The organism is Serratia sp. LSHTC3 (assembly GCF_057197125.1).
In genome coordinates this window covers 511073-622568 of sequence record NZ_JBXUNP010000002.1, presented here as the reverse complement: position 1 = coordinate 622568, position 111496 = coordinate 511073, and the positions used below count along the sequence as shown (strand labels likewise).

Here is a 111496-nt window from a genome sequence, read left to right as displayed (position 1 = left end):
GATCGCCCTGTCCGCGGTGATGGGCACCAACCTGTTCTTCATCGGCCTGATGTTCATCGTGCTCGGTTCCGGCCTGTTCAAGACCTGTATCTCGGTGATGGTCGGCACGCTGTACAAAAAAGGCGATGCGCGCCGCGATGGCGGTTTCTCGCTGTTCTACATGGGCATCAACATCGGCTCGTTCATCGCTCCGCTGATCTCCGGTTGGCTGATAAAGTCACACGGTTGGCACTGGGGCTTCGGCATCGGCGGTATCGGGATGCTGGTGGCGCTGGTGATCTTCCGGGTGTTCGCCGTCCCGGCGATGAAACGCTATGACCGCGAAGTGGGCCTGGACTCCACCTGGAACAGCCCGGTAGCGAAGAAAAAAGGCGTCGGCGCCTGGTTGCTGGCGCTGGCGGTCATCCTGGTGGCCGTCATCGTGCTGATCGCTCAGGGCACCATCGTCATCAATCCGGTCGAAGTGGCCAGCGTGCTGGTGTACGTGATCGCTGCGTCGGTCACCCTGTACTTCATCTATCTGTTCGCCTTTGCCGGCCTGAGCCGCAAAGAGCGCGCACGCCTGCTGGTGTGCTTCATCCTGCTGATCTCCGCTGCGTTCTTCTGGTCGGCGTTTGAGCAAAAACCGACCTCGTTCAACCTGTTCGCCAACGATTACACCAATCGCATGATTGGCGGCTTCGAGATCCCGGCGGTGTGGTTCCAGTCGATCAACGCCCTGTTCATCATCCTGCTGGCGCCGGTGTTCAGCTGGGCCTGGCCTGCGCTGGCACGCAATAACGTGCGTCCGAGCAGCATCACCAAGTTCGTGATCGGCATCCTGTGCGCCGCCGGCGGTTTCGGCCTGATGATGTTGGCCGCGCAGAATGTGCTGAGCAACGGCGGCGCCGGAGTATCGCCGATGTGGCTGGTGGGCAGTATCCTGATGCTGACGCTGGGTGAGCTGTGCCTGAGCCCGATCGGGCTGGCCACCATGACGCTGCTGGCGCCGGAGAGAATGCGCGGTCAGATGATGGGGCTGTGGTTCTGCGCCAGTGCGCTGGGCAACCTGGCGGCCGGTCTGATCGGCGGTCACGTCAAGGCCGACCAACTGGATATGCTGCCGGATCTGTTCGCCCGCTGCTCAGTCGCGTTGCTGATCTGCGCCGCCGTGCTTATCGTGCTGATCGTGCCGATTCGCCGCATGCTGGAAAATACCCAGTCCAAGAACGCACAAAAGCCGGCGACCAGCGCCTGACGGATAAACCGTTTTATCTCGCAAACCGGCGCTCGATGCGCCGGTTTTTTTATGCCTGCCAGGCCTGGTGTTGCAATACCACCCGGTAGCCATCAGGATCTTCAAAGGTTTGCCCCGCCCGATCCCAATAGGGGTTATAGGCGGCGACCGCCAAGAACCCCGCCGCCCGCATCCGCTCACACGCGGCTCGCCATTCGTTCTCATCCGGCAGATAAAACACCAGCAGGTGATCCTGCGTCGGCGCCTGCCCGACCCGCACCCCGCGATGCTGCGTAAACTCCAGATGGTAAGCATGCTGCGGATGCCCGATCATCATGCCGTCAAAGCCCAGATGATCGACAAACTCGCCCAGCCTTTCGAACCCCAGCCCACGGCAATACAGCGCGGCAATCTCTTGCAACCGATCTGTCGGGCGCGCGATGCGCAACACCGCTTTGGCTATCGACATGAACGCCTCCGCCTCATGATAATTTCATACAGCGCCATACCCGCCAGCATCGCCAACAGGAACGGCCATACCCGACTTATCTCCGCCCCGGCCAACACCCAGGCTGGGCCAGGGCAAATCCCCGCGATGCCCCAGCCGATGCCGAACAGCGCGCTGCCCGCCAGTAAACGGCGATCCACACGCCCGGCGGCCGGGATCTGCAACGTTTCCCCCAACAGGCTCCGTTCGCGTCGCCGCGCCCACAGGAAGGCCGGCGCCGCCACCGCGATCGCCCCAGCCATCACCAGCGCCAACGAGGGATCCCACTGGCCGGTAACGTCGAGAAACGCCAACACCTTGGCCGGATTGGCCATGCCGGCGACGATCAGCCCCAGACCGAAAATGACGCCGCTCAGCAGCGCCAACAACGATTTAAGCATTTTCACCCTCCCAACAGGTGGCGCATCAGCCACACGGTCATAAACCCCAGCAGCATGAACACCGCCGTGGCGGCCAGCGAACGCGGCGCCAACCGCGCGACACCGCACACGCCGTGCCCGCTGGTGCAACCGCTGCCCAATCGAGTACCCAAGCCCACCAACAGCCCTGCGGCCGCCAGCCAGCCGTTGCCAACCGAGATCTCACCGGATGGCAACGTCGCAGCGGCAGCATATAGCCACGGGGAGAGCAGCAACCCGCCAATAAATGCGGCGCGCCAGCCCCGCTCCCGGCCGCCCGCGCTCAATAAACCGCCGGTAATGCCACTGATACCGGCGATCCGGCCGTTGAACAACAGCAGCAGCGCTACCGCGCCGCCGATAATGGCCCCGCCCGTCAACGCGGAATACGGCGTGAAGTGCTGCCAGTCAATGGTCATCGCGGTTCTCCGGCTGTGGGCAATACAGTTGATACAGGGTCGCGAGCAGCGCCAGCGCTTTGGCATCGGCCACCGCATAGTAAATCTGCTTGCCGGCTCGCCGGGTGGAGACCAACCCCTCCTCGCGCAGCACGCCAAGCTGTTGGGACAGCGTCGGCTGGCGGATATCCAGCGCCTGCGCCAGTTCGCTCACCGCCATCTCGCCCTGACTGAGCCGGCACAGCAGCAGCAGCCGATCTTCGTTGCCCAGGGTACGCAGCATCGCACCGGCCTGCGCCGCCGCCTTGCGCATCGCATCAATATCCATTGCCCCTCCTTCAGTTTATAAAATTATATAATATAATTTTATAAACCATTTTACCGTGCCGCGCCACAGACTGGTGTGAAACAGCGACGCATGGCATGCTGTCCTCCCCCTTTTGCCGCGCGGAGCCTGCTTACGATGCTGCTTTTTCACGACGTTCTGCCGCCCGATCGGCCTGTCCGGCCATTAGCCAGAGATTATCGCCACGGCGACAGCGAGCCGGACCACTACCATAACTGCGCGCAGCTGATCCATAGCCTGAGCGGCGTGGTGCAGGTCACGACCCGGCTCGGCAGCTGGGTGGTGCCGCCCGGCCGCGGCGTCTGGGTGCCGGCGAAAGTGGTGCACAGCCTGCGTATCACCGGCCAGGTGGCGGCCAGGACGTTGTTCGTCGATCCGTTGGCGCGCGCCGATCTGCCGGCCCAATGCCAGGTAGTGCAGGTTTCCCCGCTGCTGCGCGAGTTGATTATCTGTGCGATGGAGATTGCGCCCGGCTACCCCAGCGGCGGGCGCGATGAGCGCGTGATGGAACTGATTCTGGATGAGTTGCGAATGCTGCCGATCCTGCCGCTGCACCTGCCGGAACCTCGCGAAGCCTCGTTGCTCGCCCTGTGCCGCCACATCCAGGCCACGCTGGCGCAGCCCTGGACGCTGGAACAGGCTGCCGCTCATCTCAGCGTCAGCGGACGCACCCTGTCGCGACGCTTCCTGCGAGAAACCGGGCTACATTTTAGCGACTGGGTGCGACGCGCCCGTTTGCTGGCGGCATTAAACGCGCTGGCGACCGGCCGCTCGGTGTTGGAAGTGGCGCTGGATCTCGGCTATGACAGCCCCAGCGCGTTCAGCGCCATGTTCCGCCGGCTGCTGGGAGTAGCACCCAGCGACTATTTCAGCCGGACTGTGCCGACGTTGGCGCCAGATAGCGCCCGGCGACGTTGAACAGCGCCTGCAGCGAGGCGCTGGCGGAGTCGACGTCGATGCCAACGCCATAAGTCGCCTCACCTTGCGGCAGCGTACAGCGAATATAGGCCACCGCTCGGCTATCGCTCTGATGCCCCAACGTATGCTCGTGGTAATCCTCGATCGCCAGCGGCAAGCCGAAGCGCTGACGCAGTGCATCCACCGCGCTGGACAGCAGACCATTGCCGGCCCCCTGCAGGCGCAGCGGCTCTCCCTCGCAGGCAACTCGCGCGTTGAAGCTGTAGGCCTCTACCCCATGGCTTTCCGTCTGGTAGCTTAACAGCTGCAAACGCGGCTGCTCCACCAGCCCGTAAGTATCGCGGAATAAGCGCCACAGCTGCGCGCCGCTCATTTCTTTGCCGCTATCGTCGGTCGCGCGCTGCACCACCTGGCTGAAATCAATCTGCAAACCACGCGGCAACGCCAGCCCATGATTCTGCTCCAACAGCCAGGCGGCGCCGCTTTTGCCGGACTGGCTGTTGACCCGGATCACCGCCTCATAGCTGCAACCGACATCGGCGGGATCGAGCGGCAGGTATGGCACCTGCCAGCGGCCATCTTGCCGCTGCCGCTGTGCGGCGAAACCTTTCTTGATCGCATCCTGATGCGAACCGGAGAAGGCGGTAAACACCAACTCACCGGCATAAGGATGGCGAGGATGCACCGGCAGTTGATTGCACTGCTCCACCACCTCCACCACCTGCTTCAGGCGGCTGAAGTCGAGACCCGGCGCCACGCCCTGGGTATAGAGATTCAACGCCAGCGTGACCAGATCGACGTTGCCGGTGCGCTCTCCGTTGCCGAACAGGCAGCCTTCGACCCGATCGGCGCCGGCCAGCAAGGCCAGCTCCGCACAGGCCACGCCGGTGCCGCGATCGTTATGCGGATGCACGCTGATCGCCACATCGGCGCGACGGCTGAAGTGACGGCAGAACCATTCGATCTGATCGGCATACACGTTGGGCGTGCTCACTTCCACCGTCGCCGGCAGGTTGATGACCATCGGCCGCTGCGGCCCCGGCTGCCAAACCTCCGCCACCGCTTCGCAGATCTCCAGCGCAAACTCTAACTCAGTAAAACAGAAGGTTTCCGGCGAATATTCGAAGCACCAGGCGGTATCGGGCTGCGCCTCGCACTGCCGGCGAATGCGCCGCGCGCCGTTCACCGCCAGCGCCACGGTCGCCGCCTTATCCTGGCGGAACACGATATCGCGAAACATCGGCGCCGTGGCGTTATACAGATGCACGATAGCCCGCGGCGCCCCCTGCAGCGCCTCGAAGGTGCGGTCGATCAGATCGTCACGTGACTGCGTCAGCACCTGGATCGTAACGTCGTCCGGGATCAGCCGCTCGTCGATCAGCGCGCGTACAAAGTCAAAATCCGTTTGCGACGCCGAAGGGAACGCCACCTCGATCTCTTTGAAACCACACTGCAACAACAATTGATAGAATTCGCGCTTGCGCGCGTTATCCATCGGCTCCGCCAGCGCCTGGTTGCCGTCGCGCAGATCGCTGGAGCACCAGCGCGGCGCCTGCCGCAGCGTACGCGCAGGCCATTGGCGGTCCGGCAACGCCACCGGCGGGAAAGGTCGGTATTTGCTTGAAGGGTCGATTAACATGGGCTTCTCCTGACGCCAGAGTGAACGATCGCGTCATTATTTCCCGCCATCGCCTCCTCTTCTCCCGCTTTGCGGACAACCATCGTCGCAAAGCGGACAACAAAAAAATTTGCATCCTGCGCCAGTGAGACAACAATTAGTTTTGACGTTTTCCCCCACCGCGCCGGCAGCACGCCGGACGCTTTACTCTCATTGTCAACGGAGGCGAACATGAGCCTGTATGCAACCCTGGAAGAAGCCATCGAGGCCGCACGCGAAGAGTTTATCGACACCGCCGAAGGCGGCAGCGGTGACGAACCGCCGGTGCCCCAGCAGTTCAATCTGCAAAAGTACGTGATGCAGGATGGCGACACGATGTGGCAGGCGGAGTTCTTCGAAGAAGAAGGCGAGGCGGTAGAATGTCTGACGCTGCGCAGCGGTGCGGCGGCGCAGGCGATCTTCGACGGTGACTACGACGAGGTGGAAATCACCGCCGAGTGGATAGACGAAAACACCCTGTACGAATGGGAGGAAGGCGACTTTCAGCTCGAGCCGCCGCTGGATACCGAAGAAGGCCAGGCCGCCGCCGATGAGTGGGATGAACGTTAACCCGCACCACGCTTTCATCGCCAAGGAGGCCGCATGATTATTCGCCGGGCCCGCCCTACCGACTACCCCGCCATTTTGCAGCTACAGGGGGAAAACGTGCCGGAAGCGCTCGACGAGCGCCAAAAACGGCAGGGATTTATCGTATCGCGCATGAATGAGGCGCAGCTGGCGGCGATCAACCGCGGCATCGGCATATGGGTGGCCGAACAGGAGAACCAACTGGCGGGGTTTGTTTGCCTGATGCCCGCCGACGTGCAACCGCGCCCGCCGGTGGTGGAGGCGATGCTGGTGACGCTCGCCACGCAATCCTTCGCCGGACGGCCGCTGAGTGAGCAGCGGGTGTTTCTCTACGGCCCGGTCTGCCTCGCCGCCGCCTGGCGCGGCAAAGGCGTGCTGAAGCGCCTCTACGCCGCGGTCAAAGCGCATACCTGCCATGACTATGACGTGGGCGCGTTGTTTATCGACGATGACAATCCGCATTCGTTGGCCGCTCACGTGCAAGGGTTGGGGATGACGGCGCTGGCGCCTTTCCATTGCGGGCAGCAAGGCTATCAGCTGGTGGTGTTCGCCACCCGCTGAACGGGTTTATTCATAGGGGCCGTGTTGCGCATCGAACGGCAGCATAAAGGTGTCCACCACCATCGACAGCGGCACATCTATCACCGTGACGTAGCGCCAGGGCGTGTCACGCAGATCCCACTGCACGCCGGGATAGTACTGGTGGCCATGCCCCGCACCGGGCACGGTGCGGCTGATAATGCTGCCGCAGCCGGTGAGTGTCATCACACCGGCCGTCACGCAGGCCAGCCGAAGATAGGAAGAGAGCTTCACGACATTGACTCTGAGCAAGGGGTTGTTTCGCGAGTGAACAACGCATCGGCCGCAGTCTATCACAGTTCCCTTTCTCCACCGGTACCGGCGCACGTAAGCAAAAGGTAAAAAAAACGGGGAATGCGCCATGCGCATTCCCCGTCTGAGCGTTGCCGATTAGCAATTAACGCCGGCCCGTAGGGTGCGCCAGCGGGTTGTGCGGCAACTGCTGATAATGCTCACGCCAGGCGGCGCCTTCCGGCAACAGCCAGACGCGCTGATGCAAACGAGCCAGCGTGACCGGATCGCTCAGCAGCTCCAGACGTTTGCCCTTCACCAGCTTCTCAGGCCCTAACTGTAGCGCTTCGTTCACCCGCTCCTCACGATTGCGATCGAGCGTCGCGCGCAGATGGTGACGCGCCGTCGCCAACGCCGTCGCCAGCGCATTGAAGGATGGATTGACCACCGCATGCATAAAGCCGTTGGTCAGCGCGCGGTTGCGGTTGAGATGCAGATATTCTTCCGTCGCCAACAGCTCACGCGGCGGATTGTACTCTTCCGGGATCAGGAACAGCTTGGCGCGTTTGCTTTTCATGCCCAGCGTTGCGCGGCTCGACAACACCGACACAAACGGCGACAGGATCAGCGAGAACACGATCGGCGCCAACCACCACAGAAAGCGCAGATCCAGCCACGCCATGCCGCCGGCCCACACCAGGCCCAGCAACATCTGCGAGCCATGGCGGCGGAACGCTTCGCCCCACGGCGTATCATCATCGTCACGCTGCGGCGAATTCCACACCACTTCCCAACCGAGGAAGGCGCTCACCACGAACACGGTATGGAACAGCATGCGCACCGGCGCCAGCAGCACCGAGAACAGCATTTCCATCAGCATCGAAATGAACAGACGGAACGCCCCGCCGTATTCTTTCGCGCCCTTGGCCCAGATCAGCACAATACTGAGCAACTTCGGCAGGAACAGCAGCACCAGCGTGGTGGAGAACAGCGCTATCGCCAGCTCGGGCCGCCACTGCGGCCAGACCGGGAACAGCTGCCGTGGCTGCAGGAAGTATTGCGGCTCCATCAGCGTATGCACCACCTGCAATGCGGTGGAGAGCGCCAGGAACATAAACCACAGCGGCGCCGACAGGTAGGACATGACACCGGTAAGGAACACCGCGCGGTGCACCGGGTGCATGCCTTTCACCAGGAACAGGCGGAAGTTCATCAGGTTGCCGTGACACCAGCGACGGTCGCGCTTCAGCTCGTCCAGCAGGTTTGGCGGCAGCTCTTCATAACTGCCCGGCAGATCGTAAGCGATCCACACGCCCCAGCCGGCGCGGCGCATCAGCGCCGCTTCAACGAAGTCGTGCGACAGGATAGACCCGGCGAAAGAGCCCTCGCCCGGCAGCGGCGCCAGCGCACAGTGCTCGATAAACGGCTTCACGCGGATGATGGCGTTGTGCCCCCAGTAGTGCGACTCGCCCAGCTGCCAGAAATGCAGGCCAGCGGTGAACAACGGCCCGTAAACGCGGGTGGCGAACTGCTGCACGCGCGCATACAGGGTATCCATGCCGGACGCCTTCGGCGCCGACTGGATGATGCCGGCGTTCGGGTTGGCTTCCATCAGGCGCACCAGCCCGGTGAGGCATTCGCCGCTCATCACGCTGTCGGCATCCAGGATCACCATGTAGCTGTACTCACCGCCCCAGCGACGGCAGAAGTCGTCAATGTTGCCACTCTTGCGTTTGACGCGGCGGCGGCGGCGGCGATAGAAGATGCGGCCGTGGCCATCGACATCGCGGCACAGCTCCATCCACGCTTTTTGCTCGGCCACGCAGATGTCCGGATCGTAGCTGTCGCTCAGCACGTAGATATCGAAGTGTTCCAGCTGACCGGTCGCAGCGACGGACTCATAGGTCGCACGCAGGCCGGCGAACACGCGTTCGACGTCTTCGTTGCAGATCGGCATGATCAGCGCAGTGCGGTGCGCCGGGTTGATCGGCTCATCGCCCTTGATGGTGGAGGAAATGCTGTATTTGTCCTTGCCGATCAGCAGCTGCAGGAAGCCCATCAGCGCGGTCCAGAAACCGGCCGAGACCCAGCAGAACAGGACGGCGAACAGGATCAGAATGCCGGTTTGCAGCACATACGGCAGCAGTTGCAACACCGACTGCATCAGATCCTGATCCAGCATGGCGATAGGATCGATCAGCGCCCAGCCCTGATAAGGCAAGATGGTTTTCATGTACCAGGTGGCGATGCCGGTTTGCACCAGCATCAGCACCAGCAGCACATAGCGGCGCATGGAGCCGACGGTACGCCAGCGGTTCTCGGCCTCGGCCTCCTCTTTGGTGGCGTGCCGATTGTGCGGCGACCGCCCCAGCAGAGAATCCCAGAAGCGCGCCACCGGGTTGGTGCGCCAGGCTTCCGGGAACATGGTGGTGCGTTTGATCGGCGGCGTCGCCTTCAGAATGGCGCGCCCTTCGGCGTCGGTATCGAAGTCGTCATCGCTGACCGCATCCGGCCAGGCGTTTTCGATACGCGGTTTGACCGAGGCCAGCGCCACGTCATCCGCCGACAGGCTATTAACGTTGGCGTCGGCGGCGCCCATCTGCCGATGGAGCGCCTCCAGTGCCTGAGCGCCATCCGCCGTTTGAGGGTTGAGCGCCTCCGACCGCTCGGCGGTCAGAGGCAGCGCCGCAAGATAATCCTGGGCGGGTTGAGTAGGCTTATTCATTGGCAGGTAGCTGATAGCTCCAGGTTTCCGACAGAGTCTTATCGCCATTGACCAGCGCCGCACGCATTTCTACCGGCTTCTTGTCGTCTTTCACTTTCAGACGCACCGTCAGGCGCCAGCCTTTGGTCACTGGGTTATAGCGGACGTTGTTTTCTACCATCTCACCGTTGTCGCCGATGCTGATCTGAGAAGCGACCGGGGTATTGGCGTCCAGCCCTTTCAGCACCGGGCCAACGAAGTCGACCAGGAAGGCCACGCTGCCGTCTGGCTCGCGGATCAGGTTGGACTGCTTCACGTCGCCGGTCGAACGCATGGTACGGGCCACATAGGCGATATCTTGCGAATGCAGTTTGTCTTCATCGCGGGTGAAGTTCAAACGGTAGCTCAGCGTCAGCGGCTTTTTGGCTTCCGGCAAGGTATCCGGCGTCCAGAACGCGACGATGTTGTCGTTGGTTTCATCCGCCGTCGGGATCTCCACCAGTTCGACCTTGCCTTTGCCCCAGTCGCCCTTCGGTTCGATCCAGGCGCTCGGGCGCAGATCGTAGCGATCGTCCAGATCTTCGTAATCCTTGAAGTTGCGGCCGCGCTGCAGCAGACCGAAGCCTTTCGGATTCTCGACGGTATAGGTGCTGACGGACAGGTGTTTAGGATTGTTCAGCGGACGCCAGATCCACTCGCCGTTGCCGGCGTGGATAGACAGACCGTTGGAATCGTGCAACGCCGGGCGGTAGTTCAGCGTCGGCGACGGCTGGTTCGGCCCGAACAGGTACATGCTGGTCAGCGGCGCCAGGCCCAGTTTGCCCACCTTGTCGCGCAGGAACACTTTAGACTCGACGTCCACGGTGGTGTCGCGGCCCGGGATCACCGTGAAACGGTAAGCGCCGGTGGCGCGCGGGGAATCCAGCAACGCATAAATCACCAGGTGCTTGTCGCCCTGCTTCGGACGCTCAACCCAGAATTCGCGGAAACGCGGGAACTCTTCGCCGGACGGCAAAGCGGTGTCGATAGCCAGGCCGCGAGCGGAAAGCCCGTAAACCTGTCCTTTACCCACCACGCGGAAATAGCTCGCGCCCAGCAGGCTCATGATCTCATCGTTTTTGTCGGCGCTGTTGATCGGATAAAGCACCTTAAAACCGGCAAAGCCGAGGTTTTTCACCGATTCAGGGTCGTGTTTGACCGAACCGAAGTTGAAGTAATCCGGGCTGTACTTGATCTGTTTTACGCTGGTGGAGGTGACTTCGTTGATTTTCACCGGCGTATCGAAGTACATCCCCTGATGATAAAACTCAAGCTTGAAAGGGGTTTTCAGCTTGCTCCAATAGGCTTTATCGTGATTGAACTGAATTTGCTGATAGTCTGCGAACTTCATCTCGCGGAACTGAGAAGGAAGGTTGCTCTTCGGGGCTTCGAAACCTTTCGCCGCCAGATCCTGCGCCTGCTTGGCGACATCATCAATAGAAAAGGCCCAAGCCGGCGAACTGAACAGCGTGAACAATACGGTCGCACCTAACCAACGAACGCTCGCGGCGCGTGGTTGTCCGGATAATATATTAACTAGCACATCCCCCCCTATTCGTGTGCTCAAAGCATTTAAATCCATATTAATGGATTACTCAGCTTTCCGACAACATGATAAATGGATGGTTCATGTTTACGGCTCATTGTTTAAGCAGCTGATGGAACACCAGCGTAGCAAGCCGCGCAACAAGACGCTATGGAAAAATGCGGGGGGCTATAGTAGGGTTCCGGATAACAATTTAACGTTTGACGACTTATTAAGCGTGTTAATGAACTCTCGATTAAATCACCAGCGGTAATCTATGACTAAAGGCAGCAAACAGCGCGAGTTTTTCCTCGACTCCATCAGAGCCTATTTGATGTTGCTCGGCATCCCGTTTCACCTCTCCCTGATTTATTCCAGCCACGCCTGGGCGGTGAACAGCGCGTCGCCCTCCTTTTCGCTCACGGTGCTGAACGACTTCATCCACGCCTTCCGCATGCAGGTGTTCTTCGTGATATCCGGCTACTTCTCCTACATGCTTTACGAGCGCTACGAGCGCCACCAGTGGCTGAAGGTCAGGCTGGAGCGGGTGGCGATCCCGCTGTTGAGCTCCATCCCGCTGATCACGGTGCCGCAGTTTTTCATGCTGAAATATTTCACCGACAAATTAAACGGCTGGGATGAATTTTCTCTCTATCAGAAAATAAATGTAACAGTTTGGGAATTGGTTTCTCATCTGTGGTTCTTATTGACGCTGTCATTGTTAACCTGCGCCTGTTTTTATCTGTTCCGTAAAATCAAGCGTCAAACCCGTGAATATATTCCAACGCTAATAAACAGAATGCGTGGATTAGGAAACATCTCACTGTATTTCTTTATTTATGCGGTATGCTATTCGGCCGCGCACCGCATTATTTTAATTTTCGCCCCGCAGCTATTATCCAACGGCCTGTTCAATTTCGTGGTGATGGAGACGATGTTCTACTTGCCGTTCTTCCTCCTCGGCGCCTATGCGTTTAAGTATGTGTGGCTTAAGGAGATTTTTCTGCGCCGTTCGCCGCTGGCGCTGCTCGGTTCGCTGCTGCTGTTTATCGCATATATGCTGAACCAAAAGCTGTTGGCGCACAGCAGCTATATGTTCGAGCTGGAAGTGGTGATCAAAACCCTAATGGGGATCCTGATGACCAACGTCGTGTTCTCTTTCGGGCATAACCTGCTGAATTATCACTCGCCGCGCATCACCTATCTGGTCAACGCCTCGCTGTTTATATATCTGGTGCACCATCCGTTGACCCTGATATATGGCGCTTTCGTGACGCCGTATATCGGCAACAACCTGTTGGGATTCTTGCTGGGCCTGCTGTTTGTGTTCTCTCTGGCCTTCGCGCTATATGAACTGCACAAGCGCATTCCGGTGCTGCGCTTCCTGTTCTCCGGCAAACCGCAATAACCTTTCCCCTGTAAACCCGACCGTTTGCAGGGGGCTTCTGTCATATTGCCGCCGCGTAAAAAGCCTATACTGGTGGTTTGCATACAGAGCACACATTGCTCAGCCTGGCGTCGACCGTTAAGGCAAAGTGATACGGCTGCATAGATAACCTAGCCGTTATAACTGCAATGCATAAGTAGAAATCCGGATCCCTGCCTTACGGTAGTGATTGGGCTCAACACCCCCGAAGGGCTGCGCGATCGTTTAATTTATTCGGTGGCGTTAGCTGCATCTCCCTTCCGTCACGACAGAGAGGATTTTGAATGACCGATAAGAACACCCCAGCTCAAGAAGCCATAGCGGAAAACGCCACCCTGCTGAAGATCCTCGGCAGGTTGCTGTCCGCGCTGGACGCTTCGATCAGCGGCAAAGAACGCAGCGTTTTGGTCGCTGAGCTTTCCAACTTCAATCTCGACGGCATTTCCGAAGCGGAAAGCAAGCTGGCCACCGAGCTGATCAAACGGGCGCTGGAATCGCTCGATCATTAATCCTACCGCGCCTGCAAACCATTAAGCCTGCCGGCGCGGGCTTAATGGTTTTTCCCTCAGCCACGATCGGGCATTGTTGCCAAAGCAGAAATACAGCAGCCTGATAATGTTGGATAAAAGACAGCATTCTCCCTCTTCCCCTCACTTTATTCGGTTAATCGCACCAAAGGGCAATAATTGATCGGTTGTTTTCGCAATCAGCCTTGGCGTTTTACCCACTAAACACGTTATCATCGACACCAGCGCAGTGCCCCTATCCCCCAGCCTCAGGAGAGCGATATTTTGGATGCCAGCACCATTAACAGTTTGTTCGTCATCGGTGCCGTGCTGGTGGGGGCAAGCATTCTGCTCAGCTCATTTTCTTCCCGGCTCGGCATTCCGATCCTGGTGATCTTCCTGGCGATCGGCATGCTGGCCGGCGTCGATGGCCCCGGCGGCATCGTCTTCAGCAATTACCCGGTCGCTTATCTGGTCAGCAACCTCGCGTTGGCGGTGATCCTGCTCGACGGCGGCATGCGTACCCGGGTCAGCTCTTTCCGCGTCGCCCTGTGGCCGGCACTCTCTCTCGCCACCGTCGGCGTAGTGATCACCGCCGGCCTGACCGGCATGGCCGCCGCCTGGCTGTTCAATCTCGATCTGCTGCAGGGGCTGCTGATCGGCGCCATCATCGGTTCCACCGACGCCGCCGCGGTCTTCTCCCTTTTGGGGGGCAAAGGTTTGAACGAACGCGTCAGCGCCACGCTGGAGATCGAATCCGGCAGCAACGATCCGATGGCGGTGTTTCTCACCATCACGCTGATTGCGATGATCGCCGCCGGGGAAACCGCACTGAGCTGGACCTTCCCGCTGCATCTGATGCAGCAGTTCGGCATGGGCATCGTCTTCGGTCTGGGCGGCGGCTGGCTGCTGCTGACGCTGATCAACCACATCAAACTGGCGGACGGCCTCTATCCGCTGCTGGCGGTAAGCGGCGGCATTCTTATTTTCGCGCTGACCACCGCGCTGGACGGCAGCGGCATTCTGGCGGTGTATCTGTGCGGCCTGCTGCTGGGCAACCGGCCGATCCGCAACCGTCACGGCATCGTACAAACCTTCGATGGCCTCGCCTGGCTCAGCCAGATCGGCATGTTCCTGGTGCTCGGGCTGCTGCTTAACCCGCACGAGCTGCTGCCGATCGCCATCCCTGCCCTGCTGCTGTCGCTGTGGATGATCCTGTTCGCCCGCCCGCTGTCGGTGTTTATCGGCCTGCTGCCGTTCCGCAGCTTTACCCTGCGCGAGCGCGGCTTTATTTCCTGGGTCGGCCTGCGCGGCGCGGTGCCGGTGATCCTGGCGGTGTTCCCGATGATGGCCGGGCTGCCCAACGCCCAGCTGTTCTTCAACGTGGCGTTCTTCGTGGTGCTGGTCTCCCTGCTGCTGCAGGGCACCACGCTGTCGTTTGCCGCCAAAAAAGCCAAGGTGATCGTGCCGCCGGCGCTGACGCCGATCTCCCGCGTTGGGCTGGACGTGCACCCGGAAAACCAGTGGGAACAGTTCGTGTATCAGCTTTCGGCGGAAAACTGGTGCGTCGGCGCGGCGCTGCGTGAGCTGAAAATGCCGCCCAATACCCGCATCGCCGCCCTGTTCCGCGGCAAAGAGCTGCTGCACCCGAGCGGCAGCACCCGGCTGCGAGAGAACGATATTCTGTGCGTCATCGGCCATGAGCACGATCTGCCGATCCTCGGCAAGCTGTTCAGCCAGGCGCCGGCTGTGACGCTCGACGAGCGCTTCTTCGGCGACTTTATACTGCAATCCGATGCCCGTTTGAGCGATATCTCGCAGGTCTATGGCCTCAATCTGCAAGACGACGTGGACGAGCAGCAGACGCTGGGGCAGTTCGTCATTCAGCTGATCGGCGGTGAACCGGTGATCGGCGACCAGGTGGAATGGGACGGTCTGACCTGGACCATCGCCGAAATGGACGGCAATCAAGTCAGCAAGATAGGCGTGCGGATCGTGACCGACTAACGCTGCCGCTCAGGCGCCGGCCTACCAGATGAGGGAACTTCTGGCCTTAAGAACGCTCTTAATCTCTATCACGATGTATGCAGTACGGCGCTGCCAAATTATATCCCTTTGATATAACGGCGCCGATAGGGATTAGGGAAGTGAACGGCAAGACTCGATTTCTTTCGGTGATAGTGATCATGGCGCTGGGCGTAGCGGCGCTCGATCTCGGCATCGCCGGTTTGGTCCATAGACTTTTAATTGGATAATTTCAACGTGACGCAGCAGGAACAAGAAAAAGACATTCTGGGGAAAATACTGGTGACGGTGTCCGCGCTTTGCCTGATTCTGGTGGCGGCGTTCCTGATCTGGGGATTCGTGCTGGATTGACGCCGCGCGACGCTCAGACATAAAAAAAACCGCCGCGGCGGTTTTTTTTATGGGGCAGGCAATCAGATCTTGCAACCTTCGCAGTCCGCTTCGTCTTCGAGGAACTCGGGGACCTCTTTTACCTTCTGCGCCGCTTTTTCTTCGGCTTTCGCCAGTTCGGCATCGATATCAAAATCGAAAATATCATCACTCATCGCTTGGTCCTCATTCTGCTTCGCGTTCAAACGCTGAGTATAATCGACAAGCCGCCGGCCGGAAACCTTTCAGTTCGCCGCCGCCAGCTGAGACGGTTCATCCTGCGGCTTTTTTCCGTAGGCCATGTCGTACACGTCGTAGAAATCGATTTCGCCCTTGTTGCCGATGATGATTCGCATCTTCTGTTTCAGCGCGGCGCCGATGGACGGCTCATCCAGCAGCTGCTGCACCGCATAAGGCGACAGCGCGCGGGTGAAGTACCATTCGCCGTTGTAGCAAACCCGCAAATCCAGCACCCCGATGTCCTCGAAACGATACACCGGCCGGATCTCGATCAGCAGCATGGCGAACATGAACAGCACGAAAGCGGTGAAGCCCAGGAAGGCATACATCCCCATATACGGCACCTGATACATCACGGCGATCACCGCGAAGTAACCGGCGAACATGGCAAGGCACAAATAGCGGTGAGTGCGGGCGAATTCGCTGTTGAAGCGCGGCTTGCCGTCCCGCCCTTCGCGCCGATTGATCTGTTCAATCTCTTTAACCAAGATGCTTTTAATCGCGTCCATCGTTACAACCTTATGCTGGAAACAGCATTGCCATCAAATCTCACCGCTAAAAGTAACACAAGTACAGTTTTGCCGGGTAGATCAGTTAGCCAACTTAATGGCGGCAACTGTTATAGTTCGGCTTCAGCGCGGCTGAGCGGCTTTGCCTTGCGCAAACATGAACATGCGCTGGGCGACGTCGTCGGCCTGTTTGATTTTTTGCTTTTGCGGTTCGTTGCTGCGTTGAATGGCGCGGGCGTAGGCGATTTCATGGGCCTGATCGATCATGGCGATGATCCGGTCACGTTCGACCTTCTCCATATTGCCCAACATGGTGGTGATAATCGCCTGATAAGCGTTGGATGCGGCGCTCAGCGCTTTCTCTCTCGCCTCAAGGGCGGCGACGCGTTGCAAGAGCTCCTGCAGTTGCTCGGAGTGAGACATATCGACCTCCTGTTGCCGGGCAGCAAGCCTGCCTGATTACAGTTTAGCAAAGGATCGAAAGAGAAAGAGGAAGGAAAGCCAGCGGTTACGGTAAAGCACACCCGAAAATCCCAACGAGGAGCCGATAGTGCAAATCAACCCGGGTGCGCTTTACGATAAGCGCGGTGAGATGAAGGAAAGAAAGCTGGCGCGCTATGCAGGACTCGAACCCGCGTCTATCAATTTTCAAGCCAAAACAAGCCATTATAAAACCAATCACTCTGCCAACTGAGTTAATAGCGCGTTCCTTCGCTTCGGGGTGCCATTATCCATAACAACATTATGGACTCAAGCTTTTTTAGCATAATGCCCTGAATTTACAGATAAGTCTTAGGTTATCGATAGCGTTATGGCATTACGGCAGCGCAATAATCCGATAATCGCCGGCCATGAGCGGCTTGCACAGAATCTTGTAGCCATCGCTGTCAAAGTGGCTGGCCGCGCTCTGCAGCAACTTCGCCTGCGCCAGATTGCCGACCGAGCCCAGATAAAACCAATTGTGGATCACATGGTACTGACGCAGCGTCTCGCCCTGCTCCTCCAGCGCCACGCGTCCGGCGAACGGCCAACAGGCGATGCGCAACTGTTCAAGCGCCGCGCTAAGCCGCAGAGCATGTTCCTGCGCCGACTCCACGCCACAGCAGGCGCCGGCGCACTTGCGCAGGCTGTAACGGAAACAGGCTCGCCCGGCGGGCAGCTTGTCGATCCCCAGCTTGCCGTAACATAAACGATGCTCGTCGGCGATGGCGCGCAGCTTTTCCAGCGCGGCGTGGCGATTGGCAAACAGCCCGTAGAGATCGGGCGTGACGGCGAAGTCGATCTCTTTGGCGTGAGCAATCGTCACCGCATCTGCCTGCAAGCGCAGCGCGCAAAGCTGTTTCGAGCGCCGCAGACGTTTGTTGAACAGCGGCTGTTGTTGTTTGATCAACTGCGCCTCCAGCAGCAATGCGCCCAACTCACCGGCGGTCTCGATAAAGCTGATGCGTCGAGTTTGGCGCAGCATTTTAGCCTCGTCCTGCGCGCGGAAGTGCGCCATCACCCGGCTGCGTATATTGACGCTTTTACCGATGTAAAGCGGCAGGCTCTCGCTTTGACCGTGAAACACATACACGCCCGGCCCTTTAGGCAACGGCGCCAGGCAGGCGCGCAGGTGCTCCGGGTATTGATAAATGTCGAGTTCCGGCTCGAGGCGGTTTGGCATCATGGCGGTGGCATTATCCTGCTGATGAATGAATACTGGTTTTTTAGCCAGTATAACGCGCCCTGCAGCCGGTTGCACACCCGGCGGATAATAACTCACCGTGATCTTTAACGGGAAAGCCTTTACTATCCCCTTTCCAGCGGGAAAGCGCCTCACGTTTAGCGCCAGTTCAAGCTGGCGCTGCCATGATGGCAGACTGGAACCGCCGCTTTTATCGTTATGGAAAACCTGGGTATGTCATCACTGAAGCTCCCCTCCCGCCGTCTGGCGTTGCTCGCCGCCATCGTTTTCATCGCCGTCGCCGTCGCGCTGGCCATCTTTTGGCAACGCCCGCCGCAGCAGGATTACGTTACCGCGCCGGCCCGCCTGGGCGATATCGAAAACGCCGTGCTGGCCACCGGGCGGCTGGATGCCATCGAACGCGTCAACGTCGGCGCCCGCGTCTCCGGCGAAGTCAAATCGCTGAAGGTCAAGCTGGGCGATCGCGTCACCAAAGGGCAACCGATCGCCGACATCGACGATCTGCAACAGCGCAACGATCTGCGCAACGCCGAGGCGGCGCTGAACGTAGTCAAAGCCAATATGTTAGCCAAACAGGCCTTGCTGAAACAGGCGGAGTCGCGTTTCAAACGCCAGCGCCGCATGCTGAACGACGAAGCCAGTTCGCGGGAAGACTTCGAAACTGCCGAAGCCTCGCTCGCCACCACTCGCGCCGATCTGCAGGCGCTCAATGCGCAGTTGGTGCAATCGCAGATCGAAGTCGAGAAGAAAAAAATCGATCTGGGCTATACCCGCGTGGTTGCGCCGATGGACGGCATCGTTATCGCCGTGGTCACACAGCAGGGGCAAACGGTCAACTCCAGCCAAAGCGCGCCGACCATCGTCAAGCTGGCGCGGTTGGATATGATGACCATCAAGGCGCAGATCTCCGAAGCCGACATCACCCGCATTTCACCGGGGCAAAAGGCGTACTTCACTATTTTCTCCGATCCGGATAAACGGTACGACGCCACGCTGCGCACCATCGAGCTGGCGCCGGAATCGGTGATGAAAGACGATTCGCTCGCCGGCACCAGCTCCGCTTCCGGCTCCGGCACCTCGAACGCCTCGGTCTATTACAACGCGCTGCTGGACGTACCCAACCCGGAGAACCGCCTGCGCATTGCCATGACCGCGCAGGTGTCCTTGCTGCTCGGCGACGCGAAGAACACCCTGCTGGTGCCGATCCAGGCGGTGCATAAAGCCGAAGGAGAAATGCAGCAGGTGCAGGTGCTGACCCAGGACCAGCGGTTGGAAACGCGCAAAGTGACCACCGGCATCACCAACAATGTCGACATTCAGATCCTCAGCGGCCTGAAAGCCGGTGAAACCGTGGTGCTGTCGCAGCCCGCCGCCAAATCGGCTGAGGATGGCATCTTCCTGTGAACGCGATCATCGAACTAAAAGGCATCAGCCGAACGTACACCAACGGCGGTCAAGCGTTAACGGTGTTGAAAGACATCGATCTGACCATCGCCGCCGGCGAGCTGGTGGCGATCATCGGCGCTTCCGGCTCAGGCAAATCGACGCTGATGAACATCATGGGCTGCCTCGACGTGCCGGATCGCGGCGATTACTACATCAGCGGCCAGAACGCCGCCCACCTGTCGCCGGACGAACTGGCCCGCCTGCGCCGCGAACATATCGGTTTTATCTTCCAGCGCTATCACCTGATGCCCGATCTCAGCGCGCTGGGCAACGTCGAAATCCCGGCCATCTACGCCAACGCCCGGCGCGATCAGCGGCGGCTGCGGGCGGCGCAACTGCTGGCGCGGTTAGGCCTGGAGGGACGCGAAGACCACAAGCCCGGCCAGCTTTCCGGCGGCCAACAGCAGCGCGTCAGCATCGCCCGCTCCCTGATCAACGGCGGCGAAATTATCCTGGCGGACGAACCGACCGGCGCGCTGGACACCCAATCCGGCCAGGAAGTGCTGGCGATCCTGAGCGAACTGAATCAGCGCGGCCATACCGTGGTGATCGTCACCCACGATATGAAAGTGGCGCAACATGCGCAGCGCGTCATCGAACTGCAAGACGGCAAGATCATCGCTGACAGCGGCCGCAAATCGGCGTCCGGCCCATCGTTGCCGCCGCCGAACCGCAGCCGGCAAAGCGGCTGGCAACGCCTAATCGACCGCACCCGCGAATCGCTGCACATGGCGCTGAAAGCGATGAACGCTCATCGTCTGCGCACCGCGCTGACCATGACCGGCATCATCTTCGGCATCGCCGCCGTGGTCACGGTAGTGGCGCTGGGCGAAGGCGCCAAACAGCGCACGCTGGAAAACCTCAAAGATCTCGGCACTAACGTGGTAAGCATCTATCCGGGCCGCGATTTCTTCGACGACGCCATCGACAGCATCCGCACCTTGGTGCCGGCCGATGCCGACGCGCTGGCGCAGCAAAGCTTCGTCGACAGCGTCAGCCCGGAAGTAGACGCTTCCGACAGCATCCGTTTTCGCAGCAAATCCGCCACCGCCTCGATCACCGGCGTCGGGCGCGACTATTTCCGCGTTAACGGCGTCGAGCTGTTACAAGGCGTGACTTTCCGCGACGATCGTAATGCGCTGCAGGAAGTGATCATCGACGACAATGCGCGCCAGGCGCTGTTCGGCGATTTCGGCGTCGAGCCGCTCGGCCAGATCGTGTTTCTCGGCTCGGTGCCGGCACGGGTGATCGGTGTGGCGAAAAGCAATCGCAACTACGCGCCCAATCGCATTACTGTTTGGATGCCCTACAGCACGGTGATGTATCGCATGGTAGGCAAACCGACGCTCAGCGGCATCACCGTTCGGCTAAAGGACAATGTCGCCAGCGAATCGGCCGTCACCGCTATCACACAGCTGTTGACCCAACGCCATGGCGTAAAAGATTTCCGTTTGTACAACTTCGATAAAATCCGAAAGTCCATCGAACGCACGTCAATGACTTTCAGCCTGCTGATCCTGATGGTGGCGTCCATCGCGCTGGTGATCGGCAGCCTGGGCGTGATGAACATCATGCTGGTCTCGGTGACCGAACGCACCCACGAAATCGGCGTGCGCATGGCGGTCGGCGCACGGCGCAGCGACATCATGCAACAGTTCATGATAGAGGCGGTGCTGGTCTGTCTGATCGGCGGCGCTTTGGGCATCGCGCTATCGTTCGCCGCCGGGTCGCTGTTCACCTCGCTGGCGGGCGGCATGTTCACCGCCATCTATTCCTGGCAAGCCGCCGCCACGGCATTTTTCTGTTCAACCTTAATCGGCATGATCTTCGGTTATCTCCCCGCCCGCAAAGCGGCAAGGATGGATCCGGTCGTTTCATTGGCCAGCGAGTAACCCATGAAAATTTTATCTCCCCTGGCGTTAAGCCTCGCCGCCCTGCTCACCGCCGGCTGCGGCAATGCCCTGAAAAGCGACTACCGGGCGCCGCAGGTCAACTATCCTGCGGGGTGGCAATACGCTGCCGACAACGCCGCGCCGACGCCGTTCGACTGGCGCGATTTCCACGATCCCGAGCTCGATCGTTGGCTGCAACTGGTGATGGCGAGCAATAACGATCTGGCCGCCGCCGTGCTGCGCGTTTACCGCGCGCGGCTCGAGGCGGAACGCGTCGGCATCAGCACCGCGCCCGGCGTCAGCGCCTCATTAGGCAGCAGCATTAATCGCCCGCTGTCCGAGTCCTCCGCGTGGAATAAAACCAGCAACGCGACACTCTCTACGAGCTATGAAGTCGATCTGTGGGGTAAACTGGCGCGCCAGCGCGACGCCGCCGAGTGGGCCAGCCAGGCTTCCGAGCAGGATCTGCAAACGGCGCGCCTGACGCTGCTGGCCGACGCCGCCACGAATTACTGGCGCATCGGCTTCCTCAATCAGCAGATCGACGTCAGCCGGGCGAGCATCGCCTATGCCAAAACGACGCTACGGCTGGCCAACGCCCGTTATCAGGCCGGCAGCATCTCGGCGCTGGACGTGGTGAACGCGGAGCAAAGCTTGCTGACGCAGGAAAGCCGACTGCTGGCGTTGCAGCACGAACGCCAACAGGCGCTGAACGAACAGGCGGTGCTGCTGGGTGCGCCTTCGGGCCAGGCCACCATCGCGCCCGCACGCCTGCCGACGGCGGCGATGCCGCAGATCAACACCGGCATTCCCGCCAGCGTCCTGAGCCGTCGCCCGGATCTCAGCGCTCAAGAGCTGCGGTTGCGCGCCGCCCTGGCCAACGTCGATGAAAAACGTCTGCAATACTATCCCGAGTTCAGCCTGACCGGTTCACTGGGCGCCAGCAGCAGCGCGCTGCTGGAATTCCTGCGCAACCCGACGGGCAGCCTCAGCGCCAGCCTGACGCTGCCGTTCCTGCAGTGGCGGCAAATGGGCGTGGAAATCAAGATCGCCCGCAACGACTATGAACAGCAAGTTCTGGCCTTCAAGCAGGCGCTGTACAAAGCGATGGGCGATGTGAACAATGCGCTGTCACTGCGCACGCAGCTGCTGGCGCAGGAAACGCAGTTGCGCGCCTCATTGGCGCTGGCGCGCAAATCGGAGCGGCTGAACGAGGTGCGCTACCGGCAGGGCGCCGTCACCATTACCGACTGGCTAAACGCTCAGGAGCAACGCCGTCAGGCGGAACTGGCGGTAGACGAAAACCGCTTCGCGCAGTACCAGAACCTGGCGAAAATCTATCTGGAGTTCGGCGGTTCGTCGGCGCCCTAATCCAAACTGCCTGGCCAGTTGGTCAGGCGTTTTTTTAGCGACGAACACATCAATTTTTCCTGTTTTATCTCCCGTACTCTCTATACTTGAAACATCATCAATCAGACGAAAAACCGTCAAATAGCACAATTATTAGACTATTCTCGCACCAAATCGGTGCAAATACTTAAGTTAAACTGCTGGATTTGATCGCCGCAAGATATAACGTTAAGCTATAGATGCAAAATAATTAGTCACCTAAATGACATAATCTTGGCATAAACGACGATATTTTGTGATCCACATCCCAACTTAAATGTGGATAATGAATCGTTTTGAATCGCGATTCGATTAGCCGATTTGATAACTCGAAAACAACAGTGAACGGAGATGACGCTTTCACGAACAACGAATAATTCATTAAGGGATGATTATATGAAGTTAAGAAAAAAACGACATAAACCGATGCACATTAACGACATCACCATCATCGATGACAGCAAACTCAAGAAGGCGATCACCGCGGCGGCCCTGGGCAACGCGATGGAGTGGTTCGACTTCGGCGTATACGGCTTTGTCGCCTATGCGCTTGGCCAGGTCTTCTTCCCCGGCGCCTCTCCCGGCGTGCAAATGATCGCCGCGCTGGCGACCTTCTCCGTGCCCTTCCTGGTGCGTCCGCTCGGCGGCCTGTTCTTCGGCGCTATGGGCGACAAGTTCGGCCGGCAAAAAGTTCTCTCGGTCACCATTATCATCATGGCGGTCAGCACCTTCTGTATCGGCCTGATCCCGTCCTATGCGTCGATCGGCATCTGGGCCCCGATCCTGCTGCTGCTGGCCAAACTGGCGCAGGGCTTCTCCGTCGGCGGTGAATATTCCGGTGCGGCGATCTTCGTCGCCGAATACTCACCGGACCGCAAACGCGGCTTTATGGGCAGTTGGCTGGATTTCGGCTCCATCGCCGGCTTTGTGATGGGCGCAGGCGTAGTGGTGCTGATCTCCAGCATCGTCGGCGAAGCCAACTTCCTCGACTGGGGCTGGCGCATTCCGTTCTTCATCGCCGCCCCGCTGGGCCTGATCGGTCTCTATCTGCGCCATGCGCTGGAAGAAACCCCGGCGTTCCAGCAGCACGTGGATAAGATGGAGAAAGAAGATCGCAACGCCATCGAAAATCCGCCGAAAACCTCGTTCAAAGAGATCGCGGCCAAACACTGGAAAAGTTTGCTGGTGTGCGTCGGTATCGTGATTTCCACCAACGTGACCTATTACATGCTGCTGACCTACATGCCGAGCTACCTGTCGCATAACCTGCACTACTCGGAGGATCACGGCGTTCTGATCATCATCGCCATCATGATCGGCATGCTGTTCGTGCAGCCGGTGATCGGCCTGACCAGCGACCGTATCGGTCGTAAGCCGTTTATCATCGGCGGCAGCATCGGCCTGTTGGCGCTGGCGATCCCGTGCTTCATTTTGATCAACAGCAACGTCATCGGCCTGATCTTCGTCGGCCTGCTGGTGCTGGCGGTGCTGCTCAACTCCTTCACCGGGGTGATGGCCTCGATTCTGCCGGCAATGTTCCCGACGCACATCCGCTACAGCGCGCTGGCGATTTCGTTCAACATTTCGGTACTGATCGCCGGTGCGACACCGACCGTCGCTGCCTGGCTGGTCGAAGCGACCGGCAACCTGTACATGCCGGCCTACTACCTGATGGTTGTGGCGGTGATCGGTCTTATCACCGGTCTGTACATGAAAGAGACCGCCAACAAGCCGCTGCGCGGCGCGACGCCGGCCGCTTCTGACCGTACCGAAGCGAAAGAACTGCTGCAGGAGACCTACGACAACATCGAACAGAAAGTCGAGGACATCAACGCGCAGATCGCCGAGCTGGAAAAGAAAAAGCAGATCCTGATAGACCAGCACCCCAAGCTGGACTGATCGCCGCTGAAAGCCACCCGTTTGGGTGGCTTTTTTACTTTGATTTCAAAAGAAATAATGCGCAGCGCATTTTTATGACAATCAGGATTGGTGGTACGCTTTGCCGCACACTCTTTATTGATGAAGAACATGATCATGAGCAAAATGGACCTTCCCATCATTATCGGCATCCTGGTGATGCTGACCCTGTGGCTCGGCGCGCTTTTCAACATTGGCGATATCACCTTCAGCATTTCACGTCTGTTTCACTGGATTGAAAGCCAACGCGGCTAACCCGACGCCGCCGCAGGCGGTGGGAAACTTCGGCTATGATTGATAGACGTTACGCCATTTTCCGAGACTGTCGCTCGCGATAAAGAGGACCGCATCATGACCGACTATGAGTTCTACAATCAGATCCTGACCCACCTGGCCGCCAATCACCCCGGCACGCTGGATGAAAAAACCTACGAACTGTGGAAGCAGGACGCCACCAGCCCGCACGCCTTCGCCGATCCCTTCGCCTATCTTAAAACCAAGGGGCTGATACAAGCCTATGTGATGAGCGACATCGACGAGAACAACTATGATATCGATCCGCACCAAACGCGGATCACCACCGCCGGTCTCGAGTTCATACGCAACGGCGGGTTTAAGTAAGCAACAAAAAACCGCCGGGCGGCGGTTTTTTATCCTAAAAAGCCTGCGGCCGGTGGTTCAGGCGGGGAAAGGCCGATAAAAAATGCGCAGCACTTCGTTGTCGCCCTGGCGTAAAAAACCGCCTTCCGGCTGCCAGCGCAGATCGCGCGCCAGATTGAGATTTTCCCAACCGACCGCGCCGCCCACGCCGATGCAAAGATTTTTATTGCCCGCGGCAAATCCCGCACCGGTGCCGATCATAGCATGCAGCAATCGGGGCGCCGCCGCATCGCGCATGGAAAATATACCGATAAAACATCCCTGCGGCGCGCGCAGCATATCCGCCATGGTGCGGATCTCGGTATCATCAGGGCTGACGAAATGTTTATATTGCTTATCGAACACCGTCAGCCACAGCTGCTTGTATTTCGCCTTGCTGAGCGCGCCTGAACGGTGAGCGCAAAGCACCACCGCATCCCAGCACATCTCCCCGCTCAACGAAAGGTACTCTTCCGTATCGGCTTGCGGCTTGTCGGCGTAATGCCGCGCAAATTCAGCCGCATTCAAATGCGGCGGCACGGCCTGTTTGGCAACGTCACTCTTGTAGCGCTTGAAATTCAACCAATGCATGGGGAGTATCCTCTTCACCCGCGAGATTAATGAATCTGAAACCGTGGATGAGACGAGCCATCACATCCAGGGCGTCGTCGGCGATGGCGGTTTCGTCGTCATTCAGACCCTGCGCCACCGACCGCTCAATCGCGTTCATCACCGCCGGAGCGCTGGTTTCTTCCCCCTGCGCCACCACGTCTAATACGGCTTTGCCGATCGCCAGACAAAGCTCATGATCAAACTCAACCTCTTTATACGGCTGCATAATCACCCCGATAAATTTTCACCCAAGAATACTAGACCACAATGGCGTATCGCGCCTGCCATCGTAGCGCAGCAAGGCATGCAGCCGAAGATAAATGCATCCGGCTCCGGGTTGATAGCCCGAAGCCCGATAAAAAGCAGGTTATTGCGGTGCTTGTTCGGTGGGGCGAATAATAAAGCAAGTGGCGGTTGCCGAAGCCAGCAGCTTCCCTTCCGCCGTTTTGAGCGTGCCTTCAGCAAAAGCGACGTTCTTCGCCGCATAGACCAGACGCCCCTCGGCGATCAGATCAGTTTCCTTCGGCACAGGGCGCAACATTTTAACCTGCAGATCGACGGTGCCATAGCCAATCCCCGCGCCCAGCGTACTGTGCACCGCGCAACCGGTCACCGAGTCCAAAACCGTGGCGGCGAAACCGCCATGTACGCCCCCCAGTGGATTCAGATGGCGCCCGTCGGCCCGCGCCGCGATGCGGATATACCCCTCTTCCACCGCGACCGGTTTCATGGGCACGGTTTCAGCGATCGAGGCCGGTGGGATCTTGCCAGCCATCGCAGCCTGTAATAACGCCAGCCCGGTCATTTTTGTCGGATCCATTGCTCTCTCCTCTGGTGGTAAACCGGTTATATAGGAGAGGTCTGACCTCTTAACTTGCTTTTTCGTGCTGATGTCGTCAGCCGCCTGCTCTTCAGATTCTCTGAACGTGACCGTCATCACTCTTTAGAGCTAATAACCACAATTTTTTAGCGCCTTTAGATTTAAAACAACTTTCTACTGTAAACACCGCCGGAAACTGAACGCAGTTAAGTTCAACATTATTAAGGCGTATCTATCATGGATTTCTTTCTGCAATTAGCGGTTATATTGGCATGCCTGCTGTATGGGGCGCGTAAGGGCGGCATTGCGCTGGGGTTACTGGGCGGTATCGGTTTGATGATCCTGGTGTTTGGCTTTCACCTGCAGCCCGGCAAACCGCCGGTAGACGTGATGCTGGTGATCATCGCGGTGGTGGCGGCCTCCGCCACCCTGCAAGCCTCAGGCGGGTTGGACGTCATGCTGCAGATCGCCGAGCGGATGCTGCGGCGCAACCCGCGTTATGTCTCGATCATCGCCCCCTTCGTCACCTGTATTCTCACTATCCTGTGCGGCACCGGCCATGTGGTGTATACCATCTTGCCGATCATCTATGACGTGGCGATCAAAAATAATATCCGCCCGGAACGGCCGATGGCGGCCAGTTCGATCGGCGCGCAGATGGGCATTATCGCCAGCCCGGTCTCGGTGGCGGTGGTGTCACTGGTGGCAATGCTCAGCAGCTACACCTTCAATGGCCGCCATCTGGAATTCCTCGATCTGCTGTCTATCACCATCCCTTCAACGCTGTGCGGCATTCTGGCGATCGGCATCTTCAGCTGGTTCCGCGGCAAAGACCTGGACAAAGATCCGGAGTTCCAGAAGTTCATCTCGGTGCCGGAGAACCATCGCTATGTCTACGGCGACGCCGCTACCCTGCTGGACCGGGTATTGCCGCGCAGCAACTGGATCGCCATGTGGATTTTCCTCGCCACCATCGCCCTGGTGGCGGTGCTGGGGGCCTTTTCCGGCCTGCGGCCCAGCTTCGGCGGCAAGCCGCTCTCCATGGTTCTGGTGATCCAGATGTGCATGCTGATGGCCGGGGCGCTGATCGTTATCATCACCCGCACCAACCCGGCGTCTATCTCTAAAAACGAGGTGTTCCGTTCCGGCATGATCGCCATCGTGGCGGTGTATGGCGTCGCCTGGATGGCGGAAACCATGTTCGGCGCGCACCTGACGCAGATAGAAGCCACGCTGGGCGTGCTGGTGAAAGAGTACCCCTGGGCCTATGCGCTGATCCTGCTGCTGGTGTCGAAATTCGTCAATTCGCAGGCTGCCGCGCTGGCGGCGCTGGTGCCGGTGGCGCTGGCGATCGGCGTCAACCCGGCCTATATCGTCGCTTCAGCGCCGGCCTGCTACGGTTATTATATTTTGCCGACCTACCCCAGCGATCTGGCGGCAATCCAGTTCGACCGCTCCGGCACCACCCGCATCGGCCGCTTCGTGATCAACCACAGCTTTATTCTGCCCGGCCTGATTGGCGTCAGCGTCTCCTGCGTCTTCGGCTGGATCCTCGCTGCGGCGTTCGGTTTCTTATGAGTTGTACTTCGGAGCCCTGCGGGGCTCCCTGCAGGCAGGGTAGCGGCATGACAAGAAAGGAAAAAATGCAGGCGTAACGCGAATTACAAAAACAAAAAAACCGCCTCTCGGCGGTCTACGACATTACTACTTATTGCTTTGATTATTCGGTATTTTTGTTCCCTGGTACCCGGGGCGGGACTTGAACCCGCACAGCCATAAGCCGAGGGATTTTAAATCCCTTGTGTCTACCGATTTCACCACCCGGGCTCGGGAAAGTTGGAGGCGCGTTCCGGAGTCGAACCGGACTGGACGGATTTGCAATCCGCTACATAACCGCTTTGTTAACGCGCCTTTATTCTGTTTGCCTTTTCAGGCCAAAGCCGGTGATTCACCCACTTCGTTTTGTTCTTTTCAATCGCGATGTTGAAATCGCTTATCTTAATCATCTGATTCTTAAGTAATTTATTTCGTCACCGCCGAATCGATGGACTGCATTATGGACTAAACCCCCCACCTTGGCAACCCCCCGAAATAGCAAAAAGTTCTCTAACGCTTTCAACTGCTTATTTTGTGGGCGCACTGTTCACAATGCCAACGGAAAGGCAAGCGGAATGTTGATTTTATATGCATCGGCTTAGGGATTCACGGGCAAATCGGATCTTTTTTCTCGACAGGAATCGCTTACCCGTGCCCTCCCCGGCTTTTCATTTGCTTACGATCATGGGGTACCGGGCAAAGCATCATCATGGGGACATCGCGCAATCTTCGGTGCCACCGCCCTGAACGACCAACGCAACTGCAGAACTGGAGACTCACATCGCGTTGTACGCCGCACGATGGCTCGGCATCAATACCCCACAGAGCATCGACATGATATCCAATCAAATGTGCCTGTTTTCAGGAGTATCCTGCGGTATGAAAATGGCAGGAGATATAGGGACAAGAATCGATGCAGGAAGATGAAGAAAGGTTTCGCCGGACGGCAAAGGAATAGAAAACGAAAAAGGGGCCGAAGCCCCTTTTTCTTACCTGCCGAATCACGAAGATTCAACAGGCTAATGTTTGGAGCGGGAAACGAGGCTCGAACTCGCGACCTCAACCTTGGCAAGGTTGCGCTCTACCAACTGAGCTATTCCCGCATTACCAGAACTTACTGATTTCTTTGCTATCTTTCGGCAATTCATCGTTGTCGTCTGATGCGATGCATTCTACTTACCTGACGTGATGAGTCAATAAAATTGTTGGCACACCACGATCGTTTGCCGCTTTTTGCAGCGTATCGATCACGGTTCCAGCAAATCGTTGCGTGCCGCGTTCAAATATTGGAACATCGACCAGAAAGTCAGCACCGCCGCGATATACAACAAGCCAATCGCCACATACTCTACGGAACGATCCGGCCGCCACAGCAAGCCCACCAGCGACATCATCTGCGCCATGGTTTTCACTTTGCCGATCCAGGACACCGCCACGCTGCTGCGTTTGCCAATTTCCGCCATCCACTCGCGCAGCGACGAAATGATGATTTCACGGGCGATCATAGTGGCCGCCGGCAGCGTGATCCACCAGCTGTGGTAGTGCTCCGCCACCAGCACCAGCGCCACCGCCACCATCACTTTGTCCGCGACCGGATCCAAAAACGCCCCGAAGCGCGTCGTTTGTTTCCAGCGACGTGCCAGGAAGCCGTCAAACCAGTCGGTGACGGCGGCAAACACAAAGATAACGGCGCAAACCATCGGAGCCCAGTTGAACGGCAGATAAAACGCCAGCACAAAGAATGGGATCAGAACTACGCGAAACAGGGTAAGCCAAGTCGGTATATTCAATTGCATAATGCTACGGTAACTATCTGGCTAGAGTGGAAATTAAGAGTATGTTGCTACATTGCCCTCAGTGTTTCAATGCATTGTAGATCTTTTCTGCCAATGCTTGTGAAATACCCGGCACTTTTGCAATTTCCTCCACGCTGGCGTTCAACAAAGGTTGCAGTCCGCCCATATACTTCAACAGCACCTGGCGCCGTTTCGGCCCTACGCCTTCAATCAGCTCCAATGCGCTGGTATTCCTGACTTTCGCCCTTCTCTGCCGGTGACCGGTAATGGCATGATTGTGCGAATCGTCGCGGATGTGTTGGATCACATGCAGCGCCGGCGAATCCGGCGGCAGAGAAATCCCTTCACCTTCCGGCACGAAGAACAACGTTTCTAACCCTGCCTTGCGGTCGGCGCCTTTGGCGATGCCGATCAACAGCGGCTTATTCTTGTCCCAGGTAACATTCAGCGATTTGAATACGTCGATCGCCATGCCGAGCTGCCCTTTACCGCCGTCGATGAAGATGACATCCGGGATCTTTTTCTCTTCCAGCGCCTTGCCGTAACGGCGCTTCAGCACCTGCGTCATCGCCGCGTAGTCATCGCCAGGAGTAATGCCGCTGATATTGTAACGCCGATACTCCGCTCGCACGGGGCCGTTTCCGTCGAACACCACGCACGAAGCCACGGTCTGCTCACCCATGGTATGGCTGATATCGAAGCACTCCATACGGTTGATTTCCGTCAGGTTCAGCACTTTGGCCAATTCCGCCAGCCGCTGATGGATCGTCGACTGTTGCGACAGCCTGGTGGTCAACGCCGTTGCCGCGTTGGTGCGCGCCAGTTTCAGATAACGGGCGCGATCGCCGCGCGGTTTGCTTTGAATTTGGATCTTGCGCCCCGCCAACTCGGAGAGCGATTCCGCAAGCAGGTCTTTTTCCGGCAGGCTGAAATCCAGCAGGATCTCGCCGGGCAGCGTACGCGCCTGGCTGCCTTGCAGATAGAACTGGCCGACAAAGGTCTGCACCACCTCACCCATATCCGTGCCGCCCGGCACTTTAGGGAAATAGCTGCGGCTGCCCAGCACCTTGCCCTGACGGATGAACAGCACGTGCAGGCACGCCATACCGGCATCGAACGCCACGCCGATCACGTCCAGATCGTCGCTGTCGCCCGACACGAACTGCCGTTCTGTGACGCGGCGCACAGCCTGAATTTGATCGCGAATGCGCGCCGCTTCTTCGAAATTAAGCAGTTTGCTGGCTTCTTCCATACGCTCAATCAGCTGGTGCAATACCTGCTGATCTTTGCCAGAAAGAAACAGCCGCACGTAATCCACCTGCTGCCGGTACTCTTCTTCGCTCACCAGCCCGGCAACACAAGGCCCCAAACAGCGGCCGATCTGATACTGCAGGCACGGACGCGAACGGTTGCGATACACGCTGTTTTCGCACTGGCGGATTGGGAACAGCTTCTGCAGCAGCGCCAGCGTCTCGCGCACGGCGTAAGAGTTGGGGAAAGGCCCGAAATATTCGCCTTTGGCGTGTTTGGCGCCGCGATGCACAGCCAAACGGGGATGGGTATCCGCACTGAGAAAAATCAGCGGGTAAGATTTATCGTCTCGCAAAAGAACATTATATCGCGGTTGGTACAATTTAATGTAGTTATGTTCCAACAGCAGCGCTTCTGTCTCGGTGTGGGTAACCGTTACGTCTATTTGCGCGATATTTTTAACCAGCGTCTCGGTTTTACGGCTGCTGACCTGCTGCCGAAAATAGCTGGCGAGACGCTTTTTCAGGTCTTTGGCTTTACCGACGTAGATCACCGTACCCGTGGCGTCATACATACGGTAGACGCCGGGCTGGCTGGTGACGGTACTCAGGAAGGCTTTGGCATCAAAACGGTCATTCACTGCTTAACAACGTCTCCGCATTGAACAATCCATGTCGGATGGCCAGGTGAGTCAATTCGACGTCGCCGCTGATATTCAGTTTGCTGAACATGCGGTAACGGTAGCTGTTCACCGTTTTCGGGCTGAGACTCAGTTGTTCCGAGATCTCATTCACTTTTTTGCCTTTGGTGATCATCAACATGATCTGTAACTCGCGTTCAGACAAGCAGCTGAACGGCGTTTCAGCCTGCGGTTCCAACTGACTCAGGGCCATCTGCTGTGCGATATCAGACGCGATATAGCGCTGCCCGGCATGCACGGAACGCAAGGCGTTAATCACTTCCTGCGGCGCGGCGCCCTTGCTCAGGTAACCGGCGGCACCCGCCTGCATCACCTTCGCGGGCAAAGGGTTTTCAGTATGGATGGTCAACATGATGACTTTGACGTCGGGTGCATAACGCACAATCTTGCGCGTGGCTTCCAGCCCGCCAATGCCCGGCATATTCATGTCCATCAGCACGATATCGACAGCGTTGCCGCGGCACCATTTTACGGCGTCTTCACCGCACTGAGCCTCACCGACAACTTTTATACCTTTGATATCTTCAAGAATGCGTCGTATCCCTGCGCGCACCAGTTCGTGGTCATCAACAAGAAGAACGCTAATCAAGGAAAAATCTCCAAAAAAAGGGAGTAACGCAATCGGCCTCTGTTTTCGCCAGAGATATTACTTGTTTTTCAGACAAGAATGAACACAGATTAATACATACTTCCGAATAACTTTGCGGAGCAGAGCTGATTTTTCAATTTTAGCCGTCTATGCCGCCGATAAATCGTCACGTCGGAAAAGATCGGGCGACGAAAATAATTTCGTCGCGCTGCGTCTGACACAGGATAGCGCGACAATCATGCCGCGAGGGAGAAATCTGTGTAAGCAATCACGACATGAATAATATTAACACGGCTGTTGGCTGTTTGTAATCATTTGATATTTAAAGGCGTAACAAAATCTGCGGCCAACGTGGGTCCGGCAACCCTCGGTCGAAACTATTATTCCCGGCAAACGCCGGTAAAATCGGCGCCTCCGCCCCCAATAATTATAATAACCCCGATTGTTCAACAATAACGTACCGGAAAAATACTTGTTAACCACCTCGAAATAACTTGCCAAGAGTAGATGATTCAGACAGGCAATGAGCGAACGTTGCCCATCCGCGAGACCTGAGCAAGCCCGGTGCAGATGACAGACTCATGCTATGCTATACTCCGCGCCCAGTTAAATTCGCCGCCGCGCCCGGGGCTACTTTTTAGCCCGCGCGCGGTGCGCCAAAGCAGCTTGTATCAGGCTACGGCCTCAAAAAATCAGGAGAGAAAATGAGCAACGTTGATTTCACTACGTCTGCAAACCCGGAAATCTTGGCGACCGAGGTTGCCTGCCTCAAAGCTACGCTGACGCTGATCTTGAAGTCGATCGGCCAGGCCGACGCCGGGAAAGTCATCATCAACATGGAACGTTTCATCGCGCAGATTGAAGATCCGACTCAGGCAGAAATCTTCAAGAACAGCATTCAGCAAATCAAGCACGCTTACCGTCAGTAAGCGTTGCGCCCCAGACCCGCACTTCTTGTGGGTCTGCTTTTCACCACGCTACGCCACACCCCATTGATCTTGCACGTGCTTTCGGGCAGTGTGTTGACTTTCTCCCCCACACCCGAGACCGTTATGGGCATCCTTGTCAAAGCGCTGATCGGCGCGCTGGTCGTGGTTCTAATCGGCCTGCTGGCCAAAACGCGCAACTATTATATCGCCGGTTTAGTCCCGCTCTTTCCCACTTTCGCCCTGATTGCGCATTACATTGTCGGCAGCGAACGTTCAATTGCGGCACTGAAAACGACGCTGATTTTCGGCATGTGGGCGGTATTGCCCTACCTGGTATATTTGATTTCGCTGTATTTCCTGATTAACAGCCTGCGGCTGTCGTTAGCGCTGGGGGCGGCGGTACTGTGCTGGATTGCGGCGGCGTGGCTATTAATTACGCTGTGGGGATGGTGGCAAGGGCGTTAACGCCCTTGCCTGGGCTGTTACGGCCGCCCTGCCTGCAACACGAAGCCTCGCTGCCGATCGCCGGCGATGCGCAGATAGCGGCTTTCACCGGCGCGCAGCGTCATCGGCACGCTGCCGCTGGTTTCACGCCAAATACATAGAGAGTTCTCGATCATATCTTGCCCGATACTGACCGAAATATTGCCTGGCGGCACGCGAAACTCTGCTTTTTCTTTTGCCTCGAGTGAAGCGGCAAACTCCCCATTCACATAGACGCCAGTGCGGCAGCTGCCCGCCAGCATTCCGCTGTCGCGCACCACGACCACCGTAGCGTAAGGCGTATCCGGGATATTCTGATAGAGCATCAGACGGCTTGGGGGGGGCAACTCAGCCTGTTGCGGCGGTACGGCTTGAGTCGCACACCCCGTCAGCAGTGCAGAGGCAAATAACAACGCGGCGTAATGCTTCATCCTTGGCTCCTGAAGAAAATAATGCTTATCGTAGCAAGAGAATAGCTGTCTCCAGTAGCCTTCATACCGCAGAGACGAAAAAATCGGATAACTTCCCACTCCTCTCAAGAACCTGCAGGGATAAGAAGATTCTGCATTAAAGCCATTGAAATAAAGGCGATTCTTGCAGATTTAAAACTTGATCATGCCACGTTGGATATCTGCCGCAAAAGCACCACTGACGTAACTGAAACCATCCTGCGTGACATAAACCCGGGTATGACCGGTCTCTGATAACACCGCCACCATATATCCCAGGCTGATCATTTCATGGGACGGAACGTTCATCGGGGTTAGAAATCCGCGCCCACGGCACCACTGATAAAAGCGGGTTCGCCCATATCCCAACACGGCGCCAACATCGGAGAGGTGCTTAAAAGTATCATAATCCTCTGATGGTGAAGGTAAACCGTCATGACTTTCAGGCGTTTTCTTTATCCCAGACAAAATAAACTCCTTTTTTGACTCTGTCTCGTACGGTTATCCTTCCTCTAAAATGAATTTAAAAAATCCAAATTTAAAATGCAAATGAATTCCCTGTAACTAAAAAGTCTTCCCCAGAAAAAACCTGAAAATAAAACCCCAATAAAAAAACAGAAATAAAAAAATAAGGTATTAATACTGAGCATTAAATCCTTGGCATAGGTAAATATCCTAAATAAAAATAATAGTCATACCGGATAAGAAAATACTTAGCCTGCATATTATTTCCCTCATTAAAACGATGCAATTGCGGTCGGATCATTGCGGCATAAAGAGAATGAATAAAATCAATGCCACATCGTCCAGCCCTCGCCGTGAGGTCGCGGATCCTTACAGACTGCCCTCAATGCACCACATCCTCTCTCAACGCGGCACTTCCTCAATCACACCTAAACAATAACCATTATCATTTCCAATTGTTCCGCCAGTTTATTACACTTTCCCACCTCGTCAGTTGGGAACATTCCTAGGCTGCGAGCCTCAGGATAGAGAAAGAGTTAGGGACACCATGAAGAATTGCCGTTGTTTGATTGTTTTGCCGTTATTGATGTTGACCGCCTGCACCCAATGGGAAAGGCCTGGCGCGGTTGAGAGTACCCGGAATGCCGAATATGCCGAATGCCGCAGCCGCGGATACGATCGCTTCCCCCCGGACGTGGTGCGGGACGTGGAGTTCAGCTACGAAAACAAATACATTCCTTGCGAGAAGAATAAGAAAGACTGTCCATCGGGATACCGCTACGACAAGGAGCCGTCGATTAAAACAGTGCAGACCGATCGCAATCAGTCCGCCCGAGACGCCACCATCGAAGCCTGTATGTACGGCAAAGGCTGGCGGGAGAAAACCTACTATTGGCCGCAATGGTAATGTGGCGGCGTTTGCCTGGGGCGAGATGCCGCTAACCCATTCAACCATCGTCATCACATCGGTTCAGCCCCAGCGCAACCAGCGTTTCCGTCCTGACCGGCGTTAAAGGCACACGCGGCGACGGCAAAGGCCAGCCCAAAAGCTGCCTCGCCGCCGTTGCGCAGACTTTACCCTGGCATGCCCCCATACCACAGCGGCTGCTCATCTTAGCCGTGTTCCAATCCGGCTGATGGCGTACCTGTTCCAACGTAACGTCTTCGCAGCGGCACAGTAACGTTTGCGGATTGGCCAGCGAATTCAAGCGCTCATCGAGTGCGAAGGCATTTGCCGCCGCCGTGGCGAAACGCCGCCACCGCCGCCGCTGCGCCGCCAGGCGCTCTGCCTTTTCCCGCTGCCCGGTGGCGGCATAGCCGGCAATGGCACCTTCAGTGAGCGCCAATTCACTGCCGCCGATGCCGGTACACTCCCCGGCAGCAAAAATTTGCACCTGGCTGGTTTGCTGCCAATGATTCACCGCTACGGCGTCATGTTCTATCCGACACCCCAACAGCATCGCCAGCTCAATGTTCGCCACCAGACCAAAACCGCAGGCCAACCTGTCGCAGGCGATCGTTCTTTCCCGCCCGCCGTTATTGACACGCACCGAGGTTAAACGTGCTTGCCCCAACGCCGCCTGCACCCGGCTACCGGCACGGTAATGATGCGGCATCAAAGAAAACGCCTGACGCAGCTTGGCCGGCCAGCGCCACAGGCCGCCGGCAAACGCCGCCAACCGCCACAGCGGCGCCTGCTCCGCCAACATGACCACCTCTCCGCCGGCCTGTTTCACGCTGTCGGCCACCGCCAACAGCAGCGGACCACTGCCGGCGATCACCACTCGCTCGCCACGGATCGCCAACCCCTGCTTGATTTGCGCCTGTAAACCACCGGCGCCGGTCACCCCCGGCAGCGTCCAGCCGGGAAACGGCAACAACAGTTCACGCGCGCCATTGCATAAAATCAGCTTTTGATAGCGAATCACGCCGCAGCCCTCGGCGTCTTCATATGCCAATCGGTTAGCGCCACACTGCGCCACCAGCTTGCAGCCAGACTGCAGCGCAATATTTTCCCGCGCCGCCACCGCCTGCCGATAGCGGTTCGCCGTTTCAGGTAAAGCCACCTGCATCCCGTCGCGCCAGATTTGCCCGCCGGGATGCGGATTATCATCAATCATTCGCACCTGGCCACCACTTTCCGCAGCGGCCAGCGCAGCCGCCATGCCGGCCGGCCCGGCACCGACGATCAGCACCTCACAATTGAAGTTACTCATCATCGTTCCTCTCTATGCGCATGCCGGCTTGGCACAGCGTTTGGCACGCCAGCCGACGCAGGCCGTTAATGGTCACCCGGCACTCCTGACAAACGCCCATGCCACAAAAGGGAGCCCGCGGTTGGTGTGAAACAGATAACCGACAACGATCGTCGCCGCACAGGCTGAGCGCCGCAGCAACGCTGAGACCAACCGGCACCCGCCGGTGTTCTCCATCGATGATCAACGCGATCGTATTTTGTCTTTCATTCATACAGGCAACTCCTCGGCGGCAAACGCCCGCGCAGCCAAATACGGGGAATCGTCAATCTCCGGCGTTTGCCGGCCAATCTGCGCAGTAATCAGCGCAGCGCTGCCGAGCGCAGTCGTGACGCCCAATCCCTCATGCCCCAGCGCCAGCCACAGCCAGGAATGCCGCGGATGCACGCCCAACAGCGGCAGCCCGTCGGCAGAGGCGGCGCGCAACCCGGTCCAGCAGCGAATGATGTTCATCTGCGCCAGTGCGGGCAAGAAATGCTGCGCACGCGTAAGCATTGCCGCCAACAGCGGCATGTCCAACGCCGAATCGACGGCGTCGAACTGGCGGGAAGAGCCGATCAGCCATTGTCCGGTGGGCCGCGCCTGCACATTGAAAGCCACCGACGTGCCGTTACTGGCATGCGCGCTGGCGCCATACCCCAGCTCCACCAGTTGATGCCGCACCCGCGGCGGGTAGCGATCGGTGATCGCCAGTTGGCCCTTCTTGGCGTGAAGCAAAGTCTGCGGTAATAGGCTATTGGCCCTAAGGCCGCAGGCCAGGACCACCACCGGCGCGGCCAGACGTCTGCCGTCCGCCAGCCGCACGGCTTCCTCTTCCAACGCTGTCGCTTCACCATGCACCACGTCAATTGCCGCACCACGGTCGGCCAACAGCCAGCGAGCCGCGAGCGGCGCATACAGAATGCCGTCGCCCGGCACCCGCAGTCCGCCGGCCAGGCCGTGCCGCAGCATCGGCTCCATGACGGCGATCTGCTCTGCCGTCAGCAGTTCCGCGGCCACGCCCTGCTCCGCCAGCCGCGCCCGCTTTTGCTCGGCGATGGCCATTTCATCCGCTTGATCCGCCAACCACAGCGTACCGCAGCCACGCCAGGCGCAGGTTTCCGGCATGCGCCCCGTCACTTCGCGCCACAACCGCAGCGAATAAGCGCTCAACGCCAGCTCGGCAGGATTATCGTCCATGCAAACCAGATGCCCCATACCGGCGGCGGTGGCGGTGGCGCCGGCGCGGCGATCATCCACCACCGAGACACGATACCCTTCCCGCGCCAGCCGCCAGGCGCAAGCGGCGCCGATGATACCGGCACCGACCACGATGACATCGGCTCCCCGCTCGGCGCCCATCAGCGTATCCCCCAGACGAAGGGATCGCGTTCGTCGAGCAGCAGTTGGCTATCGGCGCACACATAGGCCTGCCCGCGAATAAAGGGGGCAATGCGATCGCCGTTCCAACGATAATAGGCCTGGAATTCGCTGCCGATCACGCTGGCCTGCCGCCACTGCGTGTCCGGCGGCAGTTTGCCGTCCGCCGCCAGACACGCCAGTTTGGCGCTGGTGCCGGTACCGCACGGAGAACGGTCATAGGCTTTGCCGGGGCACAGCACGAAGCTGCGGCTGTCGGCCTGCGGATCGTCACCGAACAGTTCGATATGGTCTATCGCTCCGCCGTCTTCACCGCGGATGCCCGCCTGTTCCAACGTTTGTCGCACCGCCCAGGTGAACGCGGTCAAGGCCTCCAGATTGTGTTTATCGATGGGCAACGGTGACTCGCCGATCAGGAAAAACCAGTTGCCCCCCCAGGCGATGTCACCCGTCACCGGCCCGTGACCGGCAACCTCAAGCCGCACCTGGCGGCGGTAGCGATAAGCCGCCACGTTCTCCACCGTGACGCTGCCGTCATCATGCAGCGTGGCGCTTACCGGGCCGACCGGGGTCTCGATCAGGTGGCGCCCGGCGTGGATGCGCCCCAGATGAGCCAGCGAAGCGATCAGCCCGATAGTGCCGTGCCCGCACATGCCCAGATAGCCGCTGTTGTTAAAGAAGATCACCCCGGCGGTGGCCTGTGGCGAGCAGGGGCGGCACAGCAATGCCCCCACCAGCACGTCATTGCCACGCGGTTCGAGCATCACCGCGCAGCGCCAATCGTCATAATGTTGTGCGAAACGCGCCCGCCGTTCCGCCATGCTACCCTCGCCGAGATCGGGAAAACCTTCCACGATCAGGCGGGTCGGCTCTCCGCCGGTATGAGAATCGATCGCCCGCAAAGCGGTGATATGCGCAGAAAGTGCCATCGGCGTCTCCTGGGTTAATGAGATGTTACCAATGGCATTAGCCTGAACGAATGTGAGCATGACGGCTTGATGCATTTCGGCGCAGCGAATGAAGAAATCAGCACAGTGACAAACGTCAGGCCTGACGCGTCGCGGGTATGAGTTTAACGGTTGTCATAATAATGACTTATTTATCATGTCGTTATTTTCATGCTAAACCCTTGTGTAGCGAGAAACGCCTCAGTTTTCAAGCAACCGCCAATCACCGTCCGGCAAAAGTATGCGGCAATCCGCATATTTGGCAGCCCGCCGGAAATAGCGCTTGCTTCGTTACAAAAAAGTTAATATTGATGCGAAAGCGCCAATCTGGCTCGCCTGTTTTTCCGGCTAACGACCGAAAAGGGACTGCTATGCGATCCATTTCAGACCATCAACATCAGATTTCTCTCTCGCCGCCAGCCCTGGTGGGGCTGCCGGATCAGGAGGACGTTTTCGCCGTCGAACATTTGTCGCGCCTGTGCGACGGGCTGGCGCAGCAGCGCCCGAACAACCTGCGCGATCTGCTGAATACGCTGGCGCTGATCGCGCCGTTGCTGAACGCGATCCCCAACGTGGTGTTCTTTATCAAAGACGCCCAGGCTCGCTACCTGCTGGCTAACCTGACGCTGGCCAGGCGCTGCGGTTTCAAAACCGTGACGCCGCTGCTGGGCAAAACCTCCGCCGACGTTTTTCCCGCTCAGCTCGGATCCGGCTATACCGAGCAGGATCTGCGGGTATTGCGCCACGGCGTGTTGATCCAGGATCAGCTGGAAATGCACCTGTACAACGGCCGAGAAACCGGCTGGTGCCTGACGCAAAAGCTGGCGCTGTATGACGCGCAGGGAAAAATCATCGGTATGGCGGGTATTTCTCACGATCTGCAGGAGGCCAGAGCCAATCATCCGGCCTACCAGCGGCTGGCGGCGATCGACGTGCATATCCGCCGCCACTACGCCAGACCGATCGCGCTTGAAGAGCTGACGGCGCTGACCGGGTTATCGGTGGCGCAGATCGAACGCTACTGCAAACGTATCTTCCACCTCACCCCGCGCCAGATGATCCACAAAGTGCGGCTGGAAAAGGCCACGGAACTCCTGGCCGGCGATCTGCCGATCACGGACATCGCGCTGCAGTGCGGCTATACCGATCACAGCGCCTTCAGCCGTCAGTTCAAAGCGATGACCGGCTCCACGCCGCGCGATTTTCGCCTGACGCTTTCCGCTTAACGCGCTGATTTACCCCGTTAACCCTCTCTTCTCACGGCGTACCGACGCCCGATTTTTCACGCCCGCTTTCCGCCGCTATTGTGCCAATTTCGTCGCGGCAATCGGCGAAAAGCGTCAAGCCTCCCTGCGCAATACCGGTCAATCTGTCGGTGAGCCTTACCAAAGATTCACTTTTCATTAACACTTTCGGACGACAGGACAAACACGATGAGCCATAAAACCCTAAGCTGGAGCGGCGTATTCCCGGCGGTGACGACCCAATTTCGCAACGATTTCTCTCTGGATCTCGACGCCACCCATACGGTGATCAAAAACCTGGTGCGCGACGGCGTCTCCGGCCTGGTGGTGTGCGGCACCGTCGGTGAAAATACCTCGATGACAGTGCAGGAAAAGCTGGCGGTGATCGAGGTGGCGAAAGACGCCGCCGACGGTAAAGTGCCGGTGATCGCCGGCATCGCCGAGTTCACCACCGCCTTCGCGCAGAATATGGCGCGTGAAGCGCAAAAGGCCGGCGTCGACGGAATTATGGTGATGCCGGCGCTGGTCTACTCCGCCAAACCGCACGAAACCGCCGCGCACTTCCGCAGCGTCGCTGGCGCGACCGATCTGCCGATAATGGTCTACAACAACCCTCCCATTTACAAAAATGACGTCACGCCCGACATTCTGACCTCGCTGGTCGACTGCGAGAACATCGTGTGCTTCAAAGACTCGTCGGGCGATACCCGCCGCTTTATCGACCTGCGCAATGAAGTCGGCGATCGCTTCGTGCTGTTCGCCGGATTGGACGATGTGGTGCTGGAAAGCATCGCCGTCGGCGCGCAAGGCTGGATCTCCGGCATGTCCAATGCCTTCCCGCGCGAAGGGGAAACCCTGTTCCGGCTGGCGAAGGAAAAACGCTATGAGGAAGCGTTGGCGCTATACAGCTGGTTTATGCCGCTGCTGCACCTCGATGCCCGCCCCGATCTGGTGCAGTGCATCAAACTCTGCGAACAGCGGGTCGGCCGCGGCAGCGCTGTCACTCGCCCTCCGCGCCTGGCGCTGCAGGGAGAAACGCTCACCGAGATCAACGCCGTGATCGATAAAGCGCTGGCCACCCGCCCTGCGCTGCCGAACGTCGGCCTGTGACGCCTTCATCGCCCGGCCATGCCGGGCGTCATGCTTTATCTACCGGGGGAACCGATGCCCAACGATCGCTACGCCGCCATCAGCGGCCAACAATTTATCGGCGGCCAACGCCGCGCCGAAGGGGAAGCGTCGCTGTGTAGCCTGCGCGCCGACGACGGTCAGCCAACCGGCTACCGCTTCCACCAGGCCACGGCGGCAGAAACCGCCGCCGCCGCAGAAGCCGCCGCAGCAGCCTTTGCGCCCTATTCACAGCTCAGTGCAGAACAACGCGCGAACTTTCTCGACGCCATCGCCGAAGAGTTAGACGCATTGGATGATGTTTTCTTCACCTTCGCCATGCAGGAAACGGCCTTGCCGCCTGCGCGGTTGAGCGGCGAACGCGCCAGAACCAGCGGCCAGATGCGGCTGTTCGCCACGCTGCTGCGGCGCGGCGACGTCGAGGGCGTGCGCATCGATTGCGCGCTGCCGCAGCGTTCCCCCCTGCCGCGCCCCGATCTGCGGCAATACCGCACGGCGCTCGGCCCAGTGGCGGTCTTCGGCGCCAGCAACTTCCCGCTGGCGTTTTCCACCGCGGGCGGTGATACCGCCGCCGCGCTCGCCGCCGGCTGCCCGGTCGTGTTCAAGGCGCACAGCGGCCATATGATTACCGCCGAGCTGACCGCTCAGGCGATCGAGCGCGCTCGGGAACGCACAAGGATGCCCGCCGGCGTCTTCAACATGATCTTCGGCAACCGCGTGGGGGCCGATTTGGTACAACATCCGGCGATTCAGGCAGTGGGATTCACCGGCTCGCTGCAAGGCGGCCGGGCGCTCTTCGATCTGGCGATGCAACGCCCTCAACCTATCCCGGTCTTCGCAGAAATGTCGAGCATCAATCCGGTAGTGATCCTGCCCAAGGCGTTGGCGCGGCGCGGGCAGCGCATTGCGCAGGAACTGGTCTCTTCCTTCACACTCGGCTGCGGTCAGTTCTGCACCAAGCCCGGCGTAATCGTCGCGCTGCGCGGCGCCGCCTTCGATCGGTTAACCGAAACGATGAGCGCCCTGGTCAACGCCGCCGAGCCGCAGCCGATGCTGAATGCCGGCACGCTGGAGCACTACCGTCACGGGCTGGCGGCCCTCGATGCCCATCCAGGTATGCGGCGTCTCGCAGGCCGAAGCGAAACGCCCACGCTTCGGGCGGCGGCGCAGCTTTATCAGGCGGAAGAGGCGCTGTTGCTGCAGGCTGACCCGCTGCTGCAACAAGAGGTCTTCGGCCCGGTCAGCATCCTGGTGGCGGTGGATAACGAAACGCAGCTGCATGCGGCGCTAACGGCATTGCAAGGCCAGTTGACCGCCACGCTGCTGGCGGACGACGACGATCTCGATGTGGCCGCCGGGCTGACGACACTGTTGGCGCGCAAAGCCGGTCGGGTGCTGTTCAACGGGTATCCGACCGGGGTGGAAGTGTGCGACGCCATGGTGCACGGCGGCCCTTACCCGGCCACCAGCGACGCACGCGGCACCTCGGTAGGCACGCTGGCCATCGAGCGTTTCCTGCGGCCGGTCTGTTTGCAAAACACCCCTGCGGCGCTGTTGCCGCCGGCGCTGCAGGACGCCAACCCGCTCAACCTGCTACGGCTGGTGAACGGCGTTTACACCCGAGCCCCCCTGGTTTCACCTGCCCCAAATTAGCCCGGCCGCATCTGCCTGCCATTCAATAACAAAAGGGTAATACCATGACAACCCAAGGCAAATTCAAGAAGCAGCTTACGCTCACCGACCTGACGTTCATCGGTCTGGGCGCCATCTTCGGCTCCGGTTGGCTGTTCGCCGCCAGCCATGTCTCCTCCATCGCCGGCCCGGCCGGCATCTATTCCTGGCTGATCGGCGGCCTGGCGGTGCTGCTGCTCGGCATCGTCTACTGCGAGCTGGGCGCCGCCCTGCCGCGCGCCGGCGGCATCATTCGCTATCCGGTATTCTCGCACGGCGAACTGATGGGTTATCTGCTGGGGTTTATCACGCTGATCGCCTTCTCGAGCCTGATCGCCATCGAAGTCGTCGCCGCCCGGCAGTACGCCGCCGCCTGGTTCCCGTTCCTCAGTCAGCCGGGTTCCGGCGATCCAACCGCGATCGGCTGGCTGGTGCAGCTGGCGCTGCTGTGCTTTTTCTTCGCGCTCAACTATTACAGCGTCAAAACCTTCGCCAAATCCAATAACCTGATCAGCGTGCTGAAGTTTCTGGTGCCGCTGTTGGTGATCGTGGTGTTGTTCAGCTTTTTCAAACCGGAAAACCTGCACAGCCAGGGCTTTGCTCCCTTCGGTTCCGCCGGCGTTGAGGCCGCCATTTCCGCCGGCGGCATCATCTTCGCCTACCTCGGCCTGACGCCGATCATTTCGGTCGCCAGCGAGGTGCAACGGCCGCAGCGCACCATTCCCATCGCGCTGATCCTGTCGGTGGTGCTGTCCACCATCATCTATGTGCTGCTGCAGATAGCGTTTCTCGGCAGCATCCCCAGCGAGATGCTGAGCGGCGGCTGGGCCGGCATCAGCCAACAGTTCTCCCTGCCGTTCCGCGACATCGCCATCACGCTGGGCATGGGATGGCTGGCGTTTCTGGTGGTCAGCGACGCGATCGTTTCGCCGAGCGGCACCGGCAATATCTATATGAACGCCACGCCTCGCGTGATCTACGGTTGGGCGCGCGCCGGCACCTTCTTCAAACTGTTCACCCGGGTGGATGGCGAGTCAGGTATTCCTCGCCCGGCGCTGTGGCTGACCTTCGCTCTCTCGGTATTCTGGACGCTGCCGTTCCCATCCTGGGAAAAACTGATCGGCGTGGTGTCCGCCGCACTGGTGCTGAGCTACGCCATCGCCCCGGTCACCGCCGCCGGGCTGCGGCGCAATGCGCCCGATATGCCGCGTCCGTTCCGGGTCCGCGGTTTTTGCGTGCTCGGCCCGCTGTCGTTTATTATTTCGGCGCTGATCGTCTTCTGGTCCGGCTGGGACACCGTCTCCTGGCTGCTCGGCTTGCAGATCCTGATGTTCTTCATCTACATCCTGTTCAAGAATCAGGTGCCGACCCACGCCGTTAGCCTCAGGCAGCAAATTTGGTCCTCGCTGTGGCTGATCGTCTTCTATGCGCTGGTGATCGGGCTTTCCTACCTCAGCAGCTTCGGCGGCATCGGCGCTATTGCTCATCCATGGGACACCCTCACCATGGCGGTGATTGCGCTGGCGATTTACTACTGGGGCGCCTATACCTGTTTACCCCAGGCCAATTTTATCGGCGATGAAGAAGAATGAACCCAGGGAGGAGATCGAAATGACATCCATGCATGTGCTGTCGCTGGAACAGGCTTATCAACTGGCGTTGCGTACGCTGCGCAGCAACGGTTTCAATCAGGCGCATGCCGAGGCGGTGGCGCAAAATGTCACCCAGGGCGAACGCGACGGCTGCGCTTCTCACGGGCTGTACCGGCTGTTGGGCTGCGTGCGATCGCTGCGGGCAGGCAAGGTTTCTGCCGATGCGATGCCCAGATTGCTCGACCAGGCGCCGGCCATCTTGCGCGCCGACGCCGGCGGTGCGTTTTCCCTGCTGGCCTACCGCACCGCTCTGCCGGCCTTTATCGAGAAAGTGCGCACCAACGGTGTCGCCGCGCTGGCGATCAACCGCTGCGTGCATTTCTCCGCGCTCTGGGCCGATATCGAACCGCTGACCGAGCAGGGGTTGGTGGCCTTGGCCTGCACGCCCAGCCACGCCTGGGTGACGCCGGCCGGCGGTTCGCGACCGCTCTTCGGCACCAACCCCATCGCCTTCGGCTGGCCGCGTCCGGATCGGCCGCCGTTTTTGTTCGACATGGCCACCAGCGCGGCAGCGCGCGGCGAAATCGAATTACACCGCCGCGCCGGCACCCCGCTGCCTGAAGGCTGGGGCATTGATAAGGCAGGCAACCCGTCCACCGATGCCGCCAGCGTGTTGGAGGGCGCGATGCTGACCTTCGGCGGGCATAAGGGCTCGGCGCTGGCGGCAATGGTTGAATTGCTGGCAGGGCCGCTGATCGGCGATATGACCAGCAAGGAATCGCTGGCCTATGACGATGGCACCGGTTCGTCGCCTTACGGTGGTGAGCTGGTCATCGCGTTGGATCCCGAGCGTTTTCTCGGTGCGGATAAGGCGAAATATTTCGTCGGAGCGGAGGCGATGTTTGCCGATATGCAGGCGCAAGGCGCCCGCATCCCCGGCGAACGCCGTTATCGGCAACGGCGCCAGAGCGAGCAATACGGCGTGGAAATCCCCAAGGCGTTGTACGACGAAATAGTGGCGCTGTGCGATTAACGCTGGATTTATGCCCCCCGCCGGCAACCCGGCGCGGGGAGAGGCTTATCCAGCCTGAGCCATGTCGCTGTGCAGGCGCTTGCGCCATACCGGTTTGGTGTCCCAGCGTGCAAAGTGTTTCGCCTCTTTACCCGGCTGCACCTGATGCCACATGTCTTCTTGCCACCGGATCGGTTCCTTTCCTCGCAACGTTGGGCGGGTCTGTTTAATCGTCCGTTGCAAGACGTCTGCTTCTTCCGCAGTAATGGGCGGCGCCTGTCTGGCGGCGTCCAGCGCACGGCTTCCCAGCGGCGCCATCACCTGATACAACACGTTGACCTGCTGCAGCGTCGCTTGCTGATTAGTGCTCATCCCCTTACCCGACCAACCGTCGAAGTTTTCACCGGGATCGTCCCCCTGCGCGCGATACTCATTACCTGGCCCCTCGACGATATTCCATCCTTGCCAGGTCACCAGAGTGTGTAATCCATCGCGATCCTGCAGGTTTTTATTCTGGATCTGTTTGAGCACCGCGGCGCGGTTTGGCACACCGATCAGATTCATAAACTCGTCCAGCGCGTTCCAATGCTGCCCCGCCACCAAACCATTCCAGACATTACGCAAACAGTTCCAGGGAATGGTGTGGTGCCAGGTTAGCGTGATAAGCGGTTTGGTTGACGCATGTTGCCAACGGCTCGGTTCACTGCCCCGATCGCCTCTGATAATCCCATCGACTTCTAATGGCATAGCTGCCCCTCTTCTGGCTGAAATGAAAAATATGCGCAAGGCCGGTGGCCCGGTTGGCATAAAAACGTCAGCTAAAATCGTAGCAGTTCAGACTGGGATGGCAATAAAACGCAAAGCACGCTCTGCAGCCGGCCGGTAACCGCAGAACGTGCCCGAAAACGGTGAGTTTAAGATGAATTATCTGACCACCATCACCGAAATATTGGCATGGCGAACGATAGCGGCGGCATTGGACCCCAGCAGATAGGTTTTCACGCTCGGGCGACGCGAACCGATGATGATCAGATCGGCGTCGATCTCTTCCGCCAGTTCCAACACCTGATCGCGTGCAGAACCGAAGCTGACGGTGTAATTGAGGCGATCCAACGGCAGAGCGATTTCCGACATGATTTTCTTCAGTCTATCCACCGCCTTCACCTCCGCCTGATTCTCAAACTCCTTGAGGCCGAACGAATAGGCAGTAACAAAAGCCGAGGCATCCGGCAGCGCATGGAAGAAATGCACTTTAGCGCCGGACATCTTCGCCAAATATTCCACATGCTTCAGCGCATGCTCGGTCAACAGATCCTCTTCAATATCGATCGGCACTAAAATAGTCTTGTACATATCACGTCCTTTCTATGTAAACCGGGTGCCAACAGAATACTGCCGCGCACGGGCGCGGTGAATCGCTTTATCACGCTTTTGTGATCGAGGGGTAAATACTGACAAGGATAGTTTTTAATTTAACAAAATATAAACATTACACCGATAACGGATAGGTGATTAATTATTTATTACTCGAGATTAAATTAGCTGTAAATAAACCGCTTTGGCGGTAGCGGCGGTCTTATTGGCGACAGAAAGCTTTTTAATCGAGTTGCCGATGTGGAAATTGATCGTGCGCTCGCTCACCCCCATCAACAACGCGATCTCTTCCGCCGTTTTCCCTTCGCTGCTCCAGCGTAAAATGTCTTTTTCGCGCAGCGTCAACACATCTTTTATCGCGTCATCATTCACCGATATCAAGGCCTCCCGCAGCGTTTTATGGGCGGTTTGCGCCAGCCAAAGGAAAAAAGTTTCATTTGCCGCACGCGCTTGCGGCGTTTGCTCAGGTAGCGCTTTACCGGCAAACGTCAGGATCCCCAACCTGCCATAGCAATCCTTGACCGACTGCGACCAACCGGCGCACAAGCCGAATTGCGCCATACGCCGCCAAAGCGTCGGCCGCTCATGATAAAAGCTTTCGTCCCACTGAAACTGCAGCGTGGAATGGTGAGCACGCTCAATAACCGGATCCTGCAAATATACCCGCTGCCGCCGATAATCCTCGAGATAGTTCGTTGAAATATTCCCTTCGCTCAGCATCTTGGGGCTGCTGGCCGGATAACAGGAAAACACGATGTAGGAGAAATAATCAAACCCCAACGCCTCGGCGCAGGGCCCCAGCTGCGTCAGAAAGCATTCGCGATCGGCCAGGCTGCCAATCACCTCCGCCATGAGCCGTTGAGTGCGGGTATCCATAACGCAGGTTCTCCAGATAGCGATGCCGATTTATCGATAGGTCAGATTCACTATAGAATATCGCCGCCCGGCGCCAGTAGCCGTTTCATATAATAAAAAATACCAACGCTATAACGAAAACAGCTATTCCCCTTAAAATAAGCCTTTTTATTGCGCCGAACAGGAAAACTACGCGAATAGCATACTCTCCTCGACACGTAAACCTGTCATTTCTACCGTTAGACAGCCAGGACACCACCAATTACTTTCCAGACAGGCACCCAGTGCCGCCGTAAATCCAAAGAGATAATAAGCATTTGCGAATTTCGCATGGCATACAGTGACGGGGATTTTCTATGGCAGAAAGTAATGCGGCAATTCAATCGGCTGCGATTATCGGCGCGGGAACGATGGGCAGAGGCATCGCTTATCTTTTCGCGCAAAAAGGCATTCCCACGATGCTTTATAATCGCAACGGCAATACCCTCAATCAAGCTCGCGAATATATCGCGCAAGACCTGAACAAGAAAGTCGAACAGGGCAAGATCGCGCTGCAGGATAAGGACGCGGTGCTGGCCAATCTGATGTTCACTTCCGTGTTTGAGGCCATCGCCGACAGCGAGCTGGTAATAGAAACCATCGCCGAGCAAGAACAAACCAAACTTGAGGTGCTGGCGGCCATCGCCGCGGTGGTCAAGCACGACACGCTGATCGCCACCAATACCTCCTCACTGTCGCTTAACAAGCTGGCAACTGCGGTGACGCACAGCGAACGCTTTATCGGTTTGCATTTTTTCAACCCCGCGCCGCTGATGAAGCTGATTGAAATCATTCCGGCCTACTTTACCGCGCACGCCACCACGGAACGCTGCCGCCAACTGGTGGCGGCGTTGGGGAAACGCGATGTCGTCTGCCAGGCCACGCCGGGGTTCATCGTCAATCGCATGGCCCGCCCCTACTACCTGGAAGGGTTCCGCCTGTTGGAAGAACATGTGGCGCGCGCGGCGCAGATCGACCGCGCCCTCAAGGCCGGCGGGCGCTTCCGCATGGGGCCGCTCGAGCTGACCGATTTTATCGGCCAAGACATTAACTATCAGGTCAGCCGGCAAATCTGGCAGGACATGCAATACGACCCGCGCTATACCCCTGGTCATCTGCAGCGTTCACTGGTCGATGCCGGTCTGTTGGGGAAAAAGAACGGCCGCTCCTATTTTGCCGCCGAAGAAACCGCCCCGCCGGTGACGGCCGCCAACAATGCAGACGTCGAGACGCTGCGCGTTTACGGCGAGCATCCTTTTTTTACCCTGTTGCAGCAGCGAGCCGCGCTTCAGTGGCCACAGCTGCGCGTGGAACAACGGCCGGCATTACCGGGGCTGGGAGCGGCCGTCCAGATCAATGACGCTTTCACCGTCAGCATCACCGATGGCCGCACGGCGAGCCAACTGGCCGAGCAGACGGCAGCGGATGCCTTTGTGGTCGATGTCGCCCTGAACTACGCCGACACCACGTATCTGGTGGCGGCGCACAGCCGCCACGCTTCTGCGGCCAATAAGGCGCTGTTTTTACGCCTGCTGCACACGGCAATCCCGCAGGTTGAATTTATCAAGGACTCCCCGGCGCTTATCGTCGCCCGCGTCCTCAGCAGCCTGATCAATGAGTCGGTGATCATGGTGGAAAGCGGCGTCTGCAGCCGGGAAGACATCGATGTCGCCGCCGTCGCGGGCGTTAACTACGCCGGCGGCATTTTCGACTGGCTCGGCAAACTGGGGGAGAAAAACGTCAGGACGACGCTGAGCAATCTGGCGCAGCTGCTGCACGCGGCGCGCTATGCGCCGCATTACACCCTTCTGCACGCCGCGCAACCGGCGCTGACGACCACGCCTTAAGGATCCATGATGAGCATTAAAGATGACGGCGTTTATCTGATCGACGGCACGCGCACGGCGATCGGCGCCTATGGCGGCAGCCTGGCGCATACCCGCCCCGACGACATGGCGGCGACGATCATTCGCGGCCTGCTGCAGCGCCATCCGGCGGCGGAAGCAGATCTGGACGAAGTGGTCCTGGGCTGCGCCAACCAGTCCGGCGAAGACAACCGCAACGTCGCCCGCATGGCGGCGCTGCTTTCCGGGTTGGATCCGTCGGTGCCTGCCATCACCCTCAACCGCCTTTGCGCCTCCGGGTTGGATGCGGTGATCTACGCCGCGGCGAAAATCCGCAGCGGCCTCAGCGAACTGATTCTGGCCGGCGGTGTGGAAAGCATGAGCCGCGCGCCCTATGTGCTGAGCAAAGGCGAAACGCCGTTCGACAAAGGCGTGAAGCTGTACGACACCACGCTGGGGTGGCGCTTTGTTAACCCACGGCTGGCGGAGCGCTACGGCAGCGATCCGCTGGGCATTACGGCGGAAAACGTAGCCCAACGGCAACATATCTCACGCGAGGAACAGGACCTGTTCGCGCTGGCCTCGCAGCAGAAGGCCCGCCGGGCGATCGACAGCGGCCGGCTGGCGCGGGAAATCACGCCCGTGGACGTGCCGGCCGATCGTAAAACGACCCGCACATTCGCGCAGGATGAATTTCCCCGGCTCAGCACGCTGCAACAGCTACAGGCGCTGAAACCGGCGTTCTCCGCCGGCGGTTCGGTCACGGCAGGCAACGCTTCCGGCATCAACGACGGCGCCGCCGCGCTGCTATTGGCTTCCGGTCGCTACGTGAAGCGCCAGGGGTGGCAACCGCTGGCGGAGATCGGCGACAGCGCGGCCGCCGGCGTTGAACCGGCGCTGATGGGGCTGGGGCCGATCGCCTCCACCGAGCGCTTGCTGCAGCGCGGCGGCTTCACCTTGAACGACTTCGACATCATCGAGATTAACGAAGCGTTCGCCTCACAGGTTCTGGCGGCGCTGAAACACTGGCGTATCGGCGCCAACGACGCGCGGGTCAACCCGAACGGCGGCGCCATCGCGCTCGGTCATCCGCTGGGGATGTCCGGCGCGCGCCTGGTGCTGTCGGCAGCGCTGGAATTACGCGACCAACAGGCGAACAACGCATTGGTGACGATGTGCGTCGGCGTCGGTCAGGGGCTGTCATTAAACCTTAAAGCCGTTTAACACAAGGAACATACGATGAGCGTACTGAACATTCTTGAAGAAAAGCTGGCGGAAACCAAAAAACAGGGGCGTTTTCGCGAGTTCCTCAACCTTGAACGCGGCGTGCAGGACAAACCCTGGGCCACCAGCCACGGCCATCACGGTGAGCGCCGTCTCAACGTCTGGTGCTCGAACGACTATCTGGCGATGAGCCACCACCCCAAAGTGCTGCTGGCCACCACCGATGCGGTTAATCGGGTCGGGCTGGGCACCTGCGGCGCCCGCAGCATTTCCGGCACCTCGGTCTACCACAGCGAGCTGGAAACGCTGCTGGCCAGCGCCTATGGCAAAGAGTCGGCGCTGCTGTTCACCACCGGTTTCGGCGCCAACGACGCCACCTTATCCACCCTGTGCGACGCCATTCCCGATCTGATCGTGTTCTCCGACGAGCTGAATCACGCCTCGATGATTTACGGTATCCGCTACAGCAAAGCGGAGAAAAAAATCTTCCGCCACAACGATGTGGCACACCTCGCCGAGCTGCTGCAGGCCGCCGATCCGGCGCGGCCAAAGCTGATCGCTTTCGAGTCGCTGTATTCCATGGACGGTGACTTCGCCCCCCTGGCGCAGATCGTGGCGCTGGCGGAGCAGTACCAGGCGCTGACCTATCTCGACGAGATCCACTCCGCCGGCGTCTATGGCGAACGGGGGCTGGGCTACGCCGAACAACTGGGCCTGCTGGATAAAATCACCATTATTCAGGGCGGGTTCGGCAAATCTTACGGTGCGGCGGGCGGCTATATCGCCGCGCCCCGTTCGGTGGTGGAGGCGGTGCGCAGTTGGGCCCCGGCATTCGTCTTCAGCACCTCGTCGCCGGCGCCGGTGGTGGCCGCCGCGCTGGCCAGTTTTAAATACAACCTCGAGCATGACACCCAACGCAAACACCTGCTGGCGATCGTCGATCACCTGAAAACCGGCCTGCGCGCCGCCGGCATCCCGCTGGTGTCGGCAGACAGCCATATCCTGCCGCTGCTGGTCGGCGATCCGCACCGCAACAAACACATCAGTAAAGTGCTGCTCGATGAACACGATATTTACGTGCAACCGGTCAATGCACCGACGGTGCCCGCAGGCAGCGAGCGGCTGCGGGTGACGCCGACCTCGGCGCACTCCCATGCCGACGTGGAGACCTTCCTGGCGGCGCTGGGACGAGTCTGGGCGGCGAACGATCTGCGGAGGGCGGGATGAAGTTAGCGGATTATAACGGCCATCTGATCACGCTCTGTCTGATGGCGACCGGCACGTTCGCCATCGGCACCGACGCCTTTATCGTCGCCGGCGTGCTCAGCGACATTTCCGATACCTTTGCCGTCAGCCCCGCGCAAGCGGGGCAGTTGATATCGGTATTCGCGCTGGCTTATATGCTGTTCGCCCCTCTCACCGCCTGGCTGCTGGGCAACGTCAACCGCAAGCATATCCTGCAGTTGGCGCTGGTGCTGTTCATCGCCGGCAACCTGGCCTGCGCCTGGGCCACCAGCTACCTGCAGATCTCGTTCGGCAGAGTGCTGGCGGCATTGGGGGCGGCCTGTTACACGCCGCAGGCCGCCGCCGCCGCGGTAGGGCTGGTGGCGGAAAAACGCCGCGGCCTGGCCATTTCCATCGTCTATGGGGGTATGACGTTGGCTATTGCGCTCGGTATTCCGTTCGGCACCTTTCTCGCCAAACTGATCGGCTGGCGAGAAATCTTCCTGTTCATCGCCCTGCTGGGGGCAATTGCGCTGCTGGGCCTGTCGCTGGCGCTGCGGGCCATTGCGCCTCCGGGCAAGCATTCGCTGAAAGAGCGGCTCGCCCCGCTGAGACAAAAGGCGGTGCTGACCACGCTGCTGATCACCTTTTTTGCCGTTTGCTCGGAACACATCGTCTATAGCTACGTCAGCGTGTTGCTGAAAAACACCCAGTTCGGCCCGCAGGCGATCCTGCCCCTCGCGCTGCTGGTGTTCGGCATTGGCGCGGTGATCGGCAATTTTGCCTCCGGCGCGTTAACCGATGCCCTCGGCAGCAAGTTCGTGCTGCTGTTTTCCGTGGCGATCCAGACGCTGTCCCTGTTTCTGCTGGCCTTCTATGTCACTTCCCCCTGGTGGGTGCTGGCCATCTTTCTGGTCTGGGGCATCACCGGCTGGATGTATCTGGTGCCGATCCAGCATCACCTGTTGTCGCTATCGAAACGCTTTGGCGCGCTGACCGTATCGCTCAACAGCTCGGTGCTGTACGCCGGCATCGCGGCGGGCGGCATGCTGGGCGGCCTGGCGCTCTATGCGCTGCCGGCCTATTACCTGCCGCTGTTTTCGCTGCCGCTCGGCGCCATCGCCCTGCTGCTGACGCTGATCTTTTTCCGCGGGGAGGCCAGCGATGAGTGAATCACCGCCGGTGCTTTACGAACGTTATGGCGCGCAGGTTGCGGTCATCACCCTCAATCGGCCGGAAAAAAAGAACGCCATCAACCTGCAGATGGCCGAGCTGATCCGCACCTACCTGCGGCAGGCAGATAACGATGACTCGGTGCGAGCGATCGTCCTGGCCGGTCAACCGGCGGTATTTTCCGCCGGCATGGATATCAACGCCTTTCATCAGGGTGAACTGCCCATCGTCACGCCGGAGGGGTTTGGCGGGCTGATCCATGCACAGATCGCCAAGGTGATCATCGCCGCCGTTGACGGCATCGCGTACGGGGGCGGATTTGAGCTGGCCCTGGCGTGCGATCTGATCGTCGCCGGCCAGAACGCACGCTTCAGCTTCCCCGAAACCGGGCTCGGGTTAGTCGCCGCACAAGGCGGGTGCGCGCGATTGCCGGCGCGTATTTCCCCCTATGTCGCGCTCGACTGGCTGCTGACCGGCAGAACCGTCGGCGCACAGGAAGCGTTGTCACACGGCGCCATTTCCCGCATCAGCGCAAGTTCGGCCCGGGAAGAAGCGTTGCGCATCGCCGAACAGATCGCCGGAAAAGATCTTGCCGCCAGCCAGGCGGTTAAGGCCATCGTGCGTCAGGGACTGGCGCGGCAAGAAGCCCCCTCATTCGATTTTCAACAAGGCCCGGTCGAGCGCTTGCGTCAGGCTGCCGCCCGTCGATAATGCCCCTGCCGGTTCGCCTGAACCGGCATTTCCCGTTTGTCCTCCACCGCTCATTTTACACAGCCTGCCTGTCGGCGCTGGGCTACACTGCCGGTAGCCCTAATGCGCTGATAAGGAAAAACAATGCGCCATTTGCCTCTACAAACCCCCAGACTGATCCTGCGCCCGTTCACCGCCGACGATCTGCCCCACTTTACCGCCTACCGCAGCCACCCAGACGTGGCGCGCTATCAAAGCTGGAGCGACTACAGCGCCGCCGAGGCACAGGCCTTTTTCGCACAGCAACGGCAGCTCGAATTCAACCGTGACGACAGCTGGTTTCAACTGGCGGTCGAGCGCCGCGAAGACGGCGCGTTGCTGGGCGATGTCGCGGTGCATTTTTTCGATGAAGGGCGTCAGGCTGAACTGGGCGTGACCTTCGATCCGGTTCATCAGCGGCAAGGACAAGCGCGCGAGGCGCTAAGCGCCGTCATCGCCCTGCTGTTCGGGCCGCTGGCGAAACACCGCATTACTGCGGTGGTAGACGCGCGTAATCTTCGCGCCGCCGCGTTGTTCAGTAAGCTGGGCTTTCGCCGTGAGGCCTGTTGGCGGCAAAACGTGTTTTTCAAAGGCGCATGGGGCGACGAATTCGGTTTCGCCCTGCTGCAAAGCGAATGGCGGGAGAATGCAAAGCATGACGCTACTGAATAAATACCTTGGGCAATACCAGTTCTCGGAGCGGCATGCGATCGCCATCGCCGCACCGCAGGCGCGGATCCTGGAGGCCGTGGCCGCTTATGATCCCAAGCACGATCGCTTTTTCCGCAGCATGATAGCGCTACGCGAATTGCCCGCGCGCCTGATGCCACGCGATAAACCCAGCCCGCCGCCGTTTGGCCTGCATAACTTTTGCCTGCTTGAGCAGGATGAAAGCGCGTTGGTCTATGGCCTGATCGGCCGATTTTGGCAGGCTGAATACGGCCTGGAGCAGGTCGCCGACGGGGCGGGGTTTCTGGCTTTCGCCCAGCCCGGCGTCGCCAAACTGGCGCTGGGGTATGCCGCGAGCCCGCTGGAGGGCGGGCGCTGCCGTCTGGTAACGGAAACGCGCATCTTCTGCCCCGACGACGCCAGCCGGCGGCGGTTTACCCCCTATTGGTATGCGATTCGCCTGGTAAGCGGGTTGATACGGCGCCGTATGTTGCGCGCCATTAAAACCGCCAGCGAAAAGCAGGCAGTGAATCATTCACCAAGCTGATTTATTTAAGAGCATTCTTAGAGAATGAAAATCATTATCAGCCTATTTTTTAAACACAACAAGATAGTAATGAGAAGCCATTGACCCCGCCCCCTGCGGGGATTTTTTCGCCTATTTATCGCCTGTTTCAGGAAATGCCTGCATAAACAGGAAGGTACAAGGCTTGCGCTGATAGTGGTTGATCTGCGGCACCAGCCGGGTGAAATGCTCGGTCTGACAATGCACATCCAGGGCAGCGCGATCCGGCCAGCTTTCGATAAAAATAAAATGCCCGGGATCCTGCTGGTCGATGCACAGTTCATAGCTGATGCACAGCGGCTCTTGACGGGTTTTCTCCACCAGCTCGCGATACCACGGCATAACGGTGTCAATGTGTTCCGGGTGGATAAAATCTTCAGCGATGACCTTCAGCATGTTGCGCTCCTGCATTCTGTTTTGCCGTGCCTCACCTTATCGTCCTCCCTCGCGAGATGAAAGCGCCACTCTCCAGCTCTAACACCGGGTTGCCAATTCGGTGATAGCGCACACAGATCTCGATCAAAGCGCTTGAACGCGCCCTGGCCCTGTGTGAACGTCTGATTAACAAAAAAGCAACATACCATTCACCATGGTGATGTCTGCATCAATCTGCCGACCCGATACGCGGCATTTTTTTCACCCCAAAAGGCCTGACCATTAGACCTTTAGGGTTTGCGAAAAAGGTCCGCTGTTACCGTCGTGTTGAGGGCAACGGCGCCAGGACGGTCCTTATGACCGACGCTTGTCATTCTCAGAAGAGAGGTTACCGCCAGTGAATCACGCCACCTATGCCGCTCCTGCGCTCAACGCCGCCATTCGCAAAACCTGGCGCAGACTGGTGCCCTTGATGTTCGCCATGTACTTCATCGCCTTTATCGACAGGGTTAACGTCGGCTTTGCCAAGGACGCGATGGCCATCGATATCGCGCTGTCGCAATCCGCCTTTGCCCTGGGCGCCGGGATATTTTTTGCCGCCTATGCGCTGTTCGGCATCCCGGCCAACCTGCTGATGAACCGCTGGGGCGCCAAACGCTGGCTCAGCGCCACCACCGCGCTGTGGGGGGCGCTGTCGGCCTGCACCGGGCTGGTGACCAATGAACAGCAATTTATCGTCCTGCGGTTTCTGCTGGGGATCGCCGAAGCCGGCTTTTACCCCGGCATCCTGCTGCTGGCGTCGATCTATTTTCCCAATAAGGTGCGCGCCTCGGTGATTGGCATTTTCGTGCTCGGCGTGCCGGCGGCGCTGACGCTCGGTTCACCGCTATCGGGGGCATTGCTGGAGATGCACGGCGTGTTGGGTAAACCCGGCTGGTTCTGGATGTTTGTGCTGGAAGGATTGCCGGCCGTCGTCCTCGGCGTTTTCGCCTTTTTCTATCTCGACGATAATCCACGGCAGGCGCGCTTTCTGACCGAGGAAGAACGCACGGCGCTGGTGGCACAATTGGCCGATGAACAGCAGCAGACCGAAACCAGCAGCGTCAAAGCGGCGATGAGCAGCGGCAAAGTTTGGCATCTGGCGTTGATCTACGGCACCCTGCAGATCGGCGTCTACGGCCTGATGTTTTTCCTGCCGTCGCAGGTCGCCTCGCTGATGGGCACCCATCTTGGCTTCAAGGCCTCGCTGGTGGCCGCCATTCCCTGGGCGTTCTCCGCGCTGGGCGTCTATTTCCTGCCGCGCTATGCCGACAGAAAAACCGCCAGACGATTACCGATCGCCGTCGGCTGCATGGTCGCGGCAGCGCTGGGTTTGGTGGTGTCTTCCTATGCCGGCCCTTTGCTCGCCATCGTCGCCCTGAGCTGTTGCGCAGTCAGTTTTCTGGCGGTACAGCCGATTTTCTGGACGTTTCCCGCCCAGGTGCTGACCGGCCCGGCGCTGGCGGCCGGCATCGGTTTTTGCACCACGCTTGGCGCCGCATTCAGCTTTTTAGCCCCGCTGATCCGCACCGAGGCGGAACAGCGTTTTCACAGCCCGCATGCCGGGCCGTTGGTGCTGGCTGCCTTTTCGCTGCTGTGCGCCACGCTGTTGTGGGCGCTCAGAAACCGGCGCACCGACGTGAGCAAGCAAGACGCGGAGATCGCCGGATAGCGGCGCGTTATTTAACCCTTATTGAACCTGCGGATGGGACACTGGCACTCAGCCCTCTCGCCCGCAGGTGTTAAATGGATGAATTGACGCACATTATCGCCAAATACAGTCCGGAACCGGAGATGTTGCTGCTACTGATTTTCCTGTTCGCGCTGGGAAAATCCGTGATCGTAGTGTCTTCCGCCCTGCCGCCCGCCTCGGTCACGCTGCTGATGGGCATCGTGGCGGGCAAGCATGCGCTGCCCATCGGCTCGGTTTGGGCAGCCATCGCCCTCGGCGCGGCGTTAGGCTCGATCCTGTCTTTCCACTTCGGCGCGCTGCTGTGCCGCCGCGATCTTGGCCGCCGGCTGCCGGCACGCTTTCACGCCCCGCTGCGCAAAGCGCAAAGCGCCTTGCAAAAGCGCGGGCTGCCGCTGCTGTTCGCCTCGCGTTTTCTGGCGGTGATGCGTTACACCGTGCCGCTGATGGCCGGCATGCTGCAACTGCCGGCGCGGCGCGTCTATGCCACCGCCGCGCTCTCGGCCGCCGTCTGGGCGCTGCTTTTGATGTCGACGGCGCATTTATTCCCCGTTTCCTGACCTGAAAGATTCTTGGGCAAATGGCCCACCCCTACGCCGACGTTGCGCCAGCGCACAGCCTCCCTTGCCGTATAAAGTACGGTGCAACATTGCAGTTTGCGCCAGATCACCTTTCTGAACATCAGTCGAAAAATGCGAATTTTTTTGCAGAATGCGCGCTTAAAACGGCGCAATGCGGGAAGAAACGAAGAAAAGTCTGAGCGTAACACGCTGATTTGGTTGGTGGGTCGTACAGGGTTCGAACCTGTGACCAATTGATTAAGAGTCAACTGCTCTACCGACTGAGCTAACGACCCAACGCGGTAAATTGTCCTCCTCGTCGGAGGCGCTGTCAAACGCTTACACCCATTACTTTTTCTCATGCGAATTTTACAACCCTTTGTTTAATCAACGAGATAAGCCGCATAAGGTCTGTTAATCCCACCGTTTGAAGAGTAATCTTCCGCTCCCTGAACGTCCGATTTGCCTCCTCTCGTGTAAAGATTGATCGACTTTTATCCCGCGTATAAATGTTGTAAACATGTTGCACAAAGGTGGCGTTATTGCACTACCTTACTAAAGCCGGATCAACCGGATAAATGTATAAAAAAGAGCCACTTCAGAGCTCGCGACTTCACTAATGACAGGTAAAACAGGACATCATCAGATGGTAGATCACTCTAAAATAGCGACTGACGCGACGCCCGCTTCAGAAGATCATCTACGGCGAAACCTCACTAACCGACATATTCAACTGATCGCCATCGGCGGCGCCATCGGCACCGGCCTGTTTATGGGTTCCGGTAAAACCATCAGCCTGGCCGGCCCCTCGATCATCTTCGTGTACATGATCATCGGCTTTATGCTGTTCTTCGTGATGCGCGCCATGGGCGAGCTGCTGCTGTCCAACCTGGAGTACAAATCGTTCAGCGATTTCGCCGCGGATCTGCTCGGCCCGTGGGCCGGTTTCTTCACCGGCTGGACCTACTGGTTCTGCTGGGTGGTCACCGGCATTGCCGACGTCGTGGCGATCACCGCCTACGCCCAGTTCTGGTTCCCCGAGCTGTCACAGTGGATCGCTTCACTGCTGTGCGTGCTGTTGCTGCTCGGCCTTAATCTGGCGACGGTGAAAATGTTCGGCGAAATGGAGTTTTGGTTTGCGATGATTAAAATCGTCGCCATCGTCGGGCTGATCGTCGCCGGGCTGGTGATGATCGCCATGCAGTTCCAGTCGCCGACCGGCACCGTAGCCTCATTCACCCATCTGTGGAATGACGGCGGCATGTTCCCGAAAGGCATCAGCGGCTTCTTCGCCGGCTTCCAGATCGCGGTATTCGCCTTCGTCGGCATTGAGCTGGTGGGCACCACCGCCGCGGAAACCAAGGATCCGGAGAAGTCGCTGCCGCGCGCCATCAACTCGATTCCGATCCGCATCATCATGTTCTACGTGTTCGCCCTGATCGTCATCATGTCGGTAACGCCGTGGAACTCCGTGGTGCCTGACAAGAGCCCGTTCGTTGAGCTGTTCGTGCTGATCGGCCTGCCGGCCGCGGCCAGCGTAATCAACTTCGTGGTACTGACCTCCGCCGCCTCTTCCGCCAACAGCGGCGTGTTCTCCACCAGCCGCATGCTGTTCGGGCTGGCGCAGGAAGGCGACGCGCCGAAATCGTTCGCTAACCTGTCCAAGCGCGCGGTGCCGGCCAACGGCCTCACCTTCTCCTGTATCTGCCTGCTGGGCGGCGTGGTGCTGATTTACCTGATTCCGAACGTGATGACGGTCTTCACTCTGGTGACCACCGTATCGGCTATTCTGTTCATGTTCGTCTGGACCATCATTTTGTGCTCATACCTGGTCTACCGTAAACGACGCCCGGCGCTGCACCAGAAATCGATCTACAAAATGCCTGCCGGCAAACTGATGTGCTGGGTGTGCATGGCGTTCTTCGTGTTCGTGCTGGTGCTGCTGTCGCTGCGCGAAGACACCCGTCAGGCGCTGATCGTCACTCCGCTGTGGTTCATCGTGCTCGGCCTGTCTTACGTGTTCCTGCGCAAGAAGAAAATCGCGTGATGCAAAAAGGGGCGGATCTCTCCGCCCCTTTCTTTTTACGCCTCTGCGCTAATCCGCTTCCGTCGCCACCGCCGCTTTATCCTTGCGTCGCACGCGCAGCTCGCTGACCACCACCCCGATCACGATCAACGCGCCCCCCAATAGCGCCACGCCCGGTAAACGCTCACCGGCGAGCCGCCCGACGATGCCCGCCCAGACCGGTTCACCGGCGTAGATCACCGTAGCGCGCGTGGGTGAAACGCTGCGCTGCGCCCAGTTCATGGTCAGCTGAATCAACGCGCTGGCCAGCCCCAGCCCTATGGCGCTGTACAGCAGGTAATCCGAATACGGCGGCGGCGACTCGCCGGTCGGCGCCATCATCAAAAACGAGGCCAGCGAGGCGGTCGCCAGCTGTACGATGGTCACCCGGCGGATATTCACCTTGCCGGCGAAAGCGCCGATGAGGATGATCTCTGCCGCCATGCCCAGCGTGCCGGCCAGCGTCAGAATTTCGCCGAGGCTCAGCGTCATGTCGGTGCTGCTCGGCGCCGCCAGCAGCATCAGGCCGGTAAAGGCCAGCAGAATACCGATCCACGACATGATGCCGGGGAACCGCCCCAGCACCAGCCATTGCAACAGCGGCACGATCGGCACATACATGGCGGTGATGAACGCCGACTGGCTGCTGGTGATGGTCTGCAGGCCGACGGTTTGCATGCTATAGCCGAACATGATCGCCAGCCCGATCAGCACGCCCGCCTTCAGTTCATACAGGGTCAGGCCGCGCAGCACGCGCAGCGAAAACAGCGTCAACGCCAGCGTGGCGGTGGCGAAACGCAGGCCGACAAAAAAGAACGGCCCGCTGACTTGCATCGCATGGTGCACCGCCAAAAAGGTGCCACCCCAGATCATGGTGATGAAAATCAACACCGCTTCCGGCAGCCTGATCTGCGGAACCACGGCGGAAATAAAGGATTTTTTTGCTGCTGACACCGGCTTGCCCTTCCTGCTGAGTGCAATATAATGCACAGATCCTGCCAGTATGAGATAAAGTCCGGCGATGAGCAATACGGCGCATAACGCGAAAACCGATCCCCCCAAAGTGCTGCAGTACCTGAGCAGCAATCTGCGCGGCTACCGCCAACAGGCGGGCCTGAGCCAGATGGCGCTGGCCGAACTTTCCGGCGTCAGCCGCCGCATGCTGGCGGGCATCGAGGCCGGCGATCGCAACGTCAGCCTGGCGGTGCTCGACAAGATTGCCGCCGCCCTGGCGATTTCCTTTACCGATCTGATCCAGGCGCCGGAAGCGCGCGGCAGCCATCTGGTAGGGGAACTGGCCTGGCAAGGCGCACAGCCGGGCAGCCAGGCGCTGTTCGCCGCCAGCGTGCCGGCGCGCCAACGGGCCGAGCTGTGGGAATGGACGCTGATGCCGGGCGAGCGCTATGACTCGGCGCCGGACGCCGAAGGCTGGAGCGAGATGATCTATGTGATTGCCGGCACCCTGACGCTGGAACTGGAACAAGGCACGCTGACCCTTTCCGCCGGCGCCGCGCAAACCTTCAACAGCGATCAACGTTACGCTTACGCCAACCACGGCGATCTCCCGCTGCGCTTTATTCGCAACGTCGCCTTCTGACTGCCCGCCAGCCCGCGCCGGCGGCGGATGTCGTGTCGCTGTCGTGCCGCTGTCGTGGCGCCGCCACCCCGCGCCTCCTACACTGGATGACAGTGACAGCGAACTCGGGAGTGCATCATGCAAAAGTACCGCATCAGGCCGTTACGTCTGGAAAAAGGCTGGTCGCAGGAGCAGCTGGCGACCATCGCCGGCCTCAGCACCCGCACCGTACAGCGGATTGAAAACGGCGAACAGGCCAGCCTGGAAACCTTGACCGCAATCGCCGCCGCGCTGGGCGTGCAGGTCCGCGATCTCAACGCACAGCCGCAACAGATAATGGAGGAGGAGCCTGACGAACAGCGCCTTCGTCGCCAGGTCGCGGCAGAAGGCAAACTGCTGAGCATGGCGGTGCGTTTCGCCGTGATTGGCGCGCTGCTGTTCGCCATTAATTGGTTTACCCACCCGCACTATCTCTGGTCGCTGTGGGCGATCGGCGGCATGAGCCTCGCGCTGGTCATGCGGGCGGTGCGCACTCTGCTGCTGCGCAACGTCTTCAGCCGCTGGCAGGAACAGCGGCTGGCGCAAAAACTCAGGCGTCTGCCGTGAGCGTTAGCCACTCGGCCAGCCGGGCCAACGCGCTGCCCGGCACGATCGCCTGCGGCGACAGCAGGTAATAGCCGCTGCCGTCGGGCGTAAAACCGAACGGCGCACTCAACAAACCGGCGGCCAGATCGTCTCGCACTTGTAACCACGGGCCGATCGCGATGCCAAGACCGGCGACCGCCGCCTGCAGGCTGAAATAGAAATGATCAAAGCGCTGCTCCGAATGCCCTGCCAACGCCATCCCCTGCTGCTGCGCCCAGTGCCGCCAGGCATCCGGCCGGGTGGCAGAATGCAGCAGTTTAGTGCCGGGCCGCAAACTCCGCAGGCTGCCCTCGGCGATCGTCATCCTTGCCAACGCCTCGGGTTGGCACACCGGCCCAACCTTTTCACTGAACAGCGCCAGGCTATGCACCTGCTTTCCCCAATCGAAGTCATTGCGCCTGATCGCCGCCGTAATGCCGTCATGGAACGAAAACGGCCCGCCACCGGCCACCAGCTGTAAGTTGATATCCGGGTGCGCCTGCTGAAAAGCCGGCAGGCGCGGGATCAGCCAACGCATCAACAAGGTCGGTTCACAGGACAAGACCAGCGGCGCGTCGAGCGCCTGCTGGCGCAGTTCCAGCGCGGTATGATCCAGAATGCCGAATGCCTGCTGCGTCGCCTGAAACAGCTTGCGCCCCGCCGCCGTGAGCAGAACCCGCCGATGGCGGCGCTCAAACAACGCCACGCCCAGTTCCTCTTCCAGCGCCCGCACCGCCCGGCTGACGGCGCCGTGCGTCAAATTCAGCCCCTGCGCCGCCTGCGTAAAACTTTCCAGCCGCGCGGCGGCCTCGAAGCAACGCAGCCCGCCCAACGGCAACGGCCTGCCGGTTTTGCGTGAGTTTTTCTCACCGATACTGTCACTATTCATCGTTTGTCACCGAGAAAAATTACTCTTATAAATCAGTCACTCTATTGATAAACATCGCAAGGATAACTATGACTGAACTCATCGCTGTCGTCACCATTACTTTACTCGCCGTGATAAGCCCGGGGCCGGACTTTGCCATGGTCTCGCGCAATAGCCTGTTGCTTTCGCGCCGCGCCGGCGTCTTGACCGCCTGCGGCATTGGCGCCGGGGTGCTGGTCCATGTCAGCTATACGCTGATTGGCGTCGGCGTATTGATTCAACAGTCGCCCTGGTTGTTTAACCTGCTTAAAGCCATCGGCGCCGCCTACCTGATCTACCTCGGCGTTACGCTGCTGCGCAACGCGGCGCACCATGATGCAGCCCCCACAACAGCGCCGGCCGCCATCAGCGATTTCGCCGCCTTGAAAACCGGCTTTCTCACCAACGCGTTAAACCCGAAAACCACCATCTTCATCGTCAGCCTGTTCATGCAGGTGGTTTCTCCGCACACCCCGCTCGGCGTGCAAATCGGCTATGGTCTTTTTATCGCCGCCGTCCATATCTTCTGGTTTGCCGCCGTCGCGCTGCTATTTTCCGCACCGGGCGTCAATGCGCGCTTTTTGCGTTTGCGCCGCGGCATCGATCGTACCTTTGGCGGGCTGCTGATCGCCTTTGGCGCCCTGCTGGCGATCGCCGGCATCAGGTAACGTCGTAACGCCAAGTTCGTCATTCGCTTCTATGCTTATCAGGGGTTTTTGTTAATCATCTGAGCGGGAGTACGGAACATGACGAAACTGTTGGTGCTTTATTACTCAATGTACGGCCACATCGAACGCCTGGCGCAGGCGGTGGCCGAAGGGGCGAATCGGGTCGATAACGTGGACGTGACGGTCAAACGCGTGCCGGAAACCATGACGCCGGAAGCCTTCGCCAAGGCCGGGGGCAAGCAACACCAGCAGGCGCCGGTCGCCACCCCGCAAGAGCTGGCGGACTATGACGGCATTATTTTCGGCACGCCGACCCGCTTCGGCAATATGGCCGGGCAAATGCGCACCTTCCTCGATCAGACCGGCGGCCTGTGGGCTTCCGGCGCGCTGTACGGCAAGGTAGGCAGCGTCTTCTCCTCCACCGGCACCGGCGGTGGCCAGGAACAGACCATCAGTTCGACCTGGACCACGCTGGCACACCACGGTTTCATCATCGTGCCGATCGGCTATGCGACGCAGGAGCTGTTTGACGTTTCACAGGTGCGCGGCGGCACCCCGTATGGCGCCACCACCATCGCCGGCGCCGACGGTTCGCGGCAGCCGAGCAACGAAGAGCTGACCATTGCCCGTTATCAGGGCGAACACGTGGCCAAAATCACCGCCAAGCTGAAAAGTTAAGCGCCCTCCAGCCTCGTGATCCAAAGGGCCGCGCATTCGCACGGCCCCATCTTGTTGCCGACCCGCCGCAAGGTTAGAATGCCCCTCCCCCGGCCATTCAACGTCTGAAGGCCAGGCCCGAATTCGTTCTGCCCGTCGCTCATCCGCTTTCAGCCCGAGGACGGGCGTTCTGTTTTTTGCGCACAGCGAAGGGAATAAGTCAGTGTCTAAAGATTTTGATGAACTAATAAGAGACATGGATCTTATTATTGAAAATGTAGACAGCTTCAAGGCTCTGGCTCCGCGCGCGCCCGAGCCGGCTCCGGCCCCGCCGCCGCCGGTTCATCACTACGACTCGTTCTGCGAAAACATCGCGCTGAAAGTCGTCTTGAAGGTGCTGCTGTCTTCGGTGGACAAGATAGTCAAAGTGCAGATCGCCAACAAGGTCGAACAGGAAATCGCCCAGATCGAACAGCAAGTGGTGCGCGCCGGCGGCGGCCCGGTGTCACCGGGCGATCTGGCGCAGATGACGCACTACGTTCGCCGCACGGTCAACGACCTGCTGGAATAACCCCCTTTGAAACGGCGTCTGTTGGACGCCGTTTTTATTTCCGCCGTATTTAACGTGTGGCCTGGCTGTACCATGACTGACACATTCACAACATGAATATGTTGCATTGTTGTATTCGTTTCACTGCGATAAGTTTAATTTACTGTAAATATATACAGTGCTTTTTTTAACTTATTGAGGATATGAATATGCGCTTTAACAACAAGATGTTGGCCTTGGCCGCCCTGCTGTTCGCCGCGCAGGCGTCGGCCGACACGCTCGAATCCATCGACAACTGCGCGGTCGGCTGCCCGACCGGCGGCAGCAGCAACGTGTCTATCGTGCGTCATGCTTATACGTTGAACAACAACAGCACCACCAAGTTCGCCAACTGGGTGGCCTATCACATCACCAAAGACACGCCGGCCAGCGGCAAGACACGCAACTGGAAAACCGATCCGGCGCTCAACCCGGCGGATACGTTGGCGCCCGCCGATTACACCGGCGCCAACGCCGCGCTGAAGGTCGATCGCGGTCATCAGGCGCCGCTGGCCTCGCTGGCGGGCGTCTCCGACTGGGAATCGTTGAACTACCTGTCCAACATCACGCCGCAAAAGTCCGATCTGAACCAGGGCGCCTGGGCGCGGCTGGAAGATCAGGAACGCAAGCTGATCGATCGCGCCGATATCTCCTCGGTCTATACCGTGACCGGGCCGCTGTATGAGCGCGATATGGGCAAACTGCCGGGCACCCAGAAAGCGCACACCATCCCCAGCGCCTACTGGAAGGTGATTTTCATCAACAACAGCCCGGCGGTGAACCACTATGCCGCCTTCCTGTTCGACCAGAACACGCCGAAGGGCGCCGATTTCTGCCAATTCCGCGTGACGGTGGACGAGATCGAGAAACGCACCGGCCTGATCATCTGGGCCGGTCTGCCGGACGACGTGCAGGCTTCGCTGAAGAGCAAACCCGGCGTTCTGCCGGAGTTGATGGGCTGCAAAAACTGACGAAAAAACCCGCCGAAGCGGGTTTATTCTTCACGCGGGCGCCGGCGGATTATTCCGTCAGCGCCTTTTGCGCGGCGGCCAACTCACGCTGACGAGGTGAGGCTACCGCGTGATCGCGCGCCAACAGCGTATACACCGTCGGCAACACAAACAGGGTAAACAGCGTGCCCACCAGCATGCCGGAGACGATCACCAGCCCCAGGCCGAAGCGACTGGCAGCCCCGGCGCCGCTGGCGAACAGCAGCGGGATCAAACCGAACACCATCGCCCCGGTGGTCATCAGAACCGGCCGCAGACGAATTTGCGCCGCCTGCAAAATCGCGGCGCGCCGCGTCAGCCCCTGATGCATCTGCAGCTCGTTGGCGAACTCCACCATCAGAATGCCGTGCTTGCTGATGAGCCCGATCAGGGTCACCAGACCGACCTGGGTATAGATATTCATCGTGGCGTAGCCCAGCGCCAGCGGCAGCAAGGCGCCGCAGATCGACAGCGGCACGGTGATGAGGATAATCAGCGGATCTTTCAGGCTCTCGTACTGCGCCGCCAGCACCAGGTAAATGATCACCAACGCCGCCAGGAACGCGAACGCCAGCGCGCTGCCCTCCTGGGTGTATTGGCGCGAATCCCCCTGCCAGTCGTGGCTAAATTCGGCCGGCAGCGCATTGGCCTGCCGTTCGAGGAAAGCCACCGCTTCGCCCATCGAAACGCCGGGCGCGGGAATCGCCTGCAGGGTGGCGGCGTTCTGCTGGTTGAACTGGGTCAGCTTGTTCGGTTCGACCTTAACGGCCACCGATACCACGGTGGAGAGCGGCACCAGCGTATTGTCCTGGGCGCGAACATATTGCCGCGCCAGCGCCTGCGGCGTCAGCCGTTGTTCGCGCAGGCTCTGCGGGATAACGTCATAAGCACGCCCGTCCATCCCGAAGCGGTTGAGGTAGTTCTCTCCCACCAGCACCGCCAACGATTCACCGATGTCGCTCATGCGTATCCCCAGACTGTTGGCCTTGGCGCGATCGATGTGCACCTCCGCCAGCGGGTTGTTGTAGTCCAAATCGCTGTCCACCACCATAAACAGGCCGCTGTTTCTGGCGTTCTGTTTCACCTCCTCCAGGGTGCGGTACAGCTGCGGGTAGTCCTGCGGCGTACGCAGCACCATCTGCACCGGCAGCCCCCCGGTGGAGCCTGGCAAGGCGGGCAGCTGGAAGGCGAAAATGCTGGTGCCTTCAACATCGTTCACCGCCCGTTGCAGATCGGCCTGCACCGCCGACGCCGAGCGCTGGCGCGCCTGCCACAGCGTCAGGTTGATGCCGCCGATGCCGGACGCCGTGCCGTCGCTGCCGTTGATGATCCAGCGGCTTTCGGTTTCCGGCATGCGGTTGTAAACCTCGTCCAGCTTGTAGGCAAAGCGTTCGACATAGTTCAGGTTGGCCTGCTGCGGCGCCTTGATGGCGGTCAGTACGATGGCCTGATCCTCGGTCGGCGCCAGCTCGCGCTGCGGCATCAGGTACAATAGCGGCAGGCTGATCATCACCAGCAGCGCCAGCGTACCGGTCAGCCAACGGTGATGCAGCGAGAAATCCAGCGCGCGCGCATAGCGCCGCGTCAGGCCGCCGAAGAACCACTCGGCGGCGTGCGCCACGCGCCCTTCGCTCTGTTTGGCCGGCAGCAGGAGTGAACTCATCACCGGCGACAGCGTCAGCGCCACCACGCCGGACACCACCACCGCCCCGGCCAGCGTCAGCGCGAATTCGCGAAACAGCGCGCCGGTCAGCCCGCCCATCAGGCCGATCGGCGCATAGACCGCGGCCAGCGTCAGGGTCATGGCGATCACCGGCCCGGCCACCTCGCGTGCGCCGATCATCGCCGCCGCCAGCGGCGTTTTCCCCTCTTCGATATGGCGATGCACGTTCTCCACCACCACGATGGCGTCGTCCACCACCAAACCGATCGCCAGGACCATCGCCAGCAGCGTCAGCAAATTGACGCTGAAGCCGAAGGCCAGCATCAGCCCGGCGGCGCCAAGTATCGACAGCGGAATCGTCACCACCGGGATCAACACGGTGCGCAGCGACCCCAGACACAGGTAGATCACCGCCACAACGATCGCCAGCGCTTCGAGCAGGGTATGCACCACTTCATCGATCGAGGCCTGAATAAAGCGCGCGGTCTCGAACGCCAGCGCCATCTTCACGCCCGGCGGCTGCATCTTGTCGATCGCCGGCATCAGGTGACGAATGCCGTCGACGATCACCAGCGGGTTGCCAGTCGGCGTAGGGAAGACGCCAAGGAACACCGCCGGTTCGCCATCCATCAAGGCGCTGGTTTCCGTGGCTGCGGCGCCCAGCTCCACGGTGCCGACGTCTTTCAAGCGCACCAGACCGTTGCCGTCGTTGCGCACCACCAGATTGCGAAACTCCTCTACGCTGGTGAGATCGGTATTCACCCGCACGTTGGCAACCACATACTGCCCTTTCACCTTGCCCGGCGCCGCCTGGTAGTTGTTGCGCCGCACCGCATCGGCCACGTCGGCAGCGGTCAGACCGCGGCCGGCCAGCCGATCGCTGTCCAGCCACAGGCGCATCGCCATTTTTTGCCCGCCGAACACTTCAACCTTGGCGACGCCGTCGATGGTGGTGAACATCGGTTCCACCACCCGCGTCAGGTATTCGCTCAGCGCCGGCGTGGACAGCGTTTTACTGGAAAAACCGACATAGGCCACGGCGGTAGCTTCACCGGCGGAACGCTCAATCACCGGATCGTAAGCCTGCTCCGGCAGCTTATAGCGCACCTGGTTGACCTTGGCCATCACTTCGGTCAGCGCCTGGGTGGAGTCGCGGTTCAGCGCCATGCGCACCGTCACCACGCTGCGCCCCTGCACCGAGGAGGAAGAAAGGTAGTCAACGCCCTCGACGGAGGACACCGCCTGGGCGATCGGCTGCGTAACAAAGCCCTGCATCAGCTCGGACGACGCGCCGGGATAGTCGGTGCTGATGGTGATGGTAGAGTTTTCCAGCAGCGGGTATTGGCGGATCGGCAGTTTGCTGAGCGCCAGCGCGCCGAACAGCAGAATCAAGGTGCTGACCACCAGCGCCAGCACCGGCCGGCGCACGAACAGATCGGTAAATGTCATCGGTCTCTCCTCAGGAACCGGCCTGGGCGGCGTTCAGAGCATCCTGCGCCACCGGCTCGGCCGCCATGCCGTCGCTCAGCTTGAGCTGGCCCGAGGTCACCACCCGCTCGCCTTCCTGCAGGCCACTGACGATCTCGACGCGCCCGTCATTGCGTTCGCCCACGGTGACCGAGACGCGCTTGACCGTCATGCCCTTTTCACCCTGTTGCGCGACGAACACGGTATCGCCGTACGCCGTATAGGTCAGCGCCGTTTCCGGCACCGTCAGCACCGCCACGCGCTGTTGCTGCGTGACGCGAATGCCGGCGTACATGCCGGCCTTCAGCAATCCCTGGCGGTTAGTCAACGTCGCCTGCACCTGCACGGTGCGGGATTTGCCGATCATCGGGTCGATAGCGGTAATAGCGGCGGGGAAAGCGCGCTCGGGATAGGCGCCGACCTGCACCGACACCGCCTGCCCCAACGCCAGTCCGGCGCTGCTTTGTTCGTCCAGCGAGAAATTGACGCGCAGCGTATCGGCATCCACCAGGTTGGCCACCGCCTCGGCGGCGTTGAGGTATTGCCCTTCATGTACGCGACGAATGCCGATGACGCCGGAGAACGGCGCGCGGATCGCCTTTTGCGCGATTTTGGCCTGCGTTTCCTGCACCGCCCCGAACGCCATATCCCGTTCGGCCAGCGCATCGTCCAACTGCTGCCGCGCGGTGGCGTTGAGGTTCATCAGCTTGCGCATGCGCGCCAGCAGCAGATCGGCATTGCGCAGCTGCGCCTGCAGGCGCACCAGCTCAGCCTGCTCGACCGCATCGTTGAGCTGCACCAGCAGTTGCCCCTGCCGTACCGTTTGGCCGGATTCGAACAGGATGCGCGTGATGCGGCCGCTGGTCTCTGCCGCCACTTCCACCTGGCTGGCCGCCTCCAGCTCGCCTACGCCGGCGTAACTGCGCGCCGCCTGTTCACGCAGTGCGGGCGCCAGCGCCACTTTCACCGGCGGATAGGCCGGCGCGCCTTCGCTTTGCCGCGCGGTGGATCGCATCGCTACCGCAGCGACGGCGAGCGCCGCCAGCAGCGCGGCAATAATGAGGTATCGTTTCATCATGTAACGGTTTCTTCCTGATTTTACAGCCAAAGCCACCCTTCCCCCGACGCAGCGCAGGCAAGTGACGAAAGATGCCGGTTGCCAAGCCCGGCTGGCTGCACTATAAAACCTCAGGTTAACTTGAGGTCAAGCCGAGGAACGTGGAATGGCAAGAAATGAACCGATTAACACCTATCGGCTATTGACCGTTGGGGAAGTGGCGAAGCGCAGCGGCGTGGCGGTATCCGCGTTGCACTTTTACGAGAGCAAGGGGTTGATTCAGGCGACGCGCAACGCCGGTAACCAGCGCCGCTACACGCCGGTGGTGTTGCGCTACATCGCGGTGATCAAGATCGCGCAAAGCGCGGGCATTCCGCTGGAGGAGATCCGCGCCACGCTGGGCCGCTTTCCCGCCGGCAGCAAGCTGACCTCGGAGCAATGGGGCGTGTTGTCCTCCGCCTGGCGCAAAACGCTGGATGAGCGCATTCAAAGACTGACCATGCTGCGCGACCATCTCGACAGCTGCATCGGCTGCGGCTGCCTGTCGCTCGCCGACTGCCCGCTGCGCAACCCAAACGATATTTTGGGCCAACAGGGCGCCGGCGCACATATTTTCGAACACCCGACGGAACACCGGTGAACGAAACAGGTTGCGCACCGGTTCTCCCGAACCTCTCAGGGATAGATGATGTTCAACGTGGCCGAGGTGTTGAGTTCCCCCTGCGTCACGCCATCGCGCTGATAAGGGTAATAATAAGCGCCCATGCCGATGATGAAATGACTGTTCAGGCTGCCGCCGGCGGCGACGTGAAACAGTGAGGTGGCGCTGCCGCGATCGACGTTGGAAGGTGACAATACCACCGGCGAGCTCGGCATGTCGCGCTTGACCAGGCGCAGCCCCACCCCTTGCGCACCGCCCGCATTGGCATTGGTCAACACGCTGGCGTCAGAGGCCAGCAGGTTATTGCTGGACAGGAACATCTCAACGGCGCGATCCGCGATGCCTTCCTGCTGCATGTTCTGGCAGCTGATGTTCAGCGAGAACGGCGTGTAGCCGGGTTGATTGTTATTCAGCACCTGCGCCACGCCCATTTTGGGCAACCTGACCGTCAGGCCGGCATTGTCGAAATGACAGGTGGTGGTTTTCGGCGCGTACCTCACCGTCATCGGTTGACCGTACATATCACGGTCGTCATAAGGCCATTTTCGAAAACCGCTCGCGATCCACGACAGGAGTTTGCTCAACATTTTTAACGGCCAGCCAAGGATCTCTCCCAATGACATACCGCTCATATCACTGACGAACAGCACGTCTTCAAACGGATAGCTATCGCCATTGACCAACAACCCGTCTTTGGGTTTTTGCACCAGCGAAAATCGCACCGTCATCATTGTATTCAGTTCGCTGGCCGAATGGCTTCCCGCCCCTCTTAACGTAATATTCTTGATGTCATTGGTGATTTCAGCGCGTACCCACTGCTTGCCATCATTGAAACCGATATAGGTGGCATATTTATCTTTCGGTGACAGCACCGGCGTATAGGAAAATTCGAATTTGCGGCCTGAACATCGGAAAGTCCCGCTATATTGGGTAGACGTCTGGTATTCCCAGACCGGGTTAGCGGCGCTCAGTTTGTCAGAAAGGTCTACAAATAGCGCAGGGGCGTACTCAATGCCCTTGCCATAGCAGGAAGCATAGCTATAGCCGCTGAACAACCCGGACAGCAGCAGCAAAAAAATCAGCCTGATCATAGATTCGGTTATCCTGTATTAGCGGCAAACGCCGGGCGACGCATCCAGCGCCAGATTCGGTTTGGCGATGTGGCAACTGCCGTCGCGCAATTGCACCGTCAACGCCGTTGGCGGCTGTTCGGCGCGCAGGTACAACACGCTGGCCTGGCCGACAAAACCTACCGACCGATCGTTTTCATCCATCACTTCGGCGCCGAACGGCAGCGGTGCACCATCGGCGCGCTGCGCACGCAGCTGGAATGGCCGACGTTGATCGGTCTCGAATTTCAGGTAGCTGACCGCGCCGTAGTAAGGCACATGGTTGGCGACGTTGCCGCTGATTTCCGCCCCGCTGCTGTGGCCGGTATCCGATAGCGTGACCGAGTTTTGCCGGTACGGCGTGGCATAAGGCACCAGCGCCAAACCCTGCGCATTGGTCACGATGCTTTCGTCGCCGTTGACCATCAGCCCTTCGGCCTGCGGCGCCTCGACCACCGTCATGGTGTTGCCGATCTCGTTCGACGCCAGCAGATGCCAGGGGATCGCCACCAGGCTGCCGCGCGCGCTGAGGCCGCTCTGACGATAATCGTTGCCTTCGCTGTAGGAGACGCCCAGCGTCGAGGCGCGGGCGCGATAGGCCGCATTGACGCTGGCCATATTGTCACCGCCGCTGCGATTGCTGCCGCTCAGCGAGTAGCTCAGGCGGTTGGACTCCAGCGCATTGCCGCTCAGGCTGACCGTGCTTTGCTGATAGTGGGAGTCTGTCGCAGACAGGCCGGTGCTGAGGTAGGCGTTGTTATCGAACACCGACAGCGGCAGGCTGAACGACAGGTAATAGCGCGTCTCTTCCTCACGCTGGCTATTGCGCACCCGGCTGGCGGAAACGGAGTAGCTGACGCGCCCCAGATTGTTGGAGTACCCCAGCTGGTATTCGCGGCTTTTCGCATTGGCCGTCCAGTAATCACGCTGGGAGCCGGAGAAGAACAGCGTGCCCCATCCTTCGTTAAGACGCTGGTTCAGGTTGAGCGTAAAGGTATTTTTCGGCCGAGCCGAACGCAGCGCATCCCAGGTGTTCATATCCAGTTCGGACACGCCCTCCTCGTCACGCCAGCGATCAAACTGACGCTCCAGCTGGCGATAGCCGTCATTGGAGTAAATGGCGTCGGTAAAGCTGTAGTAACCGCGGGTGGAATAGCGATAGGCAGCCAGCGTGAAGTTGGTCGCGGTGACATCGAGAAATTTACTGTAGGCGATACGGAAGCTCTGCCCGCTTTCACGGCGGTTTTTCAGGCGAGTATCGGCATGTGTCAGATCAATGGACACCGCCCCTATCGGCAGGTTCCAGCCGCTGCCGAGCAGCCAGGCCTGATAGTCGTCGCTCAAAATGCTGCCGGCATAACCCGTTACCAGATTGTTGAAACCGTACTGCAGGGTGCCCTGTACAAAGCCGGGTTCGTAATCGGTATTGCTTTCGTTTACCTTGCCGGCCAGTACGCTGTATTGGCTGACACCCTGTTTCAACATGTTGGGTACGGCTGAAAACGGCACGCTGAACGACTGCTCGCGCCCGTCAGCCTCTTTGACCGTCACCCACAGATCGCCCGCCGAACCGGTCGGCTGAATGCTGTCGAGGGTAAAGGCGCCCGGCGGCACGTTTTCCTGGTAGATCACGTTGCCGTTCTGCACCACTTTCACCAGGGCGTTGGATTGCGCCACGCCACGCACAATCGGTGAAAAACCCTGCTGCGAGTTGGGCCGCATGCTGATATCCGACGCCAGCGCCACCCCGCGAATGCGTACCGAGTCAAACAGCTCCCCCGGCGAATAAAAATCACCGGCGGTCAGGTTGGATTTGATGTCGGCGAACCCGCGCTGAAGATAACGCGTGTTGTTTTGCCACTGGCTCCCCCGCCCGCTGCCGTGGCGAAAGCTGCTGCTGTCGCGAAATTGCCAGCCGGCCAGATTGATCCCGGACTCCAGCCCGGTATAAAAATCGTCATTATTGCTGCGATTGCCTTCGCCACGCGCCTCGGCGTGGTAGTAGGTCGCGTTGTAAGCCAGCGTCAACGCGGAGATGCCACGATTCCAGAAAGCCGGATCCACGTACCCTGCTTCCGATCGGTTGACCCGCGCCTGCGGCACCGTCAACCGCAGGCTCAGCGCGCCGACGTCCATATCGAACCGCCCGCCCTGTACCAGCGAGGCGATCGACAGCGTCGTCTGGGGCGCCTGAGGTGTCGGCAATTGACTCAGATCGATGCCCAACCGCTGTGCATCCTGGTAGGTAATTTGAATATCGTCGCGTTGCGTGCCAAACAGCAGCGCGTAGCGCCCTTTCCAGTCATGATTGACATACACATCGATCTCCTGCCGGCCGGCAGGCATGTCATTGTTGAGGTAAAAACGCGAAAGATCGGAATCGCGCGATTCGCCGGCCAACAGCGAAGTATCGAACGTCACCGCCCAGGCCGTATCCGGCAACAAGAATGAAGAGGCGGTCAGCAGCGAGAGGACTTTTTTATTCAGCTTCATTGTTGTTCTTTCAGGTTAGTGTGCGGTGATGGCTTTAGACTTGTAAGCCCCCAGATCGTCGATATACATCAGGTCATAACGCGCGTTTTTACTGACCGATCGTTTGCTGGCAGCAAACTGGGTGGAAAACGGCGCAACCATCAGCGAATCAACCAGCAGATGCTTGTCCTCACCCTGGCCGATATTCGCTACCGTGATGAAATACGGGCTGTTGTTGATGACGTTGAACCCCTTGCCATTGGCTTGCAGCGTCAGTTTTTCCAATGCGTTTTCTACGCCGCGGGTTAAGGCCTGCGGGCGGTAGAACAGCTTGATGCGCGATTTGATCGCCAGCTGCAGCGTATTGGTACCCTGCAGGTTTTCCGGCGTCGGCGGGATATCCAGCACGTTGAGATAGAACACCGATTCACGATCCGCCGCCAACGCGGCGCCGACTTTCTGAATGCGCAGCTGCTGCCCGCTGTTGCCGTTCACTTTCACCACCGGTGGCGATAGCAAAAACGGTACGTTGGCGGTTTCCGGGGTGGAATTGATGTCGCCGTCGTCGATCCAGGCCTGAACCAGTGAGGGATCGGCACCGTTATTCAGCAGTTGGACAATCACATCCTTGTTGTTTGCCGGGTAGATCACCCGCGTACCGTTAACCACCACATTGGCCTGCGCGCCAACGGAACCGAGCAACAGCGCCGCTATCATCATATATTTTTTCATCGTTCCCCCGGGTGGCCAGGCCCATCAAGGGCCTGGCTTTCAGCGCGATTACAGGTAAGAAATGGTGTAAGTCACGTTGGAGCTCAGAGCGCCCACTTTTGCCGCTTCAGCGTTGGTTTTGTAGTAGTACGCGTCCAGCGTCAGGGTTTCTGAATCCGGTGCCGCTTTATCGCCCATGATGTCGGTGACATAAGGCACGTTCAGCTGGATCGGGGTGGAAGAACCGGTTTCAGCCAGAGAGAAGCCCACGTTCTTCGCAACGGAAGCGTCGTTCTCGTTGACCGAGTTGTTCAGCAAATATTTGCCGTCGGTGGAGATGTTATCCGCGGAGGAGAAGTAGATTTTCAGCGGGGTGCCTGCAGTGCCGGCCGCCGGCGAACAGCCGGAGAAGGTCAGCGAGAAGGACTTCTTGTTCTTGGTGATTGGCCCAACGGCGTTACCCGCGTCGGTCACCGAGATCGGGCTCAGCGCAACGGTGAAATCCGCGCTTTTTCCGCCGTTAATCGTACAGGTGGTGTCGGTAATGGCACCGGTAAAGTTAATGATGCCACCGGCGGAATTGTCTTCAGCAAAAGCCGTTGGCGCAGCGACCGCAGCCGCCATGATTGCAACAGAAAACATCTTCTTCATCATGAGATAAAACTCCATAACAGTTTGGTTTAAGAGAATAAATAAAAATCAGCCGCTGCCGGCGGGATAAAGAAATCCCTCCCCGTAATACAGAGGCAAAAGGATGAACACATTCCTGTTTTTATAAAATCAAGCAATAGCGTTATTAATCACCCGACAATAAAAACGATGAAAATAACGAATCTCTAGGGAACCTCCGAGAAACCGGATGAGATTTCCAGTAAGTTGTGCACCCGATTCTTCAATCCCATTTTGCGTAATGCACTGCATTTCTGCGTACTGACCGTTTTTACGCTTTTATCAAGAATCTTGGAAACCTGAGTCACCGTATAGCCGAAGGAAAGCAAATGGAGCGTTTCCACTTCACTTTCCGTCAGACAACTTTTCGTATGGCGCCCCACTCCACTCGCAACGCCTCCATTCAATGCAGGGCGCTGCGAGATATTATCCATCAGAAAAGACAGCTCTTTACTGATGCCGGGGACACTGCCTTTTTTATCGAGCACGACGACATCATGCGAGACAGAACGAAATAACAGACGGCGCTTCTCTTCCGTCGTCAAAAAAATCTTTACACCATGAATAGCAGCCAATAACGCGACAGCCATACTGAAACGCAACATGCTTTTTACCGCATCATCGACGATCAGAATATCGTGGCAATTTCGCCCCATAGCCAAAGGCAGATCGTCGTAGTAGGCAATAACGTGATCTTTATGAAAAATCCTTGGCATCAATATTCTTTTTATCGCCTCTCTGAAGAAAATGTTTTCAGATACGATACCGATACTGAGCATACTTCCTCCATCCATGGCCAAAGACAACGTCGATACTTTGCACTAAATACCTGTCTTTTCCTTGGAAAACTCACATTGCCGTTCGGGAGCAAACAATAAGCGATTGGCACATAAACAAGCGCCGTAAACACTAAGATAATTCTGCATCAAATCATTAACGACAGGAACATTATTTTTATTAACCTAAATTTTAATTATTATAATCTGTAAAAACTAATTTTTTTAGAATTTAACTCCAAAAATGACATAAAAAACGGCAAAGGACTGCGTTTTCCGTTCGCCGAGAAAATAAAAAAACGTCCTTGATTATTTATGTTTTCCGCCCAGAACCTTGACCTACCCGAAGTTTCACTAAATACTAGCCGCGAACTGGAAGCCTATATCATTATAAAAACCTGAATACATGAAATATATTATCGACCTCTGCGTGATCTATGACGCAAACGCGTGTCGTCTCCAACTCATTGATAATGATGAGTCATCGATACGGATATCCAACCCGGCTTCACGCCTGTTAATTGAAATGCTGACTCACCCCAATATCCCATTGAAACGTGAGATGTTGATAAAAAAGGTATGGGAAGAGTATGGTTTTTCAGGCTCATCGATCAGTCTAAATGTAGCCGTCAGTGAAATAAGGAAAGCATTCAAGCTTCTGGGTAGAGAGACCTCCCCAATAAAAACCCTGGCGAAAGTCGGGTTTTGTTTCACCGCTATGATTGAAATTTATCCGCCACCGCAGGTAACCGTCAGCGAAACGCCGCCTTCTTATGCTTCAGAGCCGCTTTCGCCCCTGGCACCTGTTGCCGAACCACACCTGGTGCCGCCGCAGAAAAAGGTAAAGGTTAGCGCTGTTGCCACTGTCTGCTGCGTATTTATTCCTCTGTTGATCGTAGCGACGCTTTATCCTATCGAACCTGCTGATCAACCTCGGGAGAATTTAGTTGCGTTAGGAAAAAAAGAAAATTGCACCTTATATTCTCTGGATGCAGATAAACATATTGATGACGAACTGGAAAAGCGCATGGTCAACCAGGCATTAGAAGGCAGCGGTGTGGATTGTCTAGCCAGTAAGGCGGATATCTATTTTTCCTCCGAAAAACATACGTTGATTTATAACACCTTCCTCGGTGTATGCTATCTCGGCTCGCAAGGTCGATATACCCAGTGTGTTACCTACAAAATTCTCAATGGAAAATAAATGGCCGCATTGCGCAACCCAAAAATACTGATTATCGGATTTTTGGCAGTGATTCTCTTCATTGTCCTGCTTCGCGTTTTCACACCCGACGCACCTGTACATATGAATTGCCAAGCCGATACGATCACAAAAAAACGATTAGCTTCAGGCGATGACCTGGAACTAAAAGTGACGGGCAGTTTATTCATCTATGACGAGCATCGCGCCATGATCGTTCAACGTGGGGACATTACCGTGGGAGGAAAAACCTACAGCCTGGATAGAAAAATAAACTTTGATATAAAGAGGTTGGATCACGGGTTTTACATGACCACCCACCGAGAAATCAGCAAAGCCCCCGACGATAACGCGCCGGATGAGCTGACCAAAGAAATCCCCATGATCTCTCTCGGCATTAAGAACGGCGTTTTTTCGATGCGTAAAGTGCGACAGGATGCGTACATCGTTCATGGCGTGCTTTTCCCGGTCACGTTATGCCGTTAACGTGAAAGCAGAATGCCATAAAGAGACAGCGAAGAAACACAAGGGGGCGCGCTCTTGGCAAACACGCCCCAGATAACGGTTGGGGAGGCGGGAAGACTATTTTACCGACATATCCGTGCGGACGATGCCATGGTTTTTCATCACCTCTTCCATGGTGAGGTTCTCATCGTACGGCGTATCGTCCACCACGACGTCTTGCGGGCGGACATAAGGTTTGGTCGCGCGTTTGAACATCCACCACCATACGAACACCAGGAAAGCGCCGGACTTCAAAAAGATCATGGTCCATAAGGCGACTTGATACCAGTTCATCTCTGTCTCCATAAGAGCATTAAACGAAATTGATAAGGCGGCGTTGCTTGTCGCACCGGTAACGCCTGGCAACAGCAGGCAGCCGAGCGGCCGGCCTTGATAGGTGCATAATCTCACCGACGCATGGCCCTTATCAATAGCCGATCGCGTTTCCTGCAAAAGCGCCCCGGTTTATCCGCACGCAAAAGCAAAAAACCCCGTGCTCAGAGAGCACGGGGTCAGAATGTATGGCGGAGGAGCAGAGATTCGAACTCTGGAACGGTTTCCCGTCGACGGTTTTCAAGACCGTTGCCTTCAGCCACTCGGCCACCCCTCCGCAACGACGCGCACTATAAACAGACCTTATTCGCTTGTAAAGCCCGAACGCGTTCAACCGCGCGAAAAATCGCCGCAGGCAAAGCAAACGGCGATCAAACGAACACCCACCCCGCTGTTGCCATAATGATAACTAAGGGTAAAGATTGGTAAACAAACTTTAATCAAGCCCTTGCGCTGCCTATCATCGGGATTATTTTGTGATGGCCTGATAAGAGAGAGCATTATGGACCGCATTGTCGTCTCATCTTCTTCGCGCGACTCGCTGCTCAGCACGCATAAAGTCCTGCGCAACACCTATTTCCTGTTATCCCTGACCCTGGCTTTCTCAGCCCTGACCGCGACCGCCAGTACAATGTTGGGTCTGCCTGCACCAGGCTTGCTGCTGATGCTGGTCGGTTTCTACGGCCTGATGTTCCTGACCCATAAACTGGCCAACAGCCCGGCGGGCATTCTGGCGGCTTTCGCGCTGACCGGTTTCATGGGATACGCCCTCGGCCCGATCCTCAGTTCGTTCCTGAACGCGGGCGCGGGCGATCTGATCATGCTGGCGCTGGGCGGCACCGCCGCGGTGTTCTTCTGCTGCTCGGCGTATGTGCTGACCACTCGTAAAGACATGTCGTTCCTGTCCGGCATGATGATGGCCGGTTTTGTGGTGCTGCTGGTGGCGGTGATCGCCAACCTGTTCCTGCAGATCCCTGCTCTGCACCTGGCTATCAGCGCGCTGTTCATCCTGTTCTCCGCCGGCGCGATCCTGTGGGAAACCAGCAACATCATTCACGGCGGCGAGACCAACTACATTCGCGCCACCGTTAGCCTGTACGTGTCGCTCTACAACATGTTCATCAGCCTGTTGAGCATTCTGGGCTTCGCCCGCAGCAACTGATCGCGCGTTACGCATGTCTTCCAGGCCCCGCTCCGGCGGGGCTTTGTTTTTTGCGGCCGAAAAAATTTGCTAAACTGGCGGCCGTTCCGAATTATCCGTTATCGAGGCAGTATGTTGGAGTTTGAAGGTCAGGTTATCGACACTGACGCGCAGGGCTATTTGAAAAACAGCGCCGACTGGCATGAGGGCCTGGCGCCGCTGCTGGCCGCGCAGGAAGAGATCGTGCTCACCGAAGCACACTGGGAAGTGGTGCGCTTCGTGCGCGACTTCTATCAGGAATTCAATACGTCGCCGGCTATTCGCATGCTGGTCAAAGCCATGGCGCAGAAATACGGCGAAGAAAAAGGCAACAGCCGCTATCTGTATCGCCTGTTCCCGAAAGGGCCGGCCAAACAAGCCACCAAAATCGCCGGCTTGCCGAAACCGGTGAAATGCATCTGACCGCGCCGCCCGCAGCGCCGCTGCAGGCGAGCATTTAATAGCGAATGCCAAACCCGGCGTAATCGGCCACCCCCTGCGGTTCCACTAGCACGCGTTCGACGCGTGCGCTGCGCGGGCCGCCCTGTTTCAACCACTCCACCAGCTTATCCACCTGCGCCTGTGTGCCGCAGGCCACCACCTGAACGCTGCCGTCATCGAGATTGCGCGCATAGCCGGTCACCCCCAACGCCTCAGCCTGCCGCTGAGTGGAATAGCGGAACCCTACCCCCTGCACCACGCCATACACATACGCAGCAATGCAAACTTGTGTCATAATCGCCCCCTTAATTCAGTTTTCATTATGGCATTGCCGTGCCTTTGCACCGCCGTGTCACTCTTTCTATCCTAGCTGGCAGCATTATTAATTATGACCGTACGCCTGTTTCTCGCCAAAGGACGTGAAAAGTCCTTACTCCGTCGCCACCCTTGGGTGTTCTCCGGCGCCGTTCAACGCGTTGAGGGTAAAGCCCTCTCCGGTGAAACCATCGATATCCTCGACAGCCAGGGCAAGTGGCTGGCGCGCGGCGCCTATTCGCCCGAGTCGCAGATCCGCGCACGCGTCTGGACTTTCCAGCAGGATGAAGAGATTAACATCGATTTCTTCATTCGCCGCCTGCAGCAAGCGCAAAGCTGGCGCGACTGGGTCGCGCAGCGTGACGGTCTGGACGGATACCGCCTGATCGCCGGCGAGTCCGACGGCCTGCCGGGCATCACTATCGATCGCTTCCAGAATTTCCTGGTGCTGCAGCTGCTGTCCGCCGGTGCCGAATACCAGCGCCCGGCCCTGCTTTCCGCCCTGCAGCATTGCTACCCGGAATGTTCGATTTACGATCGCTCCGACGTTGCGGTGCGTAAAAAAGAAGGCCTGCCGCTGGCGCAGGGTCCGGTGCTGGGCGATCTGCCGCCGGAACTCCTGCCTATTACCGAGCACGGCATGAAGCTGCTGGTGGACATTCAGCAAGGGCACAAGACCGGTTTCTACCTCGACCAACGCGACAGCCGCCTGGCGGCGCGGAACTACTCTGCCGGCCGCCGAGTGCTGAACTGCTTCTCCTACACAGGCGCCTTCGCCGTTTCCGCTCTGATGGGCGGCTGCGCGCAGGTGATCAGCGTGGATACCTCGCAGGCGGCGCTGGACATCGCCAAACAGAACGTCGAACTCAACAAGCTTGATCTGAACAAGGCGGAGTTCGTTCGCGATGACGTGTTCCAGCTGCTGCGCAACTACCGCGCTCAAGGCGAAAAATTCGATCTGATCATCATGGATCCGCCTAAGTTCGTCGAGAACAAGAATCAGCTGGCCAGCGCCTGCCGCGGTTACAAAGACATCAACATGCTGGCGCTGCAGTTGCTGAATCCAGGCGGCATTCTGCTCAGCTTCTCCTGCTCCGGCCTGATGCCGACCGACCTGTTCCAGAAAATTTTGGCCGATGCCGCTGTAGATGCCGGACGTGATGTACAATTTATAGAGCAGTTCCGCCAGGCTGCCGATCACCCGGTGATCGCCACGTATCCTGAGGGGCTGTATCTGAAAGGCTTCGCTTGTCGGGTGATGTAACTTGAAATGCGCTGCCTTGCCCCCATATATGAGCAAGGCATTGTTTCTCAGGAGGTCATCATGATTGCCAGCAAATTCGGTATCGGACAACAGGTTAGGCATAAACTGCTGGGGTATTTGGGGGTCGTTATCGATATCGACCCGGAATACTCTTTAGAACAACCCAAAGCTGACGAGATAGCGGCGAACGACGAACTGCGTTCCGCCCCTTGGTACCACGTGGTGATGGAAGACGAGGAAGGCCAACCGGTGCACACCTATCTGGCGGAAGCGCAGCTGGATGGTGAGCCCCAGGAGGCGCACCCCGAGCAACCATCGCTGGATGAACTGGCGGAATCCATCCGTCACCAGTTACAGGCGCCACGTTTGCGCAATTGACCGCGCCAAGACCTGAGAAACCCCGAGAGGGCCCGGCATCGCGCCAGGCCCTTTTTTTATTTAGCGCTCCAGCCCTAAACGCGGGATTTCTATTTTTGGGCAGCGATCCATCACCACGCGCAGCCCAGCCTGTTGCGCCAGCGCTGCCGCCTGATCGTTGATCACCCCTATCTGCAACCACAGCGCCTTGGCGCCGATCGCTATCGCCTCTTGCGCCACGCCGTAAGCCGCCTCCGAATTGCGAAACACGTCAACCATATCCACCGGCTGTGGGATAGCGGCCAGCGTAGGGTAAACCTGCTGCCCCAGCAGCGTCTGCCCCGCCAGTTTTGGGCTGACCGGGATCACCTGATACCCTTGTGCCAACAGATATGCCATCACACCATAACTGGGCCGCGACGGGTTATCGCTGGCGCCGACCAGCGCGATGGTTTTCACCTGCTGCAACAGCTCAACAATCTCTTGATCTTGCATCTTCAACTCCCGTTTATCACTGCGTCACTTTCCATTTCGAGTGTAACCGATCGGCATTCGCTCGGTTAAACGCTAATGCGAAGGAAACTTCACCGCAATCTTATGGTCAGAGGCTGTCGCGGTTCAGCTGCGCACGGTCGTGTCTAATCGCGATAAAATATGTAAAAATGTAAACAAAATACCCGATTGAAAAATTTTGACACAACCTATGCCGTGTTCAACACTTAGAGCTACGTCACTTTATAAGGAGATAATGATGAGATTTGGTCTGGTGGTTGCGGCGTTGCTCAGCATCAGTATGCCTGCCGCGGCTACGACCCTGAAACTCTCCCCGGACATCGACCTGCTGGTGGTCGACGGCAAGAAAATGACAGGTTCGTTGTTAAAAGGTGCCGACAGCCTTGAACTGGATGGCGGGCAGCACCAGTTGCTGTTTAAAGTGACCAAAACCGTACGTTCCGGCCAGCATACACAGGCCTATACCTCCCTGCCGCTGGTTGCCAGCTTCAATACGCAAAAGATCAGCCAAGTGGCGATCGAACTGCCGCGCATCGAGAACGATCGTGATGCGCAACGCTTTGACAGAACGTTAAATTATCTGGTGGTCGATAAAGACGGCAACGCCTTGCCATTCCGGCATGATGCGCTGCATCCCGACAGCGTCACCTTCAATACCGATTTGGAAAAGGTGATGACCGATTACAACCGCCAGAACCGCCCAGCCTCCGTTCCGACCTTTGTGCAGGCGAACGCAGGCAATCCCTCAACCCCCGCGTTGGCCGGCGCACCGCTGAATGCCCCGACGGTGACGTTGAAAGGTGAAAACGTGTCGGAACAGATGTTGCAATACTGGTTCCAACAGGCCGACAAGGAAACACAGAAGCGCTTCCTGCGCTGGGCCAATAAACAACCGATTCGCTGATCCCTCCCGGCGTCTTTCCCCGCAAAGGCGCCTTTTCTTCGCATTTTCAAGCGCAAACGCTAGGCAGTGAAAAACAGTTTCAGTAATCTGTCGCACATCCCCCTGATTAGCGAAGGACACCGAGATGGAATTGACTACCCGCACTATCGCCGCGCGCAAACACATTGCGCTGGTGGCGCACGATCACCGCAAACAGGCCCTGTTGGAGTGGGTAGAAAGCCACAAGACTATTCTGGCGCAGCATCAGCTTTACGCCACCGGTACGACCGGCAACCTGATACAGCGCGCCAGCGGCATTCCCGTCACCAGCATGCTGAGTGGGCCGATGGGCGGCGATCAGCAGGTTGGCGCACTGATTGCGGAAGGCAAGATAGACATGCTGATCTTCTTCTGGGATCCGTTGAACGCGGTGCCGCACGATCCGGACGTGAAGGCGCTGCTACGGCTGGCGACCGTATGGAATATTCCGGTGGCCACCAACCGCTCGACCGCAGACTTTCTGATCGACTCTCCGCTGTTCAAAAGCGAGGTGGAGATCGCTATCCCCGACTATCAGCGCTACCTGCAAGACCGCCTGAAGTAGTCCTCACGGCCTGGCTGCCGCCAGGCCCGAGCTTACGGTTTTTTCTGCACCGGTACGCCAAGATCCTGCAGGTGTTCAACGAATACCGAAGGGTGCTCACGATCCTGCAACAGCCATACCTGATGTTTAGCGCGAGTTAACGCGACATACAGCAGACGGCGTTCCTCGGCATCCGGGAAATCCTCCGGCCGCGGCAGTAGCACCTCTTCCAACACCGACTCGCGCGCCACGGCGGGGAAACCGTCACGCCCCTCATGCAAACCGGCAATGATGACGTATTCCGCCTGCTGCCCCTTGCTGGCATGGATGGTCATAAACTCCAGATTCAGTTTAGGCCAGCGGGTGGCCGCTTTCGCCAACGCTTCCGGTTTCAGATGATGGTAACGCGCCAGCACCAGAATGCGTTCATCCGGCTTGGCGTAGCCGCTCAGCTTGTCCAGTAAGGGTTCCAACTGCTCGTGCGGCAGGATCGCCACCGACTTTTTATTGCCCTTGCTCAGGCTGTTGAGCGGTTTTTTCAGCTGGTGCGGATTCTGCTGCACGAACCGGTTGGCCACCTCGCCGATACGTTCGTTGAAGCGATAAGTCGTGTCCAGCGCGCACTGCGCCCCTTCGCCGAAGTGGGTGGCAAAAGCCGTGGTTAACGTCAACTCTGCGCCACTGAAGCGATAAATCGCCTGCCAGTCATCCCCCACCGCAAACAGGCAGGTCTGCTTGTTCTGTCGGCGCAATGCCGCCAGCAATAACGCACGCTGCGGTGAGATATCCTGAAATTCGTCGACCAGAATATGTTTCCATGGGCTGACGAAGCGCCCCTTGTCGAGAATGTTGACTGCCTGATGGATCAGGCCGGAGAAGTCCACCGCCCCTTCCTCTTTCAAGGCGCTTTTCCAGGCTTTCAGCAGCGGCACCATCAGCCGGATGCGTTTTGAAAACAGATCGCGGATGTCTTCATCCGCCTGCTCAATCATTTCCGCCTGGCTGCCGCCGTGCATGCGCATCAACCCCAGCCACCGCTCGAGCCGGCCCGCCAGGCGATCCGCGAGGCGTTTATCTTGCCAGAAGTCGCCTTCCGGCACTTCCCATTCCAGCTCTTCGGTCAACCATTGACGCCACCCCTTGGCCTGGGCTTTCTTCTCCGCGCACTGTTGGCGCCAATGGGTAATCAGCAGCGCTTTGCGCGCGTTGGCATCGGTTTCCAACCTGCTGATGGCCGGCGCTTTGCGGCTGCCTTGTTGAATGATTTGCAGCGCCAAGGCATGGAAGGTCTTGGCCTGAATGCCGACATCGCCCAAACGTTCTTTGATGCGGTCGTTCATCTCGCCGGCGGCCTGGCGGCCGAACGCCAACAGCAAGATTTGCCCCGGCTCCGCCTCCTGACGGCGCAGCAGCCAGCCGGCGCGCGCCACCAGCACCGACGTTTTGCCGCTGCCGGCGCCGGCCAACACCAGCACGGAATCCTCGCCATTGACCACCGCCCGGCTCTGGGCGTCGTTGAGCGGCGAGCTCTCGACGGTCTGGAAGAAGTCGTGATGTTGCTCCAGCATGCGATCGGTCCACTGCCGGTTGCGTTGTTCAACGCTGCGTTGCCCCTGCTGCAGCCATTGCAGACACAGATGGTAATCGGCCCGGCAGTTATCGAATTCATCCAGGCGCGCTACCGGCATCGGCAGCGCGGAGAAAGCCTCACGAATTTGCTGCTGCAGCTTGCCCAGCTCAGACTTTTTGAACCATTTATCTTGCTGCTCAATGCGCTGAATCTGCGCCACCTGCTGTTGCAGCACGCCGGCGCTGACCTCACTCATTTCGGCGCTCCAGTGCTGCCACGCCTGCTGCAGATAGTGATAAAAACGCTGCGTTTCCTGCCATTCGGTACCGTGCAGCCGCACCACTTTTTCGTCCGGCAATTCAAATTCCAGCTCGCCCCAGACGATGCCGCGCTTGCACCTGACCTGAATCAGTTGATTGAAGGGGATCAGGTATTCATGTTTTTCCCCGCTCACCTCAACGCCGGCGTGCAGCAACCGCACGCGGTTATAAGGGTGCTGAGCCAGGTGTTTCCCCAGCGATGTCGCTTTAAGTTCCATATCGTCGCGCCATGACTATGTTGAGAGTAAATAACGGATATCTGCCAGTTTACCTGCGATAAGCAGTGGCACTCTAGCGCTAAAAAAAGGGTAGAATAGATTTTGCGTTTTTATCGTGAATACGCCCGCATCGCGGTTTGGCTATCATTAGAGCAGAATGACGTCTATGCGTACTGTACTGAATATTCTTAATTTTGTGTTGGGCGGTTTCTTCACCACGCTAGGCTGGCTCATTGCGACAGTGTTCAGCGTGCTACTGGTCATCACGCTGCCGCTCACTCGCTCCTGCTGGGAAATCACCAAGCTGTCACTGGTGCCGTTCGGCAACGAGGCGATACATGTCGATGAACTGTACCCGGAGAAAAGCAATGCGCTGCTCTCCGCCGGCGGCTCACTGCTCAACATTATCTGGCTGGTGCTGTTCGGCTGGTGGCTGTGCCTGTCGCACATCGCCGCCGGTATCGTGCAATGCGTTTCAATCATCGGCATTCCGGTCGGTATCGCCAATTTCAAAATAGCCGCCATCGCGCTGTGGCCGGTGGGGCGCCGCGTCGTCTCGGTAGAAATGGCTCAGCAAGCGCGTATTGAGAATGCTCGCCGCCACTATCATCAGCGTTAATTTTTTCTCCGTTTGAGGAGTTTTTTGTGCTCTCTTTTGCACCCGCAGTACGTCGTTATACCTACAACAGCAATCTGCTGTACCACCTGCGCATTCTTATTGCGCTGATCGGCACCACCGCCGTTCCCTGGTGGCTGGGCATTCCCAAGCTGACTATCCCGCTGACGCTGGGCGTGGTGGCAGCGGCACTGACCGATTTGGACGACCGCCTGGCCGGCAGGTTACGCAACCTGCTGATCACGTTGGTGTGCTTCTTTGTCGCCTCCGCTTCAATCGAACTGCTGTTTCCCTATCCCTGGTTGTTCGCCCTTGGCTTAACCACCTCAACCTGCGGTTTTATCCTGCTGGGCGCCTTAGGGCAACGTTACGCCACCATCGCCTTCGGCGCGCTGCTGATCGCGGTTTACACCATGCTCGGCACCGCCATGTACGATGCCTGGTATCAGCAACCGCTGCTGCTGGTGATCGGCGCGCTGTGGTATAACCTGCTGACGCTGGCGGGCCACCTGCTGTTCCCTATCCGGCCGCTGCAAGAGAACCTGGCACGCTGCTACGAGCAGCTGGCCAACTATCTGGATGCCAAGGCCAACCTGTTCGATCCCGACGCCGAACGCGACGCCGACCTGCCATGGATGGATGTCGCGATGGCCAACAGCGCGTTGGTCGCGTTGCTGAACCAGACCAAAGCCTCGCTGCTGACGCGCCTGAAAGGCGATCGCGGCCAACGCGGCACCCGCCGCACCTTGCACTACTATTTTGTCGCGCAGGATATCCACGAACGCGCCAGCTCTTCCCATGTTCAGTACCACGCGCTCAGCCGGCAATTCCGTCACAGCGATATTTTATTCCGCTTCCAGCGTTTGCTGAGCATGCAGGCGCGCGCCTGCCGCCAGCTGGCACAATCGATCCTGCTGCGGCAAAAATACCAACACAACCCGCGTTTTGAGCCAGCCTTCAGCCGCATTCAGGAGGCCTTGGCACGCATAACCGAAACCCAGGGCAATTCAGAGCAAACCAAAGCGCTGGCGCACCTGCTGAAAAACCTGCATGCGATCGATGCGCAGCTGGCCAATATCGAGTCAGAGCAGACGCTGGCCAGCGGGCAGGCGGAAGAGAACAGCCTGGCCGACGATCGCTTAACCGGCTGGAGCGACATCCGACTGCGCATCAGCCGCCATTTGACGCCGCAGTCGGCCCTGTTCCGCCATGCGATCCGCATGTCGGTAGTGCTGTGCGTGGGTTACGCCTTCATCCAGTTCACCGGCATGCAACACGGTTACTGGATCCTGTTGACCAGCCTGTTCGTCTGCCAACCGAACTACAACGCAACCCGCCGGCGCCTGGCGCTGCGCATCATCGGCACTCTGGCCGGTATCCTGATCGGCCTGCCAATCCTCTATTTCGTGCCTTCCGTGGAAGGACAACTGGTGTTGATCGTCATCACCGGTGTCCTGTTCTTCGCTTTTCGCACCGTGCAGTATGCCCATGCAACGATGTTCATTACGCTGCTTGTGTTGCTGTGCTTTAACCTGTTGGGTGAAGGTTTCGAAGTAGCAGCCCCGCGCGTTTACGATACCTTGTTGGGTTGCGCCATCGCCTGGGCGGCGGTCAGCTTTATCTGGCCGGACTGGAAGTTCCGCCAACTGCCGGCGATAGTGGATAAAACGCTGAATGCCAACTGTCGCTATCTGGACGCCATTCTGGTGCAATATCATCAGGGTAAGGATAACGGGCTCGCTTACCGCATCGCGCGGCGAGATGCCCACAACAGCGATGCTGAACTGGCTTCGGTCATCTCCAACATGTCCGCCGATCCCAAGGCCGACAAGGCGTTGCAAGAAGCCGCCTTCCGTCTGCTCTGCCTGAACCACACTCTCCTGAGTTATATCTCGGCGTTGGGGGCGCACCGCGAGCGGTTGAATACCCCTGCCACACTCGATCTGCTCAATGATGCCGTGTGTTACGTGGACGGCGCCTTACATCAAGAAGAACGGAACAGCCAGCGCATTGCGCAAGCGCTGGAACAGCTGGCGGAGCGCATTCGCACAGCCGTTCCGGAACCTGAAAGCAAAGAACAGTTGGTTTTGCAGCAGGTGGGGCTAATGCTCGAGCTGCTGCCGGAACTCACCGCACTCCATACCCAAATCAATAAGGCAACCTAATTATTCAGGGCCCGCTCGATGGGCCCTGAACTACTGGCTCATGCCCATGGCGGCGCATAGCCATCGTATGATCGAACCAGCGCACCAGTTCGTTGCGCAATTCGGTCGGCAATGCCGCCTGATGATAGCCGGCTATCGCGCCGCCCAGCGACAGCAGCACGCGCAACCCCAGATTGGTCTGCTGTTGCAGCAGGCGAAGATAGCTACGTTTGGCGCCATGCAGCCGCAGGTCATAGGCATTGCGAATACCCGCTCGCCATAGCAAGCGCTCCATGTTGACATCTATATTTGGCAACGCCTTCAATCTGCCGTGATCGCCGGCCTTGAGCCGCTGCTCTCGGCGCGCTTCCCTGATGGCCTGCCAGGCCAACCCTACCAGCTCGTTGCGTTCCCGCCACAGCGACTCGTCAACCCAGTAATAGCGCAAGGTGATGGGCACACCGCGCTTGGAATAGACCATATTGACCATGCCCCGGGCGCGAAAGGCCGGTTCCATGCTCGCCGTAGCCCGCAAGTACAATTCCCCTTCCGCTACCACCGCAAACATTATCCCTTCAGCCAGCAGCCCATAGCCGCCAAACTGTGATCGTGTTGTGATGGCGCCCAGCGCCGCAAAGCAATTTTTAGCCTGCGCGATCCTTCTCGTCGACATCCTTTTCATAGCGTTCCTCCTTTTTAGGTTCTGGCCGTATTATTTCTCTCATCAATGAAAAAAGTAACGTGAACAACTAATTAGAAAAATACGCACTATCCGCCCGCCTGCCAATCACAAAAACCGCCAGTACAAAAAATGATCGCAATTATGCGAGCCGCTACGAAAATTTGGGTTGATCTTATCCTAAATCAGGGATACTGTATAAACATACAGTAACACGACGGGCGGGAACTTTATGCGTACTCAATCACTCTACCAACCTCATTTCGGCCATGGCTCTTATACAACGCGCAATGTTGCGAAGAACACGGATATCGGCAAAGAGAATGGCTTGATCAGTGAACTTGTTTACAACGAGCGCCAGCCCGCAGTGGCTCAATTACTGTTGCCCCTGCTGCTGCAATTGGGCAAGCAGTCTCGCTGGCTTCTGTGGCTGACGCCGCAGCAAAAATTAAGCAAGCAATGGCTGCAGCAATCCGGTCTGCCTGTAGATAAAATGGTGCAACTGAGCCAGATCAGCCCGGTGAATACGGTCGAGGCGATGGAAAAAGCGCTGCAAACGGGAAATTACAGCGTGGTTCTCGGCTGGTTGCCCGAGCTAACGGAGGAGGATCGTCTAAAATTAAGACGTGCGGCAGAATTGGGTAATGCCTATGGGTTTATCATGCGCCCTCAACGTGACATTAGCCCGACTCACGGACACTGTTCTACCCTAAAAATTCACTCTTCTTTGTATCATTAAGTAAATTTAGGATTTTTCCCATCATTTTCGCACCCCCTAAGCGGAACCTTTGTGGGGGAAGGCAAAAAGCGAGTCCGGCTGCGGTTTGGCAGGCAAAAACGCTCGATGAATCGCCGCTTTTTTAGGCTAAGAATGTTAGCAAATATGTACGATTCCGCGTTTTTTTTTAGAGCCTTATCACATCACACTTGTAACTTTCGCGCCACGTTGTAGACTTTACATCGCCAAGGTTGCTCTATAACGTCAGAAAAACTGGCGAGTAACAAACGAGGGCTTAAACCTTGGCGAAGGAATTTAACCAAGGGCTTAAACAGCTTTAAAGCTCATTGCCTATTTGGATGATAACGAGGCGCAAAATGAAAAAGACAGCTATCGCATTAGCAGTGGCACTGGCAGGTTTCGCTACCGTAGCGCAAGCCGCTCCAAAAGATAACACCTGGTACACCGGTGCTAAACTGGGCTGGTCCCAGTACCACGACACTGGTTTCTACGGTAACGGTTACCAGAACGGTATCGGCAACGGCCCAACCCACAAAGATCAGCTGGGTGCCGGCGCGTTCCTGGGCTACCAGGCAAACCAATACCTGGGCTTCGAGCTGGGCTATGACTGGCTCGGCCGCATGCCTTACAAAGGCAGCGTGAACAACGGTGCTTTCAAAGCGCAGGGCGTTCAACTGGCCGCTAAACTGAGCTACCCAATTGCTGACGATCTGGACATCTACACTCGTCTGGGTGGTATGGTATGGCGTGCAGACTCCAAAGCTAACTACGGCCGTACTGGTCAGCGTCTGAGCGACCACGACACCGGCGTTTCTCCGCTGGCTGCTGTTGGTGTTGAATACGCACTGACCAAAAACTGGGCTACCCGCCTGGATTACCAGTTCGTAAGCAACATCGGTGACGCAGGTACCGTTGGCGCACGTCCAGACAACACCATGCTGAGCCTGGGCGTTTCTTACCGCTTCGGTCAGGATGACGTAGTTGCTCCAGCACCAGCTCCGGCTCCAGCTCCAGTTGTTGAAACCAAGCGTTTCACTCTGAAGTCTGACGTGCTGTTCAACTTCAACAAATCTACTCTGAAAGCAGAAGGGCAGCAGGCTCTGGATCAGCTGTACACCCAGCTGAGCTCCATGGATCCTAAAGACGGCTCCGTAGTTGTTCTGGGTTACACCGACGCCGTTGGTTCTGACCAGTACAACCAGAAACTGTCTGAACAACGCGCACAGAGCGTTGTTGACTACCTGGTCTCCAAAGGTATCCCGTCAGACAAAATCTCTGCACGTGGTATGGGTGAAGCAGATGCAGTTACAGGCAACACCTGTGGCTACAAATCTGGCCGCGCTACCAAAGCTCAGATCGCTTGCCTGGCACCAGATCGTCGCGTAGAGATCGAAGTTAAAGGTATCAAAGACGTTGTAACTCAGCCTCAGGGCTAAGTTTACTCGCCTAATAAAAAACCCCGCCAATGCGGGGTTTTTTTTCGTCCTCTTGTTGCCAGAACATTCAATGCCTGGCGCCATAGGGGCGTTCTCACGCGCTTACTTGGGATCTTTGCCAAGAATCGCCTTCAAGTCTTCTTTCAACGACGACATCTGGTTCGCATACTTTTCTTTGCGTTCAGCGTCTTCGATAAGCTGCACGACGGTTTCCGACAGCGTAACGCCACGGCGGCGCGCCAGGGCAGCCAATCGTTGCCAAACCAAAAACTCCAGATCGATAGATTTTTTACGCGTATGCTGATGTTCTGCGTTAAAATGACGTTTGCGGCGGGCGCGGATCGTTTGTTTCATCCGGTTATCCAGTTCCGGATTCATATGAGCGGCAATCCATGCAAGTACCTTTACCGGCTCATTTTCCAGCTTCAGCAGCTCGTTAACCGCCTCCTGAGCAGCGCTGTTTTCAATGTAGCGGGTAATGAGTTCCCCTTCCCGATGCTTTTTCACCAGGTACTTCCATTTCCAACCGCTCTCCAGATTTTCCAGTTGCTGATATTTCATCTTGAGCTCTTCAGTGACCGCGTAACTTCAAATAAGCATAACAGCTTTGCGCCGAATTTCCCCGGCAATTAAACCGTCTTTTAGACTGTTTTTTGCACAGTCACCGCGCGATGTCAAACTCCCTGATGCCAACTGGCACTCCACATGTATCAAGCCGCCGTTATTCTTGTATAATCGCCCTTTCCCTTTTTAACGATTGCATCTAACACTTTGACCAATAACCGACTTGAATGGCAATCTTTATTGCCGGACGTAACGCCTTATCAGGCGATATTTGATACCGCCGCTCAGTTGGCACCCGTGCCCTTTTCCGCCATTCAGCCTCGGCTGGAAAATGCCCTGACGCTATTTTGCCACCCCCAATCGCCACCGCGTTTCATGCTGTTGAAAGCGCAAGAAACGCGAGAGTATCTGGAACTGATCGCTCACGCCGTCAAACCACTGCTGCCGAAAAATACGGCATGCCGCGGCAGCCACTATGTCATTCAGGATGGCAAGGTCAGCGTCGAGCCAGCCAGCCGTGGCGATGAACCTTTTGCCGCCGGCGGCGCTTGTCTGTTCCAGGAGTGGATTGAACCGGAACAGCTGTTTGGCTGCGTACGGATCCACAATGGCGACATTACCCTGCAGCCGGGTCTGGTGCACCAGGCCAACGGCGGCATTCTGATTCTGTCGGCGCGGGCGCTGCTTGCTCAGCCGTTGCTGTGGCTGCGGCTGAAGCAAATGATCGGCCAGCGCCAGTTCCACTGGGTTTCGCCAGACGAAACCCGCCCGCTGCCGGTAGCCATTCCACCGATGCCGCTGGATCTGCGGCTGATTGTAGTCGGCGATCGTCACGGCCTGGCCGATTTTCACGATATCGAGCCGGAACTGAGTGAACAAGCGATCTACGGTGAATTCGAAGACGATCTGCAGCTGACTGAAGTTGATGATATGACGCAGTGGTGCGGTTACGTCAACGGCGTGATTGCCGACCAGCAATTGCCGATGCTGGCGAACGACGCCTGGCCGCCGCTGATCGTCCAGGCTGTGCGTTACAGTGGCGATCAGGGCATTCTGCCACTCTCGCCGGTTTGGCTTGGCCAGCAGCTATCCGAAGCCGCACTGTATGCCGAAGAAGATCGCATTACGGCCAAAGCGTTCGAGGCGGCGTTAAATGCCCGAGAATGGCGCGAAAGCTATCTGGCCGAGCGTATGCAGGATGAGATTGAGTTGGGCCAGATCCTGATTGAGACCGAGGGTGAAGTGGTCGGACAGATCAACGGTCTGTCTGTCCTGGATTATCCCGGTCATCCACGCAGCTTTGGCGAACCGTCACGGATCAGTTGCGTTGTGCATCTCGGCGACGGCGAGTTCACCGACGTCGAGCGCAAAGCCGAACTGGGCGGCAACCTGCACGCTAAAGGCATGATGATCATGCAGGCGTTTCTGATCGCCGAACTGGATCTTGATCAGCAGCTGCCCTTCTCCGCTTCCATCGTCTTTGAGCAATCTTATGGTGAAGTGGACGGTGACAGCGCCTCGCTGGCTGAGCTATGCGCATTGGTCAGCGCCCTGTCACAGCAACCGATCACCCAGCAGATCGCCGTCACTGGCTCCGTCGACCAATTCGGCAACGTACAGCCGATAGGTGGCGTTAACGAAAAGATCGAAGGTTTCTTCGAGGTTTGTGTACGCCGCGGCCTGACGGGCAAACAGGGTGTCGTATTGCCCGTGACCAACGTGCGCCATCTGTGTCTGCGTCAAGATATCGTCGACGCGGTGCGCGAGGGGCAGTTCCATCTGTGGGCGGTAGAGAGCGCGGCGGAAGCCTTGCCTTTGCTCACAGGTTGCCTCTACTCTGACGAACAACAGCCGAATTTGTTGGCGGCCATTCAGGAACGGATTGCGCAGGTGAGCCTGCAGGAACGCCGTCGTCCTTGGCCGCTGCGCTGGCTCAACTGGTTCAACCACGGCTGATCGGACTTGTTCAGCGTACACGTGTTAGCTAACCTGCGTCCTTCATTAAAATAAGGCTTACTGAGAACATGGTAGATAAACGCGATTCCTATACGAAAGAAGACCTCGAAGCATCCGGCCGTGGCGAGCTGTTCGGCGCCGGTGGCCCACCGTTGCCGGCAGGTAACATGTTGATGATGGACCGCGTGGTCAAGATGACCGAAGACGGCGGGACTCACAACAAAGGTTATGTGGAAGCGGAGCTGGATATTAATCCGGACCTATGGTTCTTCGGTTGCCACTTTATCGGCGATCCGGTCATGCCAGGCTGTCTGGGCCTGGATGCGATGTGGCAGTTGGTTGGTTTCTACCTCGGTTGGCTGGGTGGCGAAGGCAAAGGCCGCGCGCTGGGCGTTGGTGAAGTCAAGTTTACCGGCCAGGTGCTGCCAACCGCGAAAAAAGTGACCTACCGTATTAACTTCAAACGCGTCATCACCCGTAAGCTGATCATGGGCGTCGCCGATGGCGAAGTGCTGGTTGACGGCGAAGTGATCTATACCGCCACCGATCTGAAAGTGGGTCTGTTCAAGGATACCACAGCGTTCTAATCACGCAGACGAGAGGGCGGCCATCGTCTTCTTTGCTAATGCTCTTCGCATGCCATCACGCCCAGCGTGATGGCATTTCTTTCTCTTACCGTTTAAAGACTGCCTACCTCCTTTAATCGCCCGTTACCGAACCGACTTATCCCTCCTGTCTCTACCCTTTTCCTGCCCGAAACGGTCAAAGCCACAGGCCAGTTTGAGCGCCCCCCTCCCACAGCCAGCTATCGACACGATAGCGTTTTTTGCATCCGGTTATTTTCTTGCCCCTTAAAATCACCTAGTATAGCCACCCATGTAACTACAATAAATGTACCAACTAAGGGCCGATATGCAAAAAACCCGCTTTAGCGATGCACCTTGCCCCGTCGCACGTTCATTAGATCGTGTCGGAGAATGGTGGAGCATTCTGATCCTGCGTGATGCCTTTCAGGGGTTATCCAAATTCGACGAATTCCAACAAAGTCTGGGGATGTCACCGACTCTCCTGGCCCGGCGACTGAAGGATTTGGTAGCCCACGGCATTCTGCATAAGCAACGTTATCAAACGCGGCCGGTTCGCTATCAGTATCTGCTCACCGAACGCGGCAACGATTTTCTCCCCGTGCTGGCAGCTCTTTCAGAATGGGGCAATCGCCATTTGATCAATGGTGACATCAGCGCCTTGTTAGTCGACGGCCGCACCGATCGGCCGATCCAGGTCCAATTGGTCAATGTCGATACCCAACAGCAGGTGCCGCCGCAGTTTATTACGTTGGCACCAGGGCCTGCGGCAAATGAAGGCATACATCAACGCGCCGCACTGATGCGGCAACGGCGCCTCGCCGATTTACCCGAATTTACCAAGGAGCCATCATGAGCAATCGTCGTATCGTCATTACCGGCATGGGCGCCGTTTCACCGCTAGGGTGCGGTGTTGAAGCCATCTGGCAACGTTTGTTAAAAGGAGAGTCCGGCATTCGAGCGTTGCCTGACGAGATCGTTGCAGATTTACCGGTCAAGGTCGGAGGTCAGGTTCCGGCGCTGGCGCAGGATGCTGAAGCGGGCTTCAACCCCGACGCCTCCGTCGCCCCCAAGGACCAAAAGAAAATGGATCGCTTTATCCTGTTTGCCATGGCGGCGGCGGATGAAGCCGTTCGTCAGGCCGGCTGGATAGCCGATACGGACGAAAAACAAGAGCGCACCGCCACCGTCATCGCCTCGGGCATTGGCGGCTTCCCGGCGATTGCCCAGGCGGTGCGCACCACCGACAGCCGCGGCGCCAAGCGGCTGTCGCCGTTCACCATCCCCTCATTCCTGGTCAATCTGGCGGCCGGCCACGTTTCAATCAAACACCACTTCAAGGGACCGATTGGCGCGCCGGTCACCGCCTGTGCCGCCGGCGTGCAAGCCATTGGCGACGCAGTGCGTATGATCCGCAATGATGAAGCCGATATCGCCCTGTGCGGCGGCACCGAAGCCGCTATAGATACCGTCAGCCTGGGCGGGTTCGCCGCCGCGCGCGCCATGTCCACCGCTCCGACCGAGTTGGCAAGGCAGGCTTCCCGGCCTTTCGACAGTGCCCGGGACGGATTTGTCATGGGGGAAGGTGCCGGCATGCTGGTGATTGAAACGCTGGAACACGCGCTGGCGCGCGGCGCCACACCGCTCGCGGAAATCGTCGGTTATGGCACCAGCGCCGACGCCTACCACATGACCTCCGGTGCCGAAGACGGCAACGGTGCTTATCGGGCGATGAAAATCGCGTTGAGGCAGGCGAACATCGCCCCAGAAGAGGTTCAGCATTTAAACGCACACGCGACGTCGACACCCGTAGGGGATCTGGGCGAAATCAATGCCATCAAACACCTGTTTGGCACGACAGGAAGCGTCGCGGTAACCTCGACAAAATCCGCCACCGGGCACCTGCTCGGCGCCGCCGGGGGGCTGGAAACCATCTTTACCGCCTTGGCGCTGCGCGATCAGATCGCCCCCGCGACGCTGAATCTGGACAATCCCGATCCGGCGGCGGCAGGTTTACACCTGGTCGCGAAACGGGCTAAATCGATGAACATAACCTACGCCTTATCGAACGGCTTCGGCTTTGGCGGCGTGAATGCGAGTATTCTACTGAAACGCTGGCAGGACGAGTAAACGGCACAAACAAAAACCTCCGCCAAGGGCGGAGGTTATTCCTTTTATTTGACAGGGAGCCGCTTAAGCGGTCACAGCCCTGTCTTCCATGGCTTCTCGCCAACCTCCCAGCCATTGAGACCGGGCGTCCACCGATGATTGGTAGGGACAATGTTCCCTGGAACGCCCTAAAATACCTGCCTGATACCCTCTCGAATGCGCCCTTTCCAGACGATCGCGTTTCTGTCTCTTCATGCCTCGTTTCCCTCATTTTGGTCTGGTGGAAAGAAAACAATGGCTGCTTTTTGCGCAGCCACGAGTAATCAATAGCGCTAAAAGAAGAGAAGATCAATGCGCAAAATTCACGCCAATGTCATATTTGTGAGCTACGCCCGAGGAAAGTGCTAAGTGGCTGATCTGCTGGGAAAGGGGTTAACTGTTTGAAATGAAATAGAAATCCCTGCCAGCGAGAAAAAACGGATTTTCACGCCGACAGGGATTAGACGATTTTAGACCAAATTATGACTAAATGCCGCCCATCTGTGCTGCGATAGCCTGGGCTTCCTGCTGCCACCCCTGCGCCAGAGTGCGCACCAGGGCATCATAGCCGTCTTCACCCTGTTTCAGCTCCAGGTTGAAAGGCCTTTTGATCAAACGCCCCTGGCGGTTCAGCACCCACTCGCCGCGAATGATCGCTTTCCCGTCAAAGCGACCGTGAAAGCCGCTAATGGTCACGTTCAGCACATCCTGATCGCTGCTCATCGGCTGCGAAGAGACCACCCACCCCGGCAGCGCGCTGCTCAGGTTGGTGACCAGCGTTTGCTGCAACTGCTGGTCGAGCGGGCTGGCCCACAGGTTGTTCTGGGCTATCACATACTGTACGTCGTTGGTCTGATACACCACGCCGCTCTGCGCCAGATAATCCGCCACGCTCACGTGTTCCAGCCACAGCTGGCGCGTGGAAGCGCCGCTGCTGCTGGCCGCAGCAGGCGCACCCAGCGCCGGCAACTGATAGTAAGTCTTTTGTGGTGAACTGCTGCAGGCGCTGAGCAACAGCGCCAGGGCTACCGGGATCCATTTCATCATTTCGTGGCCTTCTTCGGCTGAGGGTCATTGCTGCCGGCGGCTTCAAACACCAGCGCGTTGCTCTTCTCATTCAGGGTGCGCAGCACCGGTTGCAGCTCACGCAACACCTGGTCGAGGCGCTGCATATCGCCCACCATCTTGTTGTAAGCCGGTGAACCAGGCTGGAACCCTTTCATGCTGCGGTTCAGTTCCAACAGCGTTTTCTGCATGTCCTGCGGCAGCGCCTGCATCTCTTTGCTGGCGATGATGTCGTTCAGCGACTTCATGGTCTGCTGCGTCGACTTCATGGTTTTCTGACTCTCCGCCAGCGTCTTGGTCGCTTCGTTGATCATCGGATTGATCGGCATTGAGTTGATCTTATCCAGCGTCTGCATCAGTTTCTGCTGGATCTGCGCCAGACCGCCGCTGGTGGTCGGCATCAGCGGATAACCGAACAGCTCGCGCGGCCCTTTCCACGGTTTTTCCTGCGGATAGAAGTCGAGATCGATGTACAGCGAACCGGTCAGCAGGTTGGCGGACTTCATCGAGGCGCGCATGCCGCGAGATTCCGCATCTTTCAGGTGCCCTTCAATATCGAAGTTGCCGCCCAGCTGTTTCTGGAAGCGATCCGGCTCGATGCGGATCAGCACTGGAATGCGGTAATCGTTATCCAGACGCTGCGCCATGCCGTCTTTATAGAACGGCACCTGCGCCACCGTACCCAGACGGATGCCGCGGAACTCGACCGGCGCGCCCGGCTGCAGGCCGCGTACCGAGTCGGAGAAGAACAGCAGGTAATCCTTATGCACGGTATACAGCGAATCCTGCGTGCTGCGCTGGTTGTCGAACAGCTGATATTCCGCCTTCTCTTTCGCCTGATCGCCGCGATCCCAGCCGTCCGGCACGTCAAAACTGACCCCGCCGCTGAACAGCGTGGTCAACGAGCCCATCTCCACCCGCATGCCCTGCGCCGACATATCGAACGCCACGCCGCTGTCTTTCCAGAAGCGCACGTTGGTGGTGACCAACTGATCGTAAGGCGCGGTGATGAACAGCTGATAGCGCATGGCGCGTTCTTTAGGATCGAAGTAGCTGGTTTCCACCGACCCGACGCGATAACCGCGGAACAGCACCGGATCGCCGGCGTTAAGCTGGCCTGATTTCTCGCTGTCCAGCACGATGCGCAACCCTTTGGCATCTGGGGAAGCCAGCGGCGGCGCATCGAGCAGCTGATAGTTGTCTTTGCCGTCTTTGCCTTTGTTGCCCGGCTGCAGTTCGATATAGGCGCCGGAGAGCAGCGTGCCCAGCCCGGAGACGCCTTCACGGCCGATCTGCGGCTTCACCACCCAGAAGGCGGAATCCTGGCGCAGCAATTTCTCCATGCCGGAATTGAGACGCGCCTGCACCATCACCTTGCTCAGGTCATCGCTCAGCGTGACGGTTTCCACCACCCCGACGTCAACGCTGCGGCTTTTGATTTTGGTTTTACCCGCTTCCAGCCCTTCCGCCGTCGTGGTCACCAGCGTCACCACCGGCCCCTGATGGCTGAAGTGGTAAAACAGGATCCAGGCGCCGATCAGCGCGGTCACGATGGGAATGATCCACACCGGCGACCAGCGTTTGATCTTCTCAACGTCTGCGACGCTATGATTATTTTCCGTCACCTTGCGGCTCCTTGTTGATTGTTTCACTTGCGCGATCCCAGGTCAGCCGGGGATCAAATGTCATGGCGGCGAACATGGTGAGGATCACCACCAGCGCGAACAGCACGGCGCCCGTCGCGGGATAAATGCTCATCAACTGCCCCATTCGCACCAACGCCGACAACACGGCGATCACAAACACGTCGATCATTGACCAACGGCCAACGAATTCGACCACTTCATAAATCAGATGCATACGCTCGCTGTCGGCGCGCGGTTTCTTCCTGCCGTTCGCATCCCAGCACAGCCAGCCGATCGCCAACATTTTCAGCGACGGCACCATGATACTGGCGATGAAAATCACCATCGCCACCGGATAAGAGCCGTCCCCCCACAGCAGGATCACCCCCGCCATGATGGTGGAGTTCATCTTGTTGCCCAGCGCCTCGGTCACCATGATCGGCATCAGGTTGGCCGGAATATACAGCATGACAGAGGTCACCAGCAGCGCCAGCGTCCACTGCAGGCTGTGACGACGCCGCACGTAGCCCTTGGTGTGACAGCGCGGACAGCGCACCTGATCGGCCGGCAGGATCGCCGTGCAGCACGCGCAGGAGCGCACGCCCTGGCGCATGCCGGTGCGCCCCACCGTCAGCGGGCGATGCAGTCGCGGCGCCGGTTCGATATCCTGCCACAGCCAGCGCCGATCCACGCACTGGAAGGCGCGCACCTGCAGCAGGCAGAACAGGCAGTAAGGCACGAAGCTACTGCCGATGCCGATATCGCCGTAGGCCATCAGCTTGACGAAGCTGACCAGCACCCCGGCAAGGAAAATTTCCACCATGCACCAGGTCTTGAACTGGAACAGCACCCGAGCCATCCACTCTTTGAGCCCCAGCGGCAAGCGCACTCTGGCGCACAGCAGGATAATCGCCACCATGCAAAACGCCGGGATCAGCTGCACGAACACCATAAACAAGGTGGCCATGCTGGCGTAGTCTTCCGCCACCATCACTTCCGGGATTTGGATCAGCCGGATTTCGTTGCCGAGGCCGGCGACGCGCATGTTGATAAACGGGAAAATGTTGGCCAGCACCAGCATGAACAAGGCGCTGAGCGCGTAACCGATCGGCCGCTTGCGCGGCTCGTCCCAGCGGGCGCTGAGCGTGGTTTTGCAGCGCGGGCATACCGCTTTGCTGCCATAGGCCAGCGGCGGCAGCGCCACCAGCATGTCGCACTGCGGACACAGCATCAGGTTATCCTGCTGCGCCGCCGAGGGTGCGGAATGACTATGCTGCTGATGATTGTTGTGGGAACACACCATATTCCTCCTAAATAACGTCGCTCACCGGCACGTCGATGCCGCCCGCAGCAGCGCGCGGGCGGCATCGCAACGGTCAGCCGTTTTTCATCGCTTCCAGCTCTTCCCAACGGGCGAAAGCCTGTTCCAGCGCTTGCTCGGCATCAGCCAGCGCCGTCAGCACTTCTTGCGTTTCGCTATGCGGCCGCGTGAAAAAGTCGGCGTCGCTCATCTGCGCCTGCAGCGCTTCGATTTCCGCTTCCAGCTGTTCGAGCCGCTGCGGCAACTGTTCCAGCTCACGCAGCAGGTTGTAACTCAGCTTGGCCGCCGTTTTCTTCGGCTGTTCGGCCTTTTTCTCCGCCGCCGGTTTGCTCGCGCTCGGCGCCGCCTGACGAATCGGTTTCGCCGTCGCGCGCTGATGATGCGCATCGTAGTAACCGCCGACGAAGGCATTGATCACGCCGTTGCCTTCGAAGATCCAGCACTCGGTCACCGAGTTGTCAACGAACTGACGATCGTGGCTGACCAGCAGCACGGTGCCCTGATAGCCGTCGATCAGCTCTTCCAGCAGCTCCAGCGTTTCGACGTCGAGATCGTTGGTTGGTTCATCGAGGATCAACAGATTGCTCGGTTTCAGAAACAGCTTAGCCAACAGCAAGCGGTTACGCTCACCGCCCGACAGCGCCTTCACCGGCGTCATCGCGCGTTTCGGGTGGAACAGGAAGTCCTGCAGATAGCCCAATACGTGGCGAGGACGGCCGTTGACCATCACTTCCTGCTTGCCTTCCGCCAGGTTGTCCATCACCGTGCGCTCAGGATCGAGATCGGCGCGGTGCTGGTCGAAATAGGCCACTTCCAGCTTGGTGCCGCAGTGCACGCGGCCGCTGTCGGCTTTCAGCTGACCGAGCATCAGTTTCAGCAGCGTAGTTTTGCCGCAGCCGTTCGGCCCCACCAGCGCAATCTTGTCGCCGCGCTGCACCTGGGCGGAGAAACCGCGCACCAGCACCTTTTCGCCAACCTGATAATTGACGTCTTCCAGCTCGAACACGATTTTGCCAGAGCGGGTCGCCTCTTCCACCTGCATTTTGGCGGTGCCCATCACTTCGCGGCGCTGCGAGCGCTCGACGCGCAGCGCCTTCAGCGCGCGCACGCGGCCTTCATTGCGGGTGCGGCGCGCCTTGATGCCCTGACGGATCCAGACCTCTTCCTGCGCCAGCTTGCGGTCGAACTCGGCGTTTTGCAGCTCTTCCACCCGCAGCGCTTCTTCTTTGCTCTGCAGATAGAGATCGTAGTTGCCCGGCCAGGAAACCAGCTTGCCGCGATCCAGATCGACGATGCGCGTCGCCATGTTGCGGATAAACGAACGGTCGTGCGAGATGAAGACGATGCTGCCGTCGAACTCTTTCAGGAAACCTTCCAGCCAGTCGATGGTTTCGATATCCAGGTGGTTGGTCGGTTCGTCGAGCAACAACACGCGCGGCGAGCTCACCAGCGCGCGGCCCAGCGCCGCTTTACGCAGCCAGCCGCCGGACAGTGAGGAAAGCTCGGCGTCGCCGTTCAGCCCCAGCTGCAGCAGCACTTCGCTGATGCGGCTGTCGAGCTGCCACAGCCCCTGGTGATCGAGGATCTCCATGATTTGCGCCATGCGCGCCAGGTTTTTCTCGCTCGGATCGCTTTCCACCAGGTGGGAGATCGCGTGATAGGCCTTCAGGTGTTCTGCCTGCTCCGCAACGCCTTCCGCCACGAAGTCGAACACGCTGCCGCCGATATTGCGCGGCGGATCCTGTTGCAGACGCGCCACGATCAGATCCTGTTCGTAGATCACCCGGCCGTCGTCCAGCGGGATCTCTTTGCCGAGGATCTTCAGCAGCGTGGATTTGCCGGCGCCGTTGCGCCCGACCAGACACACGCGCTCGTTGTCTTCAATATGAATTTCGGTGTTGTCTAACAGTGGCGCATCGCTGAAAGAGAGCCAGGCGCCGGACATGCTGATTAACGACATAGTAATTATTTTCCTTCGCCGGCGTGAGTCACCAGCCAGCAGTTGTGGATCTGACGGTTACGGGCAAAATCCTGCGACAGCGTCTTGGCGGTGATCTCTTTCGCCTCCAGACCCAACGCGCTCAGCCCTGCCATATCCATTTGGAAACCGCGCTTGTTGTTCGAGAACATGATGGTCCCGTTGCGGCGCAGCAACCGTTTCAAATCTTTCATCAGCGCCAGATGATCGCGCTGCACGTCAAAGGTGTTCTCCATCCGCTTGGAGTTGGAGAACGTCGGCGGATCGATGAAGATCACGTCGAACTGTTCATTGGCGTTGCTCAGCCAAGACAGGCAATCGGCCTGGATCAGCCGATGCTGACGGCCGGTCAGGCCGTTGGCGCGCAGGTTCTTCTCCGCCCATTCCAGGTAGGTGCGCGACATGTCCACCGTGGTGGTGCTGCGCGCGCCGCCCAGCCCGGCGTGCACGCTGGCGGTGCCGGTATAGGCGAACAGGTTGAGGAAGTCCTTGCCATTGCTCATCTCGCCCAGCATACGGCGCGCGATGCGGTGATCGAGGAACAGGCCGGTATCGAGATAGTCGGTCAGGTTGACCCACAGCTTGGCGTTATACTCTTCCACCAGCAGGAACTCGCCCTTCTGCGCCAGTTTCTCGTACTGATTTTTGCCCTTCTGGCGCTCGCGGGTTTTCAGGATCAGCTGATTCGACGGCAATTCCAGCACCGCCAGCGTCGCGTTGATCACATCGAACAGGCGCTGACGCGCCTTCTGCGCATCGACGGTTTTCGGCGGCGCATACTCCTGCACCACCACCTTGCTGCCGTAACGGTCCACCGCGACGTTGTATTCTGGCAGATCGGCGTCGTACAGGCGGTAGCATTCAATGCCTTGTTGCTTCGCCCACTTGTCGAGCTTCTTCAAATTCTTGCGCAGACGGTTGGCGAAATCTTCCGCCACCTGCACGCCGCCGGTGGCGCTACCGGCCGGGCTTGCCGCCAGCTGATAGTTTTTCTGCACGCACTCCAGCGGGCCGTTCTTCGCCTTGAACTGGCGCTCGGCGCGCAGCTGCAGGCAGCTCAACAGCTCCGGCGAGGCGCTGAACAGCGACAGTTGCCAACCGCCGAAGGCGTTTTTCATCACGCGCCCCAGCATGTTGTGCAGCGCGATCAGCGCCGGTTCGCTTTCCAGACGCTCGCCGTAAGGCGGGTTGCTGATCACCGTGCCGTGCGGGCCTTCCGGCAGCGGGTTGGTCAAGCGCGCGACGTCGCCGACATTGAAGGTGATCAGCTCGGCGACGCCGGCGCGGCGGGCGTTGCCGCGCGCCATTTCAATCACCCGGCGATCGATATCGGAGCCGAAGAAGCGAGAGGCGGTTTCCTGCAGGCCGCGGCGCGCGCGCACCTGCGCTTCGGTGGTGACTTCACGCCACAGTTCGGCGTTGTGGCCATTCCAGGCGCTGAAGCCCCAGTGTTGACGGTGCAGGCCCGGCGCGCGATCGGCGGCGATCATCGCCGCTTCGATCAACAGCGTGCCGGAGCCGCACATCGGATCAAGCATCGGCGTGCCCGGCTGCCAGCCGGAACGCAACACGATGGCGGCCGCCAGGTTTTCCTTCAGCGGCGCCTGGCCGGTGAGATCGCGGTAGCCGCGCTGGTGCAGGCCTTCGCCGCTCAGATCGAGCGCCACGCTGGCCATATCGCGCTGCAGGAAGACGTTAACGCGAATGTCCGGCTGCTGTTTGGCAACCGTCGGGCGTTGGTCGAGCTTACGGGTGAAGCTGTCAACGATGGCGTCTTTCACCTTCAGCGCGCCATACTGGCTGTTGCGGATCTCTTCGTTCACGCCGCTGAAATGCACGGCAAAGGTTTTATCCACGCCAAAAATGCTCGGCCAGTCGATCGCCTGCACCCCGAGGTACAGATCCAGATCGCTGTGCACGCGGAATTCGTTCAGCGGCAACAGAATGCGCGAAGCCAGGCGGCTCCACAGCAGGCTTTGGTACAGAAGACGATCGTCACCCTGAAAATGTACCCCGCCCTGCACCACTTTGCAGTCGTGAGCGCCAAGCGCTTCCAGCTCGCTTTTTAACAGTTCTTCCAATCCACGCGCCGTGCTGGCAAACAGAGAGTTCATATCGTACTTATCACCAAAAAGAAAATTGTTGCGCATTATAGCTAATCCGCACCGCTTGTCATAAAGTTGCTCCCTTCTATTTAATCATCGCACGGAGATAAGGGTGATCACGCTTTCCAGACTCTACGTCCATCCGGTTAAATCACTGCGCGGCCTGCAGCTTTCCTACGCCCAGGTCGGCAGCAGCGGTCTGGCCTTCGACCGCAACTTTATGATCACCGAGCCGGACGGCACCTTTATTACCGCGCGCCAATACCCGCAGATGGTGCTGTTCACGCCGGCGCTGTTGCCGGACGGGCTATTCCTGACCGCGCCGGACGGCGAAAGCGCCGCCATTCGCTTCAGCGACTTCGCCGCCGCGCCGCAGCCGACCGAGGTGTGGGGCAACCATTTCACCGCGCTGATCGCGCCGGATGAGATCAACCGCTGGCTGAGCGGCTATTTCCAGCGCGACGTGCAGCTGCGCTGGCTGGGGCCGGAGCTGACCCGCCGGGTGAAGAAGCACCCCGAAATCCCACTGACGTTTGCGGACGGCTATCCTTATCTGCTGATTAACCAGGCTTCGTTTAACGATCTGCAGCAGCGTTGCCCCGGCAGCATCAAGCTGGAACAGTTCCGCCCCAATCTGGTGGTGAGCGGCGCCACCGCCTGGGCCGAGGACGGCTGGCAGGTGATCCGCGTCGGCGACGTGATGTTCGATCTGGTGAAACCCTGCAGCCGCTGCGTGCTCACCACCGTCAGCACCGAGCGCGGCCGCAAGCACCCGAGCGGCGAACCGCTCAGCACGCTGCAAAAATTCCGCTCCGCCGACAACGGCGATATCGATTTCGGCCAGAATATGATCGCCCGCAACAGCGGCATCATCCGCGTGGGCGATACGGTGGAAGTGCTGTCGACCAAGCCGCCGCGCCCTTATGGCGCAGGCAAAGTGGTGGAGAGCGTGCAGGTGCCGCAAGACAGCGCGCACAGCGTCACGATCGAATATGAAGGAAAGGTGTTTACCGGCAACAACCAGCAGATCTTGCTCGAACAGTTGGAACAGCAAGGCATCCGCGTGCCTTACTCCTGCCGCGCCGGGATTTGCGGCAGTTGCCGCATTACGTTGCTGAGTGGTGAGGTCGCGCCCCTGAAGAAAAGCGCGCTGGGCGACAACGGCACCATCCTGTGCTGCAGCTGCATCCCGAAAAGTGATTTGACCCTGGCGTAAACCGCCTTATACCGCCCTGTCGTAAGCCGGGGCGGCGCTTTCATCCTGCGCGCACGGTTTCAGCCGATCGTGCATCACCTTGATGGCGTCGCCCAAGACCATGGTACGGCCAGCGACCGTCAGCTGATTTTGCGCCAGCAGGCACAGGCTGGCGTTATCCCCGGCCTCCACCACCAGCAAGCGCGCTTCCGCGCCGCTCTCCATCACTTTCACCGCCGCCAGCTCGCCGTTTTTCGGCTGCAGCGGGTAATGCTGCTGCGAGAAATGCCAGCTCTTTGGCATCAGCGGTTTCAGGAAGCGATAGGCGACCAGCGCATTCAGCACCAGCTCGGCGCGCTGTTCATGGCTAAGCTTGACCTGCTTGCACTGTTCTTCATAGGTGAAATAAAGGGCGGCGTCATCCACGCAAAAAGCACATTCATCAAAGGCGTCCGGCGTTAACATTTTGGCCGGGAAACGTGAACGAAAGATCATACCATTAGCTAAATCCAGCATTAGCCGATCGTGTTCGGCATCAAAATACCAACGCCAATTATCGTCAGGTTTTATCTTCATTTCGTATCCTTCTCGCTGCCTATGCCAACGCCGCACTCACCCTAAAAGGCAATTTTATCACCGATGAAATCGCTTAAACATCGGATAATTCCGCGAACGATATTTAAGCTAACGAACAAAATATAGACGAGCCGGGGGCAGAAATAAACCCCCGGAATAAAATGAGAGGAAAAATATTAGATATGGGTAACGATATCTTTAATCAAACGCGGGCCGTGATAGATAAATCCGGAATAAATTTGCAGCAGGCTCGCGCCGGCCTCCATTTTTTCGCGCGCCGCCGTCAGCGAATCGATGCCGCCTACGCCAATAATCGGCAGGCGCCCCTGCAGTTCGGTGGAGAGACGACGGATAACTTCGGTGCTGCGTGATTGCAACGGACGCCCGCTTAACCCGCCCGCTTGTTCGCAGTAATTCAACCCCTGGATCAATTTTCGATCCAACGTGGTATTGGTGGCGATCACGCCATCGATATTATGCCGCACCAGGCTATCGGCAATTTGGATCAATTCTTCTTCTGAAAGATCCGGCGCGATCTTTACCGCCACCGGCACATATTTGTGATGACGCGCATGTAATTCCTGCTGCTTATTTTTAATCGCAGCCAAAAGATCGTCCAGCGCTTCGCCATACTGTAAGGATCGTAACCCCGGCGTATTCGGTGAAGAGATGTTAATCGCGATATATCCGGCATACGGATAAACTTTATCCATGCAGATCAAATAATCGTCTTTGCCCTGCTCGACCGGCGTGTCTTTATTCTTGCCGATATTGATCCCAAGAATGCCGCCGAAATGGGATTTCTTAACGTTTTCAACCAGATTGTCCACGCCATGGTTATTGAACCCCATGCGGTTAATCAGGCCTTCCGCCTCAACCACGCGGAACAAGCGCGGCTTGTCGTTGCCCGGTTGCGGACGCGGCGTCACGGTGCCGACTTCCACATGGCCGAAGCCCATCGCGCCGAACGCATCGATGCATTCGCCGTTTTTATCCAGACCGGCGGCCAATCCCAGCGGGTTTTTAAACGACAGCCCCATGCAGTTGACCGGTTTGGTCGGCACGGACTGACGGACAAGAAACGCTAATGGGGTGCCGGTAATACGGCTGAGCTGACGAAAGGTCACTTCGTGCGCGCGCTCCGGATCGAGCTGGAACAACGCTTTCCTGATGAGGGGGTAGTACATGGACTCTCCTGATTTCCCGGTTGCAAACCGGGGGCGTATTATCCGGTATCCCCCGCCTAATTGGAATTGATTAAAGGCAAAAAAAGCCGTTTTTACGCAATCGTTTTCCCTCTTCACCGCCAAATCGGCGCTAATCCGCTTTTGCGCATATCCAAATCAAAAAATGAGATTTAAAAAACGCGCCGGGTTGCTGGTAGGTTTAAAACACTTCCTATTGATTTTCTAATTAAACCTAACTTTTAGTTATAAGGAGTGGCAATGCGCGTTATATCACTGGCCGGTAGCCCACGCATCCCATCACGTTCCGCCGCGCTGCTCTCGCTGAGTCAGAACTGGCTGCGGCAGCAAGGGGTGGAAGTGACGGCCTATACCCTGCACGACTTTGACGCCGAAGATCTGCTGTACGCCAACTTCAACAGTCCGGCGATCAAGGCGTTTGCCGAGCAGCTGGCGCAGGCCGACGGCCTGCTGATTTCCACGCCGGTTTATAAAGCGTCGTTCTCCGGCGCGCTGAAAACCCTGCTGGATCTGCTGCCGGAACGCGCTCTGGATCATAAGGTGGTGTTGCCGCTGGCGACCGGTGGTTCGATCGGCCACATGCTGGCGGTGGACTATGCGTTGAAACCGGTACTGGCGGCGCTGAAAGCGCAAGAGGTGCTGCACGGCGTGTTCGCCGACGACAGCCAGATCCAGCTGACCGACGAAGGCGCCACGCTCACCGACGCCGTGGCCGCCCGGCTGGAAGAGGCACTGGCCAGTTTCTATCTGGCACTTGGCCGCCGCAAACCGCCGGCGCTGCGCGTCGCCTCGCCACTGGCGGCGCGTCAAACCGCCTGAAACGCCTGGAAAAGGAGAGCCTGAATGAAACAACGCATTGCTTTGCGGCGTTGGCTGAGCGCCGCCGCCTTCACCGGCCTGCTGTCGCTGGTTTGGGCCAACGCCGCCGTCGCTCAGGATCCGGCGCAGTTCCGCATCGGCTACCAAAAAGGATCGGTCAGTCTGGTGCTGGCGAAGAGCCACCGGCTGCTGGAGGAACGTTTCCCCGCCACCCGCATCAGTTGGATCGAGTTTCCCGCCGGCCCGCAAATGCTGGAGGCCCTGAACGTCGGCAGCATCGATCTGGGCAGCACCGGCGATATTCCGCCGATCTTCGCGCAGGCCGCCGGGGCCGATCTGCTGTATGTCGGCGTTGAGCCGCCCAAACCGAAGGCGGAAGTGATCCTGGTGCCGGAAAACAGCCCGATCAAAACCGTCGCCGATCTGAAAGGCCATAAGGTCGCGTTCCAGAAAGGATCCAGCTCACATAACCTGCTGCTGCGATCGCTGCAAAAAGCCGGACTGAAATTTACGGATATCCAGCCCGCCTATCTGACGCCCGCCGATGCGCGCGCCGCATTCCAACAGGGCAACGTCGATGCCTGGGCGATCTGGGATCCTTATTATTCCGCCGCGCTGCTGCAGGGCGGCGTTCGGGTGCTCGGCGACGGCACCGATCTGAACCAGACCGGCTCCTTCTATCTGGCGGCACGCCCTTATGTCGAAGCCAACGGCGCCTTTATCAGCCAGGTCCTGACGGTGCTGACCCAGGCCGATGCGCTCACCCGCAGCGACCGGGCGCAAAGCGTGACCTTGCTGGCCAACGCCATGGGGCTGCCGGAACCGGTGATCGCCAGCTATCTGGATCACCGCCCCCCGACCGCCATCACACCGCTCGATGCGCATACCATCGCCGCGCAGCAGCAAACCGCCGACCTGTTTTACGCCAACCGGCTGGTGCCGGTGAAGGTCGACATCTCGCAACGCATCTGGCGCCCAAGCGCGCAATAAATACGGGAGAGCATTGACGATGAGCCTGAACGTTTTCTGGTTTTTACCCACCCACGGCGACGGCCACTATCTTGGCAGCGCACAGGGTGCTCGCAGCGTCGATCACGGTTACTTGCAGCAGATCGCCCAGGCGGCGGATCGGCTGGGATTCGGCGGGGTACTGATCCCCACCGGCCGCTCCTGCGAAGACTCCTGGCTGGTGGCCGCCTCGCTGATCCCGGTCACCCAGCGGCTGAAATTTTTGGTCGCGCTGCGGCCGGGCATCATCTCCCCTACGCTGGCGGCGCGCCAGGCGGCGACGCTGGATCGCCTGTCCAACGGGCGCGCGCTGTTCAATCTGGTCACCGGCGGCGATCCGGAAGAGCTGGCGGCCGAGGGGCTGCACCTTAGCCATGAAGAACGCTACGAAGCCTCAACCGAGTTCACCCACATCTGGCGCCGGGTGCTGGAAGGGGAAACCGTCGATTTCCACGGCAAGCATATTCAGGTGAAAGGCGCCAAACTGCTGTTCCCGCCGGTGCAACAGCCGCGCCCGCCGCTCTATTTCGGCGGATCCTCCGCCGCCGCACAGGATCTGGCCGCCGAGCAGGTAGAAATGTATCTCACCTGGGGAGAGCCGCCGGCGCAGGTTAAGGCGAAGATCGAAGAGGTGCGCGCCAAAGCGGCGGCGAAAGGCCGCCAGGTGCGTTTCGGCATCCGGCTGCACGTCATCGTGCGGGAAACCACCGAAGAAGCCTGGCGCGCCGCTGACCGGCTGATCGCCCACCTCGATGAGGAAACCATCGCCAACGCGCAGCAGGCCTTTGCGCGCTTCGACTCCGTCGGCCAACGGCGCATGGCGGCGCTGCACGGCGGCAAAAAGGATAATCTGGAGATCAGCCCGAACCTGTGGGCCGGCATCGGCCTGGTGCGCGGCGGCGCCGGCACCGCGCTGGTGGGCGATGGCCCGACGGTCGCGGCGCGCATGCAGGAATATGCCGATCTGGGCATCGACACCTTTAT

112 protein-coding genes and 6 tRNA genes (2 of these 118 cut by a window edge) are annotated in these 111496 nt (G+C 58.5%); 60 read left to right on the top strand and 58 right to left on the bottom strand.

Going from position 1 to position 111496, the window contains the following annotated elements:
* Positions 1-1237, top strand: partial view of a peptide MFS transporter gene (locus AC2CGI_RS10170; RefSeq protein WP_021504904.1) — the 3' portion only. It extends 317 nt beyond the left edge of the window; the window shows 1237 of its 1554 coding nt (coding positions 318-1554); its start codon lies off the left edge, out of view; it ends in the stop codon at positions 1235-1237.
* 49 nt (positions 1238-1286) lie between these two features.
* Here the strand turns inward: AC2CGI_RS10170 and AC2CGI_RS10165 are convergent, their stop codons facing one another.
* From AC2CGI_RS10165 to AC2CGI_RS10150, 4 genes are read right to left on the bottom strand one after another with little or no spacing between them, the layout of a single operon-like run.
* Positions 1287-1685 (bottom strand): VOC family protein, encoded by a 399-nt coding sequence (locus AC2CGI_RS10165; protein ID WP_021504903.1) that lies wholly within the window; start codon positions 1683-1685, stop codon positions 1287-1289.
* Positions 1676-2104, bottom strand: a complete 429-nt coding sequence (locus tag AC2CGI_RS10160; protein ID WP_021504902.1) for a YeeE/YedE family protein — start codon at positions 2102-2104, stop codon at positions 1676-1678. The genes AC2CGI_RS10165 and AC2CGI_RS10160 overlap by 10 nt, the downstream gene beginning before the upstream one ends.
* Before the next feature lie 2 nt (positions 2105-2106).
* Positions 2107-2541, bottom strand: coding sequence for a YeeE/YedE family protein (locus AC2CGI_RS10155; protein ID WP_076740348.1), 435 nt, complete (start codon positions 2539-2541; stop codon positions 2107-2109).
* On the bottom strand, positions 2531-2848 hold the full coding sequence (locus tag AC2CGI_RS10150; protein ID WP_004927863.1) for an ArsR/SmtB family transcription factor: 318 nt from the start codon (positions 2846-2848) through the stop codon (positions 2531-2533). Before AC2CGI_RS10150 ends, AC2CGI_RS10155 begins: the two co-directional genes overlap by 11 nt.
* Positions 2849-2983: 135 nt before the next feature.
* Between AC2CGI_RS10150 and AC2CGI_RS10145 the strand changes: the two genes are divergently transcribed.
* On the top strand, positions 2984-3784 hold the full coding sequence (locus AC2CGI_RS10145) for an AraC family transcriptional regulator (protein WP_076740349.1): 801 nt from the start codon (positions 2984-2986) through the stop codon (positions 3782-3784).
* Here AC2CGI_RS10145 and leuA read toward each other — a convergent pair.
* Entirely contained in the window at positions 3735-5423 is a 1689-nt protein-coding gene (leuA, locus tag AC2CGI_RS10140; RefSeq protein WP_076740350.1) for a 2-isopropylmalate synthase, read from the bottom strand. The two genes, AC2CGI_RS10145 and leuA, sit on opposite strands and share 50 nt — an antisense overlap.
* A gap of 210 nt (positions 5424-5633) precedes the next feature.
* Between leuA and AC2CGI_RS10135 the strand changes: the two genes are divergently transcribed.
* Together AC2CGI_RS10135 and AC2CGI_RS10130 are read left to right on the top strand one after the other, a co-directional pair.
* Positions 5634-6011: a MysB family protein gene (locus tag AC2CGI_RS10135; RefSeq protein WP_004927872.1), complete on the top strand. Its 378-nt coding sequence runs from the start codon at positions 5634-5636 to the stop codon at positions 6009-6011.
* 33 nt (positions 6012-6044) lie between these two features.
* A complete protein-coding gene (locus AC2CGI_RS10130) occupies positions 6045-6590 on the top strand; it encodes a GNAT family N-acetyltransferase (RefSeq protein WP_033633373.1) in 546 nt (181 codons plus the stop codon).
* A gap of 6 nt (positions 6591-6596) precedes the next feature.
* Here AC2CGI_RS10130 and AC2CGI_RS10125 read toward each other — a convergent pair whose 3' ends face one another.
* The 3 genes from AC2CGI_RS10125 to mdoG form a co-directional block, all read right to left on the bottom strand.
* Positions 6597-6842 (bottom strand): YceK/YidQ family lipoprotein, encoded by a 246-nt coding sequence (locus AC2CGI_RS10125; protein ID WP_004927875.1) that lies wholly within the window; start codon positions 6840-6842, stop codon positions 6597-6599.
* Positions 6843-7005: 163 nt separating this feature from the next.
* On the bottom strand, positions 7006-9564 hold the full coding sequence (gene mdoH / locus AC2CGI_RS10120) for a glucans biosynthesis glucosyltransferase MdoH (protein ID WP_015377416.1): 2559 nt from the start codon (positions 9562-9564) through the stop codon (positions 7006-7008).
* A complete protein-coding gene (gene mdoG, locus AC2CGI_RS10115; RefSeq protein WP_004927882.1) occupies positions 9557-11125 on the bottom strand; it encodes a glucans biosynthesis protein MdoG in 1569 nt (522 codons plus the stop codon). Before mdoG ends, mdoH begins: the two co-directional genes overlap by 8 nt.
* A 259-nt stretch (positions 11126-11384) precedes the next feature.
* Between mdoG and mdoC the strand changes: the two genes are divergently transcribed.
* From mdoC to AC2CGI_RS10095, 4 genes are all read left to right on the top strand, one after another.
* The gene (gene mdoC / locus AC2CGI_RS10110; RefSeq protein ID WP_015377415.1) at positions 11385-12515 is read left to right on the top strand and encodes a glucans biosynthesis protein MdoC; all 1131 of its coding nucleotides are present in this window, start codon (positions 11385-11387) and stop codon (positions 12513-12515) included.
* Positions 12516-12817: 302 nt separating this feature from the next.
* Positions 12818-13042 carry a hypothetical protein gene (locus tag AC2CGI_RS10105; protein ID WP_004927891.1) on the top strand — a complete coding sequence of 75 codons (225 nt, stop codon included), beginning with the start codon at positions 12818-12820 and terminating at the stop codon, positions 13040-13042.
* 282 nt (positions 13043-13324) lie between these two features.
* Positions 13325-15046, top strand: coding sequence for a potassium/proton antiporter (locus tag AC2CGI_RS10100; RefSeq protein ID WP_015377414.1), 1722 nt, complete (start codon positions 13325-13327; stop codon positions 15044-15046).
* A 240-nt stretch (positions 15047-15286) separates the two neighbouring features.
* Positions 15287-15415 (top strand): hypothetical protein, encoded by a 129-nt coding sequence (locus AC2CGI_RS10095; protein WP_016928228.1) that lies wholly within the window; start codon positions 15287-15289, stop codon positions 15413-15415.
* A gap of 62 nt (positions 15416-15477) precedes the next feature.
* Here the strand turns inward: AC2CGI_RS10095 and AC2CGI_RS10090 are convergent, their stop codons facing one another.
* From AC2CGI_RS10090 to cho, 5 genes are all read right to left on the bottom strand, one after another.
* Complete coding sequence (locus tag AC2CGI_RS10090) at positions 15478-15609, bottom strand: hypothetical protein (protein ID WP_015377413.1); 132 nt, start codon at positions 15607-15609, stop codon at positions 15478-15480.
* Positions 15610-15678: 69 nt separating this feature from the next.
* Positions 15679-16182, bottom strand: a complete 504-nt coding sequence (locus AC2CGI_RS10085) for a YlaC family protein (RefSeq protein ID WP_015377412.1) — start codon at positions 16180-16182, stop codon at positions 15679-15681.
* Between the two features lie 123 nt (positions 16183-16305).
* A complete protein-coding gene (locus tag AC2CGI_RS10080; protein WP_015377411.1) occupies positions 16306-16605 on the bottom strand; it encodes a sigma-S stabilization anti-adapter protein IraP in 300 nt (99 codons plus the stop codon).
* Between the two features lie 185 nt (positions 16606-16790).
* Positions 16791-16887 (bottom strand) — tRNA-OTHER (locus AC2CGI_RS10075).
* Between the two features lie 112 nt (positions 16888-16999).
* Complete coding sequence (gene cho, locus AC2CGI_RS10070; RefSeq protein WP_015377410.1) at positions 17000-17848, bottom strand: excinuclease Cho; 849 nt, start codon at positions 17846-17848, stop codon at positions 17000-17002.
* Positions 17849-18079: 231 nt separating this feature from the next.
* Here cho and etsA point away from each other — a divergent pair, with 231 nt between their 5' ends.
* The 6 genes from etsA to AC2CGI_RS10040 all read left to right on the top strand — a co-directional run bounded on the left by etsA (position 18080) and on the right by AC2CGI_RS10040 (position 25131).
* The gene (gene etsA, locus AC2CGI_RS10065; RefSeq protein WP_015377409.1) at positions 18080-19270 is read left to right on the top strand and encodes a macrolide efflux RND transporter periplasmic adaptor subunit EtsA; all 1191 of its coding nucleotides are present in this window, start codon (positions 18080-18082) and stop codon (positions 19268-19270) included.
* On the top strand, positions 19267-21204 hold the full coding sequence (locus tag AC2CGI_RS10060) for a MacB family efflux pump subunit (RefSeq protein ID WP_015377408.1): 1938 nt from the start codon (positions 19267-19269) through the stop codon (positions 21202-21204). Before etsA ends, AC2CGI_RS10060 begins: the two co-directional genes overlap by 4 nt.
* Positions 21205-21207: 3 nt before the next feature.
* A complete protein-coding gene (gene etsC, locus AC2CGI_RS10055) occupies positions 21208-22575 on the top strand; it encodes a macrolide efflux RND transporter outer membrane subunit EtsC (protein ID WP_015377407.1) in 1368 nt (455 codons plus the stop codon).
* A gap of 414 nt (positions 22576-22989) precedes the next feature.
* Entirely contained in the window at positions 22990-24492 is a 1503-nt protein-coding gene (proP, locus tag AC2CGI_RS10050; protein WP_015377406.1) for a glycine betaine/L-proline transporter ProP, read from the top strand.
* A gap of 135 nt (positions 24493-24627) precedes the next feature.
* Positions 24628-24765, top strand: coding sequence for a hypothetical protein (locus tag AC2CGI_RS10045; protein ID WP_162138956.1), 138 nt, complete (start codon positions 24628-24630; stop codon positions 24763-24765).
* 96 nt (positions 24766-24861) lie between these two features.
* Positions 24862-25131, top strand: a complete 270-nt coding sequence (locus AC2CGI_RS10040) for a hypothetical protein (RefSeq protein ID WP_004927920.1) — start codon at positions 24862-24864, stop codon at positions 25129-25131.
* Between the two features lie 57 nt (positions 25132-25188).
* Here the strand turns inward: AC2CGI_RS10040 and AC2CGI_RS10035 are convergent, their stop codons facing one another.
* The 3 genes from AC2CGI_RS10035 to AC2CGI_RS10025 form a co-directional block, all read right to left on the bottom strand.
* On the bottom strand, positions 25189-25740 hold the full coding sequence (locus AC2CGI_RS10035; protein WP_004927924.1) for a hypothetical protein: 552 nt from the start codon (positions 25738-25740) through the stop codon (positions 25189-25191).
* The gene (locus AC2CGI_RS10030; RefSeq protein WP_004927927.1) at positions 25706-25987 is read right to left on the bottom strand and encodes a hypothetical protein; all 282 of its coding nucleotides are present in this window, start codon (positions 25985-25987) and stop codon (positions 25706-25708) included. The genes AC2CGI_RS10035 and AC2CGI_RS10030 overlap by 35 nt, the downstream gene beginning before the upstream one ends.
* Positions 25988-26128: 141 nt before the next feature.
* Positions 26129-26581 (bottom strand): PaaI family thioesterase, encoded by a 453-nt coding sequence (locus AC2CGI_RS10025; RefSeq protein ID WP_004927931.1) that lies wholly within the window; start codon positions 26579-26581, stop codon positions 26129-26131.
* A 237-nt stretch (positions 26582-26818) separates the two neighbouring features.
* Between AC2CGI_RS10025 and AC2CGI_RS10020 the strand changes: the two genes are divergently transcribed.
* A complete protein-coding gene (locus AC2CGI_RS10020; protein ID WP_075684798.1) occupies positions 26819-28159 on the top strand; it encodes an anaerobic C4-dicarboxylate transporter in 1341 nt (446 codons plus the stop codon).
* A 163-nt stretch (positions 28160-28322) separates the two neighbouring features.
* Here AC2CGI_RS10020 and AC2CGI_RS10015 read toward each other — a convergent pair.
* The 6 genes from AC2CGI_RS10015 to uvrY all read right to left on the bottom strand — a co-directional run bounded on the left by AC2CGI_RS10015 (position 28323) and on the right by uvrY (position 32513).
* Positions 28323-28408 (bottom strand) — tRNA-Leu (locus AC2CGI_RS10015).
* Between the two features lie 10 nt (positions 28409-28418).
* Positions 28419-28492 (bottom strand) — tRNA-Cys (locus AC2CGI_RS10010).
* A 712-nt stretch (positions 28493-29204) separates the two neighbouring features.
* Positions 29205-29280 (bottom strand) — tRNA-Gly (locus AC2CGI_RS10005).
* A gap of 144 nt (positions 29281-29424) precedes the next feature.
* Positions 29425-29973 (bottom strand): CDP-diacylglycerol--glycerol-3-phosphate 3-phosphatidyltransferase, encoded by a 549-nt coding sequence (pgsA, locus tag AC2CGI_RS10000; RefSeq protein WP_004927937.1) that lies wholly within the window; start codon positions 29971-29973, stop codon positions 29425-29427.
* A gap of 58 nt (positions 29974-30031) precedes the next feature.
* On the bottom strand, positions 30032-31864 hold the full coding sequence (gene uvrC / locus AC2CGI_RS09995; RefSeq protein ID WP_015377403.1) for an excinuclease ABC subunit UvrC: 1833 nt from the start codon (positions 31862-31864) through the stop codon (positions 30032-30034).
* Complete coding sequence (gene uvrY / locus AC2CGI_RS09990) at positions 31857-32513, bottom strand: UvrY/SirA/GacA family response regulator transcription factor (RefSeq protein ID WP_004927947.1); 657 nt, start codon at positions 32511-32513, stop codon at positions 31857-31859. Before uvrY ends, uvrC begins: the two co-directional genes overlap by 8 nt.
* Positions 32514-33217: 704 nt before the next feature.
* On the opposite strand from uvrY, the gene AC2CGI_RS09985 reads away from it, so the two are divergent.
* Positions 33218-33442: a DUF2594 family protein gene (locus tag AC2CGI_RS09985; protein ID WP_004927950.1), complete on the top strand. Its 225-nt coding sequence runs from the start codon at positions 33218-33220 to the stop codon at positions 33440-33442.
* 123 nt (positions 33443-33565) lie between these two features.
* Positions 33566-33907 carry a GlpM family protein gene (locus AC2CGI_RS09980; protein WP_004927953.1) on the top strand — a complete coding sequence of 114 codons (342 nt, stop codon included), beginning with the start codon at positions 33566-33568 and terminating at the stop codon, positions 33905-33907.
* A 17-nt stretch (positions 33908-33924) separates the two neighbouring features.
* Here AC2CGI_RS09980 and AC2CGI_RS09975 read toward each other — a convergent pair whose 3' ends face one another.
* Both AC2CGI_RS09975 and AC2CGI_RS09970 read right to left on the bottom strand, forming a co-directional pair.
* Positions 33925-34356 (bottom strand): hypothetical protein, encoded by a 432-nt coding sequence (locus AC2CGI_RS09975; protein ID WP_028128013.1) that lies wholly within the window; start codon positions 34354-34356, stop codon positions 33925-33927.
* A 171-nt stretch (positions 34357-34527) separates the two neighbouring features.
* Positions 34528-34842, bottom strand: coding sequence for a hypothetical protein (locus AC2CGI_RS09970; RefSeq protein WP_033633390.1), 315 nt, complete (start codon positions 34840-34842; stop codon positions 34528-34530).
* Between the two features lie 544 nt (positions 34843-35386).
* Between AC2CGI_RS09970 and AC2CGI_RS09965 the strand changes: the two genes are divergently transcribed.
* On the top strand, positions 35387-35746 hold the full coding sequence (locus AC2CGI_RS09965) for a hypothetical protein (RefSeq protein ID WP_004927961.1): 360 nt from the start codon (positions 35387-35389) through the stop codon (positions 35744-35746).
* A 40-nt stretch (positions 35747-35786) separates the two neighbouring features.
* Here the strand turns inward: AC2CGI_RS09965 and AC2CGI_RS09960 are convergent, their stop codons facing one another.
* Genes AC2CGI_RS09960 through AC2CGI_RS09945 form a run of 4 tightly spaced genes read right to left on the bottom strand, consistent with a single transcriptional unit; the run spans position 35787 to position 39382 of the window.
* Positions 35787-37055 carry an FAD-dependent oxidoreductase gene (locus AC2CGI_RS09960; RefSeq protein WP_076740351.1) on the bottom strand — a complete coding sequence of 423 codons (1269 nt, stop codon included), beginning with the start codon at positions 37053-37055 and terminating at the stop codon, positions 35787-35789.
* Positions 37048-37308, bottom strand: a complete 261-nt coding sequence (locus tag AC2CGI_RS09955) for a (2Fe-2S)-binding protein (protein ID WP_075684801.1) — start codon at positions 37306-37308, stop codon at positions 37048-37050. Before AC2CGI_RS09955 ends, AC2CGI_RS09960 begins: the two co-directional genes overlap by 8 nt.
* Positions 37305-38435: an NAD(P)/FAD-dependent oxidoreductase gene (locus AC2CGI_RS09950; protein ID WP_484593944.1), complete on the bottom strand. Its 1131-nt coding sequence runs from the start codon at positions 38433-38435 to the stop codon at positions 37305-37307. Before AC2CGI_RS09950 ends, AC2CGI_RS09955 begins: the two co-directional genes overlap by 4 nt.
* Entirely contained in the window at positions 38435-39382 is a 948-nt protein-coding gene (locus AC2CGI_RS09945) for a 4-hydroxyproline epimerase (RefSeq protein ID WP_015377398.1), read from the bottom strand. The genes AC2CGI_RS09950 and AC2CGI_RS09945 overlap by 1 nt, the downstream gene beginning before the upstream one ends.
* Positions 39383-39771: 389 nt before the next feature.
* Here AC2CGI_RS09945 and AC2CGI_RS09940 point away from each other — a divergent pair, with 389 nt between their 5' ends.
* A complete protein-coding gene (locus AC2CGI_RS09940) occupies positions 39772-40626 on the top strand; it encodes an AraC family transcriptional regulator (RefSeq protein WP_015377397.1) in 855 nt (284 codons plus the stop codon).
* Positions 40627-40657: 31 nt separating this feature from the next.
* On the opposite strand, the gene AC2CGI_RS09935 is transcribed toward AC2CGI_RS09940, so the two are convergent.
* Entirely contained in the window at positions 40658-40804 is a 147-nt protein-coding gene (locus tag AC2CGI_RS09935; RefSeq protein WP_154612852.1) for a hypothetical protein, read from the bottom strand.
* Positions 40805-40833: 29 nt separating this feature from the next.
* Here AC2CGI_RS09935 and AC2CGI_RS09930 point away from each other — a divergent pair, with 29 nt between their 5' ends.
* From AC2CGI_RS09930 to AC2CGI_RS09915, 4 genes are read left to right on the top strand one after another with little or no spacing between them, the layout of a single operon-like run.
* On the top strand, positions 40834-41754 hold the full coding sequence (locus AC2CGI_RS09930; protein ID WP_015377396.1) for a dihydrodipicolinate synthase family protein: 921 nt from the start codon (positions 40834-40836) through the stop codon (positions 41752-41754).
* A 54-nt stretch (positions 41755-41808) separates the two neighbouring features.
* Complete coding sequence (locus AC2CGI_RS09925) at positions 41809-43425, top strand: aldehyde dehydrogenase (NADP(+)) (protein WP_076740352.1); 1617 nt, start codon at positions 41809-41811, stop codon at positions 43423-43425.
* 44 nt (positions 43426-43469) lie between these two features.
* Entirely contained in the window at positions 43470-45035 is a 1566-nt protein-coding gene (locus AC2CGI_RS09920; RefSeq protein WP_015377394.1) for an APC family permease, read from the top strand.
* Positions 45036-45054: 19 nt separating this feature from the next.
* The gene (locus AC2CGI_RS09915; RefSeq protein ID WP_031300116.1) at positions 45055-46068 is read left to right on the top strand and encodes an Ldh family oxidoreductase; all 1014 of its coding nucleotides are present in this window, start codon (positions 45055-45057) and stop codon (positions 46066-46068) included.
* Between the two features lie 45 nt (positions 46069-46113).
* Here AC2CGI_RS09915 and AC2CGI_RS09910 read toward each other — a convergent pair whose 3' ends face one another.
* The 3 genes from AC2CGI_RS09910 to AC2CGI_RS09900 form a co-directional block, all read right to left on the bottom strand.
* Positions 46114-46794, bottom strand: coding sequence for a hypothetical protein (locus AC2CGI_RS09910; protein ID WP_004927990.1), 681 nt, complete (start codon positions 46792-46794; stop codon positions 46114-46116).
* A 177-nt stretch (positions 46795-46971) separates the two neighbouring features.
* Positions 46972-47400 (bottom strand): universal stress protein, encoded by a 429-nt coding sequence (locus AC2CGI_RS09905; protein WP_076740353.1) that lies wholly within the window; start codon positions 47398-47400, stop codon positions 46972-46974.
* A 180-nt stretch (positions 47401-47580) separates the two neighbouring features.
* The gene (locus AC2CGI_RS09900; protein WP_076740354.1) at positions 47581-48297 is read right to left on the bottom strand and encodes a LuxR family transcriptional regulator; all 717 of its coding nucleotides are present in this window, start codon (positions 48295-48297) and stop codon (positions 47581-47583) included.
* A gap of 335 nt (positions 48298-48632) precedes the next feature.
* Here AC2CGI_RS09900 and AC2CGI_RS09895 point away from each other — a divergent pair, with 335 nt between their 5' ends.
* The 7 genes from AC2CGI_RS09895 to AC2CGI_RS09865 all read left to right on the top strand — a co-directional run bounded on the left by AC2CGI_RS09895 (position 48633) and on the right by AC2CGI_RS09865 (position 55725).
* Positions 48633-50162, top strand: a complete 1530-nt coding sequence (locus tag AC2CGI_RS09895) for a 3-hydroxyacyl-CoA dehydrogenase NAD-binding domain-containing protein (protein ID WP_076740355.1) — start codon at positions 48633-48635, stop codon at positions 50160-50162.
* Positions 50163-50171: 9 nt separating this feature from the next.
* Complete coding sequence (locus AC2CGI_RS09890; RefSeq protein WP_021504868.1) at positions 50172-51383, top strand: acetyl-CoA C-acyltransferase; 1212 nt, start codon at positions 50172-50174, stop codon at positions 51381-51383.
* 15 nt (positions 51384-51398) lie between these two features.
* Entirely contained in the window at positions 51399-52610 is a 1212-nt protein-coding gene (gene hemA / locus AC2CGI_RS09885; protein ID WP_015377390.1) for a 5-aminolevulinate synthase, read from the top strand.
* On the top strand, positions 52607-53779 hold the full coding sequence (locus AC2CGI_RS09880; protein WP_015377389.1) for an MFS transporter: 1173 nt from the start codon (positions 52607-52609) through the stop codon (positions 53777-53779). Before hemA ends, AC2CGI_RS09880 begins: the two co-directional genes overlap by 4 nt.
* Positions 53772-54491 (top strand): enoyl-CoA hydratase-related protein, encoded by a 720-nt coding sequence (locus AC2CGI_RS09875; RefSeq protein WP_004928009.1) that lies wholly within the window; start codon positions 53772-53774, stop codon positions 54489-54491. Before AC2CGI_RS09880 ends, AC2CGI_RS09875 begins: the two co-directional genes overlap by 8 nt.
* A gap of 123 nt (positions 54492-54614) precedes the next feature.
* The gene (locus AC2CGI_RS09870; protein ID WP_004928012.1) at positions 54615-55181 is read left to right on the top strand and encodes a GNAT family N-acetyltransferase; all 567 of its coding nucleotides are present in this window, start codon (positions 54615-54617) and stop codon (positions 55179-55181) included.
* Entirely contained in the window at positions 55165-55725 is a 561-nt protein-coding gene (locus tag AC2CGI_RS09865; protein ID WP_076740356.1) for a hypothetical protein, read from the top strand. The genes AC2CGI_RS09870 and AC2CGI_RS09865 overlap by 17 nt, the downstream gene beginning before the upstream one ends.
* Positions 55726-55836: 111 nt before the next feature.
* Here the strand turns inward: AC2CGI_RS09865 and AC2CGI_RS09860 are convergent, their stop codons facing one another.
* Positions 55837-56139 (bottom strand): putative quinol monooxygenase, encoded by a 303-nt coding sequence (locus AC2CGI_RS09860; protein ID WP_015377386.1) that lies wholly within the window; start codon positions 56137-56139, stop codon positions 55837-55839.
* Between the two features lie 451 nt (positions 56140-56590).
* On the opposite strand from AC2CGI_RS09860, the gene AC2CGI_RS09855 reads away from it, so the two are divergent.
* Complete coding sequence (locus AC2CGI_RS09855; RefSeq protein ID WP_226883002.1) at positions 56591-57829, top strand: MFS transporter; 1239 nt, start codon at positions 56591-56593, stop codon at positions 57827-57829.
* A 74-nt stretch (positions 57830-57903) separates the two neighbouring features.
* Positions 57904-58407 (top strand): DedA family protein, encoded by a 504-nt coding sequence (locus tag AC2CGI_RS09850; RefSeq protein ID WP_076740357.1) that lies wholly within the window; start codon positions 57904-57906, stop codon positions 58405-58407.
* A 220-nt stretch (positions 58408-58627) separates the two neighbouring features.
* On the opposite strand, the gene AC2CGI_RS09845 is transcribed toward AC2CGI_RS09850, so the two are convergent.
* Positions 58628-58703: transfer RNA gene (locus tag AC2CGI_RS09845), tRNA-Lys, on the bottom strand.
* A gap of 350 nt (positions 58704-59053) precedes the next feature.
* Between AC2CGI_RS09845 and cycA the strand changes: the two genes are divergently transcribed.
* The gene (gene cycA / locus AC2CGI_RS09840) at positions 59054-60454 is read left to right on the top strand and encodes a D-serine/D-alanine/glycine transporter (protein WP_021504871.1); all 1401 of its coding nucleotides are present in this window, start codon (positions 59054-59056) and stop codon (positions 60452-60454) included.
* A 48-nt stretch (positions 60455-60502) separates the two neighbouring features.
* On the opposite strand, the gene AC2CGI_RS09835 is transcribed toward cycA, so the two are convergent.
* Positions 60503-61426, bottom strand: a complete 924-nt coding sequence (locus AC2CGI_RS09835) for a DMT family transporter (RefSeq protein ID WP_015377382.1) — start codon at positions 61424-61426, stop codon at positions 60503-60505.
* A gap of 67 nt (positions 61427-61493) precedes the next feature.
* On the opposite strand from AC2CGI_RS09835, the gene AC2CGI_RS09830 reads away from it, so the two are divergent.
* Positions 61494-62069 carry a helix-turn-helix domain-containing protein gene (locus AC2CGI_RS09830; RefSeq protein WP_015377381.1) on the top strand — a complete coding sequence of 192 codons (576 nt, stop codon included), beginning with the start codon at positions 61494-61496 and terminating at the stop codon, positions 62067-62069.
* Between the two features lie 117 nt (positions 62070-62186).
* On the top strand, positions 62187-62654 hold the full coding sequence (locus AC2CGI_RS09825) for a helix-turn-helix domain-containing protein (protein ID WP_021504872.1): 468 nt from the start codon (positions 62187-62189) through the stop codon (positions 62652-62654).
* Here AC2CGI_RS09825 and AC2CGI_RS09820 read toward each other — a convergent pair.
* Positions 62638-63561, bottom strand: a complete 924-nt coding sequence (locus AC2CGI_RS09820) for a LysR family transcriptional regulator (protein ID WP_088381451.1) — start codon at positions 63559-63561, stop codon at positions 62638-62640. The two genes, AC2CGI_RS09825 and AC2CGI_RS09820, sit on opposite strands and share 17 nt — an antisense overlap.
* A 68-nt stretch (positions 63562-63629) precedes the next feature.
* Here AC2CGI_RS09820 and AC2CGI_RS09815 point away from each other — a divergent pair, with 68 nt between their 5' ends.
* The 4 genes from AC2CGI_RS09815 to AC2CGI_RS09800 all read left to right on the top strand — a co-directional run bounded on the left by AC2CGI_RS09815 (position 63630) and on the right by AC2CGI_RS09800 (position 66464).
* On the top strand, positions 63630-64247 hold the full coding sequence (locus tag AC2CGI_RS09815; protein WP_076740359.1) for a LysE family translocator: 618 nt from the start codon (positions 63630-63632) through the stop codon (positions 64245-64247).
* Between the two features lie 78 nt (positions 64248-64325).
* Positions 64326-64925, top strand: coding sequence for an NAD(P)H:quinone oxidoreductase (gene wrbA, locus AC2CGI_RS09810; RefSeq protein ID WP_015377377.1), 600 nt, complete (start codon positions 64326-64328; stop codon positions 64923-64925).
* Between the two features lie 235 nt (positions 64926-65160).
* The gene (locus tag AC2CGI_RS09805) at positions 65161-65475 is read left to right on the top strand and encodes a hypothetical protein (protein ID WP_004928047.1); all 315 of its coding nucleotides are present in this window, start codon (positions 65161-65163) and stop codon (positions 65473-65475) included.
* A gap of 188 nt (positions 65476-65663) precedes the next feature.
* Entirely contained in the window at positions 65664-66464 is an 801-nt protein-coding gene (locus tag AC2CGI_RS09800; protein ID WP_015377376.1) for a DNA/RNA non-specific endonuclease, read from the top strand.
* A gap of 49 nt (positions 66465-66513) precedes the next feature.
* On the opposite strand, the gene AC2CGI_RS09795 is transcribed toward AC2CGI_RS09800, so the two are convergent.
* Entirely contained in the window at positions 66514-69594 is a 3081-nt protein-coding gene (locus AC2CGI_RS09795; RefSeq protein WP_004928056.1) for a MexW/MexI family multidrug efflux RND transporter permease subunit, read from the bottom strand.
* Positions 69595-69604: 10 nt separating this feature from the next.
* Positions 69605-70690, bottom strand: a complete 1086-nt coding sequence (locus AC2CGI_RS09790; protein WP_021504875.1) for an efflux RND transporter periplasmic adaptor subunit — start codon at positions 70688-70690, stop codon at positions 69605-69607.
* A 145-nt stretch (positions 70691-70835) separates the two neighbouring features.
* On the opposite strand from AC2CGI_RS09790, the gene soxR reads away from it, so the two are divergent.
* Positions 70836-71309, top strand: coding sequence for a redox-sensitive transcriptional activator SoxR (gene soxR / locus AC2CGI_RS09785; protein ID WP_021504876.1), 474 nt, complete (start codon positions 70836-70838; stop codon positions 71307-71309).
* A 35-nt stretch (positions 71310-71344) separates the two neighbouring features.
* Here soxR and AC2CGI_RS09780 read toward each other — a convergent pair whose 3' ends face one another.
* From AC2CGI_RS09780 to AC2CGI_RS09760, 5 genes are all read right to left on the bottom strand, one after another.
* Positions 71345-72421 carry a fimbrial protein gene (locus AC2CGI_RS09780; RefSeq protein WP_015377373.1) on the bottom strand — a complete coding sequence of 359 codons (1077 nt, stop codon included), beginning with the start codon at positions 72419-72421 and terminating at the stop codon, positions 71345-71347.
* Between the two features lie 18 nt (positions 72422-72439).
* Positions 72440-74932 (bottom strand): fimbria/pilus outer membrane usher protein, encoded by a 2493-nt coding sequence (locus AC2CGI_RS09775; RefSeq protein WP_076740360.1) that lies wholly within the window; start codon positions 74930-74932, stop codon positions 72440-72442.
* A 15-nt stretch (positions 74933-74947) separates the two neighbouring features.
* The gene (locus AC2CGI_RS09770) at positions 74948-75643 is read right to left on the bottom strand and encodes a fimbrial biogenesis chaperone (protein WP_015377371.1); all 696 of its coding nucleotides are present in this window, start codon (positions 75641-75643) and stop codon (positions 74948-74950) included.
* Between the two features lie 48 nt (positions 75644-75691).
* Positions 75692-76276, bottom strand: coding sequence for a fimbrial protein (locus AC2CGI_RS09765; RefSeq protein WP_015377370.1), 585 nt, complete (start codon positions 76274-76276; stop codon positions 75692-75694).
* Positions 76277-76458: 182 nt separating this feature from the next.
* Entirely contained in the window at positions 76459-77070 is a 612-nt protein-coding gene (locus tag AC2CGI_RS09760) for a response regulator transcription factor (protein ID WP_015377369.1), read from the bottom strand.
* A 403-nt stretch (positions 77071-77473) separates the two neighbouring features.
* Here AC2CGI_RS09760 and AC2CGI_RS09755 point away from each other — a divergent pair, with 403 nt between their 5' ends.
* Positions 77474-78271 carry a winged helix-turn-helix domain-containing protein gene (locus AC2CGI_RS09755; protein WP_021504879.1) on the top strand — a complete coding sequence of 266 codons (798 nt, stop codon included), beginning with the start codon at positions 77474-77476 and terminating at the stop codon, positions 78269-78271.
* Positions 78272-78754, top strand: a complete 483-nt coding sequence (locus tag AC2CGI_RS09750; protein WP_015377367.1) for a hypothetical protein — start codon at positions 78272-78274, stop codon at positions 78752-78754.
* A gap of 96 nt (positions 78755-78850) precedes the next feature.
* Here AC2CGI_RS09750 and AC2CGI_RS09745 read toward each other — a convergent pair whose 3' ends face one another.
* Together AC2CGI_RS09745 and AC2CGI_RS09740 are read right to left on the bottom strand one after the other, a co-directional pair.
* Entirely contained in the window at positions 78851-79066 is a 216-nt protein-coding gene (locus AC2CGI_RS09745) for a hypothetical protein (RefSeq protein WP_016928277.1), read from the bottom strand.
* Between the two features lie 228 nt (positions 79067-79294).
* Positions 79295-79382, bottom strand: a tRNA-Ser gene (locus AC2CGI_RS09740).
* Positions 79383-79607: 225 nt separating this feature from the next.
* Between AC2CGI_RS09740 and yccA the strand changes: the two genes are divergently transcribed.
* Both yccA and tusE read left to right on the top strand, forming a co-directional pair.
* Positions 79608-80267 carry an FtsH protease modulator YccA gene (yccA, locus tag AC2CGI_RS09735; protein WP_004928091.1) on the top strand — a complete coding sequence of 220 codons (660 nt, stop codon included), beginning with the start codon at positions 79608-79610 and terminating at the stop codon, positions 80265-80267.
* Positions 80268-80378: 111 nt separating this feature from the next.
* Complete coding sequence (gene tusE / locus AC2CGI_RS09730) at positions 80379-80708, top strand: sulfurtransferase TusE (protein WP_004928095.1); 330 nt, start codon at positions 80379-80381, stop codon at positions 80706-80708.
* A 34-nt stretch (positions 80709-80742) separates the two neighbouring features.
* Here the strand turns inward: tusE and yccX are convergent, their stop codons facing one another.
* The gene (yccX, locus tag AC2CGI_RS09725) at positions 80743-81021 is read right to left on the bottom strand and encodes an acylphosphatase (protein ID WP_004928098.1); all 279 of its coding nucleotides are present in this window, start codon (positions 81019-81021) and stop codon (positions 80743-80745) included.
* Positions 81022-81114: 93 nt separating this feature from the next.
* Between yccX and rlmI the strand changes: the two genes are divergently transcribed.
* Both rlmI and hspQ read left to right on the top strand, forming a co-directional pair.
* Entirely contained in the window at positions 81115-82305 is a 1191-nt protein-coding gene (gene rlmI, locus AC2CGI_RS09720; protein ID WP_031300125.1) for a 23S rRNA (cytosine(1962)-C(5))-methyltransferase RlmI, read from the top strand.
* 60 nt (positions 82306-82365) lie between these two features.
* Positions 82366-82683, top strand: a complete 318-nt coding sequence (gene hspQ, locus AC2CGI_RS09715; protein WP_004928104.1) for a heat shock protein HspQ — start codon at positions 82366-82368, stop codon at positions 82681-82683.
* A gap of 60 nt (positions 82684-82743) precedes the next feature.
* Here the strand turns inward: hspQ and AC2CGI_RS09710 are convergent, their stop codons facing one another.
* On the bottom strand, positions 82744-83157 hold the full coding sequence (locus tag AC2CGI_RS09710; RefSeq protein WP_015377364.1) for a CoA-binding protein: 414 nt from the start codon (positions 83155-83157) through the stop codon (positions 82744-82746).
* 256 nt (positions 83158-83413) lie between these two features.
* Between AC2CGI_RS09710 and AC2CGI_RS09705 the strand changes: the two genes are divergently transcribed.
* Both AC2CGI_RS09705 and AC2CGI_RS09700 read left to right on the top strand, forming a co-directional pair.
* Positions 83414-84079 (top strand): DUF2057 family protein, encoded by a 666-nt coding sequence (locus tag AC2CGI_RS09705; protein WP_076740361.1) that lies wholly within the window; start codon positions 83414-83416, stop codon positions 84077-84079.
* A 124-nt stretch (positions 84080-84203) separates the two neighbouring features.
* Complete coding sequence (locus AC2CGI_RS09700) at positions 84204-84662, top strand: methylglyoxal synthase (RefSeq protein WP_015377363.1); 459 nt, start codon at positions 84204-84206, stop codon at positions 84660-84662.
* 32 nt (positions 84663-84694) lie between these two features.
* On the opposite strand, the gene helD is transcribed toward AC2CGI_RS09700, so the two are convergent.
* Positions 84695-86749, bottom strand: coding sequence for a DNA helicase IV (helD, locus tag AC2CGI_RS09695; protein WP_130054961.1), 2055 nt, complete (start codon positions 86747-86749; stop codon positions 84695-84697).
* A gap of 166 nt (positions 86750-86915) precedes the next feature.
* Here helD and AC2CGI_RS09690 point away from each other — a divergent pair, with 166 nt between their 5' ends.
* Entirely contained in the window at positions 86916-87368 is a 453-nt protein-coding gene (locus AC2CGI_RS09690; RefSeq protein WP_004928120.1) for a YccF domain-containing protein, read from the top strand.
* 26 nt (positions 87369-87394) lie between these two features.
* Positions 87395-89530: a YccS family putative transporter gene (gene yccS / locus AC2CGI_RS09685; protein WP_015377361.1), complete on the top strand. Its 2136-nt coding sequence runs from the start codon at positions 87395-87397 to the stop codon at positions 89528-89530.
* 4 nt (positions 89531-89534) lie between these two features.
* Here yccS and AC2CGI_RS09680 read toward each other — a convergent pair whose 3' ends face one another.
* Positions 89535-90191 (bottom strand): TfoX/Sxy family DNA transformation protein, encoded by a 657-nt coding sequence (locus AC2CGI_RS09680; RefSeq protein WP_049239718.1) that lies wholly within the window; start codon positions 90189-90191, stop codon positions 89535-89537.
* A 229-nt stretch (positions 90192-90420) separates the two neighbouring features.
* Here AC2CGI_RS09680 and sulA point away from each other — a divergent pair, with 229 nt between their 5' ends.
* Positions 90421-90927, top strand: a complete 507-nt coding sequence (gene sulA, locus AC2CGI_RS09675; RefSeq protein WP_015377359.1) for an SOS-induced cell division inhibitor SulA — start codon at positions 90421-90423, stop codon at positions 90925-90927.
* A 356-nt stretch (positions 90928-91283) separates the two neighbouring features.
* The gene (gene ompA, locus AC2CGI_RS09670) at positions 91284-92363 is read left to right on the top strand and encodes a porin OmpA (RefSeq protein WP_015377358.1); all 1080 of its coding nucleotides are present in this window, start codon (positions 91284-91286) and stop codon (positions 92361-92363) included.
* Between the two features lie 102 nt (positions 92364-92465).
* On the opposite strand, the gene matP is transcribed toward ompA, so the two are convergent.
* Complete coding sequence (gene matP / locus AC2CGI_RS09665) at positions 92466-92924, bottom strand: macrodomain Ter protein MatP (RefSeq protein ID WP_004928138.1); 459 nt, start codon at positions 92922-92924, stop codon at positions 92466-92468.
* 210 nt (positions 92925-93134) lie between these two features.
* Here matP and AC2CGI_RS09660 point away from each other — a divergent pair, with 210 nt between their 5' ends.
* The 4 genes from AC2CGI_RS09660 to fabF all read left to right on the top strand — a co-directional run bounded on the left by AC2CGI_RS09660 (position 93135) and on the right by fabF (position 97597).
* The gene (locus AC2CGI_RS09660) at positions 93135-94883 is read left to right on the top strand and encodes an AAA family ATPase (protein WP_031300128.1); all 1749 of its coding nucleotides are present in this window, start codon (positions 93135-93137) and stop codon (positions 94881-94883) included.
* Between the two features lie 68 nt (positions 94884-94951).
* The gene (fabA, locus tag AC2CGI_RS09655) at positions 94952-95470 is read left to right on the top strand and encodes a bifunctional 3-hydroxydecanoyl-ACP dehydratase/trans-2-decenoyl-ACP isomerase (RefSeq protein WP_004928144.1); all 519 of its coding nucleotides are present in this window, start codon (positions 94952-94954) and stop codon (positions 95468-95470) included.
* A 325-nt stretch (positions 95471-95795) separates the two neighbouring features.
* Positions 95796-96323, top strand: coding sequence for a winged helix-turn-helix transcriptional regulator (locus AC2CGI_RS09650; protein WP_015377356.1), 528 nt, complete (start codon positions 95796-95798; stop codon positions 96321-96323).
* Complete coding sequence (fabF, locus tag AC2CGI_RS09645; RefSeq protein WP_076740363.1) at positions 96320-97597, top strand: beta-ketoacyl-ACP synthase II; 1278 nt, start codon at positions 96320-96322, stop codon at positions 97595-97597. Before AC2CGI_RS09650 ends, fabF begins: the two co-directional genes overlap by 4 nt.
* A 63-nt stretch (positions 97598-97660) precedes the next feature.
* Here fabF and rmf read toward each other — a convergent pair whose 3' ends face one another.
* The 6 genes from rmf to rlmKL all read right to left on the bottom strand — a co-directional run bounded on the left by rmf (position 97661) and on the right by rlmKL (position 105718).
* A complete protein-coding gene (rmf, locus tag AC2CGI_RS09640) occupies positions 97661-97831 on the bottom strand; it encodes a ribosome modulation factor (RefSeq protein ID WP_004928150.1) in 171 nt (56 codons plus the stop codon).
* A gap of 270 nt (positions 97832-98101) precedes the next feature.
* Complete coding sequence (gene pqiC / locus AC2CGI_RS09635; protein ID WP_015377354.1) at positions 98102-98662, bottom strand: membrane integrity-associated transporter subunit PqiC; 561 nt, start codon at positions 98660-98662, stop codon at positions 98102-98104.
* Complete coding sequence (gene pqiB, locus AC2CGI_RS09630; protein WP_075684389.1) at positions 98659-100305, bottom strand: intermembrane transport protein PqiB; 1647 nt, start codon at positions 100303-100305, stop codon at positions 98659-98661. The genes pqiC and pqiB overlap by 4 nt, the downstream gene beginning before the upstream one ends.
* Positions 100292-101608, bottom strand: a complete 1317-nt coding sequence (gene pqiA / locus AC2CGI_RS09625; RefSeq protein ID WP_015377352.1) for a membrane integrity-associated transporter subunit PqiA — start codon at positions 101606-101608, stop codon at positions 100292-100294. Before pqiA ends, pqiB begins: the two co-directional genes overlap by 14 nt.
* A gap of 73 nt (positions 101609-101681) precedes the next feature.
* On the bottom strand, positions 101682-103586 hold the full coding sequence (locus tag AC2CGI_RS09620) for an ABC transporter ATP-binding protein (protein ID WP_015377351.1): 1905 nt from the start codon (positions 103584-103586) through the stop codon (positions 101682-101684).
* A gap of 5 nt (positions 103587-103591) precedes the next feature.
* Complete coding sequence (gene rlmKL, locus AC2CGI_RS09615) at positions 103592-105718, bottom strand: bifunctional 23S rRNA (guanine(2069)-N(7))-methyltransferase RlmK/23S rRNA (guanine(2445)-N(2))-methyltransferase RlmL (protein WP_031299849.1); 2127 nt, start codon at positions 105716-105718, stop codon at positions 103592-103594.
* Between the two features lie 103 nt (positions 105719-105821).
* Here rlmKL and AC2CGI_RS09610 point away from each other — a divergent pair, with 103 nt between their 5' ends.
* A complete protein-coding gene (locus tag AC2CGI_RS09610; protein ID WP_075684387.1) occupies positions 105822-106925 on the top strand; it encodes a YcbX family protein in 1104 nt (367 codons plus the stop codon).
* Between the two features lie 6 nt (positions 106926-106931).
* Here AC2CGI_RS09610 and AC2CGI_RS09605 read toward each other — a convergent pair whose 3' ends face one another.
* Together AC2CGI_RS09605 and pyrD are read right to left on the bottom strand one after the other, a co-directional pair.
* Complete coding sequence (locus AC2CGI_RS09605) at positions 106932-107480, bottom strand: cell division protein ZapC (RefSeq protein ID WP_004928171.1); 549 nt, start codon at positions 107478-107480, stop codon at positions 106932-106934.
* 176 nt (positions 107481-107656) lie between these two features.
* Positions 107657-108667 (bottom strand): quinone-dependent dihydroorotate dehydrogenase, encoded by a 1011-nt coding sequence (gene pyrD, locus AC2CGI_RS09600; RefSeq protein WP_015377348.1) that lies wholly within the window; start codon positions 108665-108667, stop codon positions 107657-107659.
* Positions 108668-108925: 258 nt separating this feature from the next.
* Here pyrD and ssuE point away from each other — a divergent pair, with 258 nt between their 5' ends.
* The 3 genes in view from ssuE to ssuD are tightly spaced (at most 24 nt apart) and all read left to right on the top strand, a layout consistent with a single transcriptional unit that may run on beyond the window.
* The gene (ssuE, locus tag AC2CGI_RS09595) at positions 108926-109504 is read left to right on the top strand and encodes an NADPH-dependent FMN reductase (protein WP_004928176.1); all 579 of its coding nucleotides are present in this window, start codon (positions 108926-108928) and stop codon (positions 109502-109504) included.
* 24 nt (positions 109505-109528) lie between these two features.
* Positions 109529-110494, top strand: a complete 966-nt coding sequence (locus tag AC2CGI_RS09590) for a sulfonate ABC transporter substrate-binding protein (RefSeq protein WP_015377347.1) — start codon at positions 109529-109531, stop codon at positions 110492-110494.
* A gap of 19 nt (positions 110495-110513) precedes the next feature.
* A protein-coding gene (gene ssuD / locus AC2CGI_RS09585; protein ID WP_015377346.1) for an FMNH2-dependent alkanesulfonate monooxygenase crosses the window boundary here: on the top strand, positions 110514-111496 show its 5' portion. 166 nt of this gene lie beyond the right edge of the window; 983 of the gene's 1149 nt are visible here — the first part of the coding sequence; the start codon lies at positions 110514-110516; its stop codon lies beyond the right edge, outside the window.

Bases quoted from the DNA above. Each gene is read 5' to 3' on its own strand.
- AC2CGI_RS09830 (WP_015377381.1), top strand. From the start codon at position 61,494: ATGAGCAATACGGCGCATAACGCGAAAACCGATCCCCCCAAAGTGCTG.
- AC2CGI_RS09825 (WP_021504872.1), top strand. From the start codon at position 62,187: ATGCAAAAGTACCGCATCAGGCCGTTACGTCTGGAAAAAGGCTGGTCG.
- AC2CGI_RS09690 (WP_004928120.1), top strand. From the start codon at position 86,916: ATGCGTACTGTACTGAATATTCTTAATTTTGTGTTGGGCGGTTTCTTC.
- rlmKL (WP_031299849.1), bottom strand. From the start codon at position 105,718: ATGAACTCTCTGTTTGCCAGCACGGCGCGTGGATTGGAAGAACTGTTA.
- AC2CGI_RS10105 (WP_004927891.1), top strand. From the start codon at position 12,818: ATGACCGATAAGAACACCCCAGCTCAAGAAGCCATAGCGGAAAACGCC.
- AC2CGI_RS10025 (WP_004927931.1), bottom strand. From the start codon at position 26,581: ATGGATCCGACAAAAATGACCGGGCTGGCGTTATTACAGGCTGCGATG.
- AC2CGI_RS09855 (WP_226883002.1), top strand. From the start codon at position 56,591: ATGTTCGCCATGTACTTCATCGCCTTTATCGACAGGGTTAACGTCGGC.
- AC2CGI_RS09950 (WP_484593944.1), bottom strand. From the start codon at position 38,435: ATGGGCGCCGAGCGGGGAGCCGATGTCATCGTGGTCGGTGCCGGTATC.
- mdoC (WP_015377415.1), top strand. From the start codon at position 11,385: ATGACTAAAGGCAGCAAACAGCGCGAGTTTTTCCTCGACTCCATCAGA.
- AC2CGI_RS09870 (WP_004928012.1), top strand. From the start codon at position 54,615: ATGCGCCATTTGCCTCTACAAACCCCCAGACTGATCCTGCGCCCGTTC.
- AC2CGI_RS09940 (WP_015377397.1), top strand. From the start codon at position 39,772: ATGCGATCCATTTCAGACCATCAACATCAGATTTCTCTCTCGCCGCCA.
- AC2CGI_RS09710 (WP_015377364.1), bottom strand. From the start codon at position 83,157: ATGCAAGATCAAGAGATTGTTGAGCTGTTGCAGCAGGTGAAAACCATC.
- AC2CGI_RS09955 (WP_075684801.1), bottom strand. From the start codon at position 37,308: ATGAATGAAAGACAAAATACGATCGCGTTGATCATCGATGGAGAACAC.
- AC2CGI_RS09605 (WP_004928171.1), bottom strand. From the start codon at position 107,480: ATGAAGATAAAACCTGACGATAATTGGCGTTGGTATTTTGATGCCGAA.
- AC2CGI_RS09700 (WP_015377363.1), top strand. From the start codon at position 84,204: ATGGAATTGACTACCCGCACTATCGCCGCGCGCAAACACATTGCGCTG.
- AC2CGI_RS09910 (WP_004927990.1), bottom strand. From the start codon at position 46,794: ATGCCATTAGAAGTCGATGGGATTATCAGAGGCGATCGGGGCAGTGAA.
- AC2CGI_RS10030 (WP_004927927.1), bottom strand. From the start codon at position 25,987: ATGCAGCCGTATAAAGAGGTTGAGTTTGATCATGAGCTTTGTCTGGCG.
- tusE (WP_004928095.1), top strand. From the start codon at position 80,379: ATGTTGGAGTTTGAAGGTCAGGTTATCGACACTGACGCGCAGGGCTAT.
- mdoH (WP_015377416.1), bottom strand. From the start codon at position 9,564: ATGAATAAGCCTACTCAACCCGCCCAGGATTATCTTGCGGCGCTGCCT.
- AC2CGI_RS09680 (WP_049239718.1), bottom strand. From the start codon at position 90,191: ATGAAAAGGATGTCGACGAGAAGGATCGCGCAGGCTAAAAATTGCTTT.
- AC2CGI_RS09750 (WP_015377367.1), top strand. From the start codon at position 78,272: ATGGCCGCATTGCGCAACCCAAAAATACTGATTATCGGATTTTTGGCA.
- AC2CGI_RS10080 (WP_015377411.1), bottom strand. From the start codon at position 16,605: ATGTCTCACTCCGAGCAACTGCAGGAGCTCTTGCAACGCGTCGCCGCC.
- AC2CGI_RS10145 (WP_076740349.1), top strand. From the start codon at position 2,984: ATGCTGCTTTTTCACGACGTTCTGCCGCCCGATCGGCCTGTCCGGCCA.
- leuA (WP_076740350.1), bottom strand. From the start codon at position 5,423: ATGTTAATCGACCCTTCAAGCAAATACCGACCTTTCCCGCCGGTGGCG.
- matP (WP_004928138.1), bottom strand. From the start codon at position 92,924: ATGAAATATCAGCAACTGGAAAATCTGGAGAGCGGTTGGAAATGGAAG.
- ompA (WP_015377358.1), top strand. From the start codon at position 91,284: ATGAAAAAGACAGCTATCGCATTAGCAGTGGCACTGGCAGGTTTCGCT.
- AC2CGI_RS09960 (WP_076740351.1), bottom strand. From the start codon at position 37,055: ATGAGTAACTTCAATTGTGAGGTGCTGATCGTCGGTGCCGGGCCGGCC.
- AC2CGI_RS10165 (WP_021504903.1), bottom strand. From the start codon at position 1,685: ATGTCGATAGCCAAAGCGGTGTTGCGCATCGCGCGCCCGACAGATCGG.
- AC2CGI_RS09875 (WP_004928009.1), top strand. From the start codon at position 53,772: ATGAGTGAATCACCGCCGGTGCTTTACGAACGTTATGGCGCGCAGGTT.
- fabA (WP_004928144.1), top strand. From the start codon at position 94,952: ATGGTAGATAAACGCGATTCCTATACGAAAGAAGACCTCGAAGCATCC.
- AC2CGI_RS10160 (WP_021504902.1), bottom strand. From the start codon at position 2,104: ATGCTTAAATCGTTGTTGGCGCTGCTGAGCGGCGTCATTTTCGGTCTG.
- proP (WP_015377406.1), top strand. From the start codon at position 22,990: ATGAAGTTAAGAAAAAAACGACATAAACCGATGCACATTAACGACATC.
- AC2CGI_RS09805 (WP_004928047.1), top strand. From the start codon at position 65,161: ATGGATCTTATTATTGAAAATGTAGACAGCTTCAAGGCTCTGGCTCCG.
- AC2CGI_RS09865 (WP_076740356.1), top strand. From the start codon at position 55,165: ATGACGCTACTGAATAAATACCTTGGGCAATACCAGTTCTCGGAGCGG.
- yccX (WP_004928098.1), bottom strand. From the start codon at position 81,021: ATGACACAAGTTTGCATTGCTGCGTATGTGTATGGCGTGGTGCAGGGG.
- cho (WP_015377410.1), bottom strand. From the start codon at position 17,848: ATGATGCCAAACCGCCTCGAGCCGGAACTCGACATTTATCAATACCCG.
- AC2CGI_RS09985 (WP_004927950.1), top strand. From the start codon at position 33,218: ATGAGCAACGTTGATTTCACTACGTCTGCAAACCCGGAAATCTTGGCG.
- AC2CGI_RS10150 (WP_004927863.1), bottom strand. From the start codon at position 2,848: ATGGATATTGATGCGATGCGCAAGGCGGCGGCGCAGGCCGGTGCGATG.
- AC2CGI_RS09795 (WP_004928056.1), bottom strand. From the start codon at position 69,594: ATGACATTTACCGATCTGTTCGTGCGCCGGCCGGTGCTGGCGCTGGTG.
- AC2CGI_RS09765 (WP_015377370.1), bottom strand. From the start codon at position 76,276: ATGATGAAGAAGATGTTTTCTGTTGCAATCATGGCGGCTGCGGTCGCT.
- AC2CGI_RS09850 (WP_076740357.1), top strand. From the start codon at position 57,904: ATGGATGAATTGACGCACATTATCGCCAAATACAGTCCGGAACCGGAG.
- AC2CGI_RS09965 (WP_004927961.1), top strand. From the start codon at position 35,387: ATGAAGAATTGCCGTTGTTTGATTGTTTTGCCGTTATTGATGTTGACC.
- AC2CGI_RS09980 (WP_004927953.1), top strand. From the start codon at position 33,566: ATGGGCATCCTTGTCAAAGCGCTGATCGGCGCGCTGGTCGTGGTTCTA.
- AC2CGI_RS09770 (WP_015377371.1), bottom strand. From the start codon at position 75,643: ATGAAAAAATATATGATGATAGCGGCGCTGTTGCTCGGTTCCGTTGGC.
- pgsA (WP_004927937.1), bottom strand. From the start codon at position 29,973: ATGCAATTGAATATACCGACTTGGCTTACCCTGTTTCGCGTAGTTCTG.
- hspQ (WP_004928104.1), top strand. From the start codon at position 82,366: ATGATTGCCAGCAAATTCGGTATCGGACAACAGGTTAGGCATAAACTG.
- etsC (WP_015377407.1), top strand. From the start codon at position 21,208: ATGAAAATTTTATCTCCCCTGGCGTTAAGCCTCGCCGCCCTGCTCACC.
- AC2CGI_RS09880 (WP_015377389.1), top strand. From the start codon at position 52,607: ATGAAGTTAGCGGATTATAACGGCCATCTGATCACGCTCTGTCTGATG.
- cycA (WP_021504871.1), top strand. From the start codon at position 59,054: ATGGTAGATCACTCTAAAATAGCGACTGACGCGACGCCCGCTTCAGAA.
- AC2CGI_RS09800 (WP_015377376.1), top strand. From the start codon at position 65,664: ATGCGCTTTAACAACAAGATGTTGGCCTTGGCCGCCCTGCTGTTCGCC.
- AC2CGI_RS09915 (WP_031300116.1), top strand. From the start codon at position 45,055: ATGACATCCATGCATGTGCTGTCGCTGGAACAGGCTTATCAACTGGCG.
- AC2CGI_RS10090 (WP_015377413.1), bottom strand. From the start codon at position 15,609: ATGAGTGATGATATTTTCGATTTTGATATCGATGCCGAACTGGCGAAA.
- AC2CGI_RS09920 (WP_015377394.1), top strand. From the start codon at position 43,470: ATGACAACCCAAGGCAAATTCAAGAAGCAGCTTACGCTCACCGACCTG.
- rlmI (WP_031300125.1), top strand. From the start codon at position 81,115: ATGACCGTACGCCTGTTTCTCGCCAAAGGACGTGAAAAGTCCTTACTC.
- AC2CGI_RS09905 (WP_076740353.1), bottom strand. From the start codon at position 47,400: ATGTACAAGACTATTTTAGTGCCGATCGATATTGAAGAGGATCTGTTG.
- AC2CGI_RS09945 (WP_015377398.1), bottom strand. From the start codon at position 39,382: ATGGCACTTTCTGCGCATATCACCGCTTTGCGGGCGATCGATTCTCAT.
- AC2CGI_RS10155 (WP_076740348.1), bottom strand. From the start codon at position 2,541: ATGACCATTGACTGGCAGCACTTCACGCCGTATTCCGCGTTGACGGGC.
- AC2CGI_RS09815 (WP_076740359.1), top strand. From the start codon at position 63,630: ATGACTGAACTCATCGCTGTCGTCACCATTACTTTACTCGCCGTGATA.
- AC2CGI_RS10020 (WP_075684798.1), top strand. From the start codon at position 26,819: ATGGATTTCTTTCTGCAATTAGCGGTTATATTGGCATGCCTGCTGTAT.
- wrbA (WP_015377377.1), top strand. From the start codon at position 64,326: ATGACGAAACTGTTGGTGCTTTATTACTCAATGTACGGCCACATCGAA.
- AC2CGI_RS09890 (WP_021504868.1), top strand. From the start codon at position 50,172: ATGAGCATTAAAGATGACGGCGTTTATCTGATCGACGGCACGCGCACG.
- AC2CGI_RS10045 (WP_162138956.1), top strand. From the start codon at position 24,628: ATGAGCAAAATGGACCTTCCCATCATTATCGGCATCCTGGTGATGCTG.
- soxR (WP_021504876.1), top strand. From the start codon at position 70,836: ATGGCAAGAAATGAACCGATTAACACCTATCGGCTATTGACCGTTGGG.
- AC2CGI_RS09755 (WP_021504879.1), top strand. From the start codon at position 77,474: ATGAAATATATTATCGACCTCTGCGTGATCTATGACGCAAACGCGTGT.
- pqiA (WP_015377352.1), bottom strand. From the start codon at position 101,608: ATGGTGTGTTCCCACAACAATCATCAGCAGCATAGTCATTCCGCACCC.
- helD (WP_130054961.1), bottom strand. From the start codon at position 86,749: ATGGAACTTAAAGCGACATCGCTGGGGAAACACCTGGCTCAGCACCCT.
- etsA (WP_015377409.1), top strand. From the start codon at position 18,080: ATGTCATCACTGAAGCTCCCCTCCCGCCGTCTGGCGTTGCTCGCCGCC.
- AC2CGI_RS09790 (WP_021504875.1), bottom strand. From the start codon at position 70,690: ATGATGAAACGATACCTCATTATTGCCGCGCTGCTGGCGGCGCTCGCC.
- AC2CGI_RS09900 (WP_076740354.1), bottom strand. From the start codon at position 48,297: ATGGATACCCGCACTCAACGGCTCATGGCGGAGGTGATTGGCAGCCTG.
- AC2CGI_RS09650 (WP_015377356.1), top strand. From the start codon at position 95,796: ATGCAAAAAACCCGCTTTAGCGATGCACCTTGCCCCGTCGCACGTTCA.
- AC2CGI_RS10040 (WP_004927920.1), top strand. From the start codon at position 24,862: ATGACCGACTATGAGTTCTACAATCAGATCCTGACCCACCTGGCCGCC.
- AC2CGI_RS09775 (WP_076740360.1), bottom strand. From the start codon at position 74,932: ATGAAGCTGAATAAAAAAGTCCTCTCGCTGCTGACCGCCTCTTCATTC.
- AC2CGI_RS09860 (WP_015377386.1), bottom strand. From the start codon at position 56,139: ATGCTGAAGGTCATCGCTGAAGATTTTATCCACCCGGAACACATTGAC.
- pqiC (WP_015377354.1), bottom strand. From the start codon at position 98,662: ATGATGAAATGGATCCCGGTAGCCCTGGCGCTGTTGCTCAGCGCCTGC.
- AC2CGI_RS10035 (WP_004927924.1), bottom strand. From the start codon at position 25,740: ATGCATTGGTTGAATTTCAAGCGCTACAAGAGTGACGTTGCCAAACAG.
- AC2CGI_RS09930 (WP_015377396.1), top strand. From the start codon at position 40,834: ATGAGCCATAAAACCCTAAGCTGGAGCGGCGTATTCCCGGCGGTGACG.
- fabF (WP_076740363.1), top strand. From the start codon at position 96,320: ATGAGCAATCGTCGTATCGTCATTACCGGCATGGGCGCCGTTTCACCG.
- AC2CGI_RS09925 (WP_076740352.1), top strand. From the start codon at position 41,809: ATGCCCAACGATCGCTACGCCGCCATCAGCGGCCAACAATTTATCGGC.
- AC2CGI_RS09780 (WP_015377373.1), bottom strand. From the start codon at position 72,421: ATGATCAGGCTGATTTTTTTGCTGCTGCTGTCCGGGTTGTTCAGCGGC.
- AC2CGI_RS09620 (WP_015377351.1), bottom strand. From the start codon at position 103,586: ATGTCGTTAATCAGCATGTCCGGCGCCTGGCTCTCTTTCAGCGATGCG.
- rmf (WP_004928150.1), bottom strand. From the start codon at position 97,831: ATGAAGAGACAGAAACGCGATCGTCTGGAAAGGGCGCATTCGAGAGGG.
- AC2CGI_RS10085 (WP_015377412.1), bottom strand. From the start codon at position 16,182: ATGGACGCGATTAAAAGCATCTTGGTTAAAGAGATTGAACAGATCAAT.
- AC2CGI_RS10130 (WP_033633373.1), top strand. From the start codon at position 6,045: ATGATTATTCGCCGGGCCCGCCCTACCGACTACCCCGCCATTTTGCAG.
- AC2CGI_RS09760 (WP_015377369.1), bottom strand. From the start codon at position 77,070: ATGCTCAGTATCGGTATCGTATCTGAAAACATTTTCTTCAGAGAGGCG.
- AC2CGI_RS09820 (WP_088381451.1), bottom strand. From the start codon at position 63,561: ATGAATAGTGACAGTATCGGTGAGAAAAACTCACGCAAAACCGGCAGG.
- ssuE (WP_004928176.1), top strand. From the start codon at position 108,926: ATGCGCGTTATATCACTGGCCGGTAGCCCACGCATCCCATCACGTTCC.
- AC2CGI_RS10135 (WP_004927872.1), top strand. From the start codon at position 5,634: ATGAGCCTGTATGCAACCCTGGAAGAAGCCATCGAGGCCGCACGCGAA.
- AC2CGI_RS09745 (WP_016928277.1), bottom strand. From the start codon at position 79,066: ATGAACTGGTATCAAGTCGCCTTATGGACCATGATCTTTTTGAAGTCC.
- AC2CGI_RS09895 (WP_076740355.1), top strand. From the start codon at position 48,633: ATGGCAGAAAGTAATGCGGCAATTCAATCGGCTGCGATTATCGGCGCG.
- AC2CGI_RS09590 (WP_015377347.1), top strand. From the start codon at position 109,529: ATGAAACAACGCATTGCTTTGCGGCGTTGGCTGAGCGCCGCCGCCTTC.
- sulA (WP_015377359.1), top strand. From the start codon at position 90,421: ATGCGTACTCAATCACTCTACCAACCTCATTTCGGCCATGGCTCTTAT.
- AC2CGI_RS09935 (WP_154612852.1), bottom strand. From the start codon at position 40,804: ATGAAAAGTGAATCTTTGGTAAGGCTCACCGACAGATTGACCGGTATT.
- AC2CGI_RS09975 (WP_028128013.1), bottom strand. From the start codon at position 34,356: ATGAAGCATTACGCCGCGTTGTTATTTGCCTCTGCACTGCTGACGGGG.
- AC2CGI_RS09705 (WP_076740361.1), top strand. From the start codon at position 83,414: ATGAGATTTGGTCTGGTGGTTGCGGCGTTGCTCAGCATCAGTATGCCT.
- pyrD (WP_015377348.1), bottom strand. From the start codon at position 108,667: ATGTACTACCCCCTCATCAGGAAAGCGTTGTTCCAGCTCGATCCGGAG.
- hemA (WP_015377390.1), top strand. From the start codon at position 51,399: ATGAGCGTACTGAACATTCTTGAAGAAAAGCTGGCGGAAACCAAAAAA.
- yccA (WP_004928091.1), top strand. From the start codon at position 79,608: ATGGACCGCATTGTCGTCTCATCTTCTTCGCGCGACTCGCTGCTCAGC.